The sequence below is a fragment of the Zoogloea sp. GDB6 genome (assembly GCF_056724105.1).
Genome location: NZ_CM161497.1, coordinates 5,354,720 through 5,465,302, shown reverse-complemented (window position 1 = coordinate 5,465,302; position 110,583 = coordinate 5,354,720). Strand labels below are relative to the sequence as shown.

Genomic DNA, 110,583 nt, shown 5'->3' with positions numbered 1-110,583 from the left:
CACCACGCTGGAAGGCGCGCTGCCGATCCTGGCCGGCCAAGACCTGGTCGGCGCCATCGGCATCTCCGGCGCGCCGGGCGGCGACAAGGATGCCGCCTGCGCCCAGGCCGGCATCGACCGCATCGCCAACGGGCTGACCGCCCGCTGACGCCTGCCAAGCCAGCCTGGAGGGGAAGCCGAGACCGGCCTCCCCTGCGGCGTTCAGATCACCGCGTCCTTCACTTCACCGCCGAGGGCCTCCAGCACGGCCGGAATCAGGCGCGACAGCTCGCCGCTCATCAGCGCGAAGTCGGCCTCGATCTGCATGTCGGTGGCGTCGGCCTGGCGCTCGGCCTCTTCCTTGATGATGTCGAGGAAGGCCAGCCGCTTGATCTCCATCTTCTCGGTGAGCATGAAGGAGATGCGGTCGTCGAAGGTCAGCGCCAGCCGCGTCGGCAGCTTGCCGGCGGCCAGATGGTCCTGCACGTCCTTGCCGTCCAGCGCGTGGCGCACATAGCGCACGGCGGCCTTCTCGTCGGTGACGGCGCGCAGCTCGCAGTCCAGGTCGATGCTGAAAGCACCGGATGCCTCGTTGGCGGCCAGCCAGCCGGTCATCACCGACACCGGCGACAGCTGGGTCTTGACCATCTTCACCGGCAGCTCATCCAGCGTGTCGCGCAGAGCCTCGAGGACTTCCTCGGCGCGGGCCTGGCTGGCGGCGTCGATGACCAGCCAGCCGCCCACCGGGTCGATCCAGCTGAACACCTTGCGGCGGCGCGTGAAGGCGCGCGGCAGCAGTTCCTGCAGCACCGCCTCCTTGATTTCCTTCATCTGCTTGCGGCCGGGCTTGTAGCCCTGCTGGGCCTCGATCATCTCGGCCTTGTCGGCCGCCACCTCATTGACCACCGACGAGGGCAGCAGCTTCTGCTCGACGGCCAGCGCAACCAGGAAATGGCCACCGACCGCCAGCACGAAGCGGTCGTCCTTGGTCGGCGAACTCCAGCCGCGGGTCGCCATGTCCTGGCTGCCGCAGGGCTGGAAGGGCCGCGCGGCGAGCTTCTCGGCGAGGGCTTCGGCAGTCAGGCCCCAGTTTTCGGGAAGACGGTAGATCTGGAGATTGCGGAACCACATGGGGGATACATCCGTGCTGATGGAGAAGAGGCGGCATTGTAGCGGGACGGTGTGCCCCCGTCGCGGCGCAGCGGCCACAACGCGGGCCCGATGCGTGCAGAATGCGGGCATTCCACGAACACGTCGCCTTTGCGCCGGCCACCCGATCCGTCCATGCCAGCTCCATCCCCACTCCAGCAGGCGGCGGCGCTGCCGCTCGCACTCTTGGCCGGCTTCATCGGCTACGGCCAGGCCCTCGAGCTGGCCCGCTGGCTGATGCCCATCACGCCGGGCAGCCCGCTGACGCCGGCGATCCTGATGAGCCAGGGCTTCCTGGCCGCCACCCTGCTGGCCGCGCTGGCCTGTTACCCGCTGGCCTGGCTGTACGGCAAGCGGGCCGTGGCGGTCGCCGGCCTGATGACGCTGCCGGTATTGGCCGTGCGCGTGCCGGGTAGCCTGGCGCCTGGGCAGAACGCGCTGACGATCTTCCTGTCCGCCTGGGAGATTCTGAGCTTCGTCGTGCTGCTGGTGGGCGGCACCTGGCTCGCCCGGCGTGCGCACAAGGGCCCGTCAGCCGCCTGACGCCACCGGCTCACCGGCCCGCCAGCCATTCTCGAAGACCACCGTCTCCAGCGGCATGCGCTCGGCCCACTGGTGGATCTCCAGCATCGGCCTGGGATAGAACTCGTCCACGTGACCGATGCACAGGATCGCGACAGGACGCGCGCCGACCGGCATGTCGAGCAGCGTGGCCAGGTCCACCGGGTCGAAGATCGACACCCAGCCGAGGCCGATGCCTTCGGCGCGGGCCGCCAGCCACATGTTCTGGATCGCACAGGCCACCGAGGCGAGGTCCATCTCGGGCAGCGTACGACGGCCGAAAACGTGCTTCTCACGGCCGTCGGCGAGCGCCACGACGATCACCTCGCCGGCTTCGAGCAAGCCCTCCACCTTGAGGCGCATGAAGTCCTCTTCCCGTTCGCCGAGGGCGCGGGCGGTGTTGCGGCGCTCCTTCTCGACCAGCACGTGCATGCGCTCGCGCAGGCCCCGGTCGGTAATGCGGATGAAGCGCCACGGCTGCATGTAGCCGACGCTGGGGGCATGGTGGGCCGCCCACAGCAGGCGCGCCAGGATCTCGGGATCGACCGGGTCAGGGCGGAAGTGGCGCATGTCGCGCCGCTCGGCGATGACGCGGTAGATCGCCGCGACGTCGGCCTCCGGGAAACGGTGGGAATCAGCCATGATGGAATCCTGTATGAGCCACGGCAGCGGCCCGTGACGATTTCAAAGCCCGGGAACCCAGCAATTCCCGGCTGGCGGCAGTTTAGTCGTCGAGCAAGCGGACGCGGACCTTCTTGCCCTTGATCTTGCCGTCGGCGAGGCGTTTCAGGGCCTGGCGGACGATATCGCGCCGTACAGCCACGTAGGTGGATTGCTCGGTCACGTTGATCTTGCCGATCTGCTCGGCGGCGAAGCCGGCTTCGCCGGTCAGCGCGCCGAGCACATCGCCGGGGCGGATCTTTTCCTTGCGCCCGCCGAGGATCTGCAGCGTGGCCATCGGCGGCAGCAGCGGCGCGGCGTTCTCGGCCTGCAGCTCGGCGATGGATTCCCAGACGGGTTCGAAACCCTGGCTGCGGGCGATGTTGCCGACGCGGTTCTTCTCCGTCGGGCCGACCAGGCTCAGCGCCCAACCGTCGCGCTCGGCACGGCCGGTGCGGCCGACGCGGTGTACATGCACCTCCGGGTCGGGCGTCACGTCCACGTTGATCACCGCTTCCAGCCCGGCGATGTCGAGGCCGCGAGCAGCCACATCGGTCCCCACCAGCACCGAGCAGCTGCGGTTGGCGAAGCGCACCAGCACCTGGTCGCGCTCGCGTTGATCGAGGTCACCGTGCAGGGCCAGCGCATGGATGCCCTCGGCGTGCAGCGTGTCCACCAGGTCGCGGCACTGCTGCTTGGTGTTGCAGAAGGCCAGCGTGCTCTCCGGACGGTAATGGCGCAGCAGCAGGCCGACGGCGGCCAGGCGTTGTTCCCGCGTCACCTCGTAGAAGCGCTGACGGATCTTGTCGGCCTCGTGCTGCTCGGCCAGCGCGATCTCCCGCGGCTGGCGCATGAACTGGCGGGCCAGGCGCACCACGCCCTCCGGGTAGGTGGCCGAGAACAGCAGGGTCTGGCGGTCCTTCGGGCAGGCCCGGGCGACGTAGGCGATGTCGTCGAAAAAGCCCATGTCGAGCATGCGGTCGGCCTCGTCGAGGACCAGTGCGCGCAACGCATCGAGCTTGAGGCTGCCGCGGGACAGGTGATCCATCAGGCGGCCCGGCGTGCCGACGACGATGTGCGCGCCGTGGGCCAGGCTGTCGGCCTGCGGCCGGATCGGCGTGCCTCCGCACAGGCTGAGGACCTTGATGTTCTCTTCGGCACGGGCCAGGCGGCGGACTTCCTGGGCGACCTGCTCGGCCAGTTCGCGGGTCGGGCACAACACCAGGGCCTGCACGGCGAAGCTGCGCGCGTCGAGGCGGTCCAGCAGCGGCAGCGCGAAGGCCGCCGTCTTGCCGCTGCCGGTCTTGGCCTGGGCGATCAGGTCGTCGCCGGCCAGGGCCACCGGCAGCGCAGCGGCCTGGATCGGCGTCATCGTGTGGTAGCCGAGGCGCGCCAGGTTGGCGATCACCGCGGCAGGCAGGGGCAGCTGGTCGAAGGGCGCCGGCACGGCGGCGACGGGGGGCGGGACGAAAGTCGCTTCGAGGGAAGCGGCAGAATCGGTGTCCGGCAGCGGGGGAAGAATCGAGCTCATGCCGGATTATCCCGGAAAGCCCCGCCTGCTGCTTGCCCAGCAGGCCAATGCTCCCACCCTCAGTTGCTGTTCAGGTGCAGGCGTGCCCGCTCCCGTGCCAGCCGCTCCTGCACGCGGCGCTGCTCCTCTTCCTCGGCATGGCGTTGCTGTTCTTCCTTCTGGCGCTGCTCGTATTCGGCCTTGCGGCGGGCCGACTCCTCGGCCTGCTGCAGTTCGGACGACACCCGGTCGGCGTAATAGCCGCGCTCCTGCAGGGCCCGCTCGCGCTGGCGCTCCTCTTCCTTACGGGCGTATTCCGCGCGCTGTTCCTCGGAGCGGCGCGCCGACTCCGCCCGCTGGCGGCGCTCGCTGGCTTCCTGCTCGGCAATCTCCTGCTCCGACAGGTCGCCATACATCTGGCGCCGCTCGGCCGCGATGACTTTCTGCTGCGCCTCCGCAGCACCGTCACCGCTGGTCACCCGACGGAACGCGAAGACCGAAAAGAAGATCTGGATCAGCATGCCGATGATCATCAGCGTGCCGATCACCCCCAGCATGATGCGCAGCGGCGAGCGCTTGGCGGCCTTGATCTCCACCTGCAGCGGCAGCGGTTCCTTGGCCAGCAGCGGCTCGACGGCGGCCTCGGCGACAGGCGGCTGGCTGCGTGCCAGGCCCGCATCGTAGGCAGCCCGCCGCCCCGGATCGGCGAGGATCCACACCGCCTCGCGGATCGCCTTCAGCTTGTTGTCCACATCGACTGGCTGCAGGCCGTGATTGCCGGACTGGTAATGGCGGGTCAGGCGCAGGTGGGCGGCCTGGATATCGGCTTCGCTGGCGGTGGGCGCCAGCCCAAGCAGGTCATAGAGCGTGGTCCTGGCTTTCATGGCATTCCGTCGGATAAAAGCCCGGCTAAGGGCCGAAAGACAGCGGAATTATACGGATCTCCGCCGACATATCGGCGTGACGCCGATCATCACCGGCACGGCAAAAAATCCTGCCCCGGCCGATAATCGGTTATTCGCCCACCAGTCAGCGCCCCGATGGAACTCGCCCAGCTCAGCCACACCCTCCGCCAGGACGCCGTCGGCGTGGTATTCGTCAATGTGCTGCTGCAGCAGATGGGCGTGCCGGTGCCTGCGCTGCCAACCTTGCTGCTGGCCGGCAGCCTCGCCGCCGGGCCCGATGGATTGGGCAAGCTGCTGGCGGTGGCGGTGCTGGCCTCGGTGCTGGCCGACTGGGCCTGGTACGGCGCCGGTAAAGTGTTCGGCTACCGGGTGCTGGCCGGGCTATGCCGACTGTCGATCAACCCGGCCTCCTGCGTCAGCCAGACCGAAGCGCGCTTCATCCGCTGGGGCCTGTCGTCGCTGGTGGTGGCCAAGTTCATCCCCGGCTTCTCGACGGTGGCGCCGCCAATCGCCGGCGCGCTGCGCATGAACCTCGGCGGCTTCCTGCTGGCCGCGGCAGCCGGCGCTGCATTGTGGGCCGGTGCGGCATTGGGGGCAGGCTGGGTGCTGAAGGAGGCAGTGCAGGCCGCCATCCTTGCGCTGGACGAACACATGGGCCGCGCGCTGGTGGTGCTCGGCCTGCTGGCCGGGGCCTGGCTCGGCTGGAAGCTGTGGCAGAAATACCGTTTCCGCCAGCAGTGCGCGATCGCCCACATCACACCGGCCGAACTGCTGGAAGCACTGGAGTCATCCGACCGGCCGCTGGTGCTGGACCTGCGCGGCGCGACGATGATCGCCGCCACCGGCCCGCTCCCCGGCACGCGGGTCGCGGAACACGACCGCCTGCACGAGGCGGTCGGCGACTGGCCGAAGAGCCGCCCCATCGTCACGCTGTGCGCCTGTCCGGAGGATGCCGGCGCAATCCAGGCAGCACGCCATCTGCTGGAAGCCGGCTACCTGTCGGTACGGCCGCTGCAGGGCGGCTACGAAGCCTGGCTGGCGGCTACCGGCCAAGCTGCGCCGGCGGATGCTCAGTAACCCGGCCAGGGCAGCGGCGGCGCAACCAGGCGCCGCTCGCCGGGCCCTGCCACCGGGCCGAAGCGAGCATCGCCGGCCTCCCACTCATGCTGGGCAGCGGCGATCTCGTCCTTGCTGAAACCGACGAAGTTCCACCACATCAGCACCGGTTCGCCGAAGGGTTCGCCGCCGAGCAGCAGGACGCGCCCGCCCGCCGACAGCTGCGCATCGAAACGCGCCTTCCCGTCACCGAGATAGGCCAGTTCGCCGATGCCGAAGCGCTCGCCATCGATGTCGATATGGCCTTCCAGCGGCAGCACCGCGTATTCGAAGCCAGGTTCCAGCGCCAGGCCGACATGGCCACCCACCGTACTGCTCACGTCCAGCCCGACCAGCGGCGAATACAGGCGTGCCGGCGCCACGTGGTCGCCATGGCGCCCGGCCAGCAGCGTGAACACGCAGCCGTCGGCGTCCCAGCGCGGCAGGTCGGGATAGTGCTCGAAGGCCGGCTCGCGCTCCCGTTCTTCAAACGGCAGTGCAATCCACAACTGCGCGGCGTGCAGACGCGTCTCGCCAGGCTGGGAATCCTCGGTATGCACGATGCCGCGCCCGGCGGTCATCAGATTGACCTGGCCGGGGCGGATCACCTGCTCGTGGCCGAGGCTGTCCCGGTGCAGCACCTCGCCCTCGATCATCCACGTGAAGGTCTGCAGGCCGATATGCGGGTGGGCACCGACGTGCATGCCATGGCCGACCTCGAAATCCCGCGGCCCGATGTGGTCGAGGAAACACCAGGCGCCCACCATGCGCCGCTCACGGGTCGGCACAGCGCGCCGGATCGTCAGCCCTTCGCCCAGGTCGGCCGTGCGGGCCTCGATACGCTGGATCGTCATGATTCCGTCCTCCCGCCCTCAGGCACTCAGTTCGGTATGGATGCGCACCTCGCCGGTGAGCAGCTTGTGCATCGGGCAGGCATTGGCGATCTTCAGCAGCTGGGCACGCTGCTCGTCGCTGAGTTCGCCGTCCAGATGGATTAGGCGCTCGATGTCGTTGCCGGCCTCCGGCTTGCCCGCCGGGTTGAGCCGCAGCTCCACGCGTACGCCGGTCAGCGGCCATTGGCGGCGTGTCGCCACCATCTTGAGGGTGATCGCCGTGCAGGTGCCGAGGCTGCCGAGAATCAGGCGCTCCGGCGATGGGCCGGCGTTACCGCCGCCCAGTTCGACGGGCTCGTCGGCGGACCACACGTGGCCCAGATCATCGGACAACTGCACAAGGTAAGGCGTGTCCTGCAGGACGGCTTCGACGCGGGGTGTTCCGGACATGGTTCCTCCGAGGAATGACGGCAAGCTGCCGGGTCCTGCTGCGACTCCGCCGCCAGGCGAACGTTCCTCAGCGCGGATGCTGGCCCTTGCGCACCGCGTCGATCATCTGGAAGGCGATGGTGGATGGATGAGGCAACATCGGCAATGCATCGAGGGGATACCAGCCGATGTCCTCGATCTCGCTTTCCTGGGCCACGACGTCGCCACCGGCGTAGTCGGCAAAGAAGCCGAGCATCAGCGAATTGGGGAAAGGCCAGGGCTGGCTGCCGAACCAGCGGATGTTGGCGATCTCGATGCCAGCCTCCTCGCGGATCTCCCGGCGCAGGCAGTCCTCGACGGTTTCGCCGGCCTCGACAAAGCCGGCCAGCGCGCTGTAGATGCCCGGCGGGAAATGCGGCGAACGAGCCAGCAGCAGCTCGTCGCCCTTCAGGATCAGGCCGATGCACACCGGCGAGATGCGCGGATAGGCCTTCGCACCGCAGGCCCGGCATTCCCGCGCCGGCTCGCTGGCGCTGGTGTGCAGCGGACCGCCGCATTCGCCGCAGAAACGATGCTGCATCAGCCACGACACCAGCTGGCGGGCGCGTGCCAGCGCCTCGTGCAAGCCATCGGGCCAGCGGCCCCACAGCTGGCGGTAATCGCGGGTGGTGAATTCCGGCGGCACGCCTAGATGGGCCGGCCACAGGCGCAGTTCGCAGGAAATGCCGTCGAGGCGGCCTATCGTAATCGCCTCCAGGCACGGGCCAAGGGCCGCCAGCCGCGTCGGGTCCGGCAATTGGAGATCGGGGTCCAGCAACAAGGACGTTCCGACGAACGGAAACACCCGCGACGCAATGGCACCTTCGGCCACCCCAAAGCTCGGCACAAAACCCGACATAAGCAAACTCACCCTAGGCACGGGCCGCCGGCAAGCGGCGGCGGAAGACAGGATCTACCCGATGGGGGTAGTGGCAACGGCCTCACAATACGTAATTTTCGGAGGCACGACCAGCCAGTCCTCGAAACGCCGCAGGGCCTGCTGCAGGACTTCCGAGCCGACATGCGCGTCCCAAGCAGCACGATCACGATACAACTCGTACAACACGAACTTATTGCCCCGCCCGGCCATCCGGTGCGCGGCGTAGAAGAGCGTGCCTTCTTCCGGCCCCGCCGCTGCCACGAGGTCGCGCAAAAGCGCCTCCAGATCACCATCGAAAGCCGGTTTGGCCGCCAGTTCCACGATCAGTCCATACATCTGAATGCTCCATGTCCGTAGTAAAGGAGCACTCAGCATGCCGATGCATCAGATCTGCGTATTGTAGAAATGCGTCCCGGCGCGTGCCCGCTGCAGGTATTCACCGGGCGCACAGCCGACCCGCGCACGAAAGTCCCGGTTGAAATGCGCCTGATCGTAATAGCCCCGTGCCACAGCAGCCCCGGCTGGACGCGCCGCCGCATCCAGCACCAGATCGCGGACAACGTGCTGAAAGCGGCACAGACCTTTCACCTCCCCCGGCGTCTGGCCCGTCACAGCCAGAAAGCGGCGCTCCAGCTGACGACGGCCTAAATACAGCCGAGCGGCGAGCGCATCAACCGACAGTGCACCCGCGTGGCGGTACAAGAGCGCCATCCCGGCTTCCACCATGGCATCGCACGCATCCCGACGCAGGTTCTCGATCAGGAAACGCTGGATCAAGGCTACCCGTTCGTCACGCCCCGTCGCGTAGGACAGGCGCCCAAGCAGAGCCCGCCCCTCGGCACCCCACAGATCGGCAACGGAATGGCTACCGTCGTGCAGTTCCCGGCCCGGCGCGCCGGTGAAACGATGGATCATGCCAATCCGGAAACGCACCGCGATGAAGCCCAGCCCGGACGACGATCTAAGCTGCAGCGACCGGCGACGCTGGCAGAACAGATGACCAGCCTCTGCCGGCCGGAAGCCATCTGCACTATCGTCCCAGGCAAAGGGCTCGCCGTAGTGGAAATACAGCTCTGCCCCGGTGCCCGGCAGCACAGTCGGTAGAGCCACCACTTCGCCGGCCTCCCCTTCCCAACCCCACAGGCGGTCGACGAATGGACGCAGGACAGGCAGCGGACTCAACTGGAAAGTCCGCACCGAATCGACCTCAGGCGCTACGCACGAAGCGCGTCAGGCTGACGTCCACCGTCAGGTCGAGGGATTCCAGCGCAGCCGCGCGGGCCCGTCCTTCGGCTGTAGCGCGGTACAGGTGCGGCGTCATCGTCAACAAATCGGCGATCTGCGCCGCGCTGTCGAGGTGGATGGCTGCGCGGACGGTGTCCACGCCATGCCGCCGGAAGCCGTCCGGCACCCGCTCGTCCGGCGGGCGTGGCGCCTTCAGCGTCGGATAGATGATCTCGCGCAGCTCGCGCAGGTGATCCGGCCCCGCATCCACCTGCAGCAGCTCGCCACCAGTCCGCAGCACGCGGGCGAACTCGCCGTACACCGGGAAACCGAACAGGCACAGCAGCCGGTCCACGGTGCCCGACAGCACCGGCAGGTTGGCATTGCTGCCGACCACCCAGGCGACCCGCTTGTCGCGCTTGGCGGCAGCCTGTACCGCCCACTTCGAGATATCGAGGCCCAGCACGGCCAGGTCCGCGCCGCCGGCATCGGCCGCCGCCGCCAGCTCGCGCAGGTAGTAGCCTTCACCACAGCCCGCGTCGAGGCAGGCTGCCGGCCCGCCGGCAGGCAACTCCGCCAGCACCGCCCGGCTCACCGCGTCGGCAATCGGACGATACACGCCGCTTTCGAGGTAACGCCGACGCGCCGTGACCATCTCCTTGCTGTCACCGGGATCGCGGGAACGCTTCTGCTGCACTGGCAACAGGTTGATATAACCCTGGCTGGCCAGGTCGAAACTGTGGCCGGCCGCACATCGCCAGGCGGTGCTGCCGGGGATCAAGGGCCCTCCGTCAAGGGGGCAAGCCAGGGCCTGGAATGGGGAGATCATGAATGGCTTTAGAGGGTCGGATACGCTGTCGACGCGGGCCTGCACGATACCCGAGATCTCAGTCCGCAAAAAACCGGTAGGTGTTGCGCCCCGCGGCCTTCGCGGCGTACATGGCCCTGTCCGCCTTCTTGAGTAGTTCCTGGGCGTCGTCGCTGCCGTTGATGGGGTACACGGCGATGCCGATGCTGGTGGAGACGTGCAGGGGCATACCGGAGATCCGGATCGGCTCGCCGATGGCCTGGATGATCTTGTCGGCCACTCGTGCGGCGTCTTCCGCATGGGTGACTTCGGTGAGCACCACGATGAACTCGTCGCCCCCCTGGCGGGCGATGGTGTCACCGCTGCGCACGCAAGCCTGCAACCGGTTGGCGACGTGCTTCAGCAGTTCGTCGCCGGCGTCGTGGCCGAGGGTATCGTTGATCTGCTTGAAGTGGTCGAGATCGAGGAACATCACCGCCAGCGAGCGTCCGAAGCGCCGCGCCTGGGCCAGGCCGTGATCGAGACGGTCGGACAGCATGCGCCGGTTGGGCAGGCCGGTGAGCACGTCGAAGAAAGCCAATTGCTGGATCCGCGCCTCGTCGTTCTTGTGGTCGGTGATGTCCCGGTTGGAAGCCCGGCGGCCAAGGAACTCACCGGATTCGGAAAACACCGGCAGACAGATGTGCTCGATCCAGCGCACTTGTCCATCGGGCAGCAGGATACGGAAGCAGAATTCGCAGGTCTCGTGCCTGTCGATGTGGTGCAGCAGGTGCTCATCGACAATCGCCCGATCGTCGGGATGGGCGATATTGCGCAGAAAGTCGGGGTCGGCCATGAAATCCGCCGCCGGACGACCGGTCACCCGTTCGCAGGACGGCGAACTGAACAGCGGCTGACGGTTCGGCGAAATCCAGGTTTCCCAGTCGTAGGCGAATTTCGAGATGGTCTGGTACTTGGTTTCCGATTCCGCCAGCAAGGTCCAGGCACGCGCCAGTTTCCAGCTGCCCAGCCCGGCCAGCACCAACATCAGTCCGGCGGCGCCGGCGACCCTCAGTCGGATGCGCTGTGCGATGGCATCCCGTTGCTCGCCGGGCCAGTGGGAGACGACTTTCCAGAAATAATCGCCGGCCGGCGGCATTCCCGCGCGGCGCGACTCGGCGGAACCCAGCGGGCGCATGGTCTCCCAGGTCCACACCCCGTCCTGAAGCTCTGTCTGCCCGCGCTCCGCCGCAACGATGGCTTTCCATGCCGCAGGCGCCCGGACACCCATGCTCGCCTCGGCACGCTTGAACATGAAGCCCCATTCGTCGGCCGCTCGAGGGCTTTTCAGCCAGTAGCCCTGCATGTCGACGAGCATGCCACGCCCGCCGGTGGCCTTTGCGAAAGCCTGCAGGATGCCATTCCCGTAGTAGTTGAGGACCAGCACGCCGCGCCTGCGGCCATCCCCATCGACCACCCGGGTAGCCACGCGGAGCATCGGCTTATAGGGGATCTCGATACGCTCATGCTCGATGTTGAGGTCGAGGGGCGAGATAAACACCTCGCCGATACCGAGACGCAGCGCCTCGCGAAAATAATAGCGTTGCGCCTTGTTCTGAAGCTCGGCTGCCGGCACCGTCACCGGCAGCCCTTGGCGCAGGTCCACACGCACCCGCTCCATGCCGCTTTCGTCGAGCCAGCGGATCTGATCATAAACCTGCTTGGCCCCCGAGAAGGCTGAGAAATCGGCCGCCAGCGAGGCCAGCCGGGCTGCGCTCGGTTCGTGCGCCACCTCACGCAGGCTGCGCAACCGGGACAGGAACAACAGGTCCCCGGCCACCGGTTCGATATTCCAGGTCGCCGCGCCGACGCCAAGCCTGACCTGGGCCAGCTCCAGTTCGCGCCGGTACGCCAGTTCGCGCTCCACCTCCAGATGGCCATAGACCATCGCGCCCCCGGCCAGCAGCGCCGCGAGGGGGAAGAAGAGACATATGAAGAGCTTCCGAAAACTGATCATGGCGTCGAAGCCCGTTGCGGGTGGCGGATGCGCCCACCCATACGCCGATCCTTTCAAAGGCTGGCGCTATCGGTTTTCCGGCGGCGGTGCGCCTGCTTGGCGGAATACATGCGGCGGTCGGCGACATCGAGCAGTTGTTCGATATCGTCGCTATCGTCCGGCAAGCAGGCGGCGCCGATGCTCACGCTCAGATCGTAAGCCTGGTCCTCGTACCGGAAGGGGCCAACAACATTGGCATACAAGCGCTGAACGACCGTATCGACGCCGGCCGACGGCTCGACCGGGGCCAGCAGCACAGCGAACTCGTCGCCCCCCAAGCGTGCCACCGTATCCGATTCACGGGACGCGGTCTTGAGCCGCTTGGCCACCTCGCGGAGCGCCGCATCGCCGACCCGATGACCGAAGGTGTCGTTGAGCTGCTTGAGGCCATCCATATCGATCATCAACACGCAGGCGGGCCGCCGCTCGCGCCCCTTACGGGCCGCCACTTTGCGCAGGCGGTCCATGAACAGGGAGCGATTGGCCAGATCGGTAAGGCCATCGTGGGTGGCCTTCTGGAAGAGCTTGTCGCTGTCGAGCTGGGTGGCGAAATGCATCGCTGCCGCCACCAGGTCGGACAGCAGGCCGAGCAGGGCTTCGTCCTGCACCCGGAAAGCCCGCGGCTGCTCGGACATGGCCTTCAGAACACCAACCACCTTGTTGTCGAACTTGAGCGGCATGACGATCATCGAGCGCAGGCCGATCCGGCGGCAGGCCACCTGGTCCACCCGTGCGTCTTGCTCGGTATCGTCGCTGCGCAGGATGGAGCCGCTTTCCACGCACATCCCAGACAGGCTGTTGGCCTGGCGCAGACGCAGGCCCAAGTGGGGGCCGGCGATGCCGGAAGCCGCCGCGTAGACCATGTCGCCCTCCTGGGCCAACTCGATCACCGCGCCGTCGGCATCGATCAGGTCCAGCGTGCGCTCGACCACCAGCGCCATTACTTCGCCCAGGTCCAGCCCAGCCTTGACGATCTCGGTCTGGATCTCGATGACTTTCAGCAACTGCTCCTGGGACGGCATGCCAGAGGGTCCTTGTGACTATTTCAAAATTATCAAATTCGTTACAAAACCATACTGAAGGCCTGGGCAATTGGCAACTCGGCAAATCACGCTGCAGCGCAATATCTCACGGCTTGTTGAAACACCAAGCAATGCGGCGGATGGATGCTCAGCAATCGGCGGCGAGGCGCCCGTCCACCAGCCTCACGGTGCGGTCGCAGCGGGCCGCCAGGCGCGGATCGTGGGTCACGATGAGGCAGGCGCAGTCGGTCTGGCGGTTGAACTCCCGCAGCAGCGCGAAGATGTCGTCGGCAGTGTGGGTGTCCAGGTTACCGGTCGGCTCGTCGGCAAGGATCAGGCGTGGCCGCAGCGCCAGCGCACGGGCGATGGCGACGCGCTGCTGCTGGCCGCCGGACAGCTCGGCCGGCTTCTTGTGGGCGTGGGCCTTCAGGCCGACTGCGTCGAGGAGTTGCAGGGCCGTCGCCTCGGCCTCGTCGTCGGGCGCACCGCGGGCGATGATGGCCGGCATCATCACGTTTTCCAGCGCGCTGAAGGCCGGCAACAGATAATGGAACTGGAACACGAAGCCGATGCTGCGCCCCCGCAGCGCGGTGATCTCGGCTTCCGACAGGGCTGCCGTGTCGCGGCCGCCGATGGACAGATGGCCACCAGTGGGCCGCTCGAGCAGGCCGATGATGTTCAGTAGCGTGCTCTTGCCGGAGCCGGACGGGCCGATCAGCGCGGCGAACTCACCTTGCGCCAGGCTCAGGTCGATGCCGTGCAGCACCTCGGTCTCCACCGGCGTACCGACGTTGTAGGCCTTGGTCAGGCCTGCGAGCTCGATGACTGCGTCGCTCATGAACGGATCGCCTGCACCGGGTCCATCTTCGCTGCGCGGCGCGCCGGGATCAGCGCCGACGCGAGGCCGACGCCGGTGGCCACCAGCGCCGCCAGCACGATGAAGCGCGGCTCCAGTTCAGCGGCAAACAGTGGGCTGCCGTCGGCGTTGCGGTAGATCGCCGAGAACATGTTGAGCAGCCCGAAGGCCAGCAGGCTGCCGAAGATCGAACCGACCGCCCCGACCAGCGCACCCTGGATAAGGAAAACCTGCAGGATCATCGCGCGGCTGGCGCCCATCGCGCGCAGGATGCCGATCTCCTTCTGCTTCTGGACCACGCTCACCACCAGCACGCTGGCGATGCCAAGGGCCACGATGAGGATCACGAAGCTGCGGATCAGGTTATTCGAGACCGTCTGGTTGCGCAGCGCGGCGAGAAGCTGGGCGTTGGTCTGCATCCAGCTGTCCACGGTGAGGCCGGTGGCACCCTGCAGGCGTTCGGCGATGGCCTGGGCGTCGAAGATGTCGGCTACCGTCAGGTCCAGGTTGGACACCCCACCGGGCAAGTCGAGGAGGCTCTGGGCCAGCGGTAGCGTCACGAAGACCCAGCGGCGGTTGAGGTCCTTGTTGCCGATGTCGAAGATGCCGCCCACCTGCAGCAGCTCGTCGCGCCCGTTGGGCAGCGCCACGCGCAGCTTGTCCTCCAGGCGGATGCCCAGATCCTTGGCCAGCTCGGAGCCGATCACCGCGCGGGTGCCGTCCACCGCGAAGCGGCCGGCAACCATGTATTCCTCCATGCGCACGATGCGCCGGTAGCGCTCGGCATCGATACCCATCAGCGCGACGGACTTGTTGGCCTGGCCACGCACGGCGAAGGCCGGCCCGGTCACCGTCGGTGACGCCGCGGTGACGCCGGGCATGGCGGCGGCCAGGCGGGCCACGTTCTCCCACTGATCCACCGAGCGCAGGCGCTGGGCACGGGGTTCGATGACCGCCGTCGAGGCCGGGTCGTCGAAGGCACGGCGGTTGGCCTCCTCCAGCGGGCGGATCACCACGTGGGGCTGGGTGCCGAGCACCCGGTCCACGATTTGCGCCTGCAGTTGGGTGATCAGCTGGGTCAGGAAGACGATCACCGCCACCCCGCCGGTGGTGCCGGCGAGGATCAGCAGGGTCTGCATGCGCCCCTCGCGCAGGAAGCGCAGCGCAACCAGTGGCGCGAAAGGCAGGCGCAGCTTCAACGCATCATGCCCTGCGGAACCTGCACGCCGCCGACCTTGGGCTTCTTCGGTTCGCGGATGCGCAGTTTGTCGCCTTCCAGCGCGCCGGAGGCCGGCAGCACCACCTGGTCGCCTTCGGCGAGGCCCTTGAGGATTTCCACCTGGCCGATGCCGGCCAGGCCGAGCTGCACATCGGCGCGCACCGCCACGCCGTCCCGGGCCAGCAGCACCCACGGCTTGCCACCGTCGAGGTCGCGCACCGCCTCGGACGGCAGCACCAGCGTGGCGTCACGGCGGCCGGTAATGGTCTCCACCGAGACGGTCATGTCGGGGCGCAGGAAATCCGGCGGCGCCGGCACGCGGAAGCGGATCTCGACGGTGCCGCGCTGGGGGTCCACCGCCGGTGCGAGGTAGTACAAGGTCGCATCGAAGGGCCGCGCCGGATAGGCATCGGCGACGCCACGGGCCTGCTGGCCGGGTTGCAACAGGCGCAGATTCTTCTCGTCCACCGTCGCGTAGACACGGGTTTCGCCGCTGTCGGCCAGTTCCAGCAGCACCTTGCCGGCCGCGGCCACGTCACCGGGCTCGGCCTTGCGACTGAGCACCACGCCGGCCGACGGCGCGGTGAGGGTCAGCAGCGCGGCCCGCGCGCGGGCGTTGGCGAGCTGGGCACGGGCCTGGGCGACACGCGCCTCGGCGGCGATCTTTTCGGTGCCGCCGGGCTGTTGGGCCGCCAGTTGGGCGCGGGCTGCGGCCACCGCGGATTCCGCATTGGCGGCGTTGCGCAGCGCATCGTCGGCCTTGGACTGGGCATAGAAACCGCGGCCGACCAGTTGGCTGGCGCGCTCCGCCTCGGCGCGGGCCACCGACCGATTGGCTTCGGCCTGGGCCAGTTGCTGGGCCGCCACCGGGCGGCCGAGGGCTTCGATCTGGGTCAGGCGTGCTTCGGCTTCGGCCAGCGCAGCCACCGCTTGGCCGATCAGCGCCTCGGCGTCGTCGGCGCGCAGGCGGGCCAGCACCTGGCCGGCCTTCACCTTGTCGCCCTCGCGCACGGCCACTTCGAGCACCGTGGCGGCCAGCGGGCTGCCAATGGAAATCCGCGCCGGCGTGACGATGCGCCCGGTGGCCACCACCGACTGGGTCAGCGGCGCCTTGCGCACCGCCGCCACGTCCACCTCGCGCCCCTTCGGCCACAGCAGCACAGCCGCGACCGCGCCGGCCGCGGCCAGCGCCAGGATCAACCCGCGGCGCGTCACGCGGGTTCGGCCAGGAGTTTGTCGAGAAGGGCGTGGAGCTTGGCGAAGTCCGGCTCGCCGAGGTATTTCTGGACGACCCGGCCCTGCTTGTCGAGCAGGAAGGTGGTCGGCGTCAGGCGCACGTCCTCGAAGCCCTTGGCGGCCTTGCCGCCGCTGTCGAGGGCCACGGTGAAGGGCAGGCCGTTCTTCTGCGCGTAGTTGCGCACATACTCGGGCGGGTCGTAGTCCATCGCGATGGCCACGGTCTCGAAGCCCTTCGGCGCGAACTTGTTGTAAGTCTCGATCAGCTTGGGCATTTCGGCCACGCAGGTGGTGCAGGTGGTAGCCCAGAAGTTGACCAGCACCACCTTGCCCTTCAGGGACGACAGCTGGCGGGTCTGGCCGTCGAGGGTCGTGAAGCTCACGTCGGGCGCCGCCGCCTGCTGACTGCAGCCATGCAGGAAGGCCAGGATCAGGACAGGCGCGACAAGACGCGTGATAGCCTTTAATAACATCGTGTTCAACCGGAAAAGAAGGAGGTATGCCGTGCGTGCGATTTTGAGAGCTTTGCTGTTGCTTGTCATCTGTAGCCAAGCCTGGGCCCTGGGTCTGTCCGACCTGACCGACAAGGATGCGTCGGGTGGCCTGAAGGACGCCCTCGTCCAGGGGGCCGGCAAAGCGGTTGGACAGCTGGGCGCGGACGGTGGTTTCCTCAACAATCCGAAAGTGAAGATCGGCCTGCCCGACAGCATCGCTCCGCTGGAAGGGGTGCTGCGCACGATGGGCCGCGGCAAGGACGTGGACGCCCTGATCGCCACGATGAACAAGGCCGCCGAGCAGGCCGTACCGAAGGCCAAGGTCCTGCTGGTGGACGCGGTGAAGAAGATGAGCGTCGAGGATGCCAAGAAGATCCTCACCGGCGGCGACGACTCGGCCACCCAATACTTCAAGGAGAAGACCTCCGCCCAGTTGGCGGAATCATTCCTGCCGACGGTGAAGGAGACCACCGACAAGCTGGCCCTGTCCGCCCAATACAACAAGCTGGCCAGCAAGGCCAGCCAGTTCGGGCTGGTCAAGGGCGACGAGCTGAAGATCGAGAACTACGTGACCCGCAAAGCCCTCGACGGCCTCTACCTGATGATCGCCGAGGAAGAGAAGGCGATCCGCAAGGACCCGGTAGGCGCCGCCACCGGCCTCGCGAAGAAGGTCTTCGGGGCGCTCGGCCAGTAAAGCCGGCGCCGGCCTCAGAAACGGAAGCCCACCGTCAGGCGGGTGGCGTTCACGTCGCTGAAGTTCTGCCACGGCTCGTAGGCCAGGCGCAGGAACCAGGCCGGGAAGTCGTAGCCGAGGCTGAGACCCCAGCCTTCCACCGGGCCGCTGTCGGCGATGCCGGTCTTGCGCAGCACGTCGACGGTGATCCGCTGGCCATTGCCCACCGGCCAGCGCGCCACCGCGTGGACGTGCTGCTGGTGGGTGCCCAGGCGGTCGTCGCGGATCGCCATCAGGTAGTAGGTGCGGCCGCTGTCGTCCCGGTAGCCGGCGGCCAGCGACAGCGCGTCGTTGGGATCGAAGTTGAGATTGAAGTAGGGCTTGGTGTTGGTGCGCCCGATGCCGGCCTGCACGAACCACGGCTCACCCAGCTCGACGCTGAAGCTGCCACCCCAGAATCCGCCGGATGCCCATTGCAGCGATGGCTGCAGGGCCAGCGTCGAGCCCTCGAAGGGTTGCCAGCTGGTGTCCATGCCCGCCCGCCCCTGGGTGCCGAAATCCCGGTCGCGGTAAGCCCCCAGCCACACCGAGGAGTCGCCGCGACGGTAGCGCAGGTTCACGTCCTGACCGCTGAAATTGCCGCCGTAGCGGTATTCGCCTAGGCTCAGCTTGAACGGTCGGTCAGCCGCTGCGGCCTGCACCGCGGCCGCGTCGCCGGGCAGGCGGGCTTCGTCCGAAGCGTGGACGGCCAGGCTCGCCGCACCGCCGATGGCAAGAACAATCAGCTTCTGAACACGCATCACGGACCGCCGTCGCGAAAAACACACAGCGCGATCATAGCCGACAGAGTTCACAGCCGGGATCAACTGGGCGGAACCGAAAGCCCGCTGCACACTCTGCGTTATTAAGGAGGCCGGCAGAGCGTCCCGCCCCGGCCCGTCGGAGGAGGAAGACAAAGTGAACAATGTTTCGCACATCCCGTCCTACCTGTCGGCCGAGCACCTCGGCCCGTGGGAGACCTTCCTGGTGCAGGTGGACCGGGTCGAACCGCACCTGAACCCCGAGCTGCGCGCGCTGACGCCCATCCTCACCCGCCCGATGCGGGCGCTGATCGTCAATGTGCCGATCCGCCTCGACAACGGCGAGATGGGTCATTTCGAGGGTTACCGGGTCCAGCACAACCTGGCCCGCGGGCCCGGCAAGGGCGGCATCCGCTTCCACCCGGACGTGACCCTCGCCGAGGTGATGGCCCTGTCGGCGTGGATGACCGTCAAGAACGCGGTGGTGAACGTGCCCTTCGGCGGCGCCAAGGGCGGCGTGCGGGTCGATCCGCGGCAGCTGTCCACCGCCGAGCTGGAGCGCCTGACCCGCCGCTACACCAGCGAGATCCACATCCTGCTCGGCCAGGACAAGGACGTGCCGGCCCCGGACATCAACACCAACGAGCAGACCATGGCGTGGATCATGGACACCTACTCGATGAACGAAGGCCGCACCGCGATGAGCGTGGTCACCGGCAAGCCGATCAGCCTGGGCGGCAGCCTGGGCCGCAAGGACGCCACCGGCCGCGGCGTGTTCGTCGCCACCGTCGAGGCGGCGCGGCACATCGGCCTGGACATCGCCGATGCGCGAGTCGCCGTGCAAGGCTTCGGCAACGTCGGCGAAGCGGCGGCACGCCTGTTCTCCAACGCCGGCGCGAAGATCGTTGCGCTGCAGGACAGCACCGGCGCCATCGTCAATCCCGCCGGCCTCGACGTGCGGGCGGTAAAGGCCTGGCGCCACGAACACGGCACGCTGCAGGGCGCACCGGGCGCTGAAGCGATCTCCACCGACGACTTCTGGCAGCTGGAAACCGACGTGCTGGTCGCCGCGGCGATGGAAAACCAGATCACTGCCGCCAACGCCGGCCACATCCGCACCCGCATCATCACCGAAGGCGCCAACGGCCCGACTACGCCGGAAGCCGACCTGATCCTGCAGGAGCGCGGCATCACGGTGATTCCCGACGTGCTCGCCAACGCCGGCGGCGTGACGGTGAGCTACTTCGAGTGGGTGCAGGACATCAGCGCCTTCTTCTGGACCGAGGACGAGATCAACGCCCGCCTCGACCGCATCATGCGCGAAGCCTTCGCGGCGGTGTGGGATTCGGCCCAGGCGAAGGGCATCCCGCTGCGCACGGCCGCCTTCGTGCTCGGCTGCGAACGGGTGCTGCTGGCCCACAAGGTGCGCGGGCTGTACCCATAAACCGGCTCAGTAGGGCGAGCCGTCCTTGTGCACGAAGACCCAGCGGCCGTCCTCGCGGAGGGCCTGGAGGTCGTCGTCCGGGTAGCTGACGGCGTCGCCCTCGCTGCGGTCGCCAACCTCCAGGTACACGACCTCCTCCTCGCTGAGGTTCACCAGGCAGTGCGCATCACCGGAGCCGGCCCGGAAGCCTGCGCACATGCCAGGCTCGAGGCGGGTTTCGCCCTGGTCGGTACGCAGGGTCGGCGTGCCGCTCAACACGTAGATGAACTCGTCCTGCCGGCTATGGGCGTGGCACAGCGCGGACACCGCACCGGGGGCCATGCACACCAGATTGACGCCGAAATTGCCGAGGCCGAACAGATCGCCGAGAGGCCGTTTCTCACGGCCGTTCATCCGCGACGCGAATGGCTCCGGATAGGCAGACGGGCGACGACGGGGTTCGGCGTCGGCGGCACGGATGGCAACCGGGGGCTTGGTTTCGCTCACGGGCAGGCTCTCCTGAACACACGGGTGATAAGAAAACAGAGATCGGCAACGAATCAAGCCGTGGCGGGAAGCAGCCGACGGGCCATATTCCAGGCCCGCTCCGCGGCCCCTGCGTCGCCGCTCACCAGCGCCACGCCGATTGCCCCATCGAGCAGCAGGTTGAAATCTGCCGCCAGCGCCGGGGCCGCATCAACGCCGACCAGCGGCTCCAGCAACCCAGCCAGGTAGCTCTCGACGGCCTGCTTGTGCTCACGGGCCAGCTGCTGCAACTCGGCCACTTCCCCGTGGAACTCCGCCGCCACGTTGAGGAACATGCAGCCGGCGAAGCCCGGTTCTGCAAACCACTGGCGGTGCCAGACGAACACCGCCGCCAGACGATCGATCGGCACCGACTGGCGGTCGACGAAGGCCGCCAGGCTGGCGCGGAAGCGCCGGTCACGCTCGCGCAGCACCTCGGCGATCAGCGCGTTCTTCGACGGGAAATGAGCGTACAGGGTTTTCTTGGCGACCCCGGCCTCGGCCAGCACCCGGTCAATCCCGACCGCATGATAGCCACCGGCCGCGAACAGGCTCAGGGCGGTGTCAACCAGATGGGCGCGCTTGTCGGCACGGGACACAGGCTGCGGTGGCATTGGACTGGACATGGCTTCACGTTACCTGCTGCCGCAGGGCTTGCAAAGCCGACGGCGAAGGCTGATAGTAGACAGATCTGTCTACTTTACAGGAGAACACCGATGCCTGCCTTCCTTCACCGTCTGCGCGGCGCCGGTAGCGCCCTGCCTCCCGTGCCGCCAGCCCGCTCCGTCGCCCTGGCCGGGCTGGGCGGCTTCCTCGCCATCGCGGCGGTCGCCGGCCTTGCCGAACAGGCTTCACTGGCCCTGCTGCTGGGGTCATTTGGCGCGTCCTGCGTGCTGGTCTTCGGCTTTCCCGAAGTGCCTTTCTCCCAGCCGCGTAACGTCGTCCTCGGCCATACGCTGAGCAGCTTCGTCGGCCTGGCCTGCCTGGCAGCCTTCGGCCCGCACTGGTGGGCCGCCGCGCTGGCGGTGGCACTGGCGATCATGGGCATGATGGCGCTACGCTGCGTGCATCCGCCGGCCGGCTCCAACCCGGTGATCGTCTTCCTCACCGCGCCAGGCTGGTCCTTCCTGCTCACCCCGACCCTCGCCGGCGCCCTGCTGCTGGTGGCCGTTGCGCTCGTGTACAACAACCTGCGCGGGGCAAAGCACTACCCCCAGTACTGGTGACACCAAGCACTTGTGACGGCTGTATCTGTGGGGGATGAACCTGTCGGGACGAGTTTATTCGCCCCGGCAGGAGATGGGTTCAGCAACGGCGGCCACATCAGGAAAGACGGATTCGCCTGGGCTGTTACACTTTCGCGCCATTTTCCGCTGGTGCCCATGCCGGGCAACAGCGTCGACGAGAAGGACAGCAGCGGCATGCAGACGCCCCCTCCCAGCCAGCACTCACCGGAAGAAGACGCCCGGGTCACCGCCGTCATCGATTGCAGCACGATGCGCCTCGGCGACCGCATGGCCTGCGCCTGGATGGCCCAGCAGCGCCATCGCACGACCGGCGAGCGCTTCGCGCTGATCGACCGCCACCCGGTGCTGTCCCGGGATTTCCCGCTACCGCGCTATTTCGGCGAGACCTTCGTAGACTGGAGCGAGGCCCGGATCGCCGCCGCCGCGCTGCCTCGATGGGACATGGGCAACCTGTGGCTGACGGTGACCAATGCCTTCGCCGCCAATCCGCGAGCCGGCCGCTTCGAGATGCTGCCGGCGGACATCGCGGCCCAGGCGCGGGAGCTTGCGGCGGCGACGCCCGGCGGCAAGCCGCGGATCCTGGTCCACGTGCTCGACGACGCGCCCTACAACATGGCCCGGCGCTGGCGCCGCAAGGACGCCGACGCGCTGTGCGACGAACTGCGCCGGCTCGGCGGTGAGGTGGTCCTCCTCAACCCCGCTTCGGCCCAGTTCATCGGCGGCTTCGAGCGCATGCTGGCCGAGATGCTGGCGGCCGACCTCTTCGTCGGCGGCGATACCGGGCCCAGCCATGTGTTCGCGCTGCTGTGCGCCGACAAGCCGCAGGTCGCCGTCTACCCGTCGATGCTGAAGGACCAGCGCAAGTTCGCCGCCGACCAGGCCCGCCTGGGGCTGGCGCTGCCGTGGGACAGCCTGCCCAAGCGCCCGGCCCTGCGGGTCATCACCATGAAGCGCCGGCTGGCATTGATCTGGCACGAGCGCCAGCTGCTGCTGCGGCGGGCCGGCCTGTTCGACGGCCGCGACGTCGCCCGCCAGGTGATGGCCGAACTGGCAGCGCACACGAAAGGCTGACGACAGCCGCCTGTCACAGCGGCGTGACATTCGTCGGCTAGGCTCGCCGGCTGGTCCTTCTGCCTACCCGCCGTGCTGCCCAACGACGCCTCCTATGGCTCCGACCGCTCGGGGCTGATCTCCGGTTTCCTGTTCCGTCCCGGCTTCGCCGGGGAAGCCCTCGACACGACGCGGGCCTCCCGCTGGCTGAGTGGGGCCGAACCCGCCCATGACGGGGCCTTTGCGTGGCTGCATTTCAATCTCGCCAACGCTGCCACCGAACGCTGGCTGCGCGAGCACCTGGGCGAGGTCGATGCCTTTTTCGACGCGCTCCATGAGGGATCCCGCTCGACACGCATCGAGTACGCCCACGACGCGCTGATCGCGGTGGTGAACGACGTGCTCTACGAGTTCGACTTCGAGCCGTCGCAGCTCGCCACCCTGTGGCTGTACCTGGACGAGCGCACGGTGATCAGCGCCCGCCTGCAGCCGCTGCGCACCATCGACCGCCTGCGCGAAGCAGTGCGCCAGGGCGAGACCTTCGACTCCACGGTGGCGATGCTGACCCACCTGCTGCGCGATCAGGCCGACGTGCTGGTGCAGATCGTGCGTACCGCCACCGACCAGGTGGACGACGTGGAAGACACCATGCTCGCCGAGCGCGGGCAACGCAGTCGCGCCCGGCTGGGCTCCCTGCGTCGCGTACTGGTGCGCCTGCGCCGCCTGCTGGCGCCGGAGCCGGGCGCCTTGTTCCGCCTGCTCAACCAACCACCACTCTGGATCGCCGATGACGATCTGCAGGACCTGCGCCATTCGACCGAAGAATTCTCGGCGGTGCTGGCCGACATGAGTGCGCTGCAGGAACGCATCAAGCTGTTGCAGGAAGAAGTCGCCGCGCAGGTCACAGAGGAAACCAACCGCAGCGTCTATGTGTTGACCATGGTCACCGTGCTGGCGCTGCCGATCAACATGATCGCCGGCCTGCTCGGCATGAACGTCGGCGGCATTCCGCTGGCCGACCATCCGGAAGGCTTCTGGATCGTCGTCGCGATCATCGCCAGCTTCACCGTCGGCGCCGCCTGGTGGGCCTTCCGGCGGACCGACGAATAGCCTAACGGTTCGAGCGGCGGATCGGCGGGTGCTTGGGGATGTTCTTGGCGAGCAGCTTCCAGGCCACGCCGAAGACGTCGTCGCCGCGCGACACGGCCTTGCGCGGCAGGCTCAGCAGATCGTCCTCCGGCGTCGCGGCAGCCCGTTCGCAGGTGGTGCCGCTGAGGTAGCCGGCAGCGGCGGCGGCCTCGACGCAGCGCAGGTCGTGGCTGCCATAGGGGTAGCAGAAGTGGGCCACGCGCCGGCCGAGGAGGTCTTCCAGGGCGGCCTTGCTGGAGTTCATTTCATCGGCAATCCGTTCCGTGCCCTGTTCGGCAAGGCGCAGGTGGCTGCGGGAATGGGAGCCGATGGTGAAGCCGAGATCCTGCACCTCTCGCAGCTGGGCGGCATTCATCAACGGCGCCGGCTCCGGCCCCTTGCCGGCATCCCAGCGCGAAGTCTGGCCGATCAGTCCGCTCACCGCATACACCGTCGCCGGGTAGCCATGCTCCTTGAGCACCGGCGCGGCGTGGGTCAGGAAGTCCACGTAGGCGTCGTCGAAGGTCAGCACCAGCGGCCGCGGCGGCAGGGGCTGCTCACCGCGCAGGCCGGCCACCGCGTCGTCGAGGCTGATCACCGAATGGCCGAGCAGCTTGAACAGCGTCATCTGCGCCCGGAAGCGCGGCAGGTGGCAGTACAGCGCGCCGTGGGCCTTGACCCGCCCGGGGAAGTCGCCGACCCGGTGGTACATCAGTATCTGCACCCGCGTCATCGTTTGCAGGCCTCACGATAGACGGCAATCGTGCGCTCGAACATCGCGTCCTCCGTAAAGCCGCCCTCGAAGATCTGCCGCGCGCGGGCGCCGAAGGCCGCGCGACGGTTCGGATCGCCGAGCAGGTCGTCGATGGCGGCAGCCAGCGCGACGGGATCGTCGGGCGGCACCAGATGGCCGCTGCCACCCTCCTCCACCACCTCGCCGATGCCGCCCACCTGACTGGCCACGATGGGCAGGCTGCAGGCGGAAGCCTCCAGCAGCGTCAGCGACAGGGCTTCCCGGCGCGACGGCGCCAGCAGCAGATCGGACGCTGCCAGCAGGGCCGGCACATCTTCGCGATGGCCAAGAAAACGGATCCGCCCCTCCAGGCCGAGTTCCCGCGCCTGGGCCTGCACCTGCGGGCCGAGGTCGCCATGGTGGTCGCCGGCCAGCAGCAACGTCCAGCGCCGTTCGCGGAGGCGCGCCAGCGCGGCCAGCGCAGTGTCGTGGCCCTTGGCGGAGACGATGCGCGCCGCCATCAGCAGGCAGGGTTCGTCGTCGGCCACGCCGAGCTCGCGCCGCGTCACCGCGCGCACATCGGCCGGCAGGCTGGCGGCGAGGTCGGCGATGCCGTGGTGGACCATGCGGATGCGCGCCGGATCGTAGCCGGTACGCGCCAGGAAATCCGCCACCGCCTGGGACACCGCGATGATGCGGTCGGCGCGGCCGAAGTGCTTGCCGGCATTGTCCGAATGGGCGGTGGCCACGTTGGGCAGGCGCGCCAGCCTGGCCGCCAGGCCGGCGTACCAGGCGCCGCGGGTCAGGTGGCCGTGGATCAGGTCGGCGCCGATGCGGCGGGCGTACAGCGCCAGACGCACGGTGGAGGGTAGATCGTAGATGCCGACCAGCGGCAGGTCGATGCCGTCGAAGCCGTCAGCGCGCAATTGCTGGCCGAGCCAGCCGGCCATCGGCCCGGCGTAAAAAGCTTCGTGGCCGCGCTCGCGCAGGCCGCGCATGAGTTGCAGCGCGTGGCGCTCGGCGCCGCCGCTCTTGAGGCTGCGCAGGACGGTGACGATCTTCACTGACCGAGCACCTTGCGATAAATGGCCAAGTTGCCCTCGACCATGCCGTCGATGGAAAACTCGGCCAGGATGCGTGCCCGTCCGGCTTCGCCGTAGTGGGTGCGCAAGACCGGATCGGTGACCAGGCGTTCGATGGCGGCGGCCAGCGCCGGCACGTCGCCCGGCGGACACAGGATGCCGGTCACCCCGTCCTGCACCGCTTCCGGCAGACCACCGGCGCGACTGGTGATGACCGGCACGCCGGCCGCCGCGGCCTGCAGCAGGGACACGCCGAGGCCTTCCATCTCGGCCGGATGAACGAGCAGGTCGAGGCCGCCGACCCAGTGGGCCAGGTCGTGGCGGAAGCCGGCGAAATGCACCGTGCCGCCGAGGCCGCGGGCCGCCACGTCGGCGCGCAGCTCGGCCTCCAGCGGCCCCTGGCCGAAGACCAGCACCTGCAGCTCGGGGTAGTGCTCGACCAGCTCCGGCAGTGCCGCGAACAGGTAACGGTGGCCCTTGCGCGGGATCATCTGGGCCACCACACCGATCACCAGCGCGTCCTGCGGCAGACGGAACTCCGCACGGAAGGCCTCCGGATCCACCGGTACCAGGAAGGGCGCCGGATCCACCGCGCTGCGCACGCAGCTGACTCTCTCCGGCGCGAGGCCTTCGGACAGCAGCACGTCACGGATACCTTCCGAGATGGTGATCACATGATCATAAAGACGGTACTTGCAAGCGACAGCCAGCCGGGACTCAGGGTTATCCACGCGGCGTGACAGCACGCAGGGCACGCCGGCCATCCGGGCCGCCAGGGCTCCCCAGGTATCGGCACCACGGCGGCTATGCAGATGGACAAGATCGGGCTTCTCGGCGCGAATGACCCGCGCCAAACGGAAGGTCAGGCCGGCATCGCCGTCGCCCCCCATCCGCATCTCCAGCAGACGTGTGCCGGCCGGATGACGATGGGCGATGTCGCTGCCGGCCGGGCAGGCCAGTAGCGTCTCGATGCCGCGGGCGGCGAGGCCCTCGGTAATGTACTGGACCTGGCGGGCCCCCCCGTAAAGGTGCTTGCCCGCTTCCACATGCAGAATCTTCATGGTCTTGTTTCTTGGGTCTGGACGGCCAGCATGGCTTGGGCCTGTTCGAGGACCATGGCCGGCGTGATGTCGCGCAGACAGGTGAATTTGCTGCCGCAGGTCGGCCGGCGCCGACAGGGCGAACATTCGAGGCCGAGCCAGATGACGCTGCCGGTGGGGCGGCCAGTGTTCAGGTAGGGACGCGTGGAACCGAAGATCGCCACCGTCGGACGGGCCAGCGCGGTGCCCATGTGGGTCAGGCCGGTATCCACGCCGATCAGTAGCGCCGCGTGGGCGATGGCGGCCACCGCCTCCGGCAGGCGCGTGCGGCCGACCAGGTTGACGATGCGCGGGTCGGCCGCCGCGATGCGTGCCGCCGCTGCGACGTCGGCCGGACCGCCGAGGATCACCGGGATCAGCCCGGTGGCGGCGATCAGCTGCGGCGCCAGCGCCTGCCAGGCGTCCTCGAACCAGTGCTTCTGCGGCCGTGTCGTGAACGGCGCGAACACCGCGTAGCGGCCAGGCGCCAGGCCGTGCTCGGCGAGCTTGCCGAGCACGCCGGCTTCGGCAGCCGGATCGACGGTAAGCGTCGGCAGAAAGGCGCCGGCGTCGAGGCCCAGCTGCTGGGCCAGGTACTGGTATTCGGAACCGATGCGCGCCTGTTCGCCGCCGCGCGGGATCACCTCGCTCATCAGCAGCTGGCTGCCTTCCTTGGAGCCGAGGCCGACGCGCCGCGGCGCCCCCGACAGCCAGGTGACGAAGCCGCTCTTCAGCAGGCCCTGCAGATCCAGCGCGGTATCGAAGCGGCGCGCGTGCAACTCGCGCCGCAGCTGGCGCACGCGCCGCCACAGCTCGAGGCGGCGGCCTTCCTTCCACAGCTTGACCCATTCGCCCTTCGACCAGGTGATGACCTCGTCGATGTTCGGATCGCTGAGCAGCAGTTCGTGAATGCCCGGCTCGACCAGCCAGGCGATGTGGGCGTCCGGGTGCGTGCGGCGGATCGCTGCCGGCAACGCGGAGGCAAACACCACGTCGCCAATGGCGGAACTGCGGATGATGAGGATGCGTTTCACGGGCGACCTTATTCCTTTCCCGCCACCAACGGAGCAAGGCTGTGGTTAAGACCCCGTGCGGAACAAATCAGATGCGACAAGTGCGTGACGATGCGATGGACAGGATGGGAAACGGCTGCGAAAAGGCACCCAACAGCCTGATATCGGGCCAAGTTGACGTCGCGCATTCTGCCGCAAAACACCCCACGCCGGTAAGCGGCGCCTGCGTTCCATGGAGGGCATTGTGCGCCGCAGTATAAAATACCCGGCTGATACATCGACATGGCCGCATCGCACCGGCTACCGAACCATGCTGGATCTCTCCTCGATCAGCCTGCTGTGCCTCGACACCCGCAATCCGGAACTGGCCGTCAAGGTGATGCAGCGCTGCATGACGGGCGCCCGTTTCCATGAGGCCGTGCTGCTGACGCATGCGGATTTCCGCTGCGACGATCCGCGCATCACCGTCCACGCCGTCCGGCCGCTGCGCAGCGTCGCAGATTACTCGGCTTTCATGCTCAAGGAGTTGTCGCCGCACTTCACCGGCAGCCATGTACTGGTGATGCAATGGGACGGCTTCATCCTCAACACCGGTGCGTGGGATCCCGCCTTCCTCGACTACGACTATATCGGCGCACCGTGGCCCGGCACCTGGCCGCATATCAAACATCAGGTGGGCAACGGCGGTTTCTCCCTGCGCTCGCGCAAGCTCGTCGATGCGCTGCACGACCCCGAGATCGTCCGGCTGCACCCGGAAGACGACTCCATCGGCAATCTCTACCATGACCTGCTGGTCAGCCGCTACGGCATCGCCTTCGCCCCGCTGGAGCTGGCCTCGCGCTTTGCGTTCGAGAAGATCCCGCCGAGCGGACCGACCTTCGGTTTCCACGGCCTCGGCCACATCGGACAGGCCTTGACGGACCAAGAGGCCCTCGCCTTCCTGCAGCTGGTCGGGGACGAGATCCTGCTGTCCAGCATGGGTCGGCAGGCGGCCAAGGGATTGATCCGCGCCGGCCATTACCGGTCGGCCAAGAAAATTCTCGCCGCGCGGGCCCGCTTGGGCAGCCCCAAGCAAAAGCTGGACGCCCTCAAGCTGTATTGCCGGATCGGCCTGCGGCGGGCATTCGGCGGCCGCTAGCCGCAGCCCTAGACGGGACGCCGTATCGCCTGCCCGCGCGTGCGGTTCTTCGCAAACATCATCCAGAACAAGCCCAGGGCGGTCCGCCCTTGGGACACGGCCTTGCGGGGCAGGCTCAACAGATCGTCAGCCTCGGTGGCCGGGCCGCGCTGGCAGGTCGTACCGGTCACGTAACCGGCTTCGGCGGCGGCTTCTACGGCACGCAGGTCATGGCTGCCGTAGGGATAGCAGAAATGCTTCACCGGCACGCCAAGCACATCCTCCAGCATGCGCTTGCTGGCCGTCACTTCCTCGATGACGCGCGGCGTGTCCACCTGGGCGAGGCGCGGGTGGCTGACCGTATGGGAGCCGACCGTGAAGCCCATGGCCTGGATCTCGCGCAGTTGGGCGGCACTCATCAGCGGTGCCGGAACCAGGCCTTCCGGCGTAACCCATTCAGACGTCTTGCCGAGCAGGCCGGCCACGGCATAAACCGTCGCCGGATAGCCGTGAGCCTGCAGCACCGGCGCGGCCTGTTCGAGGAAATCCACATAGGCGTCATCGAAGGTCAGCACCACCGGCCTGGGCGGCAGGGATTGCTCACCGCGCAGACCCGCTGCCGCATCGTCCAGACTGACCACCGAGTAGCCGCAGTGACGCAGCATGGCCATCTGCGCCTTGAAACGCGGGAGATGGCAGATCTGCGCGCGATGACTGGGCATGCGCTGCGGGAAATGCCCCACCCGGTGATACATCAGGATCTGAATACGGCTCATCGGCTTGTCCGGTGTCGCAGATGGGAGCGCATGATGCCAGAGGATCGCACCACCGGCGCGAAGCCTTGCTGCCGTACCGCGCTAGAACCAGCGTGCCACCAGCCAGGCCAGGCCACCGAGCAGCGCAGCGCCGATCACGACGTTACGGACTTTCTTGAGGGCACGCTGCAGCTTGACATGGCGCCGGCTGGCCTGGAAATGCTCGACCACCGGCGTTTCCGTGCCACGGTCGAAGATCTTCACATAGCTCTCCGGCAGCGGCCCGATGCGCAACTCCGGGTGGCGCTCGATGGCGGCGGTGAAGCTGTCCTGGTCCACACCGAGCAGCATGCCGTCCTGGGCGGCGATCCAGTCATCCACGAAGGCCCGCGTCGGCGGTGCATTGCGCAGGTAGAGCGTGCCGGTCAGATAGCGATGGGAAAAGCCGCCGTCGCCGGGCGCCACGAAGACACCCAGATCGGCATCGAAATCGAAGAACAGGCGCAGCGGGGAGCGCACTACCGAGTCGGCGTCCAGATAAACAACGTCCCGCCCGGCGAAGCGCTGAAGGCAGTCGCGCAGGAACTCCGGCTTGATGCGCGTATTGGCCTCCCAGTAGCCGCGGCTCGGGCAACGCTTGAGGAAATACGGGGTGCCGGTCCGCTCCAGGGATGCGCGCAGCTGGGCTGCTTCCGCCGCATAGGTATCGGTGTAGAAGGCACACACCAGGAAGGGCACGTCCGGCCGATCCTGCAGGATTTCATCGGTGGGGGTCGTCATCGTCGTCAGTGGGTTGCCTGGCGGAGCCGGCGGGCCAGCAGGAAGACGGCGAGCTTGCGGCGCTTCGCCTCGATCACCCGCCCCAGATGGCGGGCCAGGTTCCTGCGGTGAGAACAGTCGGAGCGCACCCCGATCATGCTGGTGAGAGCTTGATCTTCCTCCACCACACAAGGGGAGACCACCGGGATGCACAGACCATGTTTCCAGTACAAATCGAGTTCGTCGTCGATAGGCCGCTTCGGCACAACCAAGCGGGCGAGCAGACGGCGCGCGCCTTCCCGGCTGACGAGGTAGCCCTGGGTCCCACTCGGGTTCTTGTTGGGCAGAATCAACTGCCGGCCTTCCTTCAGGCTGGCCACCGGAATGCCGCGCACCGGGCCGAGGGAAGACAGGCGGACCAGATCGTAAGGCAGATCGAGACCGGCGATTTCTTCAAGCACCCGTGGTAGCTCGGGGCTCAGCACCACGTCGTCTTCCAGCAATACAGCATGGGGGAGTTCCCGTTTGACGACGATCTCCCAGCAGCGCTGGTGGGACAGGTAGCAGCCCAACTCGCCGGGCGTCAGGCGCGGCTCGCTGCCTGCCGGCAGGCAGCGCCGATCGATGCGGGCGCCCTCCACCGCCGGCAGGAATTCGGCTTCCAGCCCCAGCTCGGCCAGGCGCCGCTGCATCAGCGCACGGCGCTCGACCGCACGCTCCAGGTTGAGGACGAAGATCTTCATCGCCGCGCCGACGACTGCATATCCCGGCTGCGTGCGCCGAGCAGCAGCACCGCGAAGAGCACGAACAGCAGCGAGGTGTTGGAGCGCCACAGGTAGTCCTCGAACAGGCTGCTGGTGCAGATGAAGACCACCAGCGCAGTACGCAGCGGCGCCACGTCGTCGCACCGGCCACGCCACAGCAGCGGTGGGAAGTACACAGCGAAGAGGACGGCACCACCGAGCAGGCCGGTAGTAGTGAGCACGAAGAGGTACTGATTGTGAGGATTGTCGGTGGTCAGCCAGCCTGCAGAATAGCGTTCGTGGAGCTTGGCGTATTCCCGCGTGTAGTCGCCACTGCCGACACCAACCAAAGGATGCTCGGCGAACAGGCGCGCCGAGTTCATCAGGAAGGTCAGGCGCAGGGCGGCCGAGGTATTCACCGAGTCCTCGTAGTGAGTGATCTCATCCACGGCCATGTCCACCCGGCTACGGAAATAGTCGTTGCCGACATAGGCGCCGGCCAGCAGTGCTGACACCAGCGCGGCTGACAGCAGGCCGGCGAGCAGCGGCCGCCGCGCGAAGCGCTGGAAGATCAGCACTGCCAGCAACACCAGGAACACCAATTGCCCCGCGCGGCCACCGGAAAACAGCAGGTTGCCGGCGCTCAGCACCGTCAGCAGCGCATACCCCAGGCGCCGCACCAGCGGACCCGACAGACTGCCCCGTGCGGCGAGGTAAGCAGCCCAGGCCAGAATAGGCGCGTACAGGATGTGGTCGACGAAGGGCGCCGTGTCCGCAGGGTCCTTGGCGACCCGCAGACCGGCCGGCCAGGCCGGGAAGACGTGCATCTGCAGCCAGTTGTAGTAGGCCAGGCCCTCGGCCAGCAGGCAACCGGCCAGAAAAGCGGCGATGCAGCGCGCCAGCAGCTCCCGGCGGGCGATGGTCAGGTACAGCGGGGACAGCAGGAAGAAGGTGTAGCGCCCGACCATGCGCCGCCCCTCGGCCATATCCTCGGTCCACAGCAGGGCCAGCGGAAACAGCCAGAAGAAGGCCTGGAAGATCCAGAACAGGCTGTCGCAGCGCAGCAGCGCCCATTTCTCGCGGAAACGCCCTTCGAGCACGGACAGCAGCAGCATCACCGCGCTCAGCGTATAGACCGGCGCCACATGGCCGGGCAGGAAGAAGAAGCTGGCGGCAAACAGCGCCTCGTTGATGCGCGGGATGCGGGAACGCAGTGCGGCCAGCGGCGCTGCCGTCATCGCAGCTCGACCCCGCAGACCGCGAAGGCGGCCTGCATGTCGCGCCGTTCGGCGTCAGACTTGAACCGGACCCGGTCCCAACCGAAGGCGATCACGCGGGTTTCGGCGGGGCAGGTCTGGCGCGCAAACAGCAATGCTGTAGAACGCACACCGAGCACAGCATCGTAGACATTGCAGGCCAGATGCATTTCGAGGGGCTCATCAAGGGTCACCACAGCATAGTCCGGGTCGTTGAGCTCCAGCGATGGATCCTTCGGATGGCCTTTGTAGAAGATCTGCCGGATACCTTCTGCGGCCAGCCAGGCATGGATCTCGGCGCTCACCGCGTCCCGGTCGGCGGGCTTCATCAAGCCAGCCCCGACCAGGGGCTGACCGATCACCAGCGCGCGACGCGGCCCTTCTCCTGCCGACGTCCCATCGATGGACGGCGTGACGAGCGGCGGCAGCACGACGGTCTTGTCTGCCGGATATTCGTGGGGCAAGCCAGGAAGCACGTAGATACGGTCGCAGAATCCGGCATCGGAACCGATACGATCCCCCGCAAAGCACCAGTAATCCAGCTCGGGAGCCACCAGACGGCGCAGCTTGCGGACGTGCTGGAACAGGCGCCGGAGCCCGGCGAGCGGGTAGCGGCGGATGCTGATGATGCCGTCCGGCAGGATGCGCGCCTTCATCTCCGTGCAGCCACACAGCCTGGGCAGCGCGCGCAGGAAGTAATTGATCGCCTCGGTGTCGAACACCGCACTGTGGATGTGCAAGCTTTCGCAGCGGCCAACCAGCCCGGCCACCAGGCGGATGTTGGCGCGCAACCTGCGCAGGCGGCCAAAGGGGCCGGGTAGGGGTTCGCGACGCGGCCACGGCATGTAGCTCGCCGCATCCCAGTCGTCGATCCGCACCACGGGCGTCATGCCCGGCTTGTACCAGACCAGCACCTGACGCGCGCCGGCCTCATGGATCTCGGCGATGCGCCGCGCCGCCAGGTATTGCAGAGGCGATGCAACGAAGTAGAGGGCAACCCGGCTCGTCATCGTATCAGGCAGCGTCCGCCGTCACCTGCTCGCCGCTGGCCAGCAGGCGGGCATAGGCCTCACCGCGGGCTACCAGTTCGTCATGGGTGCCGGCTTCGACGATGCACCCGCACTCCATCACGACGATGCGGTCGGCGTCGCGGATGGTGGACAGGCGGTGGGCAATGACGATCACGGTGCGGTTGCGGCGCAGTTCGACCAGCGCGTCCTTCACCGCCCGTTCCGATTCGTTGTCCAGGGCCGACGTGGCTTCGTCAAGCAGCAGGATCGGCGCATCGCGCAGGAAGGCGCGGGCGATCGCGATACGCTGGCGCTGGCCGCCGGACAGTTGGCTGCCGTTGGCGCCGACACGGGTGGCGAGGCCATCCGGCAGCTTGTCGATGAACTCCATCGCATGGGCGGCGCGAGCCGCGGCGAGGATGGCGGCCTCTGGCACATCGGGGCGGCCGTAAGCGATGTTGGCGGCAATGCTGTCGTCGAACAGCACGACCTGCTGGCCGACCCAGCCGAGCTGGGCGCGCAGGTGGGCCAGCGGCAGGCGGTCGAGCGGCGCACCGTCGAGCAGGACACGGCCGGCAGTAGGCTCGTAGAAACGGGCGATCAGATTGATCAACGTGGTCTTGCCGCTGCCGGAAGCGCCGACCAGGGCCACCGTCTGGCCCGGATGCACATCCAGGCTGAAGTGCCGCAGGGCGGACTCAGTCTGGCCCGGATAGGCGAAGCTCACGTCGTCGAAGCGCAGTTCACCGACGGCCCGCGGCAGCGTACCGCTAGCGCTGTCCACTTCCGGCGGCGTGTCGAGCAGCTCGAAAATGCTCTGGGCGCCGGCCAGGCCGCGCTGGATCGTCGCGTTGATGTTGGTCAGGCGGCGGATCGGCTCGAAGAGCATCGACATCGCAGTGACAAAGGCCACGAATTCGCCCGGGCTCAGCTTGTCCTGGGCCGACAGGGAGGATGCGGTCCAGATCACCGTGGCCACCGCCGCTGCCGCCAGCACCTGTACCAGCGGCACATTGGCGGACGACACCCGCACGGTGCGCATGGTCTGCTTGCGCAGCTTTTCGGACACCTCGGCGAAGCGCCGGTCCTCGTGCTCGTGGGTGCCGAACAGCTTGATCTCGCGCACGCCGCCGAGGGTCTCCTCAACCATCCCGGTCATGCGCCCGGTGGTTTCCTGCATCTCCTGGTTGGAACCGCGCAGCTTGCGGCTGGCGATGCGGATCAGCCAGGCCACGATCGGCGCAATGGCGACGATCACCAACGTCAGCTCCCAGGCAGTGTAGATCAGGTAACCGGTCAGGCCGATGATGATCAGGGTATCGCGGACGACGATGATCCACGCGTTGGACAGCGCAGCGCCGACCTGCGGGATGTCGTAGAGGATGCGCGACAGCATGCGCCCGCCGGTCTCGGCCTGATGCACCGGGATCGGCAGGTGCATCTGATGGCGGAAGACCTGCTGGCGCAGGTCGGTGATGGCCTGGTTGGCGATCCACTGGCTGGACACGCTGGCCACATATTCGGCCACGCCCTTGGCGAGGAAGGCGAGCATCAGGAACAAGGGCACTTGCCACTGGGCAACCTGGTTCTTCTTGATCAGGCTCTCGTCCACCAGCGGCTTGAGCAGGCTCGGCAGCACGGGCTCCAGGGACGCAGCGGCGATCATCGCCAGGATGGACAGGGCAACCACCCGCGAATAGGGCCGGATCGAACCGAGCAGGCGGCGATAGAGCTGGAAGGAATCGTTCATTCGTCTAGTGGCCCGGAGTCCAGCGCAGGTCCGTTACCCTGAGCGGGCGTAAACTGCACATGGGCCGAAGCTTGCGCATTGAATCGCGCAGGGTCAAACACGTTTTTGTCATCAATTGTGCGGACGGCGCTCGCCGGCCACGCATGTCATCACAATCAGCGGCGCAGGGATATGCCGGACGTCACTGCAGCCACGGCATCCTTCACTTCGAGCTGGTTCAAGGGTACATGGTCGAGGCAGCGGATCGCCGGATCGTGCAGCAGCAGGGGCCGCTTGCCGAGCAGACAGATGGCCGGCTTGCCGGTGGCTGCCGCCATGTTGAGCACACCGGTATCGTTACCGATGCAGCCATCCGCCGCACACAAGATGCCGGCCGTCTGCATGATGGTGCCGCGGGTGAACGGCTGGATCCCCGCGCGCTGCGCCTCGGGAACGCCCGCCACGATGCGGCGGGCGTTTTCCTCCTCGCTCGGCCCGCCCAGCAGGACCACCCCGTAGCCCCGCGCGATGAGTTCCGCCGCCAGTGCGCCGTAACGCTCGTCCCCCCAGTGCTTGTGCTTCTCCGAAGTGCCGATGGCAAAGCAGACGGTCGGCCGTGGCAGGGCAGCGATGAAATCCTGCCCGAAAGCCAGTTCCGCCGCCGGCACCTTCATGCGCGGTACGACGGCAGACGGCACGATGCCGTGGGCGATCACCAGCGCGGTGGCCTCTTCATAGATGCCGACGCCGGGCCCCTGATACTTGGGAATGAAGGGCGGATGGTTGAGGAACAGACGCTGACGGAGATTGGTCCCGAAACCGATGCGCGTCGGAATCTTGGCCAGCCAGGCGAGAATCGCATGATGATAGCGTCGGGAGAACAGGAAGATCCGTTCGAACTGGTAAACCTCGAGTTCCCGCGCAAAGCGGCGCAGGCCGGCAAACCCCCGGTGACTCCCCTTGCGCCCCTCGGTGCGACGCGGCCTGCGATCATAAAGGATTACATCGTCGATACAGTCCTCGGCGGCGAGGATGTCCTTCGCCCGGGTGGACGGCGCCGCGATCACCGACACCTTACCGTTGCGGCTTGCCGCCGCAATGGCGCGGATATAGGGCAGATGCCAGACCAGGTCACCAATGCCAACGTGGCGGATCAGCACCGCGGTCTTCGGATCCGCCCCACGCACCTGTAATTCCATGTCTTTAGGAGATTTCCGCTGCAGCACCGGCTGCGCTGGCATCCATGGCCAGCCATAGCGATGCAGGTTGATGTTATGCCGTCACAGCCAATTACCCGGCCAAACGGCGACGCCGGCAGCAGTTTTACTCACCGGCCCTTTCGGAAGCCTGACCAGCATCCCATGGGACGGTGCAAAGCACCGTAGGGCAATCGTCTGGATTGGCCAGCAAGCTGTAATCAAATGTTCGGTATCTCCGCCCTCGCAGACGCGGCGGCGAGTCTATTCCCGGTGCAATACCTTGTCCACGATGAGGCTGGACCAGCCCTCCTCGTGGAAACTGGCCTCCAGCGCATCGCGGTCGTATTCGGTATCCACCCATTCCAGGAAGCCGATCGGGCTGCGCGCATTGCGTGCCACATAGCTGGCCAGGAAGAAATCCAGGATACCGGTCTTGGCTCCCTTGAAATGGCCGTAGCGCCAGTGGAGCTCGGCCAGCGCGTCCTCGACCCGATGCCCCAGGTGCAGGATGCGGTACAGCGCCGAGCCGAGCCCGGCCCGGTCGGCACCCGACTTGCAGTGCATCAGCGCCGGAAATTCCATGCTCTTGAACAACTCGTCAATCGCATGTATCTCTTCCACTTCCGGCGCAGTGCGGGAATACAGCTTGACGTCGTGGAGCGCCAGGCCGAGCTGGTCGCAGGCCTCCTTCTCCAGCGCATAGGAACCGTAGCCGTGGGGGCCCCGCAGGTTCACGACACTGCGGATACCGTATTTCTGTTGGTACTTGGCGAGCTGGGCCGGGCTGGGCTGGCTGCAGCGATACATACCGCCGCCGAGGTGGTAGAAGTTGTTGTAGACGGCACGGATCATCCCGTGGTCCACCAGATGCATGTCGAACCAGGCGCGCACGCGCCCCGAGCGCGTGGAAATGTCCATCACCATGGCGGGGCCTCAGTCCGGCAGGGCCAGAGAGCGCACATCGGCCGCGGCGGCGCGGGTTTCGTCGGTCAGCGTAGCGAGGGCCGTCGGGCGACCGAAAAGCATGTCGGGGCGCAGCGCAACCAGCAGATCGTTGCGGGTTGCGTCATCGGCACGCACGACCCAGTCCACCGGACGCAGGGCGGCCAGAACCGCCGCTGCACCGGCCGCGGCGGTGGCCGGCTCGATGACCAGCAGACGGTCCACGCCCTTGCCGGCGATTTCCAGCTGGGCCAGCATGTCCGCCCCTGGTACCCCGACAGGCCCCAGCACCACGGCGATCCGCTCGCCGGCAGCCTGGGCACGCTGACAGGTGCCCAGCACATTGTCGGCCGCCAGCAGGCCACGGGCCAACGGTGCATGGGCGTTCATCGCCTCGTACAGCTCGTCGATGCTAGCGGTGGCCGTGCCCAGTTTGCCGACCACCACACCAGCGGCCAGATTGGCCAGCACCGTCGCATCGCGCAGGGCGAGGCCGGCGGCGATGCCACAGCCCAGCACCGCCGACACCGTATCGCCAGCACCGGTCACATCGAACACTTCCTGCGCCCGCGTGGGCTGGTGATGGGCCGGCTGCCCCTTCTGCAGCAGCGTCACCCCCTGCTCGCCACGGGTCACCAGCAGCGCTTCGAGGCCCAGTTCGTCGCGCAGGGCTTCGCCGCGGGCGATCAGGGTGGCCTCGTCCGGACAGGGGCCGACCACCGCCTCGAATTCCGCCAGGTTGGGCTTGACGATGGTGGCGCCGCGGTAACGCGAGAAGTCGGTGCCCTTCGGGTCCACCACCACCGGAACGCCCCGCGCCCGGGCCGCGGCGATCAGTGCCGCCACGTCGGACAGGGTGCCCTTGGCGTAGTCGGACAGCACCAGCACATCGGCCTGCTCGAGCTGTGCGGCCAAGGCGACACCGACCAGTGCGGCCTGACGGTCGTCGAAGCGCTCCTCGAAATCCAGACGGATCAGTTGCTGATGACGGGAGATCACACGCAGCTTGGTGATCGTCGGTGCGTCGCTCAGGCGTTCGAAAGCACAGTGCACACCGCGCTCGACCAGCCCGGACTCCAGCAGCCGACCGGCCTCGTCGTCGCCGATCAGGCCGACGACACGTGCCTGCGCCCCCAGTGACGCCGCGTTGAGGGCCACGTTGCCGGCCCCGCCGGCCCGCGCCTCGTCATTGCGCACCTGCACCACCGGCACCGGCGCTTCCGGCGAAATACGGGCGGTTGCACCATGCCAATAGCGGTCGAGCATCACGTCGCCGCAGACGAGCACGCGACAGGCAGAAAAATCCGGCAGGGAGAAATGCATACACGGGCAGGTGTCCGCAGGCGGACACCGGAAAGACGTAAAGGCGGAATTATCGCATCAAGGACCGGATGCCGGTCGGCCGCCGGCCATTTTGGCCGCAGGACTACACCACGACATCCCGGCGGTTGTCGGCGACGAGCCGCAATCGCATACTCCACCCATATGCTTCCCACACGGAGGACGAGGCCATGCTGCACGCCACACCGAGCCGCAACCACGCCGCACCACCACCGGAAGAAGAACTCGAGCCCTTCGGTGGACTGGTGCGTTACGAGCGACACGTACCGATCCACCAGGTGTCCTATTACCTGTGCGGCGAGATCCAGGAACCCCAGTTCTATACCGAGCTGTTCTACACCCTGCGCACCGCCGCCGAGACCGACCTGATCTACCTGCATATCAACTCGCCGGGCGGAGACTTCAACACCGGCCTGCAGATCATCAACAACATGCTGGCCTCGGAAGCCCACGTGATCACCGTGCTGGAGGCGCGGGCCTACTCGATGGCGGCCTTCATCTTCCTGTCCGGCGACGAGCTGATCGTCCACGACAACTGCCAGCTGATGTTCCACACCTACTCGAGCAGTTTCGCCGGCAAGGGCAGCGAGCAGATGGCCGAGGTACATGCCCTCGGCAACTGGTTCGAGAAGGTCACCACGCGGCTGTGCACGCCTTTCCTGAGCGCCGCCGACATCGGCCACATCCTGCAGGGCAGCGATCTGTGGATGGATTCCGACGAGATCCGCCGCCGCCTCGGACGCATCAAGCGCCCGCCGGCCGGGCCGCGCAAGAGCCCACGCAAGAAGGTCGAGACCTGATCGGCGGTACGCCTCGTCCAGTCACACGAAGCGCAAAAGTGATCGGCGAACGCCGGCGGTTGCGAGCCGTCAGGGCAGCGCCGTGGCGATGTCCCTGGCCAGCGCATCGATCAGCCGGCCGTGAGCCGCGGCGAGCGCCGCGTAGGTCGGCGCCGCCACCTGCTCGCTGCCGACGAAGCGCCGGCTGGCCAGGTCCTTGCCACCCTTGCGCAGCGTCCACACCGCCTCCAGCGTGACCCGCTCGAAGCCTTCGGCATCGAAACGCTGCACGTCGATCGGCAGGCTCAGGTCCGGCTCGACCAGCGTCGCCTGCGGCCACGCGACGACCCGCCCGTAGCCACGCAGCCGGGCAATATCGGAGGCGATGCGGCGGGCCATCTCGGTTTTCAGCGGGGCAGCCCAGCGGTGCCCGTCGGCCACCTCGACGCGCACGCCGTCCACCAGGCGCACCATGTGCAGGCGGTCGATGGCCGCCGGCACGCCAACCGGGCCGACCACCAGGCTCGGCCCCGCCACGGCAGGGGCGCTGTCCGCCACGGCCTGCGGGCCGAGGCTGAAGAACTGGATCGGCGGCGTGGTGCCGCAGGCCGCCAGCAGAAGGGCCAGGCTGGCCAGCACGGGTTTCATGGCTTGTCCTCGGGTTTGCCGCGCAACAGCGCTTCGGGGTGACGGTCGAGGCTGTCGGCCAGATGGCGCAGGGCCTGGGCAGCGCGCGACAGCTCCTGCAGGCTGGCGCGCAGGTCCTGCTGCAGCGGCGCGTCGCTGCTCAACAACCTGCGGGTGTCGGCGATGGCGCCACGGGCCTCGATGATGGTGTCGCGCACGTCGCCATTGGCCAGGCCGTCGAGGCGCTTGACCAGCGCTTCGACCTCGTCGAGGGTGCGGCCGAGGCTGGCGATCGCCTTCTGGGTGTCCTTGCCGATGGCGTCCAACGGCAGCTTGTCGATACGCTCCACCACACGCAGCAAGGTGGTCTGCAACTCTTCAAGACTGCCCCGCTGGGTCGGTAACTGGGGGGGATTCTGCGTCCAGTCGGCACGACCAGACCCGGCGGCGGAGAAGAAATCCAGCGCCACGTAGAGCTGGCCGGTCACCAGGTTGCCGTTGCGCAGCTGGGCGCGCATGCCGCTGGCGATCAGGCGGTCGATGAAGGCGCGGAAATCCTTGTCCCGGAAGTCCTTGCCGGCGTATGGCGTTTTGCCTTGCTCGTTGCGCGCCTGCAGGCGGTTGGGGAAGATCGCCACTTCGACGAGCAGTTCGAGATCGGCGCCGCGGGCGTGGAAAGCCGGATGGATCGCCGTCACCTCGCCGACCTGGATGCCGCGGAAATCCACCGCCGCGCCGACCGACAGGCCACGCACCGATTCGTGGAAACGCAGCAGATAGGTGTGGGCGTTGACGTTGGGCTGCTTGAGCGCCTCGTCCCGGTTGCGGAACAGGCGGAACACGTGGCCCTTCGGCGCCGGCTCGTCGGCGTCGCCCTCCGGCGTCTGGAAGGCCAGCCCGCCGGTGAGGATCGACGTAGCCGATTCGGTATTGACCTGTACGCCTTCGGCACTGAGCTTCACATCCACACCGCTGGCGTTCCAGAAGCGGGAGTTGGTGGTGACGAAACGGTCGTAGGGCGCCTGCACGAAGACCTGAATGTCCAGGTGCTTGCCCTGCTCGTCGAGCTTGTAGCCTGTAACCTGGCCAGCCTGGATGCGCCGGTAGAACACCGGCGTGCCGACGCCGATCGAGCCCAGGTTGTCCGCCTCCAGGCTGAAACTGCGGCCGGGCACGTCGAAACTGACCACCGGTGCCTCCCGCAATGCGACGAACTCGCGCCGCGGCTCGACCGACTTGCCCACGTCCATGCCCACGTGGGCACCCGCCAGCAGCGTGTCGAGGCCCGAGATGGAGCCGCCGGAGACCCGCGCGCTGACCACCCAGAAGCGCGTGTCGTCCACCAGCAGGCGGGACGCCTGGCGGGCCAGCTGGGCGGTGGCGATCACGTGGCTGCCGTCCTCGGCGAGGGCCACCGCGGTGATCTGGCCGACATCCACGTCACGGTACTTGATGCGCGTCTTGCCCGGCTCCAGGCCGGCACCGGTATCGAACTGGATGGTGATCACCGGCCCCTGCTCGTAGTAGCCGCGCACCGCCAGGAACAGGCCGATCAGCGCCGCCACCAGCGGGATGATCCACACCAGCGGAACGCGGAAACGGCGCGGACGCTCCACGACGGCGGTCGGCAGGGAGGGCGGCAGCGGGTCAGTCATGGTCGGCAGTTTCGGAATCGGTGAGGGGGTCCCAGATCAGGCGCGGATCGAATGTCAGCGCGGCAAACATCGTCAGCACGATCACCGCGCCGAAGGCCACCGCGGCCGGGCCGGCATCGACGGTGGCCAAACCCCGGAACTGTACCAGCGCCACCAGCAGCGTGATGACGTAGATGTCCAGCATCGACCAGCGCCCGACGAATTCGACCACCCGGTACAGGCGGGCACGCTGCATCACGCGGTGGCGGGAACGCATTTGCACGGACGCGGTGAGGTACACCAGCGCCAGGATCTTCAGCAGCGGCACCACCACGCTGGCGAAGAACACCACCAGCGCCAGCGGCCACTGCCCGTCCCGCCACAGGAAGATCACCCCGCTCATGATGGTGTCCACCTGGTGGTTGACCGGCGACGAGGTGACCATGATCGGCAGCAGGTTGGCCGGCAGATAGAGCAGCGCCGCGGCGACGAGCAGCGCCCAGGTCGTGTTGATGCTGGCCGGCTTGCGCTGGTGCAGCGGCGCCGCGCAGCGCGGGCAGCGCGACCGCTGGTTCGCGTCCAACGGCGCCTGCGCCAGCTGGCCGCACACATGGCAGCTCAGCAAACCGGCCTGGCGGGCGGTGAGCGCGAGCTTCATGCGCCCTCCGGATGGCTCATCCGCCACAACACGCGGCGGTCGAAAGCCCGCCCGGCCAGCGTGAGGATCAGGATCAGCGCCGCGGTGGCCCAGAAGGCCGTGCCGAGGATCACCGAGCCCGAGTGGGCCAGCTTGACCAGCGACACCAACATGCCGAGCAGGAAGACTTCCATCATGCCCCACGGCCGCACCGACAGCACCAGGCGGAAGAAGGCGACCAGGCGCGGCGAGCGGCGGCCGAGGCGCAGCGGCACCAGGACCAGCAGGATCATCAGCATTTCGAGCAGCGGGAACAGCTGCGCGGTGACGAAGACCAGCGCCGACACCGGCTGCATGCCGATGTGCCACAGGTTGCGTACCGCGGCGAACAGCGTCACCTCGGCGTAGCGCCCCTGCAGCTCAAGGCCGATCAACGGAAAGGCATTGGCCAGCACATACAGGATAGCCGCCGTCAGCGTGTAGGCCAGCGTACGGTCCAGGCTGTCCGGTGGGTTGCGCGCCAGCTCGGCGCCACAGCGCACGCAGCGGGCCGTCTCGCCAGGGGCGATGGGCACGTCGTGCTGCAGCAGGTCGCACTCATGGCAGGCGACCAGCGGCGCGGGCGGGTTCGGTGAATCGGCGGGCATGGGCGGGCCACGAACAATAACGGTCCATTGTGCGGTGCACGGCCAGCCCCTGCAAGATCGCCCCCGTCGCTGGCGGAAGCGCGTCAGCGTCCGGGCGCGGCGGCGGCAGCCCCGGTCGGTGGCTCTACCGTGGGCGTGGAACCAATCGGGGCCATCGGAGTGACGGGAGGCGGCACGACATCGCCCATCGGCCGCGGCGGCACCACCGCCAGCACGATGGGCGCGTTGTTGTCCCGCTGCCGCAGGATCACCCGATCGGCGAGCACCCGCTCGATGCGCAGATCATCGTGGTAGGCCTGACCTTCCGAAACCATTTCCGGCGGTTGGCCGTTGTCGGAAAGCATGGCAATCCCTGCCGATGTGCCATGACCGACCATCACGCTCTGCACCGTCAGCCCCATGGCGGTGGGGACCGGCGACGGTAAGTCCGCATCCAGGGGGATGCCTGATTCAGCCACATGGATCCAGCCCATGTCCTCGGCAATCCACAGGGCGGCCACTACTACAACCCCAATGCGCAGCAATATGCGCCGCACGCCGGCGCCGTCCAGTCCGCCCATCCAGTCCCCCTTTGCTCCGTGCCTCCCCACCCCTGGTCCCATGTGGATGAAGAGGTAATCCAAAAATAGTCTAACGCCGGCCCGACTCGGGGCCGGGTTGCGATGGCCCGGCGACGAAACCCAGCACGTCTTCCACGAAACGCTCCCGTTCCCACAGATGGGGCGCGTGATCGACACCCTCGTAGATGTGCAGCAGCGCGTCCGGGATGCGCTGTTGCACGAAATGCGCAGTACCCGTGGAGTAGAAGTTGCTCGCTCCGCCGTAGACCAGCAGCGCCGGCACCGGGATGGCCTGCAGCACGTCCCGGTAGTCGGCGGCGGTCAGGCTGCGCCAGCACTCGATCAGCGGCCCGGGTTCGAGGGCCTGCAGGCGCTGGCGGGCGGTCTGGATGCCACTGCCGTTTTCGGCGTACTTGGCGCGGGCCCGCTCGTTGTGGCCATCGGCTGCAAGGCGCAGTACCGCCTCGGCGAAGTCCCGCTGCAACTCACCGATGAAGGCAGCGTTGCGGCTGGCGTCGAAATCCCCATAGATGCCGCTCTTCCAGTCGTCGTCGGTGATGAGGCGCGGCGACTGGTCGATGAAGACCAGCCGCGACAGGCGGCCGGCACCGAAATCGCGCAGGTATTGCCACAGGGTCAGCGCGCCCATCGAGTGGCCGACCGCCACCACCTGATCGAGGCGGTAGTGGTCGAGCAGGTTCTGCAGATCGCGGGCCATGCGCGCGACGGTCGGCACGGTGTCGGTCCGCAGTCCATGCCCGCCATGGCCGCGGGCGTCCCAGCGATACACGCGGAAGCGGGCCTCGAAGGCTTGGAGGAAGGGATTCCAGTCCCGGTGGGTGGACGTCCAGCCATGCAGCAGCACCAGCGGCGGACCGTCGCCGGAGATCTTCAGGTGCAGCTTTTCGCCGTCGTCGGCAAGGAAGTGGTCCATGGGCCTGACTGAAATGGGGATGGCTGAGTTTAGCGGACAAATATGATGGATGATCAACCGTCCACCGGCTGCAGCGGGGTTTCCAGACGACGCCGGTAGAAGCCCACGTCAAGCCAGCGCCCGAACTTGAAACCAACCTCCTTCAGCGTGCCCTCATGCACGAAGCCAAGCTGCTCGTGCAGCGCGATGCTACCGGCGTTGGCCATGTCGATGACACCCACCAGCAGGTGATAGTCCTGCGCCGTGGCCGCCTCCACCAGACGCTTCAGCAAGGCCCGCCCGAGCCCCTGGCCGCGGTGGTCGTGGTGCACATAGACGGAATGCTCGACGGTGTACTTGTAGGCCGGAAAGGCACGGAACGGGCCGTAGCTGGCAAAGCCCTGCAGCGTGCCGGCCTCGTCCACCGCACCGATCACCGGATAGTTGCCGGCCGCCTTGGCGGCGAACCATGCGGTCATGCTGTCGCGGGTGCGCGGCTGGTAGTCGTAAAGGGCGGTGGAAGTGGCGATGGCCTCGTTGAAGATGGCCAGGATCGCATCGCCGTGCTCGGCGAGGGTGCAGGCAATGAAGTTCATCAGTGGAACACGGGCTATGGACACAACCCCGATTGTGCCCCAGCCAGCCGTCCGCTCAGCGGTTGAACCAGCGCAGCAGCGTGCCCCAGTCGTGGAGGTCCAGGCGAGTCACTTCGCCGCAGGCGAAATCGAGGCCAAGCCAGTGTTCCGCCGGCAGCTTGAGCAGATGGCCGGCCAGCGCGCGCAGTGGGCCACCGTGGGCAACTACAACCGCGGCGGCCGGCGGCGCGGCCTGCAGCTCGGCGAGGAAATCGTGAACGCGGGCCGCCATCTGGCGCGGCGACTCGCCGCCCGGTGGCGCGAAGTCCAGCGGCACGTCGGCCCACGCATCGAGGGCGGCACGGCCGATGTCGTCATAGCTGCGCCCTTCCCATTCGCCGAAGTGGATTTCCTTGAGGCGCGGTTCCAGCCGCGGCGTACCGAGCGCTTCGGCCAGCAGGCGGGCGCGGGTCAGCGGACTGGCGTACAGCGCAAAGTCGGCCGGCAACAGCGGGCGCAGGCGCGCCGCCACGTCGGCGGCAGACTCGGCCAGCCCCAGGTCGGTCTGGCCGTAACAGATCCCCGGCGCCACGGCGGGCCGGGGATGGCGGATCAGGTAAAGCTCCACGCGGCGAGCATCCCCAGGTAGATGGCGATTTCGGCCAGTTGCTGGGTAGCCCCCAGGCAGTCGCCGGTATAACCGCCGAGCCGGCGGGCAAACTTGCGCGCCGCGGCGATCGCCACCACAGCGGTGACGAGCAGCGCCGCCAAGGCCTCCAGCGGCGTTAGCAGCAACAAGGGCACGACCCCGGCCAGCGTCGCGATGCCCAGCTCGGTGGCGCTCGGGCGGCGCGCCACCGGTGCCGACTTGGCGCTGTCGTCGCTGCGTGCGTAGTCGAGCACCGCCATCACGCTCACCGCGGCGAGGCGCGACAGCGGATGGGCCACCAGCAGCGCGGCGACCACCGGGTAGTCGTCATCGGCGCCCAGGTCGGCGAGGGCCAGGTATTTGGCGAGCAGCAGCAGCACCAGCCCGATGGCACCGTAGCTGCCGATCCGCGAGTCCTTCATGATCGCCAGCGCCTGCTCCTTGGTCCACCCGCCGCCGAGGCCGTCGCAGGTGTCGGCCCAGCCGTCCTCGTGGAAAGCGCCGGTGGCGCGGATGGTCGCCGCCATCGCCAGCACCACCGCCAGGTCCACCGGCAGCAGCTGTGCCGCCAACCAGTAGGTCGCCGCGCCGATCAGGCCGACCAGCCAGCCAACCAGCGGCAGGTAGCGCGCCGCCCGCCCCAGCTTGTCCGGCGCGAAGTCCACCCAGCCCGGCACCGGCAGGCGGCTGAAGAACGCGATGGCGATGAAGATCAGCTCGAGCTGGGCGCGGATCATGGCAGTGCGGCGGACTGGCGGCTTGCGTGTCTCACGCGTCCTTGCCGCTGACGCCGGCGGATTCGAAGCTGGCCATTTCGTTGAGGAAATTGACCGCCGCCTGCACCAGCGGGAAGGCCAGCGCGGCGCCAGTGCCCTCGCCAAGGCGCAAGTCGAGCTGGACCAGCGGGGCGGCACCCAGGTGGGCCAGCTGCACGGCGTGGCCGGGCTCTTCGGAACGGTGCGCGAACACGCAGTAATCGATGATTTCCGGGGCGATCTCATAGGCCACCAGCAGCGCGCTGGTGACGATGAAGCCGTCGATCAGCAGCAGCATGCCGGCTTCGGCGGCGCCGAGCATCGCACCCGCCATCATCGCGATCTCCAGGCCGCCGTACTCGGTCAGCGCTTCCAGCGGATCGCCGCGGCGTCCGCCACGGGCCACGGCCTTGGCCAGCAGCGCACGCTTGCGGGTCATGCCCGCGTCGTCGAGGCCAGTACCACGGCCGATCACCACGTCCAGCTCGGCGCCGGTCAGGCAGTGGGTCAGCAGCGACGCGGCGGCGGTGTTGCCGATGCCCATCTCGCCGAAACCGACCACGTTGCAGCCGTCGGCGGCCAGGCCGCGGACCAGCTCGCGGCCACGGGCCAGCGCAGCGTCACGCTGGGCGACGGTCAGCGCCGGTTCTTCCAGGTAGTTGGCGGTGCCCGGTGCCACCTTGGCGTCGATCAGGCCGGGGCGGCTGCCAAAGTCGTGGGCCACGCCGGCATCCACCACTGTCAGGCCCATGCCCATCTGGCGCGCAAAGACGTTGATCGCTGCGCCGCCGGCAAGGAAGTTCTCGACCATCTGCCAGGTCACGTCCTGCGGGTAGGCGGACACGCCCGCCTTGGCCGCGCCGTGGTCGCCGGCAAACACCAGCATGTGCGGCCGGCGCAGTTCGGGGCTGAGGGTCTGCTGGATCAGGCCGATCTGGCGGGCCAGCGGCTCGAGGCGGCCAAGGGCGCCGAGGGGCTTGGTCTTGGTGTCGATGCGCTGCTGCAGCGCGGGGGCGAGGGACTGGTCGGGACGGACGATGGCGTAGGTCATGGGACGCATCTGCGGACGGTGTCGAGGCCGCGGATGCTAGGACGCCGAAATCATTTGTTCAAGCGCCAGCGCCCCTGGACGGCCGCCCCGCGATATCCGCCGGACGGCCGCAAAGCCTTAATTGGCGCGGCTTTTCCCGCCCAGCGAACGAACCTGCAGGACGACCCGGCGGCTGTTGCGCACCTCGCGCTCCCACGCGCGCTTTAGCACGAAACGCAGTTCGTAGTCGCCAGCCACTTCGCCGATCACCGAAAAGACCTGGCTGCCGTCGCGCCGCTGCGCGACCGTCGCCTGGCTTTCCTCGAGGCATACGCGGACCGCGCCGTTGGCGCCATCCACGTACCAGGTGGCGCCGCTGCCCGGGTAGGACGGCAGCGCAATACGGCAGATCTGCCCGACGTTGCTGGCAAGGCGTTGGGTGCTCATGGTGTGGATCCCTTTTGTTTTTTTAAGGGATCGATGGTGCCGTGCAGCAAGCAGCGGCCGCTATGTGGCGGGACATCGCCGAACTGTGACCTATTACCACCCGCCCTTCAGGCCCCCTTGAGGACCAGCGGCAGGCCCGCGGCGACGAAAGTCACCCGCCCGCACAGGGCCGCCACAGCCTGGTTGAGACGCCCGGCCTCGTCGCGGAACAGGCGGCCCAGCGGACTCTCCGGCACCAGGCCGAGACCCACCTCATTGGCGACGAAGATCACTTTCCCCGGCAATTGCGGAATCAGTTCGAGCAACGCCGCACGCTCGCGGGCGAAGGCCGGCAGCAGCTCGGCACCGGCGGCCGGCGGCAGGTTCTCGGCCCCGTCGAGCAGGTTGGCCAGCCACAGGGTCAGGCAATCGACGACCACGCAGCGCTCCGGCGTCGCCGTCGCCTGCAGTGCCGCCGCCAGCGCGCGGGGCGCTTCGACGACATTCCAGCCTGCCGGCCGGTCGGCCTGGTGACGGGCGATGCGCACGCACATTTCCTCGTCCAGCGCCTCGGCGGTAACGATCACATACACAGCCAGGCCGCTCGCCGCGGCGGCCTGTTCGGCGTGGCGGCTCTTGCCGGAACGGGCGCCGCCCAGGATCAATTCGGATGACATAAGAGGGCTCCAGCAGATTGACGCTCACGTCAACCCAATTCGGGAAGTGACTGATTTTGGTGCTATTATCGCAGCCGTTGTCGCCACAGGGCCGAGTCGGCCCGGCGATACGCGTGCTCCAGGTGCTCCAGCGGCCGTCCAGGCCAGGAGTTAAACGGGAAACAGGTGCGCGTGCTTCCACACGGAAGCCGCAAGGCCTGTGCTGCCCCCGCAACGGTAAGGAAGCGCAAGGCGCATCACATAGCCACTGGGCCTTACGGGCCTGGGAAGGCGATGCGTCCTGTCCGGTCGGCATTGTGCCGCACCGGCTCGGCTTGCGAGCCCGGATACCGGCCTCGATCACACAACAGCGGAAGTGCCACGGGGTGGTGGCAACGCGCGCGGCCGTGATCCTGTCCGGCCTTCTGCGGTACCTCCCCTGCGCTTCCACACGCAATCCACCCGAGTCGGCGGGGACGCCACCGGGTCCGGGAGAACCTGACAGATGATCATCCGCCTTTCCACCGCCGCCCTCGCGGTCGCTTCCGTGTTTCCCAGCCTGGCGCAGGCCGCAACCGAGCAGCCCACCGTCGTCGTCACCGCCACCCGCCAGGCCCAGCGCGCCGACGAGTCGCTGGCTGACGTGACCGTCATCGGGCGCGAGCAGATCGAACGCGCCGGCTCGACCTTCTCCCTGCCCGAACTGCTGGCCCGCCAGCCCGGCATCCAGATGGCGTCCAGCGGCGGCCCCGGCAAAGCCACCGACATCTTCATCCGCGGCGCCAGCCCGCGCCAGACCCTGCTGGTCGTCGACGGCATGCGCCTCGGCTCGACGACCCTCGGCTCGCCGAGCTGGCAGGACATCCCGCTATCGCAGATCGAGCGCATCGAAATCGTCCGCGGCCCGGCTTCCGCGCTGTACGGCGCCGACGCCATCGGCGGCGTGATCCAGATCTTCACGCGCAAGGGCGAAGGCGCGCCGAAGGCCGACGCCTTCGTCGGCGTCGGCAGCTACGGCACCCGCGAAACCTCGGCCGGCGTGTCCGGCGGCACCGACAAGCTGTCGTACTCGGTGCGCGGCGGCTATGCCGAGAACGACGGTTTCAGCGCCATCTACAGCAAGACCAAGCAGCCTTACTACTACAACCCGGACAAGGATCCGTACCGCAACAGCAACTTCTCGGCCAAGCTGGGCTATAGCGTGGCGGACGGCCATGAAGTGGGCGCTTCGATCCTCTACGCCACCAGTCGCAACCATTACGACTCGGGCCTCGGCTTCGACAACTACAGCAACAACATCCAGAACGCCTGGAACCTGTTCAGCCGCAATCGCCTCACGGACATCTGGACCAGCACCGTGCGCTTCGGCCAGTCGGTGGACGACTCGAAGGACTTTGCGTCCTACGCCCCCAGCGGCGCGTCGATCAAGACCACCCAGCAGCAGTTCATGTGGCAGAACGACATCCGCCTGCCGGTCGGCACCCTGCTCGCCGCCTACGAGAACCTGCACCAGAAGGCCGTCAACCAGGACACCTTCGACGTCAGCCGCTCGATCAACTCGGCACTGCTCGGGTGGACCGCCGGCTTTGGCCCGCACAAGGTCCAGCTCAATGCCCGCCACGACGACAACAGCCAGTTCGGCGGCAAGACCACCGGCTACGCCGGCTACGGCTACCAGATCCTGCCGACCCTGCGCGTGCAGGGCAGCATCGGCAACGCCTTCCGCGCGCCGACCTTCAATGAGCTGTATTACCCCGGCTACGGCAACGCCAACCTGAGGCCGGAAAGCGCCTACAACAAGGAAGTCGGCCTGCTGTGGGAGCAGCACGGGCACAGCGTCAGCGCCACCTACTTCCGCAACCGCATCAGCAACCTGATAGTCAACGACCAGAACTTCATCCCGCAGAACGTCGGCAGTGCCCGCCTGGAAGGCATCAGCCTGGGCTACGGCGGCCAGCTCGCCGGCTTCGACATCGTCGCCAACATCGACTTCCTCGATCCGAAGGACCTGGACACCGGCACGCGCCTGCAGCGCCGCGCCAACAAGACCGGCAATCTGGCGATCAGCCGCAGCTTCGCGGCCCTCACCGTGGGCGCCGAATGGCAGGGTTCCAGCGGCCGCTACGACCGTACCAACGAGGTCAACCCGATGGGCGGCTACGGGCTGGTGAACGCCTTCGCCAAGTACGCGCTGACCAAGGAGCTGGGCCTCGAAGCACGGGCCAACAACATCCTCGACAAGCAGTACGAAACCGCCTGGGGCTTCAAGACGGCCGGCGCCAACGTCTTCTTCGGCGTACGCTACGCACCGAAATAAGCCCCATGCACGGAGGGACCATGGCCGACGGGCACACCGCCGCCCGACATCAACCGGTGAGCATGCGCCACATGCGCCTGCGCGCCCGGCTGGTCATCGCCGGCCTGATGACGGCGGCGCTGGTGGCCTTCGCCTGGTCCCTGTCGGCCGGCGCCATGCCAGTGTCCTGGCACGATCTGCTGGCAGCACTGGGCAGCGGTGAAAGCAGCATGGAGGCGGACATCGTCCGCCAGCTACGCCTGCCCCGCGCCATCGCCGCCTTCGCCTGCGGCGGCCTGCTGGCCCTGGCCGGTGCGCTGATGCAGGTGCTGCTGCGCAACCCGTTGGCCGACCCCTACGTGCTGGGCATTTCCGGTGGGGCAGCGGTTGGCGCGCTGGGCACGATCCTGGCCGGAGCGACGGCCGGGTGGATCGACACCGGCGCCTTCATCGGTGCCCTCGGCGCCACGCTGCTGGTCTTCGGCCTCGCCCATGGCGACGGTTCATGGACGCAGACCCGCCTCCTGCTCACCGGCGTCATCGTCGCCGCCGGCTGCGGCGCCGCGGTGGCACTCATGTTGAGCCTGGCCCCCGAAGGCCGCGTCAAGGGCATGCTGTTCTGGTTGATGGGCGACGCCAGCAGCGCGACCCGCCCATGGCCGGCACTGGCCCTGCTGGGCATCGGTCTGTTGGCCGCCCTGCCCTTCGCCCGCGAACTCAACTTGCTGGCCCGCGGCGAGATCACCGCCCGCGCCCTCGGCATCCAGGTCGGCCGCCTGCGCATGCTGGTTTACGGCCTCGGCGCACTGCTCACCGCGGTGGCGGTGACCACCGTCGGTTCGGTGGGCTTCGTCGGCCTGATCGTGCCGCATCTGGTCCGCCTGGCCATCGGCAATGACCAGCGCCTGCTGCTGCCCGCCGCCACGCTGGCCGGCGGCGTGCTGCTGTGCGCCGCGGACACCGCCGCACGCACCGTGGTCGCGCCGATCCAGCTACCGGTCGGCGTGCTCACCGCGCTGATCGGCGTGCCGGTCTTCCTGTTCCTGCTGGCCAGGCATCCACGATGAAGATGGACGTGCGCCCGCCAGTCCTCGCCGCCGAGCGCCTCACCGTGAAGGTAGGCCACCGCGACGTGGTGCGCGCACTGGATTTCACGCTGCAGCCCGGCGACACCCTGGTGATCCTCGGCCGCAACGGCGCCGGCAAGACCACCCTGCTGCACACCCTGGCCGGCCTGCGCGCTGCCGCCGCCGGCACCGTGCTGCTGTCCGGCCAGCCTTACGCCGCCTGGCCTCGTGGCCACGAGGCCTGCCTGCGCGGCCTGCTGGCCCAGAGCCAGCCGGATTTCTTCAGCGCGACAGTGCTCGAAACCGCCCTCGTCGGCCGCCACCCTTACCTCGGCCGGTGGGACTGGGAAGGGCCGGAAGACGAGGCGATCGCCCTCACCGCGCTAGCCAGCATGGGCCTCGACAGCTTTGCCGAACGCCAGGTGCCCACGCTGTCCGGCGGCGAGCGCCAGCGCCTCGCCATCGCCACCCTGCTGGTCCAGCGGCCGCGCCTGTACCTGCTCGACGAACCGCTGGCCCACCTGGACCTGCACCATGAAGTCGCGGTGCTGGACCACTTCCGCACCCTGGCTTCCGCCGGCGCCGGTGTGGCGATGGTCCTCCACGACATCAACCTGACCGCCCGCTATGCCAGCCACGTGCTGCTGCTCGACGGCGCAGGTGGCCATATCTTCGGCCCGGTCGCCGAGGTGCTCACCGCCGAGCGCCTGTCGGCGGCCTTCGGCCATCCGCTGCGGGCCGTCGCCGACGGTACGGCAACGCTGTTCGTCCCAGCCTGACAGCCACTGGACACCGTCCAGACCTGCACACTGCCTGTTGTACCTGTGGGGCAAACTCATTTTCCCCACAAGAAATCCACAGGAAACTCACAAGAAAACCACAAGAACCCAAACCCCAACGAGCCCACAAACACCACCATGACCGACCACAACACCTCCTCCGACACCGAACGCGACGCCCGCCACAAGACCCGCATGGAACGCAAGAAGGCCGTCGTCGACGCGGCCATTGCCGCCGCCACCGACCAGCGCGGCGTTCTCCTGGTGAACACCGGTAACGGCAAGGGCAAGTCCAGCGCCGCCTTCGGCGTGCTGGCGCGGGCCCTCGGCCACGGCCTCAAAGCCGGCGTGGTGCAGTTCGTGAAGGGCCGCTCCGACACCGGCGAGGAAGCCTTCTTCCGCCGCCAGCCGGAAGTGAGTTGGCACGTGATGGGCGACGGCTTCACTTGGGACACCCAGGACCGCAGCGCCGACATCGCCAGCGCCAAGGCCGGCTGGGAACAGGCACGAGCCTTCCTGCGCGATCCGGAGATCGGCCTGGTGGTACTCGACGAGCTCAACATCGTCCTCAAGTACGCCTACCTGGATGTGAACGAGGTGATCGCCGATCTGCAGGCCCGCCCCGCCATGCAGCACGTCATCGTCACCGGCCGCGGCGCGCCGGAAGCACTGATCGCGGCAGCCGACACGGTCACCGACATGGGCGTCGTCAAGCACGCCTTCAAGGCCGGCATCGCCGCCCAGGCCGGCCTGGAGTTCTGAGCCCCGGCTGCGGTAAACCCCGGTTCTGCCGGCCGGGCCGGGCACGGTAAGCTTGATTCCTTATTTCAGCTTCCCGCCCCGACCGCCATGCATCGCATCGTTTACCTGGAATCCGGCGCGCTGATCGCCGACATCCGCCGCCCCGCCTTCGCCCACGAGTGGACCGAATACGAGGCCACCGCCCAGCATGAGGTGGCGGAGCACCTGGCCGGCGCGACCATCGCGATCGTCAACAAGCGCCTGCTCACCGCCGACATCATCGCCGGCCTGCCGGACCTGCAGATGGTGGCCATCGCCGCCACCGGCTACAACAACGTGGACCTGGAAGCCTGCCGGGCCCGCGGCATCGCCGTCGCCAACGTGCGCGGCTACGCCCGCGAGACGGTACCCGAGCACGTGCTGGCGCTGATGCTGGCCCTGTCCCGCCAGCTGGCGCCCTACCACCAGTCGGTGGCCGCCGGGCGCTGGCAGAAGAGCGAGCAGTTCTGCTACTTCGACTATCCGATCCGCGACCTGTCGGGGCAGATCCTCGGCCTCCTCGGCAGCGGCACCCTCGGCCAGGGCGTCGCGCGCCTCGCCGAGGCCTTCGGCATGCGGGTGATCCGCGGCGAACACAAGGGCGCGGCGACGTTGCGCGACGGCTACGTGGCCTTCGAGCAGCTGATCCGCGAAGCCGACGTGATCAGCCTGCACTGCCCCCTCAACGATTCCACGCGCCACCTGATCGGCGCCGCCGAACTCGCCGCGATGAAGCCCACCGCGCTGCTGATCAACACCGCCCGCGGCGGCCTGGTGGACGAAGCCGCGCTGGCGAACGCGCTGCGCGCCCGGCAGATCGGTGGCGCCGGCTTCGACGTGCTGACCGAGGAACCGCCCACCGACAACCCGCTGCTGGCCGCCGACCTGCTCGCCGCCGGCAACTTCATCCTGACGCCCCACGTGGCGTGGTCCAGCCGCGAAGCCATGCAAACGCTGGCCGACCAGCTGACCGGCAACATCGAGGCCTTCGCCGCCGGCGAAGCAGTGAACCGACTGGTGTAAGAACCCACGAGCGGGACGCACCCATGCCCCTGTTGCCCCGCGCCGCCCCGTTCGATGCCCACAGCCAGCGTTTCGGCGAAGGGTACAAGTGGATCGTGTTGTCCATCATCGGCATCGGCACCGTGTCCGGCGTGCTGTGCACGTCCAGCTTCAACGTGGCGGTGCCGGCGCTGACGCGCCATTTCGGGCTCGGCCAGGACCAGGTCCAATGGGCGATGACCGGCTTCATGACGGCGATGACCGTCGCCATGCTGCCCACCTCGTGGCTGATCGACCGCATCGGCTTTCGCCGCGTCTTCATGCTGGCCCTGGCGATCCTCGCGCTGGCCAGCGTGGCCGGCTTCTTTGCGCCCAGCTTCACGCTGGTGGTGGCTGCACGCATCCTGCAGGGCGCCGCCGCCGGCGTGCTGCAGCCGATGGGGGTGCTGGCGCTGATGCGCCTGTTCCCGGCCGAATCCCGTGGGCAGGCGTCGGGCATCCTCACCGTCGGCATCGCCCTCACGCCGGCCGTCGCGCCGGCCCTCGGCGGCATGCTGCTCGACCGTTTCGGCTGGGAGGCGATCTTCCTGCTCGGCGTGCCCTTCGGCGTGGTGGCCTGGGTGGCCGCCATCTACCTGCTACCGGAGCCGCGCCAGCTCGTCGCGCGCCCCTTCGACTGGCCCGGCCTGGGCTGGCTGACCCTCGCCACACTGGCACTGATCGAGGGCGTGTCGAGCCTCCACCATAGCGGCCCATGGTCGCCGTGGACCCTCGGCCAGGCGGGGCTGGCCCTCGCCGCGACGATCCTCTTCGTGCGCCACGCCCGGCAGCATCCGGAACCCCTCGTCGAACTCGGGCTGTTCGCCGACCGCAGCTTCACGATGGGCAGCCTGGTGTCCTTCTCCTACGGCTTCGGCCTCTACGCATCCACCTATCTGGTGCCGGTGTTCCTGCAGAAGGCCCTATCCTACGGCGCCGGCGGTGCCGGCATGGCCCTGGTACCAGCCGGCATCGCGCTGATCCTCACGCTACCGGTGGCGGGGCGGCTGGCCGACCGCATCTCGCCCAAGTGGCTCACCGTTGCCGGGCTGCTGGCCTTCGGCCTGTCCCTGGTGATCTTCGCGGTGGAGGCCGGACACATCTCCTATACCGAGATCATCGTCGCCACGGTGATCGGGCGCATCGGCCTGGGGCTGATCCTGCCGGCCCTCAACCTCGCCACGCTGCATCACCTGGAACCCCACCAGCTCGGCCAGTTGACAGTCGTCATCAGCTACGCCCGGCAGTTGGGTGGCGTGCTGGGGGTGGCCATCGTGGCGGTCTTCGTCGAATGGCGCGAGGTGGTCTATGGCACCGCGGCGCCGGGCATCTTCAGCGCCTACGCGCAGGGCTACATGCTGCTGACGGCGGTCTTCGCCCTCGCCGTGGTGGCGGCGAGCCTGATGCGCGCCGCGCGGCGCTGAATCCGGCCCGGCCGCAGCCCGGGCCGACGGCGCTCAGGCCTTCTTCGGCCGGCCGCGCTTCTTCGGTTCGGCGTCGCCCTTTGCCTCGGGCAGCGGCGCCAGCAGCGCGCGGATGTCGTCCTCGCCGAACTTGACGCTGCCCTCGTGGTCCTCGGCGAGGATACCGGCGGCCAGTTCGGCCTTCTTCTCCTGCAGGCCGAGGATCTTCTCCTCGATGGAGCCGGCCACCACCAGCTTGTAGACAAACACCGCCTTCGTCTGGCCGAGGCGGTGGGCGCGGTCGGTGGCCTGGTTTTCCACCGCGGGGTTCCACCACGGGTCGTAGTGGATCACCGTGTCGGCGGCGGTCAGGTTGAGGCCGACGCCGCCGGCTTTCAGGCTGATCAGGAAGACCGGCACGTCGCCATCCTGGAACTGGCGGACCGGGGTTTCCCGGTCCACGGTGTCGCCGGTCAGCGCCACGTGACGGATGCGCCGCTCGTCCAGCTCGGCGGCGATCAGCGCCAGCATGCCGGTGAACTGGGAGAACAGCAGCACCTTGCGGCCCTCGTCCACCAGCTCCGGCAGCATGTCCATCAGCAGGTCCAGCTTGGCCCGCTCCTTTACCTTGGCAGCGGCATCGGTCTTCAGCAGGCGTGGGTCGCAGCACACCTGGCGCAGCTTGAGCAGCGCGTCGAGGATGACGATCTGGCTGCGCGCGAAGCCGCGGGCGGCGATCTCGTCGCGCACGCGCTGGTCCATCGTCGCCCGTACGGTTTCGTAGAGGTCGCGCTGGCGGCCATCGAGCTCGACGCTGCGTACCACGATGGTCTTCGGCGGCAGCTCCTTGGCCACCTCTTCCTTGCGGCGACGCAGGATGAAGGGCGCGATGCGCTTGGCCAGCAGGTCGCGGCGCACCGTGTCGCCGTATTTCTCGACCGGTGTGCGCCAGCGGGCGGTGAAGTCCTTCACGTCGCCGAGGAAGCCCGGCAGCAGGAAGTCGAACTGGCTCCACAGCTCGCCGAGATGGTTTTCCAGCGGCGTGCCGGTGAGGCACAGGCGATGCTCGGCGCGCAGCGTGCGCACCACCTGGGCGGCCTGGCTGGCGGCGTTCTTCACCGTCTGGGCCTCATCGAGGATCAGCGAGTGGTATTCATGGGCGGCGAGCTGTTCCCGGTCGCGCCACAGCAGCGGGTAGGTGGTCAGGCACACATCCGCGTCGGGAATCTTCGCAAAGGCCTCGGCGCGGCCGCTACCGCGCAAGCTCAGCACCTTGAGGTCCGGCGCGTAACGCTCCGCCTCCCGCTGCCAGTTGAAGACCAGCGAGGTCGGCAGCACCACCAGCGCCGGCTTGGCGAGGCGCCGGCCGCGCTTTTCGACAAGCAGGTGGGCCAGGGTCTGAGCGGTCTTGCCGAGGCCCATGTCGTCGGCCAGGATGCCGCCGAGGCCGTGGCGGCGCAGGTGCTGCAGCCAGGACAGGCCCTCCAGTTGGTAGGGGCGCAGCTCGAGGGCGAAGCCCTTCGGCGCGGCCACCGGCTTGATGGCACCGGCGCCGCGAATGCGCTCGATCCAGCGCTCCAGGCCTTCCAGCCCCTGGGCCCGCCAGCCGTCGCCGAGCACGTCCGCCAGGCGCGGCGCATCGAAGCGCGACACGCGGATGCTGCCGGACGGGTTGTCGAAGAGGTCCACCAGCGTGCGGGCAATCGGCTTGACCCGCTCGGCAGCCAACGCCACCCGGTCGCCGTCCTCGAGCTGGACGATCACCTGGCTGTCGTCGGGGATGCGTTCGATCAGCTTGGGGTCGAGCCAGCGCGCATCCTGCTTGAAGACCGCGTGCAGCATCGGCGCCAGGTCCACGCGGCGGCCTTCCACCTCGACGCCGAGGGACACGTCGAACCAGCCATCGTCGCTTTCCTCGATCTCCACGTGCCAGTCGCTGGCGACCAGCAGGCGGTGGCGGAAATCCCGCGGGCACTCGATGTGCCAGCCGGCCTCGCGCAGCGCCGGCGCCACGAGGGAGAAGAAATGGCTCCAGTGGGCTTCGCTTTCCAGCCCGTACAGGCCTTCGGTCGGGATGCCCTGGCTGATCAGCCAGCCGCGCTTGAGGGGTAGGAACCCGGCCGCCAGGAAGGCCTGCCAGGCGGCCTGCTCGGCCTCCGGATCGCGCTTCACGCGCACCGCGCGGCCGTCCTGCAGGGTCGCCACGTCGTGGGTCGAACCGGGCTCCAGGCGGGCTTCACCATAGGCAAAGGCGGGGCTCGCCACGTCGTATTCGCTGCCGCTGAAATCGGCCTCATAGCCGCGGTGACGGCGCCAGCTCCAGCAATAGATGCTGGCCAGGCTCAGCACCGGCCGGCACGCGGCGTCCACCAGCGGCAGCTCGACACTCTTGTTGCCCTGCGGCGACGGCAGTGACGGCGCGAGTTCGGCCAGCGCGCTGGCCACCACGGGCAATTCCACCGCCGACAGAGCCGGCAGGCTCAGCAACTCGGCGATCACCGGCGCGTTCTCCACCTGGATGCGGCCCGCCTCGCCGCGGCTGCTGTCGATGTAGGCCAGCGGCTCGGTACGCAGCACCAGCGTGGCGGCCGGGTCGGCGGCCACACGGGCCTTGACGCCGTTTTCACCAGGCACCCATTCCAGCGTGGCCGGCCGCAGCGCGCCGCCGCGCAGCGGCTGGGCATGGCCGCGGCCATCCATTTCCAGGTAAGCCCGGCCGGTGGCCACCGCCGCTTCCAGCACGGCCAGGCCCGGCGCACCTTCGAGCAGCGGCCAGCCGTAGCCGCCACCGAGCCGGTTGGACTCGCGCAGCAGTCGGAAGATGTGCAGATCCTCGTCGCGCACGAAGGCCGGCGGGCGCAGCAGGGCCTGTTCGTAGTTGGTCCATTCGCTGGCCGAACCGGTCAGCTCGCCATCGGCCCCGGTGCGGGCCTTGACCAGGCTGAACTCCAGGCTGTCGTTGCCCAGCTGGCGGATGATGCGGCACAGGTAGAAGATGCTGTCCCGCGGCGTGGAAGCCTTGCGCACCTTCGCAGCCTTGTCCACCCGCTCGCGTAGCGTACGCACCCAGGCCAGCACTTCGGCACGCGGCTTGTCCACCAGTTTGCCGGGCCGGCGCGCGGCGAGGATCAGCGCCGCGGCGTGCTTGCAGCGGCTACCCACCGGGCAGGTGCAGCGGGTGTTCAGTTCGATGGAGCTTTCACCGAAGAACTCGCGCCGTTCGATGCGCACGCTGACCCGGTAGGGCACCGGCTCGGTGCCTTGCACCAGGGCCTGCAGCTGGTTGCCGGCCGCCTCGATGTTGCGCACGCGGCCGATATAGCCGCGGGCACGGGTCAGCGCATTGGCGGTAAATAATTCACTGAGGAGAGTGTCGTCGAGCTGGGCGAGAAGACGGGCGAGATCCATGCCGGCAGTTTCTGGCGGGCGAAAGGCGGAATTCTAGGCGCACTCGCCGCCTCCGCGAAGCCTCAGCCGCGGGCATCGCGGCCGGTGTCGAGGGAAAAGCCCGCCGCATCGAGCAGCGCCGGCAACGCTTCGGCGGCACGCAGGCACAGGCGGAAATCCACCCTTTCGCTGAGCGGGGTATGGCCCGGGTTGATCTCGATGGTCGGAATACCGCTCTCGATCGCCCACATCACGGGTCCGGCGATATACGGAAAAGCGCTGCCGGTACCGACCGAGACGACCAGCTCCGGCCCTGCGGCGAGCACGCTCTCGAAGCGGTGCACGGCCTGGTCGGGCAAGGCTTCGCCAAACAGCACCACGTCGGGGCGCAGGATACCGCCGCAATACGGACACTCGGGAGGAATCGTCAGACCCGCATAGTTGTCCACATGGCGGCCACGCCCGCAGTCGATGCAGCGCAGGCGGCGCAGCGTGCCGTGCATCTCGATGACGTCGCGGGAGCCAGCCTCCAGGTGGAAGCCGTCTACGTTCTGGGTCAGCACCGTCACGCCATCGCGCAGTGCTTCCAGGCGGGCGATGGCGTAATGGCCGGCATTGGGATGGGCGCCACGGCAGCTGGCCTCGATCTGCGACAGGAAGCGCCAGGTGATGTCTGGCCGCCGGGCGAACATCTCGCCGGACAGGGCCTGTTCGATCGGCAGACCGATGTCGGTGTGGGCGTCTTCGTAGAGGCCACCGACGCCACGATAGGTCGGCAGGCCGGAATCGGCCGACAAGCCGGCACCGGTGATGAACAGAATGCGCTCTGCGGTAGCAAAAAGGCGACCTGCGGCCTCGATTTGGGCAGCGTAGTCGGCTAGGGTATGGTCTGTCATGCTGAATCCCTGACACTTGGCGACGGGAACAGCCCGCCGGCCGCCATGTTGCGGCGCGTGCCGCCGAAAGGCAAATGCCATTTAGCATAAGGCCCCGAACGATCGGCGAATCGGGGGCCATCGAGGAGGATCGGAACGACCATGTGCCAGCTACTGGGAATGAACTGCAACACGCCCACCGACATCTGCTTCTCGTTCGCCGGTTTCCAGGCCCGCGGCGGGCTGACCGATGTGCACGGCGACGGCTGGGGCATCGCCTTCTTCGAGGGCCGCGGTGTGCGCGTCTTCCTCGATCCCAAGGCCAGCAGCACGTCGCCGGTGGCCGAACTGGTGCGCCATTATCCGATCCACTCCCTCAACGTCATCGCCCACATCCGCAAGGCCACCCAAGGCGTGGTGACGCTGGAGAACACCCATCCGTTCCAGCGTGAGCTGTGGGGGCGCTACTGGGTGTTCGCCCACAACGGCAATCTCAACGGCTTCGATCCCGAACTGCGCGGCTATTTCCAGCCGGTCGGGCAGACCGATTCGGAACGCGCTTTCTGCTACCTGATGGAAGCCCTGCGCCGCCAGTTTCCGGATGGTGAGCCGTCGCGAGAAGAACTGTTCGCGGTGGTGCGCCGCATTGCCGCAGAAGTCGGCAGCCATGGGGAATTCAATTTCCTGCTGTCCAACGGCACTTGCCTGTTCGCCCACTGCGCCTCGCGCCTCACCTACATCGTGCGCAAGGCTCCATTCGACCAGGCCCACCTGAAGGACCAGGACATCACGGTAGATTTCCGCGAACTGACCTCGCCCGGCGACCGGGTTGCGGTGGTTGCCACCACGCCGCTCACCGACAATGAAAAATGGATGCCGATCGAGCCGGGCAGCCTGCTGCTGTTCGTCGATGGCGCACCGGTGGACGCGGGCCCTGCAAACACATGTGCCTTCATTCGGCAGGAGCCTGCAGCGCACTGAAGATTAGTGTCAGAATGAGCGGACATTGCATTTGCATGCGGAAGACGGACCGCACCCAACCGCAGAGCGGCAATCCGACCGGATCACCATCGTTCATCACAACCTGACCGCAGTTCATCATCGCCATGCCGACAAGTTCACCGAAAGACTGCCCCTTGTGCTTCCCGGTTCCGGAAAACGTGCTCTGGCAGGACGCCAGCTGCCGGGTCATCCGGGTGAACGACCGGGACTACCCCGGCTACTGCCGACTGATCTGGAATGAACATGTCGCCGAGATGAGCGATCTGTCGCCTGCCGATCAGCGCCATTGCTTCAACATCCTGATGGCGGTCGAGGTGGCGCTGCGCGAGTGCTTCCAGCCGGCCAAGATCAATCTGGCAAGTTTCGGCAACGTGGTGCCCCACCTTCATTGGCACCTGATCCCGCGGGAACTCGACGACCGGCATTTCCCAGAACCGATCTGGGGCCAGGCGCAGCACAGCAGCTGCTGTACGGTACGCAGTGTGGATGATGCACGGCTGGCCCTGGCCATCCGCAACGCGATTGCCGAACAAGTTTCCGGCTGAAGCGGGGAACCCAGCCATGGCCGATAGCCAGCAGACGACCTATACCGACCTGCGCAGCGTCGAACAATATCGCAAGCTGCTCAGAAATCTCCACACGCTCAACGCCAGCGAGAGCCATGCCACCCTGGTGCGCATGCTCGAAGGCCTGCTGGCTAGTCCACTGGGACCGGAGGAACAACTCGAAGTCCTTGAGGCCTCGCGCCAGACAATCACTTTCGTGCAGCACGAAATGTCGTCCCGCTATGCCGCCCACCCGCTACCTCCTGACAGCGCCGAAGATGCCACGCTACGCCAGGTGGTCCGCCTGTGGAGCGCACTGAGCACCGCCTACGCCCGTCTGGCCGAAGGCCATGCCAGCAGTTCGGAAGAATTCCGGGCCCAATTGCCCCTGCTCGCCCAGCGCCGCATCCAGTATCTGGGGCAGATCATCATCGAACATTTCCGGGCCCACCGATCCGAACCACCAGGAGCGTGGAAGGCGGTCCATGACGCCTATCTCGAAGCAGACCGAGCGGGTGCAACGCACAGTCGGGTCATCGACCCCCTCAACAGCACTTGGAAAGCCCAGAGCCCGGACGAAGCCTATATCACGCTGTTGCTGATCGACCTGACCAATCCTTACGGACGAAATCAGCGCGAACTCAACTGGATCTGCCGCTGGGCCCAGCGCTTTGCACCATATTGCGTCCTCCAGACCACCTGGGAACAGGACGATGTCCGCGCCTACGGCCTGGATCCCAACGAGGATCACGGGCTGCGCCCGGTCGCCCTGATCGGCTCCCGGCCAGGCATGCGCCGTTTCGACGGCCATCGCCTCGCCGCGCAGATCAAGGCCATGCTGGCGGAATTCAAGCAGGGCACCAGCCCGGCATCCCTCGGCCTCGGCGACGATTGCTCCCAGCCGGCATGCGCCCGGTTGCTGGTTTCCCTCTACCGTCCGTGGGGCATGTCAGCCGCCGGGCGGCGCTTTCCCCGTCGCAACAAAAGAGGGGAAAACAAGATCTGCACCGATTGGGACGGCATCGGACTGCTCGTATCGGGACAGCACTTCGAGCCCCCCAATCACCGTCAGCTGATGGGTAGCCGCTACGACATCAATGTGATCACCTTCGGCGCACGGGCGGAAGAGAGCGTGACCCCGCCGCTGCTCGATGCCGAGACCGAAGCCATACGGCGCGGTTCGAACATCGATGCCTGGGAAACGGTCGATCACTCGGTATCGGGCTTCCGGCTGCAACGCAAACATCCCGTGCAGCGAATCGAGCATCACCAACTGGTCGGCATCAAGCCCAGCGACGGCACCCATTACCTGCTGGGCCAGGTCAGCTGGCTGATGTACGAGCCGGATAGCACGCTGTTGACCGGCATTCACCTGCTGGCGGGCCTGCCGAGCAGCTGCGCGGTGCGCGGCACCGGCATCAACGTGGGTCCCAGCGACCCCTATGCACAGGCCTTCCTGTTGCCGGAGATCGCCGCCATGCGGGCACCGGCAACGATCGTGCTACCGGGCAGCTGGTTCCAGGCTGAACGGGTACTGGAGGTGCACACCGGCTCGGCCAGGCTGATCCGCCTGACGAATCTGGTTGCCCGAGGCACCAATTTCGATCAGGCAACCTACGAATACGTGCAAAACTGAACTGTCCGGGCGTCACGCCACCATGCGCCGGACCGGGAAGCAGGCGGTGAAGCGACTGCCGCGGCCCGGCTCGCTGTCGATCAGCAGATCACCCTGATGACGGCTCAACACGTGCTTGACGATGGCCAAACCCAGCCCGGTACCGCCGGTTTCCCGTGAACGCCCCCGGTCCACCCGGTAGAAGCGCTCCGTGAGGCGGGGAATGTGCTCAGGCGCGATCCCGATGCCATCGTCTTCCACCATGTATTCGACGACCGCACCGCGCTGTCTCCAAGTTAGACGGATGTGGCCGCCAGCCGGCGTGTAGCGCACCGCATTGATGGCCAGATTCATCAGGGCGCTGTATAGCTCCTTACTATTGCCCAACAGACGGGCATGGGTCGAACAATCCAGGCTTATCGTGTGGCGGCCACCGGACACCACTTGCGCCTCCTGCTGGATTTCCTTGAGCAGGGTCGCCACGTCCACCGGCTCTTCGTGAAGGATGGGCGCACCGGTTTCCAGTGCCGACAGCGTCAGCAGATCCTGGATCAGGCGCTGCATGCGGCCGGCCTGCTCAGCCGCCAGACCGAGGTAATGACGGATATCGTCCTTTTCCAGGTCATCGAGGCCATCGACAACGGTCTCCAGGAAACCACTCACGACGGTCAGCGGTGTGCGCATTTCATGGGACACATTGGCCACAAAATCACGACGCATCGCCTCCAGACGCTCCCCCTGGGTGATGTCCTCCGACATCAGCAAGCGCATGTCGTCGCTGAAGGGCACCACGTGAACCATCAGGGTCCGTCCGATGGGCCGGCCAGCGGTGACGACCAGCGGCTCTTCGTAATGCCCTTCCTGCAAGTAACGCACGAAATCCGGCTGGCGGACGATATTGGTCACCGGCGCCCCTTGGTCACGTGCCCGATCCAGGCCGAAATGCTGCTCGCCCAGGCGATTCACCCATTCGATGGTGTTGCTCGTCGACAGAAACAACAGGCCGTTGGGCATCGCCTGGCTGGCCTCGCGGAAGCGTTCCAGCGCCGCGGACAGGCGCTCTTTCTGGCGGCTGGCAGTACGCGCCCACCGGTTCACATCGGCAAACACGTAATCCCACAGGCCGAAGGCGCGCGGCAACGGGACCGCCTCGTCCACCGGTGTGCGTAGCCAGCGGACCAGTTTGAAGAGATTGTTGATGTGGTACAGCCCGACCAGCAGCAGCGCTACCGAGAAGGTGGCGAGTGCCGGAACCAGGCCGAAGAAAACGCCGACCGCGATCGCGAGCAGCGCAATGACCGTCAGAACCGTGAAAACCGCGACCCGAACATAGCTGATCGGCCGAATTTCCGTGACTTCTTCCAGAGGCGCTCCCACGGATCAGCGCACCGCCGCCGGCGTCTCCTGCTGGGTCGAGAAGCGGTAGCCGCTGCCGCGCACCGTCTGCACCAAGCCATCGTGGCCGGTGGGTTCAAGCGCGCAACGCAGGCGGCGGATGTGCACATCGACAGTGCGCTCCTCGACGAAGACGTGGTCGCCCCACACCTGGTCGAGCAACTGGGCACGGGAATGGACGCGTTCCGGGTGGGTCATCAGGAAATGCAGCAGACGAAATTCAGTCGGGCCAAGGGTAATCGGGTTGCTGCCCGCTGCCAAGCGATGGGTGGCGGGATCGAGGCGCAGGCCGCCCAGTTCGACCGGATCCTCGGTGGTTTCCGGAGCCCGGCGGCGCAGCACCGCCTTGATGCGGGCCACCAGTTCGCGCGGCGAAAAGGGCTTGGTGATGTAGTCGTCGGCACCGGATTCGAGGCCAAGTACCTTGTCCTGCTCCTCGCCGCGGGCCGTCAGCATGATCAGTGGAATACCGCGGGTACGCTCCTCGCCGCGCAGCCGGCGGGCGAACTCGACGCCCGACATGCCGGGCAGCATCCAGTCGAGCAGGATCAGGTCGGGCAGTGCATCGCGCACGATGCGCTGGGCGGTTTCCGCATCCGACGCCCGCACCACATGGTGCCCGGCGCGCATCAGATTGGCGGCGATCAGTTCCTGGATGGCGGGCTCGTCTTCGACGAGCAGGATGGTGGCAGGCATGGATACCTCGGTGGAATCTCTGGACGCAGGCAGTGTATTTCAGCAACTTGAACTTTTCATGACATGTCACACCCGACGACAACCGTGCAATGACAGGCTTCAAGGGGAGCCGGCCTCACCTTCGAGTATCATTCGCACATTGCCCATAGAACCGACGGAGCCCCGCATGGCAGGCCTGCACAAGGACGACCCCATCCCCACCGAGATCAAGCTGCATCAGGTCTCCCGCCGGATGGAAATTGCCTTCGATGACGGCAAGCGTTTCGAATTCACCTACGAGTTCCTGCGCGTCTTTTCCCCTTCTGCCGAAGTGCGCGGCCATGGCGTCGGCCAGGAAGTCCTGCAACTGGGCAAGCGCGATGTGGACATCACTCGCATCGAACCCGTCGGCAATTACGCGATCCGCCCGGTCTTCTCCGACGGCCACGACAGCGGACTGTATTCCTGGGACTACCTCTACGACCTTGGCGAAAGGCGCGACGAACTGTGGGAATCCTACCTGCTCCGCCTCACCACCGAGGGCGGCAGCCGGGATCCCGCCGATCTGCCACCACCGGCCCCGAAAACCGGTGGCTGTGGCCATCACCACTGAATCCCGATCGCCGGCAGGCTGCCGGTGATCCCATGCATCGCTCCCATTTCCAGATCATGAACGACAAGACCACCCACTTCGGCTTCCAGAAAGTGGCCGAATCCGAAAAGGCCAGCAAGGTTCGCGGCGTTTTCTCCTCCGTCGCCAGTAGTTACGACGTGATGAACGACCTGATGTCCTTCGGCCTGCATCGCCTGTGGAAGACCTTCACCGTGCAGATCGCCGGTGTCCGCAAGGGCGACCGGGTGCTCGACGTGGCCGGCGGCACCGCCGACCTGTCCCTGGCCTTCGCCAAGAAGGTCGGGCCAACCGGCCAAGTTTGGCTCACCGACATCAACCACGCAATGCTGTCCCGCGGTCGCGACCGCGTCGTGGATAAGGGTTTCCTGCTGCCGGTCGCCCAGTGCGATGCGGAAAAACTGCCCTTCCCCGACGACTACTTCGACGTAGTGACGGTGGCCTTCGGCCTGCGCAACATGACCCACAAGGATCAGGCCATCGCCGAGATGCGCCGTGTGCTGAAGCCCGGCGGCCGTCTGCTCGTGCTGGAGTTCTCCAAGGTCTGGAAACCCCTTGCGCCTGCCTATGACTTCTATTCCTTCAAGCTCCTGCCGCTGATGGGCGAAAAGGTAGCCAAGGACGCCGACAGCTACCGCTATCTCGCCGAGAGCATCCGCATGCATCCGGACCAGGAGTCCCTCAAGACCCTGATGGAAGAAGCCGGTCTGGCCCACGTGGAGTATTTCAACATGACCGCTGGCGTCGTCGCGCTGCACCGGGGCTACAAGCTCTGAACCGATAATAATGTCTTCGGCGCAGGATCCCTGCCGCCGGAGCACCTGCCTTGCATGACGCGGGGGCCACGGGTCCCTGCAATCCCTGACGGAGTGGAGATGCTCGCCTCATCAGCCGTTGCCGGCCTCAACCACCTTCTTGCCGATGCGCCCTGGGCGCGGGAACGCCTCGCACCCTTTGCGGGCCGGGTCGCTGTGCTTCGCCTGAATCCGCTGGAACTATCCCTCGGAGTGGACGGTGACGGCTACTTCAACGAAGCCACCGCCATTGAGCCGGATGTCACGCTGGAGCTGCCGCTGGGCACGCTGCCGAAAGCCATCACCAGTGGCACGGACGCACTGATGGCAGACATCCGCATCAGCGGCAATGCCGACTTCGCCGACACCCTCGGTTTCGTCTTCCGGCAACTCCGCTGGGACGGCGAGGAGGCCCTGGCCAAACTGGTTGGCGACATCGCCGCCCACCGCGCGGTGACGACGGCGCAGAACATCATCGGTTGGCAACGCCAGGCGAGCCGCAACTTTGTCGACAACCTGGTCGAATACTACAGCGAGGAGCGCCCGCTGCTGGTCAAGCGCCACATGCTTGAAGAACTGGCCAGCGCCAGTGCCGAACTACGCGATGATCTGGCACGACTCGAAAAACGTCTGGGCAGACTCGAAACCACTCGTCCTCAAAGGGCACGCTGACACGGCACGCACCGGCCAGCGAACTTGGTGCGACAGATAGCAGCACGAACGTACAAGTCCGCCACCGCCGGTGGTAATACAGGAAGCAGAAAAGAGAAAGGGCAGCCCTTGCGGACTGCCCTTTCTCTTTGCAACCGATCGTCTCGATCAGTGACCGCGCTTCTTCAGCTTGCTGATTGCCGCGATCTGGGCCAGAGCCGACGCCAGTTCGGACTGGGCCTTGGCATACTCCAGGGCGGAACCCTGGTTCTGCAAGGCTTCTTCCGCCAGACGCTTGGCTTCCAGCGCCTTCGCTTCGTCCAGATCCTTGCCACGGATGGCGGTATCCGCCAGAACCGTCACGAGGTTGGGCTGGACTTCCAGCAGGCCACCGGCCACGAAAACCAGTTCCTCTTCAGGCTGGTTCTGGACCTTGACGCGCACGGCGCCCGGCTTGATCCGGGTCATCAGCGGCATGTGGCCGGGCAGAATGCCGAGCTCGCCGGCTTCGCCGGGCAAAGCCACGAATTCGGCCAGACCGGAGAAGATCTGCTCTTCCGCGCTGACGATATCGACGTGAATGGTCATTGCCATAGCTATTTCCTCCTCAAACCGGCGACCTCGCTAGAGAGCCGCCGGGCGATGGTCGCATTGATCAGAGGGTCTTCGCTTTTTCGAAGACTTCTTCGATCGGGCCGACCATGTAGAAGGCCTGCTCGGGCAGGTGGTCCACTTCACCGCTGAGAATCGTCTTGAAGCCCTTGATCGTTTCCTTCAGGGGAACGTACTTGCCGGGGGAACCGGTAAACACTTCCGCCACGAAGAACGGCTGGGACAGGAAACGCTGGATCTTACGAGCGCGGGACACCAGAAGCTTGTCTTCCGGAGCCAGTTCGTCCATACCCAGAATCGCGATGATGTCGCGCAGTTCCTTGTAACGCTGAAGGGTCTGCTGAACGCCGCGAGCGGTGTTGTAGTGCTCTTCGCCAACCACCAGCGGATCGAGCTGACGGGAGGTGGAGTCCAGCGGATCGACTGCCGGGTAGATACCCAGCGAGGCGATGTCACGGGACAGCACGACGGTCGAGTCGAGGTGGAGGAAGGTGGTCGCCGGGGACGGGTCGGTCAAGTCATCCGCAGGCACATAGACGGCCTGGATGGAGGTGATCGAGCCCACCTTGGTGGAGGTGATACGCTCCTGCAGACGGCCCATTTCTTCGGCCAGCGTCGGCTGGTAACCCACCGCGGAAGGCATACGACCCAGCAGCGCGGACACTTCGGTACCGGCCAGGGTGTAGCGGTAGATGTTATCCACGAAGAACAGGATGTCACGACCTTCGTCACGGAAACGCTCGGCCATGGTCAGGCCGGTCAGCGCCACACGCAGACGGTTGCCGGGGGGTTCGTTCATCTGACCGAACACCATCGCAACCTTGTCGAGAACGTTGGAGTCCTTCATTTCGTGGTAGAAATCGTTCCCTTCACGGGTACGCTCGCCCACGCCGGCGAACACCGACAGACCGCTGTGCTGCTTGGCGATGTTGTTGATGAGCTCCATCATGTTCACGGTCTTGCCCACACCGGCACCACCGAACAGACCCACCTTACCGCCCTTGGCGAACGGACAGATCAGATCGATAACCTTGATGCCGGTTTCGAGCAGATCGACGGAGGGAGAGAGCTCGTCGAACTTCGGAGCCTTCTGGTGAATGGTCCGGCGCTCGTCGCATTCGATCGGACCAGCTTCGTCGATCGGGCGACCCAGCACGTCCATGATACGGCCCAGGGTGCCGTGGCCCACCGGCACAGCGATACCCTTGCCGGTGTTCGAAACTTGCATGCCACGACGCAGGCCATCCGAAGACCCCAGCGCAATGGTACGCACAACGCCATCACCGAGCTGTTGCTGAACTTCGAGAACCAGTTCAGAACCTGCCAACTCGAGGGCGTCGTAAATCTTGGGCATCGCGTCGCGCGGGAACTGCACATCCACCACGGCGCCGATGCATTGAACGATCGTTCCTTGACTCATCGTCGTTTCCCCAAACTTGTTAAACCGTTACACCGCGGCTGCGCCGCCGACAATTTCGGACAGTTCCTTCGTGATCGCGGCCTGACGGGTCTTGTTGTAGACCAGTTGCAGTTCGCCGATCACGCTTCCTGCGTTGTCGGAAGCTGCCTTCATCGCCACCATCCGGGCACTCTGTTCGGACGCCATGTTCTCGGCGACAGCCTGGTACACCAGCGCTTCGACATAGCGCACCAGGAGTTCGTCGATCACCACCTGCGCATCCGGCTCGTAGAGGTAATCCCAGTTCCCTTCCGGGGTACCGAGACGCTCGCCGGTCAGCGGGAGAAGCTGCTCAAGCTGGGGTTCCTGCTTCATCGTGTTGATGAAGCGGGAGTAAACAATGTGCACTTCATCCAGCTCGCCATTCTGGAAGGCATCGATCATGACCTTGACGGGTCCGATCAGCTTTTCCAGATGGGGGGTATCCCCGAGCTGGGTGACGTGCGAGACCACCTTGGCACCAAGGCGCTGCATGAAACCCAGCCCCTTGTTGCCGATGGCGGTCACGCGGATGTCGTTGACACCCTTGCTTTCCCAATTTTTGAGCGCATTCAACCCGACACGCAGAGTGTTGGTGTTGAGGCCGCCGCACAGACCCTTGTCGGTCGTGACGACGATCAGCCCCACACGCTTGGCATTGTCCTTCTTGACGAGGAACGGATGCTTGTAGTCGGTGATGTTGGCTGCAGACAGATTCGCGGCGAGACGGCGGATCTTCTCGGCGTAGGGACGGGCTGCACGCATGCGGTCCTGAGCTTTACGCATCTTGGACGCCGCGACCATCTCCATGGCCTTGGTGATCTTTTTAGTGTTCTGGACACTCTTGATCTTGTTACGGATCTCTTTGCCGCTAGCCATATTGCTCTCCGTATGCCCGCGTTAAGCCCAGCTCTTCTTGAACTCTTCGATGACGGCGGCGAGTTGCTTGTTGCCTTCGGCGTCGAGGTCCTTGGTCGCTTCGATCTTGGCAACCAGATCGGCGGCCTTGGTCTTCACGTACTGGTGCATCGCGGCTTCGCAAGCGAGGGCACGCTTGACTTCGACATCGTCGAAAGCGCCCTTCTCGACTGCGAACAGAGTGATCGCCATTTCGGAAACCGACAGCGGCGCGTACTGCTGCTGCTTCATCAGTTCCGTAACGAGACGACCGCGCTCAAGCTGCTTGCGGGTGGCTTCGTCCAGATCGGAAGCGAACTGCGCGAACGCAGCCAGCTCACGGTACTGGGCCAGTGCCAGACGCACACCGCCGCCGAGCTTCTTGATGATCTTGGTCTGGGCAGCGCCACCCACGCGGGACACCGAAATACCCGCGTTGATGGCGGGACGGATACCAGCGTTGAAAAGGTCGGTTTCCAGGAAGATCTGGCCGTCGGTAATCGAAATCACGTTGGTCGGAACGAACGCGGAAACGTCACCGGCCTGGGTTTCGATCACGGGGAGAGCGGTCAGCGAACCGGTCTTGCCCTTGACTTCACCCTTCGTGTATTGCTCAACGTACTCTTCGGACACGCGGGCAGCGCGTTCGAGCAGACGGGAGTGCAGGTAGAACACGTCGCCAGGGTAAGCTTCACGGCCGGGAGGACGACGCAGCAGCAGGGAAACCTGACGGTAGGCCCAAGCTTGCTTGGTCAGATCGTCATAGACGATCAGGGCATCTTGACCGCGGTCGCGGAAGTATTCGCCCATGGTGCAGCCGGAGTACGGAGCGATGTACTGCATCGCAGCGGACTCGGAAGCGGTGGCGGCAACGACGATGGTGTATTCCAGGGCGCCGTTTTCTTCCAGCTTGCGGACCACGTTGGCGATGGTCGAAGCCTTCTGACCGACCGCAACGTAGATACAAATCATGTTTTCGCCCTTTTGGTTGATGATCGCATCAACCGCAACGGCAGTCTTACCGGTCTGACGGTCGCCGATGATCAGCTCGCGCTGGCCACGACCGACAGGAACCATGGAATCGACGGACTTCAGACCGGTTTGCACCGGCTGGGACACCGACTTACGCCAGATGACGCCCGGAGCGACCTTTTCGATCGGCTCGGTGACCTTGGCGTTGATCGGGCCCTTGCCATCGATCGGCTGGCCCAGGGAGTTGACCACACGGCCAACCAGCTCGGGACCAACGGGAACTTCCAGAATGCGACCAGTACACTTGACAGTGTCGCCTTCGGAAATGCCTTCGTACTCACCCAGCACCACAGCGCCGACGGAGTCGCGCTCGAGGTTCATGGCGAGGCCGAAAACGTTGCCGGGGAATTCCAGCATTTCGCCCTGCATGGCATCGGAGAGGCCGTGGATACGGCAGATACCGTCGGTCACTGAAACCACGGTACCCTCGGTGCGGGCATTCGCGGACAGCTGCAGGTTCTGAATCCGACTCTTGATCAGGTCACTGATTTCAGAGGGGTTGAGTTGCATTGCTTATGCTCCTAGTTCTTTAGCGCGGCGGCCATGTTCGCGAGCTTGCCGCGGACCGAGGCGTCGATGACTTCATCCCCAACGGCGATCTTCACCCCACCAATCAATTCGGGGTCGACGCTGACAGTCACATTGAGCTTGGCCTTGAAGCGGGCTTCAAGGTCGGCAACCAGTGCGTTCAGCGTGGCATCGTCCATCGGGAAGGCGGAGGTGATGTTCGCCTCCTTGACACCTTCGTGTTCGTTCTTGAGTTCAACGAACAGGTCACGGATCTCGGGAAGCACTTGCAGACGCTCGTTCTCGACCAAGACACGGACATAGTTCTGCTGATCAGCAGACAGTCCGGCACCGGCGATATCGAGGAAAAGCCCTGCCAGTTGTTCCGGCAGGAGCTTGGGATCGGCGATGCAATCCCGCATTTGCGTATCGCTGGCTACGGTAGCCAGACGATCAAGTGCTTCCGACCAAGGCCCCAGCGCGTTGCCCGCGGAAGCGAGCTGAAAGGCCGCTTCAGCATAGGGGCGTGCGATGGTGACGTTCTCGGCCATGGCTTATTGAAGTTCCTGTTTCAGGTTGGCCAGCAGATCGGCATGGGCCTGAGCGTTGATTTCCTTGCGGAGAATCTTCTCGGCGCCAGCGACGGCGAGTTGGGCGACCTGATCACGCAGGGCTTCCTTGGCGCGTTGAGCAGCGACACCGGCTTCGGCTTCGGCGGCTTCACGGGCCTGGGCAATGATACGGGCGGCTTCGGCGCGAGCTTCATCGAGGAAGGTGGCAGCCTGCTTTTCAGCAGAGGCACGCACGTCCGTGGCGGACTCGCGAGCCTTGCGCAGCTCTTCAACGACTTTCTTCTCGGCATGAGCGAGTTCGCTCTTCGCCTTGTCCGCAGCCGCCAGCCCGTCGGCGATCTTCTTCGCGCGCTCATCGAGTGCCTTCACAATGGGGGGCCACACGAACTTCATCGTGACCCACGCCAGAATGAAGAACACAACGAGCTGGGCTACCAGGGTTGCGTTCAAATTCACGGTAATCTTCCTTTAGTCAGGTTGAACCGCGAAACTTAGATCTTGAACGGGTTGGCGAACGCAAACATCATGGCGATACCGACGCCGATCAGGAACGCAGCGTCGATCAGACCGGCCAGCAGGAACATCTTGGTCTGCAGGGCGTTCATCAGTTCGGGCTGACGGGCGGATGCTTCGAGGTACTTGCTACCCATGATGCCGATACCGATACAGGCACCGATAGCACCCAGACCAATGATCAGACCAGCGGCCAGAGCAACAAAACCAAGAACGTGTTCCATGACGACTCCTTTAGTTGAGATGATTTAAATTGAAACTAAAACTGCAAATTGAAACTTGAAACCGGGACTGCTTAGTGGCTTTCGTGGGCCTGGCCGATATACACCAGGGTCAGCATCATGAAGATGAAAGCCTGCAGCGCGACGATCAGGATGTGGAAGACGGCCCAGATGGAACCGGCAACAATGTGACCGAGGAAACCGAAGACGGTGGCGGTGCCGCCCATCAGCGCGATCAGCATGAACACCAGCTCGCCAGCGTACATGTTGCCGAACAGCCGCATGCCGTGAGAAACGGTCTTGGCCAGGAATTCGATCATCTGCATCAGGAAATTGACCGGATACAGCAGGGGATGGGAGCCGAAGGGGGCAGTGAAGAGCTCATGCACCCAGCCGCCGAAGCCTTTGATCTTGATGTTGTAGTACAGACAGATCAGCAGCACGCCAACGGACATGCCGAGGGTACCGTTCAGGTCGGCGGTCGGCACGACACGCAGGAAGGCGTGCTCGTCACCGGAAATCAGCGCCCAGATCTTGGGCAGCAGATCGACCGGCAGGAAGTCCATGGAGTTCATCAGGAAGATCCAGAAGAACACGGTCAATGCGACAGGCGCTACGAACTTGCGGGATTCGGCGCTATGCACGATGCCCTTGGCCTGGTCGGCAACCATTTCGACGAGGATTTCGATGGCAGCCTGGAATCGGCCCGGCACGCCGGAAGTGGCGGCACCAGCGGCCTTGATCAGAATCAGCAGCGTGACGATGCCGAGACCGATGGAGAAAAACAGCGTATCGACGTTCCACACGCTCCAGTCGATGATCGCGCTCTGGGCGTGACCAGTCGAATTGAAGTGGGTCAAGTGGTGGACAATGTATTCACCCGCGGTAGGGGCGTGTGCTTCGTGGCCAGTGCTCATGGTCAGGTCTTCACCAAAAATGCAAATAAATTCGCCTTCAGCGCCACGACCAACCCGAGAAACAACGCCAACCAATGGACGTCTGGATACACGAGTCGAACGGTCGCCAACAATCCTACGGTTGACGCGATCTTCAAGAACTCGCCAACAAAAAACGCAAGCGGGTACGACGCTGCTGGACGCTTGGAAACCGCGTGCAGACGCAGGGCGAAAAACAAATTGGGAAGAACACAGGCTGCGCCTCCCAACGCCGCCGACAACGCACCGCGCACCCCTGAAAATGCTCCAGCGATCAATGCCGCCAGAATCGTCGCGCCTATCTGCAGGAATACCGCTTTAAACATTGGCTCTCTGCGTGGCACGTCGGGTGTTGCGCCGTCCGCCGTACGAAAAACATGTGGATGATAGGGGTTAACCGCAGCCAAGTCAATCGCCGCGGCACCGCAGCATGCACTCGGAGTGTCCGTGGAATATGTTTTTTCATGGATTCCCCCATTGACAAATTCCATAAACATATCGATTATTGTCGACATGAAAAATAATTACTCCCTCGCCATTCCTGAGGAATGGCGTGAGATATCCGCCGTATTCAGCGCACTTGGCGACGAACACCGTCAGCGCATCTTGCTGACCTTCGAGCCCGGCGAGCGCCTCAACGTCGGCCAGATTGCCGAAGTGTCCACTCTGGCGCGCTCGACGGTGTCCCACCACTTGAAGGTATTGCGGGAATCGCGGGTACTTATCGCTGAGCGGGAAGGCAAGGAAATCTACTTCCATGTGAACAAAGCCTATCTGCAGGACACCCTCGGCACCGTGCTGGACTACCTCTCCACCAACCTCTGAGCCGTTCCCACCACCATGCGATCGTTCATCAAGGCCATCCTTCGCAGTCTTGCCACATTGCTGTTCCGCGTCCGTCTCATCGGCACCCCGGCAGAGCGACATGAACGTCTGCTTATCATCGCCAACCATGAGTCCTTCCTCGACGGCCTGCTGTTGGGACTGTTCCTGCCCTTCGATCCGGTCTTCGTAGTCCACACCAGCATTGCGCAGAATCCGTTCTTCCGTATTGCGCTGTCACTGGTGGACTACCTCGCGGTCGATCCGACCAGCCCGATGGCAATGAAGAAGGTCATCCGGCTCATAGAGAGCGGGCGGCCGGTGGTGATCTTCCCGGAAGGGCGCATCACGACGACCGGCAGCCTGATGAAAACCTACGATGGCCCGGCCTTCGTAGCGGCCAAGACCGGGGCAACGATCCTGCCGGTCCGCATCGATGGCGCTTCCCGCACCTATTTCTCGCGCCTCGCATCCCATGTGCCGCGGCGGCTGTTTCCGCGGATCATGCTGAACATCCAGCCAACGACCCGCTTGCCGATGCCCGACGGCGCCACCGCCCGCGTGCGGCGGCGCAAGGCTGGCGAAGCCATGCGTCAGCTGATGCAGGAATTGATCTTCGCAACCCGCCCCGACCAGACGCTTTTCGAGACGCTCCTCGATGCGGCCGACATCCAGGGAAACAAGCACCGTCTGCTCGAAGACCTGAAGCAGATCGAATACAGCTACGGCGATCTGATCAAGATGGCCCTCGCCCTCGGCCGCCTGGTAGCGCGGGAAAGCCGGCAGAGCGAGGCAGTCGGCCTGCTGTTGCCCAACCTCACCGCCACCCTCGGCCTGGTCTTCGGCCTGACCGCCCACCGCCGTGTCGCTGCGATGCTCAATTACACGGCCGGCACGGAGGGCATGCAAACGGCCTGCACGGCAGCGCAGATCCGAACCATCGTAACCTCCCGTGCCTTCATTGAGCAGGCCAAGCTGGCCGACAAGCTCGCCGCACTCCGCGACGTTCGGGTGATCTACCTCGAAGACCTGCGCGAGAAGATCGGCCTTGGCGACAAGCTGTGGCTGGTGCTGTGGGCGCTGCGTTTCCCGCGCACGGCCCTGCCGGCCGGATCGCCGGAAGACCCCGCGGTGGTGCTCTTCACGTCCGGTTCGGAGGGCAAGCCGAAGGGCGTCGTTCTCTCCCACCGGGCACTGCTGGCCAACGTCGCGCAGATCCGCGCGGTCGTCGATCTGTCGATCGACGACAAGATCCTCAATGCACTGCCACTGTTCCACTCCTTTGGCCTCACCGCCGGCGCGCTGCTGCCGGTGTTGAGCGGTGCCAAGGTCTTCCTCTATCCGTCGCCGCTGCACTACCGGGTGATTCCGGAACTGGCCTACGACCGCAACTGCACCGTGCTGCTCGGCACCAGCACCTTCCTCGGCAATTACGCCAAGTTCGCCCACCCCTACGATTTCTATCGCCTGCGCTACGTCATCGCCGGTGCCGAAAAACTGGCAACCCCGGTGCGCGACCTGTGGTTCGAAAAGTTCGGCATCCGCATCTTCGAAGGCTACGGCGCCACCGAAACGGCCCCGGTGCTGGCGGTTAACACGCCGATGGCCTTCCGTAGCGGCACAGTCGGCCAATTCCTGCCCGGCGTTCAGCACAAGCTGGTGGCAGTACCGGGCATTCCGAGCGGCGGCATGTTGCACGTGAAATGCCCAAACCTGATGTCCGGCTATCTGCGCGTCGAAGCCCCCGGCGTACTGCAGGCGCCGGCATCGGCGGCCGGCGACGGCTGGTACGAGACGGGTGACGTGGTGGATATCGACACGGACGGCTTCGTGAAGATCGTCGGGCGTATCAAGCGCTTTGCCAAGGTTGCCGGCGAAATGGTGTCCCTGGAAGTCGTCGAGAAGCTGGCCAATACCAGTTCCCCCACGGCCCAGCATGCGGCCTCGACCCGCCCTGACGCAGCCCGGGGCGAAACCATCCTGCTGTACACGACAGACAGGAACCTGACCCGTGAACACCTGCAGACCGCCGCGCGGGATGGCGGCTGGCCGGAGATCGCCGTGCCGCGCCAGATCATCGTCGTCGAGACCCTACCGCTGCTGGGTACCGGAAAGATCGATTACGTCACGCTGAAACAATGGGCCGAACAGGCCTGATCGAAACACCTGAAGGAGTCCGCTGATGAAACCTGTCCGTTGGATTGCAATCATGCTGTCGTCCGCCGCACTTGCCGGCTGTGCATCCTGGTTCAACAACCAGCACCGCACTGCGGAACGCGGATCGGTCGTCGAATACCTGTATCCCCAGGGCGACAAGCCGGCCCTCAAGCCGAGCCTGCCCGAACTGCATCTCCCGCTACGGGTCGGCATCGCCTTTGTACCGGGCGACAATTACTCCAACCTCGGCGAAAGCGACCGCAACCAGCTCATCGACCGGGTCAAGGCAGCCTTCGCCAACCGCCCCTACATCGCCAAGATCGAGACCATTCCATCCAACTACCTGCGTTCCCGCGGCGGTTTTGGCAATCTGGAACAGGCCGCCCGGATGTTCAACGTGGACGTGGTCGTGCTGCTGTCCTATGACCAGGTCCAATTCACTGACACCAACCGCCTTTCGCTGCTGTACTGGACCATCGTCGGCTCCTACCTGATCAACGGCAACCAGTACGATGTCAATACCCTGGTGGATGCATCGGTTTTCGATGTCTCCAGCCGCAGCCTGCTGTTCCGGGCCCCCGGCACCAGCCAGGTCAAAGGCACGGCACCGCAGGTGATCCTGTCCGAAGGGGCACGCCAGGCACGGGCCGAGGGCTTCCGGCTGGCAGTCAGACGATCTGCTGCCCCATCTCGATGCCCAGCTCGAGAGCTTCCGCACCCGCATCCGGATGGAAAAAGCCGCACGGATCGTTGTCGGAGCGGGCTCAACAGAAGCTGCCGAGACATCCAGGCCATGACCAACCAACCGTCTCCATCATTACCCACCAGTACCCGCCATCGCGGGGCCGGATGCGTCGAATCCCCCCTATTCCCCGATCGGACCCACGCATGAGCTCACAGCCGGATCGTCCTTCGTCCCAAAGCGTCAGGCAACCTCACTCCCAGTTCGGCCTACTGAAGGAAAAGCGCTTTCTGCCTTTCTTCCTGACCCAGTTCCTCGGCGCCTTCAACGACAACCTGTTCAAGAATGCGCTCGTCGTGCTGCTGACTTTCCAGGCTGCCAACTGGACGAGCATCGCGCCGGCGCTGCTGGCCAACCTGGCGGCCGGCATCTTCATCCTGCCGTTCTTCCTGTTCTCGGCCAGTGCCGGCCAGCTGGCCGACAAATACGACAAGGCCTACCTGACCCGGCTGGTCAAAGTGCTGGAAATCGCCATCATGCTGGTCGCACTGACGGGTTTCCTGCTGCACAGCCTGCCGGTGCTGTTCGGCGCACTGTTCCTACTCGGCTGCCACTCGACCCTGTTCGGACCAGTCAAGTACGCCCTGCTACCCCAGCATCTTCGTGAGGACGAACTGGTCGGCGGCAATGCATTGATCGAAGCCGGGACCTTTGTGGCAATACTCGTCGGCACCCTGATCGGCGGGCTACTCGCATCCGCCGAACACGGCGAATTGTGGATCGCCGGTGGCGGACTGGTGGTTGCCATCGCCGGCTACCTGACCAGTCGTGGCGTTCCTCCCGCACCGGCGCCGGATCCGGAACTGCGCGTCAATCCCAACCCGCTCACCGAGACCTGGCGCAACATCGGCTTCGCCCGGCAGAACCGCACTGTTTTCCTGGCGATCATGGGGATTTCCTGGTTCTGGCTGTACGGCGCGCTGTTTCTCGCCCAGTTTCCTGCCTACGCCAAATCGATTCTCGGCGGTGGCGAAGGCACCGTCACACTGCTTCTCGCCACCTTCACGGTCGGCATCGGCCTGGGTTCACTTCTGTGCGAAAAGCTCTCCGGCGGCCACGTGGAAATCGGCCTCGTTCCTTTTGGGTCCATCGGCTTGACGCTCTTCGGCCTCGACCTGGCCTGGGCGTCCCCTGCAGTCATGCCCAGCGGCGCTCCGCTGCCAATCAGCGATGTACTGAGCCAGCCAGGAACACTCCACGTACTGCTGGCCCTGACGATGCTTGGCGTCTTCGGCGGCTTCTTCATCGTGCCCCTCTACGCGATGATGCAGACCCGCTCCGCACCCGCGCAGCGGGCGCGGGTCATCGCCGCCAACAACATTGTCAACGCCCTGTTCATGGTGGCTGGCGCACTGGGCGCCGGCAGCCTGCTCAGCGCAGGCCTGTCCATCCCGACCCTGTTCGGCGTGGCCGCGCTGATGAATGCCGCGGTGGCGATCTACATTTACAAGCTGGTACCCGAATTTCTGCTGCGCTTTGTCGTCTGGCTGCTGGTACACACTGTGTATCGCCTGCGCACCGACGGTATCGAACGGATTCCCGAGGAAGGCCCTGCGCTGATCATCTGCAATCACGTCAGCTACGTGGACGCATTGATCATCGCGGCCGCCTGCCGCCGCCCGATCCGTTTCGTAATGGATCACCGCATCTTCCGCTGGCCGCTGCTGTCCTTCGTGTTCAGACATGGCCGCGCCATCCCCATTGCACCGGTGAAGGAAGACCCTGCCATGCTGGAAGCAGCCTACACCGAAGTATCCCGAGCGCTGACCAACGGCGAGCTGGTATGCCTGTTCCCTGAAGGCAAGATCACCGGCGATGGTGAGCTCTCCCCTTTCCGCCCTGGTGTCACCCGTATCCTCGAAACCAATCCGGTTCCCGTCGTTCCACTGGCACTGCGCGGTCTGTGGGGTAGCATGTTTTCCCGTAAAGACGGAACGGCACTGCCACGCCCGCTGCGGCGAGGTCTGTTCAGTCGCATCGAGCTGATCGCGGGTGCGCCGCTTCCGGCGATTGCTGCGAATGTCTCCAGTCTGCAAACCGTCGTGGCGGAACTCCGCGGCGACTGGAAATGAGAGGATGAGTGTCCGGTGAAGATTGTCATCACACTGATCAAGATCGTGGTCCTGATCATTCTGCTGCTCTCCGTCTTCGCCGGCGGTGTATGTGTCGTCCTCGGCACCAGTGAGCCGGCGATGGCCGGCATCGGCCTGGTGTCCATCCTGCTCTTCGGCTGGCCGGCCTGGCTGATAGGGAAATCCCTCCTCGGCACGGATGACCCGGGAGGCAGCGACAATATGCCCCCAACTGATCCCTCCCCATGATCAGCGACCCAGCGACTGCTCACGCGGTCCACGCGGTCTTCGAAGCCCTGGGCCTGGCCGCTGGCAGCCAGCTGTTCTTCCGCGGCCGGCAGAAAGCAGCTTCGAATAGCGCGCTGCATGGGCACCGCTTCCTAGTGTTATGCAGCTGCCTCCTCGGCGCCGCGATCGGCAACAAGCTGGTTTTCTGGGCGGAAATGCCCCATTTACTGCGTGAAGCTAACGGCTGGCGCCTGCTCCTTGCCGGACAGTCGATGGTCGGCGGCTTACTGGGTGGCCTGCTTGGTACCGAAATCGCCAAGAAACTGGTTGGAATCCGGACCTCCACCGGCGATGCCTATGTGATGCCGATCCTGCTCGGGCTGGCAATCGGCCGGATCGGCTGCTTCCTCACCGGCCTCAACGACGGCACCTACGGCATACCGACCTCCCTGCCGTGGGCGATCAACTTTGGCGACGGCATTCCACGCCACCCGACCCAGCTCTACGAAATCGCCTTTGCCGGCATGCTCGCGCTGCTTTTGCACAAGGCTACCCCGCTTTTAGCAGCCTCCAGCGGACTGCGCTTCAAGCTGATGCTATCCGCCTATCTGGCGTGGCGGCTGGGAATCGACGCGCTCAAGCCTATCCCCTTCCCATGGCCGGGTGGACTATCCGGCATCCAGTGGATCTGTGCGGTGGCGCTTGCCATCTATCTTCCCCTCACTCTCCGCCAGTGGCGTCGCCTCCATGTCGCGCAAGAACCGTCCCTACCTGTTCCATGACACCACCACGTCGGTGTGTTCCCAGTGCCTGCGCCGCGTCGAAGCCAAGATCCTGATCAAGGATGAACGGGTCTTCCTTGAGAAATGGTGCCCGGCCCACGGCACGGAACGCGTGCTGATCGCCGACGACGCAGACTATTACCGGCTTGGACGCGAGGTTTACGTGAAGGCGCCGGAAATGCCCGAGAATTTCTCGACGCGCATGGAATTCGGCTGCCCCTACGATTGCGGCCTGTGCCCCGATCACATGCAGCACTCCTGCCTGACGGTTCTGGAAGTAACCGATCACTGCAACCTGCGCTGCCCGGTGTGCTACGCCGGTTCAGGCCCCGAGCGCCTGAGCCACCGCCCGCTGGCCGTCATTGAAGCTATGCTGGACGCCGTGGTCCGCAACGAAGGCGAACCGGACGTGGTGCAACTGTCGGGCGGCGAACCGACACTACACCCTGATTTCTTCGCCATCCTCGACGCCGCCAAAGCCCGGCCGATCCGCCACCTGATGGTGAACACCAACGGCATCCGCCTGGCCCAGGAGCCGGAATTTGCCGCCCGCCTGGCCGGATACAGGCCGGGAATCGAGATCTACCTGCAGTTCGACTCCCTACGCGCCGACGCGCTGCAGGACTTGCGCGGCGCTGACCTGCGGCGCATCCGTGAGCAGGCTCTGGACGCCCTCGACCGCCACAACTTATCCACAACCCTGGTAATGACGCTGAAAAAGGGCGTCAACGACGATGAGATCGGCGATGTGATCCGCTACGCGCTGACCCGCCCCAGTGTGCGCGGGGTCACGCTGCAGCCGATCCAAGATGCCGGCCGCAACGAAGGCTTCAGCGCCGGCACACACCGTCTGACCCTCAGCGAGATCCGCCGCCGCATCGCCGAACAATCCAGCCTGTTCAGCCTGGACGACATCGTGCCGGTTCCCTGCAACCCGGACACCCTGGCCATGGGCTACGCCCTCAAGCTGGGTGGAGAAATCCATCCGCTGACCCGCTTCCTCGGTCCGGAAGCCCTGCTGGCCGGCCCTGCCAACACCATCGTGTTCGAGCGCGATCCAGCCATCAAGGCGCAACTGTTCCGCCTCTTTTCCACCAATCACTCGCCGGAATCGGGCGCCCGCTGCCTATCCGACCTGCTGTGCTGCCTGCCGAAGATCGATGCGCCCCAACTGGGCTACGAGAACGTCTTCCGCGTGCTGATCGTGCAGTTCATGGATGCCGCCAACCTGGACCTGCGAGCGCTGAAGAAGTCCTGCGTACACATGGTGCAGCCGGACGGACGCATGATCCCGTTCGAAGCCTACAACCTGTTCTACCGGGACGATCAAACCCGGCTTCTGGAGCAGATCCGTACCGAAATCGCCGCTGATACCCACCAACGGCGCCTGCACGCAGGGCCGGACGCCACTCAGCTCGACTGAAGCGGAACGACAACGCCCCTGCGGCGGCACCAGAAACACCTGCAGCAGGGGTTCTCGACGGAATCAGCCCAGGTTCTTGAGCGCGAATTCCCAGTTGATCAGCTTGTCCAGCACCGCATTCACGTAGTCGGCGCGGCGGTTCTGGTAATCCAGATAGTACGCGTGCTCCCACACGTCGATGGTCAGCAATGGCTTCCATCCGGCTGTCAGCGGCACATCGGCGTTGCCGGTCTTGACCACCTTCAGTTTGTCGCCGTCGGCCACCAGCCAGGCCCAACCACTGCCGAACTGGCCGGTTGCCGCTGTGGCGAGCTCCTTCTTCAGCGCGTCCACGCTGCCAAACGAGGCTTCGATCCGCTGTTTCAGCACTGCGGGCGGTTCACCGCCGCCGTTCGGACGCAGGCTGTGCCAGTAGAAAGTATGGTTCCAGGTTTGCGCGGCGTTGTTGAAGATGGCCGTCTTGTCGGCCTTCCCAGCCACTGCAGCGATGATCTTTTCGAGGGGCAGATCGGCCAGATCGGAACCGGCGATCAGCTTGTTGAGGTTATCCACATAGGCTTTGTGGTGCTTGCCGTAGTGGAAGCCGATCGTATTGGCGCTGATGACCGGATTGAGGGCATTTTCCGCGTAGGGCAGCGCAGGCAGCACGATGGGGCTGGCGGCCTGGACCGGGCGGGCCAGACTGCCCAGGGAAGCCGCGGCCAGCAAACCAAGGGATGTACCCAGGAACTGGCGGCGACCGGCGACCTGCTCGGACGGGAAAAGCAGTGGGGAAGACATGCGGACTCTCCTGTCGGGATTTATCTGTCCGACCCCCGAGGCTGAAGGCCGGTACGCGCATTATTCGCATTCCGGCAGGCTTTTGTCATCCTCGCTACGACGCTTCGTCCCTATGCCGCCGGGTAGATACAGCGCGGATTGAGCGTCAAGGTGGTATCCCCGGCCGAGAACCACAGCTGCCCGTCCTGGACCGTGCAGCTCAATTCCATGCTGCGCGACGCCAGCGCGGCAAGCGCCTTCGATTCTTCCTGGGCCAGCGCCAGCACCTTCAGATTCGCCAGCTTGGACAGCGTTGCCGCGTCCTTCTGCCACCAGATATCCACCGTACGACCACCGTAGGCCAGCACCGTGACCTGGTCGGCCCGTCCAGCCGCGCGACGCAACAGGCGTTCGTCCGGCAGACCGACCTCGATCCAGTCGAGAATGCGCCCCGTATCGTCCTTTCGCCACAGGGCTGGCTCGTCGTCGGTGGAAATCCCGCGCCCGAATTCGAGCCGTTCGTCCGCATGCAGTGCAAAAGCCAGCACACGCACCATCATCCGCTCATCGGTCTCGGACGGATGACGGGCGAGGGTCAGCACATGTTCGCCGAAATGGCCCCGATCCAGGTCGGAGACATTCAATGTGGCGCGAAAAATGGTGGATTTGAGGGCCATGGCGCTTGTTCGGAAAAAAACGAAAGGCCACCTGACGGTGGCCTTTCACCGGACCGGACCAGCCGCGACTTACTTGACGCGGTTGCGGTATTCGTCGGTACGGGTGTCGATTTCGATCTTGTCGCCGATTTCCACGAAAGCGGGCACAGACAGCTCGAAACCGCTGGGAGCGATACGGGCGGGCTTCAGAACCTTGCCGGAGGTATCGCCCTTGACGGCGGGCTCGGTGTATTCCACTTCGCGCACGACGCTGGTCGGCAGTTCCACGGAGATGGCCTTGCCGTTGAAGAACACGACTTCACAGGGCATGCCGTCGATCAGGTACTTCAGCGCATCGGTCATGTTTTCGGCTTCGACTTCGTACTGTTCGTACTCGGCGTCCATGAAAACGTACATCGGGTCGGCAAAGTAGGAGTAGGTAACTTCCTTGCGATCGAGAACGACGACTTCGAACTTGTCGTCCGCCTTGTAAACCGACTCGGACGGCGCACCGGTGAGCAGGTTCTTGAGCTTCATCTTGACAACGGCAGCGTTACGGCCGGACTTGTTGTACTCGGCCTTCTGCACCACGAGGGCGTCGCTGCCCACCATGATCACGTTGCCGGAGCGGAGTTCCATTGCGGTTTTCATGCTATTTCCTGCTTGCAAATTGCGCGGCACGTGCCACGGATAAACGGTAACTTATTATTCTAACTTAAGTTTACAGAATTGCACCAGCCGCGCGGCGAGATCCCCACCCTCCTGCAGATGCGCTGACCATGCCTTAGCGTGGGTCTTGAGAGCGGGTAACGCCGCCCGAAACGCGGGCCAGGCCGCCGCCACGCCTTCCCCCCGGTTCCAGGCCAGCCAGAAATCGGACAAAGCACCGGCAAGCTCCGGATCGAGTCCTTCCTGGTAGCGGGCCAGGAAAGCCCGCAACTTTTCCAGGTGCGCATCCTCTTTCTGCACGTAGATCTGCCATACGAAAGGGATCTCGGCCCACTGGGCGCGCACGAAGGAATCCTCGCCACGCACGAAATTGAGATCGCACGCCCACAGCAATTCGTCATATTTCCGCTGCTCGACGAAGGGTAGGATCCGCACGACGAGCTGGCCGCACAGCAACTGATCGCCCGCACGCAGGCCACTCACCCCGAATTCCGCCGCCAGTTCGGGCAGGATCCGCCCTTCCGGTACCAGACAGGTGATGGGCGAATCCCCTGCCGACCAGGCCTTTATGATCTCTCTCAAGCCCTTGTTTTCATATGAAAACAAGGAGACCCGAAGTTCATTTTGGCGACGTTCCGGCAGATCAAGCGCAGCCAGGAAAACAGCCGGCACAAAAGCCGTCCGGCGCGCCGAATAATCAGCCTCGCGGATGAAGCCCCCCGAATTTCCCCCCAGGCCGGGAAAGAAGAAGAACTGCGTGAGGGGAAGTTGCGGATGCGGTGACGGCAGGCCATGGCAGTCGCCGACCCAATCCTCGGCGCTGAGGTACTCGAGGTTTATCCATACCGGTTTCGGAGTGCGACGGGCCATCGCCTGCAGGAAGGCGTCGGGAAGATTGCCTGCAAAAGCCGAAATCACCACCGCACCAGGTTCGATGTCCGGCAGCGGAGCACTCCAGTGACGAATTTCCACACCATCGACCTGTTGGCTGGCGGCGAGCACATCAAGTTGGGGAATCAGTCGGCGGGCCACCTTCAGGTCATCCACCCACAGGCGCACGGCAATCGGGTACTCGGCTACCAGTTGCCGGGACAAGCGCCAGCACACGCCGATATCGCCGAAATTATCTACAACCGGACAAAACACATCCCAGATGCCCTCGGTGGGTGCAGCGGGAGTGGAAGAGGGCGAACGTTTCGACAAAACTGGGGACAAATCGGGGGTGGACGGGCGGACAGATTGTGCACAAAGCGTCTTTCTGCGGCGAGGCAAAATTTCCTCAACAATCCTCCCACACACTATGCAGTCGCTTTCCGACATCCTTATCAACGCGTCAAACTGTTGATAAAAAAATGTTTTTTTGTGTTATCCACAAAAATGCTCGCAGCGTAAACGTAAACAGTACTTATATATAAAGAAAAACAGTCAACAATCTCTACCAACCTGAGCCCGTGCCAAACAAGCCACGGCGACCGCAAAGGAATCTCGATGCTTTCGATCACCGACTTGCTGGACTTCATCGAAGTAGACTGGGAAACCGTACAAGTCGTACGTGACGCAACCGGACTCTCCGATGATCAGTCTCATGGACTTGCCAAGGAATTGTTGAAGACGCCTCAGGGACTTTATCTGGTGCACCAGATGTTCCGGGACCAGTTGTCCATCGCCGAAAAACAATTCGACTTCCTGCGCAAACGCCACTTGAACAAGGCCTACAGCTACTTTTCCCGCAAATATCCGCTTACGGAAACCCTCTGAAAGCGGCTTCCTGTGTACAAACTGACTGTAAACAGGCGCAGAAAATGTGGACAAGCCACGGATCCACGGGAAACGGAATTTTCCTCCCCAATCTGTCCCCGTGCTGTTCCTGCCGTTTTCCAGAACCTTTTACAGGATTCAACATTTTGAATCATAAAGGTTTTATTCTGTTATCCACAGAAAACGGCGGTGTACCGTAAACAGAGTCTTATATATATAAAGAAAAACTAAGAACAAAACACCACGCTGAACTGGAGGAGCCACATCCAGCCAAACCGGGTTTGGCTGGACAGGAATCACCATGTCCGAGTGGACGGTTCTCGCTGATAATCCGCGTCAACGCATCCAGAAACCGTTTTCGTGTCCGATCATCGCAGCCGACGTTTTCTCGGCCATCCCTATCTCCTGCTGACGCTTACCGTCCTGTTCTGGTCAGGCAACATGGTGGTTGGGCGGGGAATGAGAGAACTGGTCCCTCCATTTTCCTTGGCTGTCGGACGCTGGATTCTGGCTTTCCTGCTGACCCTGCCCTTCGCCTGGCCGCATCGGCGGACGTTGAAGGGGTTGAATCTTCGGCAATGGATGATGCTGCTGCTGCTGGGCATACTGGGGGTCGGTGCCTACAACACGCTGGCCTACATTGCCCTTGCCCACACAACGGCCACCAATGCGGCACTGCTGAATTCCTTCATCCCGATCGCGATCATCGCGATCTCCTGGTTTCTCGGCCATCGGGCGAAAGGGCTCGAGCTTTTTGGTGTCGGAGTCTCCTTCTGTGGCGTGCTGACCATCGTCAGCCACGGCGATCCGGCAATCCTGGCCGGATTGAGCCTCAATGTCGGGGATGTCTGGATGTTGGCAGCGGTGTTGTCCTGGGCTTTGTACACCCTGGGGCTACGCTGGCGGCCCCAGGGTGTGCATCCGATGGCCCTGCTGGCGGCGCTGACGGCGATCGGCCTGGTGCTCCTGCTGCCTTTTGCGTGGCATGAACTGGCCACGGGAGCGGTTCTGCACCTGGTGCCGGCGGCATTTGCCGGCATTGCCTACACGGGAATCTTTCCGGCTTTTCTCGGTTATGTGTTCTACAACCGTGCCGTCGCTGAGGTTGGGGCGGCCAAAGGCGGACTTTTCATCCATCTGATGCCGGTTTTCAGCACGATCCTAGCGGCCATTTTTCTCAGTGAAGTCCCACAGCTGTACCATCTGCTCGGAATCGTGATGATCCTGGCCGGCATCTGGCTGACGACCGGTTTCAATCGACGCTAAACTGCGCGGCGAACTTAGGAGCTTTTCCTTGCACTTCGAACATCTCATCGAGATCAACAATCCCCTCAATCCACTCATCGAGTTGCTGAGCGTCGAGCAGGTGTGGACCGGCCTGATGTACCGGATCGAGGAGCCGGGGATTTTCCTGCCGGGGCTGGATCGTTGCGAGATCCTGTCGCGCAGCGAGGGCCAGGTGGAACGGATCCTCCACTTCGGGCAGGCCAGTATCCGCGACACGGTCACCTATCGTGCGCAGGAGTGGATGTGCTTCGAATCGAGGGCGACCGCCGAGCATGCTGGCGGAACGCTCACCATCCGACTTGAAGTCCCTGATTCAACGAGAATTTTTCTCCGTTTCACGTACGAAACGACATTGTCGGAGAATGCAGCTGAGGGTGAAGTGGTACAGGTGTCCGAATTCGTCAAATCCGCGTACCGGGAGTCCGACGTGGATACGGTGCGCATCATCCGCACGATTGCTGCCAACGGGCGGCCTCAGTAGCAGGCCTGCCCGCGGTATTTCAGACTGTCTTCAGGAGAAACCATGAAGGTCGCAAGTCCCGAAATCCGTTCTTTCCAAGCACCGGTCCGCACGTTGATGGGGCCCGGACCGTCGGATGTGCCGCCGCGGGTGCTCGCCGCGCTGGCCCGGCCTACCATCGGCCACCTCGATCCGGCCTTCGTCGGCATGATGGACGAGCTGAAGAGCCTACTGCGGTACGTCTTTCAGACCGAAAATGAGCTGACTTTTCCCTTGTCGGCACCGGGTTCGGTCGGGATGGAGAGCTGTTTCGTCAATTTGGTTGCGCCTGGCGATAAGGTCATCGTGTGCATCAACGGCGTTTTTGGCCAGCGTATGGCTGAAAACGTGCGTCGGATCGGCGGCGTACCGGTGATCGTCGAGGATCCATGGGGCGAAGCGGTGGATCCGGACAAGGTCGAGGAGGCTTTCCGTGCCAACCCCGATGCGGCACTGCTGGCCTTCGTCCATGCGGAGACCTCGACTGGCGCGCTGTCCGATGCAGCCACGCTGGCGGCGATTGCCCGCCGTTTCGGGGCACTGACGATCATGGACTGCGTGACGTCCCTCGCCGGCGTGCCGGTGCTGCTCGACGAATGGGGCATCGATGCGGCCTATTCGGGCAGCCAAAAGTGTCTGTCGAGCGCTCCAGGCCTTTCTCCGGTCAGTTTTTCCGCCGCGGCGGTAGAGCGGATTCGCAACCGCAAGACCTCCTGCCAGAGCTGGTTCCAGGATTTGAGCCTCGTGCTGGGCTACTGGAGCGGCGCGAAACGGACGTATCACCACACCGCACCAGTCAATCCACTCTATGGCCTGCACGAATCTCTGGTACTGGTGGCCGAAGAAGGGCTGGAAAACGTCTGGCAACGCCATCTGGACAACCATTTGCGCCTGCGTGCAGGGCTGGCGGCGCTCGGCTTGCGCTTTGTTGTCCGCGAAGAAGCGCGTTTGCCGCAGCTCAACACGGTCTGGGTTCCGGAAGGCGTGGATGAAGCAGCTGCGCGCAATCGCCTGCTCACCGAATTCGGGCTGGAAATCGGGGCCGGGCTGGGGGTTCTGGCCGGCAAGGTGTGGCGTATCGGCCTGATGGGGCATTCCAGCCGCCCTGCCAATATCGCACTGTGCCTGGAGGCACTTGAGGCGGTGCTCCGGCGGTGACGCGGTTTCAGCTGCCCAGGCCTGGGTAGCTGAAACCTATAAAATGCGTCGAATTGACGACAAAGTGCACGAAAATTGCCGCTTCTATGCGTCTTGTGTGCGCATACGCACAGGCGTAGGAGAGGCCGGCGACAACGGCGAGCATTGCGTATTGCACTCCACCAGGCAGATGGGCGGCGCCGAACAATAGGGCCGACAGGATCACCGGGACGAGTTTTCCCTGCTGGCTGAAGTACTGGTGCAGTTTTTCCTGGATCAGCCCACGAAAGAAGCACTCTTCGGCGACGCAGGTGAACAACAGGTTGATCGCCAGGAAACTGTCCGCGAAGGCTGGCCATTTGGGATCCGGGCGGACGAATTCCGTCAGCCATGCGAGTCCTAGCGTCGAAATTGCGCCGAAGGCCGAAAATGTCAGCATTAAGACGCCAATTCGACGGAGTTCAAGTCCTGATTTGATGCGTTTGCCGAAAAATGCCAAGAGTATGAGCCCGGCGGCCGCCTTGTCGAAACCGGCACGGAGGGTGAAGGCGCGTGCACCGGGGCTCAGTACGGCCTTGTCGACGATGGTCATCGGGTGAAATCCCGGCCAGACGTGCAGCGCCAGGATTAATGCAAGGACACCGGCCGCCCAAGGGCCGGCCTTCGGCAGGTAGCGGACGGAGGCGTGGCTGGCCAACAGCAGGAGTGCCAGGCTCGGCAGTGCGACCGGGGTCACGGTTCCGCCAACCAGGGCGAAACCCAGTGCAAGAGTGAAAAAAACGGCCCAAGGGGCGATGGGCGTGCGGGCAGGCCACCATACGGCCAGTATGGCGGCGCCCAGAAGAATGAAGCTGATTTCCGGCAAATTCTTTTTATTTCAGCGGCTTACTAGCGGGTTGCGGCATCGATCTGCTTACGCCGTTCCTCGGCTTGCTGGTTGGCGGCTTCCAGTTGTTGTTCGATCTGCGCTTTCGCCGCCCGGGCCTGTTCGGCTTCGCGGGCCTTGAGTTGGGCGGCAGTGATGGCGGCCGTACTCGTGTCGGAGACGCCGCAGGCGGCCAGCAGAAGTGCCATCGATACGATGGCGAGGCGGGAGATGAATGCAGAAGGCATGGCGGGCTCCAGGGGATCCGGAAAATGGAGGTGGTGATCAACACTACCGCCATTTGTCGTGTTCGTCATGCCTTCTGGCGTCAAAAGCTCACTTTTTGGCGCTATCTCCACCGCTGATACTCAATTCGCCCTTCAGTTTGGCGATGCTCTTGTCGCCGAAGCCCTTTACGTTTTTCAGATCGTCGAGGCTCTTGAAGGGGCCGTTCTTGGTTCGGTAGTCGATGATCGCCTGGGCTTTGGAAGGGCCGATACCCTTCACGCCGTCGAGCTCACCCTGGCTGGCAGTGTTGATATTGACGGCAGCCAGTGCAAGGTGGATTCCGGCGAGGGACAGGCCGAGGAAGGACAGAATGTGCTTCATGTAGGTCTCCTTGTTAATGACATTGTTATTGTGCAGACTAATACCAATGTCATCAATAGGGGCGGCAACATTTGGAGACTGTTTGCCACCAACCAAACGAGCACCTCATGCGTTAAGGAGAGACATCAACCGATTCCTGGAGCACTGCCATGAAAAAGGGTCTTGTCTGCAGCATTCTTCTCGCCGCTCTGCTGGGGGGCTGCGTTGTTGTTCCGGCTGGTCCGGGCTACGGCCGCTACCATCACTATGATGGGCCGGGGCCCTACCGCGGCTACGGTCCGGGTTATGAGCGGGGTTACGATCGCGGCTACCGGGGCTGGTAAACGCTGCCGGGCCGGGGCGTAAAAGCGTGCAAATTTCTGGCTGTGGCGGGGATATGCCTTTATGCTTGGGTCGCATCCGATTTCCGGTGGTCAGGTGCTGCTTTCAGCGGTCGTCCTGCCCATGCCACGTAGCCCATGTCCCAATATTCAGCTGCTGCGGCCGCCGTCTCCGAACACAGACTGACCCTTGCCGAAGTGCTCGACATGCTGGTCGGCGATCAACTCGTCGATTCGGCCGATGCCGATGCGCTACGCATTGCCCAGGCGAAGAAGGCCGCTGAGATGCATCCCCTGGTGGTCGTGGCTGGCCAGAAATGGGTCGCAAGAGCGGCTCCTCATCAGGTCTTGAGCCTGGAAGTGCTGAGCGAATGGCTGGCCAGTCGGGTCGGACTCGATTACATGCGCATCGATCCGCTGAAGATCGATTTCGCGGCCGTAACCGCGGTGATGTCCTCGGCCTACGCAACCCGTTTCGGTGTGCTGCCGCTGGAGGTGGGGCTGCATGAAGTGGTGGTGGCGACGACCCAGCCTTTCCTGCGGGAATGGGAGAAGGAAGTCGCCGGCATCCTGAAGAAGGAGATCCGCCGCGTCATCGCCAACCCGGCTGACGTGGCGCGCTATCTCGTCGAGTTCTACAACCTGGCCCGCTCGGTCAAGAAGGCCGCCCAGAGCAGTGGGCATGGTGGCGGATCGTCCTTCGAGCAGCTGGTGGAGCTGGGGCAGGTCAATCGTCAATACGATGCCAACGACCGCCACATCGTCAATATCGTGGACTGGCTGTGGCAGTACGCCTTCGAGCAACGGGCCAGCGACATCCACATCGAGCCCCGGCGCGACATGGGCTTGGTGCGTTTCCGCATCGACGGGGTGCTGCACCAGGTGTACCAGATGCCGATGAGCGTGCTGGCCGCCGTGACCAGCCGCATCAAGATCCTCGGCCGCATGGACGTGGTGGAGAAGCGCCGGCCCCAGGACGGCCGCGTGAAAACCCGGGTGACCAGCGGCAAGGAAGTCGAGCTGCGCCTGTCCACGTTGCCCACCGCCTTCGGCGAAAAGCTGGTGATGCGGATCTTCGATCCCGACGTGCTGGTGCGCAACATGGCCGAACTGGGTTTTTCGGACGCCGACCAGTCCCGCTGGCAATCCATTTCGAGCCAGCCCCACGGCATCATCCTGGTCACCGGCCCGACCGGTTCGGGCAAGACCACGACGCTCTATTCGACCCTCAAGCAGCTCGCCACGCCGGAGGTGAACGTTTGCACGATCGAGGATCCGATCGAGATGGTGGAGCCCAGCTTCAACCAGATGCAGGTCCACCAGGCCATCGACCTGGGGTTCGCCGAGGGTGTGCGGGCGCTGATGCGGCAGGATCCGGACATCATCATGGTCGGTGAGATCCGTGACCTGGAAACCGCCGAAATGGCGATCCAGGCCGCCCTCACCGGGCACCTGGTGCTGTCCACGCTGCACACCAACGATGCGCCGTCGGCGGTGACCCGTCTGCTCGATCTGGGCGCGCCGGCCTATCTGCTCAATGCGACCCTACTCGGCATCATGGCCCAGCGCCTGGTCCGCGTGCTGTGCCCCCATTGCAAGGAATCCCAGCCGATGACGCCGGAGGAGGAGGCGATCTGGGATCACCTCGTGACACCGTGGAAGGCGTCGCGGCCGGCCCGTATCCATCGGGCGGTGGGTTGCATCGAATGCCGCATGACCGGCTACATGGGGCGCATCGGCCTCTACGAGATCCTGCGGATGTCGCCGGAGATCCGCAAGGCGGTCACCGGCGACATTGACCTGGCGCGCATCCGCGACCTGGCGATACGCGAGGGCATGAAGCCGTTGCGCCTGTCCGGTGCTCTCAAGGTGGCGGCCGGTATCACAACGCTGGAGGAGGTCGTGAAGGTCGCGCCGCCGGCGGAGTCCGATCAGGGACGCTGACCGGGCGTCGATTTGCGCGTACTCTGCGCGCACGTCCGCCTAACTCAGGAATTTTCCCATGGCCGCTTCTCCCGACAACGTCAGCATGGCCCTGTTCTGCGACTTCGAGAACGTCGCCCTTGGCGTGCGCGATGCGAAGTACGAGAAATTCGACATCAAGCTGGTCCTCGAGCGCCTGCTGCTGAAGGGCAGCATCGTCGTCAAGAAGGCTTATTGCGACTGGGAGCGCTACAAGGGCTTCAAGGCTGGCATGCACGAGGCCAATTTCGAACTCATCGAGATTCCGCACGTGCGCCAGTCGGGCAAGAATTCCGCCGACATCCGCCTGGTGGTGGATGCCCTCGACCTTTGCTACACCAAGAGCCACGTCAATACTTTCGTCATCATCAGCGGCGATTCCGACTTCTCGCCGCTGGTCTCCAAGCTGCGCGAGAACGCCAAGCAGGTGATCGGCGTCGGCGTGAAGCAGTCCACGTCGGACCTGCTGATCGCCAACTGCGACGAGTTCATCTTCTACGACGACCTGGTGCGGGAAACCCGCCAGGCAGTGGCCAAGCGTGAACCGAAGGAAGCCCAGCCGCCGGTGCGCCGCAGTCCCGAGGAGGAAAAGCGCCGCCGGGAGGAGATCGAGGCGCGGCGCAGCCGCGCTGTGGACATGGCCGTTGAGACCTTCGACGCGCTGCTCGCCGAGCGTGGCGACACCGGCAAGATCTGGGCCTCGGTGCTGAAGGATGCGATCAAGCGTCGCAAGCCGGATTTCAGCGAAACCCGCTTCGGTTTCAAGGCCTTCGGTAACCTGCTGGACGAGGCCCAGTCCCGTGGCTTGCTGGAGATCGGGCGCGACGAGAAATCCGGTACCTACGTCTATCGCCGGGCCGGGGCGCCAATGTCCGTGGCGAATGAAACCGTGGTGGTGGTGACTGCCGAAGTTCCGGCCATGCTGGCGGGGGCCGAAGGGCCGGCGGAAGGCAAGCGCAAGAGCCCGCGGGCGCGGCGCAGCAAGCCGGCCGTCGAACCGGTGGCAAGCGTCGTGGCGCCGGAAAACCTGCCGCCCGTCGTCGTTGCTGAAGAAGGAAAGAAGGCGTCGGCCAAGCTCAACAAAGGGCGCCGGCCTGCCAAGGGAGAAGCCGGCGCTGTAGTCGTCGATCTTGAGCCGTCCGCCGCCGCGCCGGAGGCAGTCGTGGTGCCGGCTCCGCTCGTCGAGGCGGTTTCCCAGCCCGAGCCCGTCCGCCCTGCACGGGCGAAGCGCAAGACGGCCCGGCCGGCGAAGGCCGCTGTCGTCGAAGCGGACTCCGCAATTGTCCCGCCGCCTGCCGACGAGACCCGCAAACCGGCGCCGCGCGCCCGGCGCCCGCGCAAGAAGGCGGAATCCGCCGAATGAGATCCTGAGATCCGCGCAGTTGCCAGCGGGCGCGAACTTCGCTCCCGCTGGCCGGTCTGCCTTTCTTCCGTTTCCCGCCGTCTCTCGCGACGGTTCCACGCATGTCCGTATCGTCCGCTTCAACGCCGCGCTGGTTGCCCGCGCTGGCGCTCATCATCCTGTCGTCCACCTGGGGCTATACCTGGGTCCTGCTCAAGCAGGGGCTGGTTTTCGCGTCGCCCTTCGCGCTGGCGGCGCAACGCACCGTCGGCGGTGCGCTGGCCCTGATGCTGGCGGTGCGTTTGAGCGGGCGCTCGCTGCGCCTGGTGGCGCCGCTGGCGACCAGCGCCATCGGTTTGGTGCAGGTCAGCGGCTTCGTGGTGTTCCAGACCTGGGCGCTAGTGGAGGGCGGCCCGGGCAAGACCGCGGTGCTGATCTTCACGATGCCGATCTGGACCCTGCTGATGGCCTGGCCGATCCTCGGTGAGCGGGTGCGCGGCAAGCAGTGGCTGGCGGCTGCGTGCACGTTGGCCGGCCTGCTGCTGATCATCGAGCCGTGGAACATGCACGCCAGCCTGTTCAGCAAGCTGCTGGGCCTCAGCGCGGCACTGTGCTGGGCCATCGGCACCATCCTCGTCAAGCGCCTGCGCAGCCGCCAGCCGGTGGATCTGCTGGTGCTGACCACCTGGCAGATGATCGTCGGCGCGTTGCCGCTGGTGCTGTTGGCCGCGGTGGTGCCGGGGCCGGCGACGGACTGGTCGCTGCACTACGTGGCGATCCTGGCCTTCCTGTCGGTGGCCAGCGTGGCCCTGTGCTGGTGGCTGTGGATCTGGATCCTCGACCGGGTGCCGGCCTGGGAGGCCAGCCTGTCGGTGCTGGGGACGCCGGTGGTAGCGATCCTGTCGTCGCGCTTGACCCTCGGAGAGGAATTCCGCGCTACCGAAATCGCCGGCATCCTGCTGATCGGCGGCGGATTGACGTTGCTGTCCCTGTTCGGCTGGCTGGCCAGCCGTCGGGCCGCAGTCAGAAGCTGAGGGTCCGCCAGGCCGGGTCCAGGCTGCGGCCGATGAAGGCGGCGGCGCCCGCCTGGCCCGTGACGGCGGGGATCAGCGTGCTGGCGTCGACGCCGTGGCTGGCGAGGGCGGTCGGGCAGGCATAGATCTTCACGCCGAAAGTGAGCGCTTCGCGGCGGAAATCGGCGACTGACTTGCCGCTGCCGGCGGCGGCTTCAAGCTTTTCGGCGACGCCGACCTGCAGCAACTCCACCGAACGGGCGGTGAAATACATCTCCACCTCCACGTCCATTGCCGCGGCGGCGGCGGCGAAATAGAAGGGCGTCGCGCACAGCTCCGGCCGCCCCGGATCGGCTGCCCACACCAGGATCGCCAGTTTTTCCGCCGGGCGGGCGGTCTCAGAAGTCACGGTTGTCCTCGTGGAACAGCGGGGCGGAAAAATCCGCCAGATCGCGGAAGGCGTAGCGGTCCATGATCTTCTCGATCTCCGGCCGGGCGTCATCCCACGCCAGCAGCAGGCCGGGTGGCAGTGGGGCGAGGGCTTGCAGCTCCACCAGCCAGGCCTCAAAGGGCTGCCGGTTCATCGCGCGGGCGGACGGGTCGAGGGCCGGGTTGGCGTCCAGCAGGCGGGCGTCGAAGGGCGTCTTGACCGGAAACACCGTCTTGCCGGCTTCCAGCAGGCCGAAACCGCGCCCCGCATTCAGTTCGGCGCCCAGTGGCTTGGGTGTGAACAACAGGATCTCGCCGGACAGCGCGATGCCGAACTGCGTCACGCCGACCCGGAAACGCCCGGGGCCGGTGGGCTGGAACCACAGGTGGCTGTCCGCGTGGTACAGCAGCTCGTCGGGAAAATTGCAGCCGCGCAGCTGGGGCATGGTGGTGGCTTGACGTGAAGAATGGTGGCGGAAGGGAATGGGAGTCGAACCCACCAGGAACCGGTTGACGGCCCCTCCTGGTTTTGAAGACCAGTCGCCCCACCGGGGGACGCGTCCCTTCCATATTTGAATTTTACCGTATTTTAAATCTAATTTATCGGAAGATCGCCGCGTATTCGGTGATGTTCTTCATGGCCGCTGCCGATCTTGCGGGTGAAGCCGACGCGGTCGAAGTACTCGAGGATCTGGATCGCCCGCTTGCGTCCGACGCCACTGCGGTCGCGGAAGTCGGCGGCGCGGATGGCGCTCTGCGCGTCGGTCAGTTCGCTGGCGATGCGGCCCAGGTTGCGGATCGCTGCCGGGGCGTAGAACAGGTCGCGCACCACCTGGCAGGCTTCGCCACGGGCGGCAAGGCGTTTGAGCAATTCGCGGGTGTGGTTTTCCGGTTCGCCGAGCCGCGCGGCGATGTCGCGCACCCAGGGTGGGTCGAAGGGTTTGTCGAGCAGCCACGGCAGCAGTCTGTCGGCCCGCTGGCGGTCGTGGGCGTCCAGTTCGACCCGGTGGTCGGGCAGGTGCCAGGCGCTGCCGTTGCGCGCCAGGCGGCCGGCGGCGAGCCAGCTTTCCAGCCAGTCGGAGAAGGCGGCGGCGGGCACTTGGGGGGCGAGCATGCGCCGCAGGCGGTCCCGTTCGACACCCAACTCGTCGCTGTTGTGTGCGTGGTAGTTGGCCAGGCGGGACGTGGTACGCGCCGCCAGGATGTTCAGCGATGCGCTGCCGATCAGCCAATCGGCCTTGTCGGTGTAATGGGCGCTGCCAGCCGGCAGCAGGGCCAGCAACTGCTTGGGGCGGCGGTTTTCGGCGGCGCCGAGCTGGTGCAGGTCGATGCCCAGCGGGGCATGGTCGAGTACCGCGCACAGGCGCTGGGTCGGATCGGCGATGGCCTGCGCTGCCAGTGCCGCCAGCCGCGCGGGCGCGCGACGCTGGCGCGGCGGGCCGAAGGGATCGAGGATGCGTCCGCCGCCGAGGGTGTGCTGGCCGTGGCCGTCGCGCAGCACCAGCAGGTCGCCGCGACAGGCGTGCAGCGGCGTGTCGGCGACGACCTGGGCGAGGCAGTGTTCGCCGGGCGGCAGGCCAGATTTTTCGAGGGCGGCGTCGAGCAGCGCGACCCGCCCCAGCACGTGGCGCGTACCGTGGTGGATCTGCACGACGGCACCGTGGGCCAGTGCGCGTGGGGCGTCGGTGGACAGCTGGAGATCCAGGTCGAGGCGCTGGGCGGGCAGGGTGTCGGCGCGGCCGACCAGCCAGTCGCCGCGCTTGATCTCGTCCACTGCCAGCCCGGCCAGGTTCAGCGCGCAGCGCTGTCCGGCGTGGCCGCTGTCGGCCTTGCGGTTCTGCACATGCAGGCTGCGCACGCGGGCGCTCTTGCCGGACAGGGCGAGGTGCACGGTATCGCCGATCTGCACCTGGCCGGCGTGCACGGTGCCGGCGACGATGGTGCCGGCACCGGCCAGCGTGAACACCCGGTCCACGGCCAGGCGGAATTCCCCGTCTGCGGCGCGTTGCGGCAGGCGCTGCGCGGCGTCCAACAGGTGCTCGCGCAGTTCGGCGATGCCGTCGCCGTTGATCGCCGATACCGGGAAGATCGGCGCGTTGGTGAGGGCCGTCGGGGCGAGCAGGGCGCGGATCTCGGCGCTGACCTCGGCGAGGCGTTCCGGGCTGGCCCGGTCGGCCTTGGTGAGCGCCACTGCGCCGTGTGTCAAACCGAGCAGCTGGAGGATCTGCAGGTGCTCGCGGGTCTGCGGCATCGAGCCGTCGTCAGCGGCGACCACCAGCAGGGCGAAATCCACGCCGCTGGCGCCGGCCAGCATGGTCGGCACGAATTTCTCATGGCCGGGTACATCCACAAAGCCGATCACCTGTTCCGGTCCGTCGGCGTCTGTCGCGACGGGCAGGTAGGCATAGCCCAGCTCGATGGTGATGCCGCGGCGCTTTTCCTCCGGCAGGCGGTCGGTGTCCACGCCGGTAAGGGCGCGGACCAGCGTCGTCTTGCCGTGGTCGATGTGGCCGGCGGTGCCGATCAGCATGGTTTGAGCCCCTGGTTGAACTGGGCGAGGAAGGTGGCTTCGTCCCGTTCCGGCAGGCAGCGCAGATCCAGGTGCAGAGCGTTGTCGGCGATGCGCCCGATGACTGGCAGAGGCAGCCCGCGTAGCGCGGCTTCAAGGCGGTTGAGCACGCCACTCTTGCGGCCCTGCGGGCGGAACACCAGGCCGGCCGACGGCAGGCGGTCCACCGGCAGGCTGCCGGAGCCGATCTGCGACAGCATGGGTTCGATGCTCACCGTCAGTGGCCAGCCGGCCAGGGCCTGGGCGATGGTGGGTTTCAGGCGCTCGGCCTGGGCCAGCATGGCGTCGCGCGGGCGGGTCAGCAGGCGCAGGGTGGTCAGCTTTTCGGCCAGCGTGTCCGGGTCGCGGTACAGGCGCAGCACGGCTTCCAGGCCGGCGAGGGTGATCTTGCCGACGCGCAGCGCGCGCTTGAGGGGGTTCTTCTTGATCTTGCCGATCAGGTCCTGGCGGCCGACCAGGATGCCGGCCTGGGGGCCGCCGAGCAGCTTGTCGCCGGAGAACGTCACCAGGTCGGCGTCGTTGGCAATGGCTTCGCGGGGCGTCGGTTCGTGGGGCAGGTTCCAGCGTTCCAGGTCGGTCAGCGTGCCGCTGCCCAGGTCTTCGACGAAGGGCAGGCCATGGGTGTGGGCGATGCGCGCCATGTCGGCCTGGGTCACGCTGGCGGTGAAGCCTTCGACCGCGTAGTTGCTGGTGTGGATCTTCATCAGCAGGCCGGTGCGCGGGCTGATGGCTTCCTCGAAATCCCGTGGGTGGGTGCGGTTGGTGCAGCCCACTTCGACCAGTCTGGCGCCGGCCCGCTTCATGATGTCCGGTACGCGGAAGGCGCCGCCGATCTCCACCAGTTCGCCACGGGAAACGATGACTTCCTTGCGCTGGGCGAGGGTGTTGAGGAGCAGGAAGACCGCGGCGGCGTTGTTGTTCACCACGGTGGCGGCTTCGGCGCCGGTGAGCTCCTGTAGCAGCTCATTGACGACGTCGTCGCGGTCGCCGCGACCGCCGCTGGTCACGTCGTATTCGAGGGCACAGGGGGAGCGCGCGGCGTCCACCATTGCGGCGATGGCTTCGTCGGGCAGCACGGCCCGCCCCAGGTTGGTGTGCAGGACGGTGCCGGTCAGGTTGAACACCTGTTTCAGTTGTGGACAAGCGCGCGCCGCCAGGCGCGCGCTCGCGTTTTCCAGCAGGCCGACGCTATCCGGGGCGGCCTCGCCGGCGCCGATGCGGCGCCGGGCGTCGGCCAGCGTGTCACGCAGGGCCTGGGTGGTTTCGGTGCGCCCGTGCGCGGCGACGAGGCCGGGGGCGGCGGTGAGCAGCCGGTCTAGACTGGGCAGGGCGCGGTAGGCGGTGCTGTCGTCGGACGTGGTGCCATGGACCATGGACGCCATCGTGGGGAGTCTCCTAGGGGGTGAACAGGAACAGGTTGCGGCCGGCCCGATGGAAACCGGTCTCGTCCACCAGCATGTCGAGGGCGAGGGTGGCCAGGTCGTCGGCGAAGGCGTCGGCGAACGGATCCTTCTCCATCGACACGATCTTCAGGCTGGAATGACACTCGGGGCAAGTCTCCGCCTTCACGGCGGGGTGCGGATCGCCCTGCGCGTTTTCGAGGCCCTGGTAGGCGATGCCGCGGGTGTTGTGGCAGGGCACGCACTTGATGCGCGTCACGTGCCATTCGCAGGCGCACAGGCTGCAGGCGGCGTAGCGCACGCCGTGGCCGGCGTCGCCGATGCGCACGATGGAGGCCACCGGGTGGGAGCCGCAGGCGGGGCACAGGCTGTCCTCGAAACCGGCCGGGATGTCGCCGGCCTGCAGGGCCTGCGCGCGGGCGGTCCACTGCACCTGCAGCGCGGCGCCGATCAGCGGCGCCAGCGCCAGTTCGAGCGGGTTGGAGAGGGTTTCTTCGCAGCGCAGGATGGCGCGGGCGAGGGCGTCGAGGCGCTCGGCGGGGAAGTCCGCCAGTTCGGCGATGGCATTCTGCAGGCCGGCAGGCGCGTGGGCGGCGACATCGGCGGCGAGGGCCAGCAGCACGTCTTGCCAGTCGGCGGGCAATTCGGCGCCGTGGGCGTCGAGGGGCGGCATGCCGTGCTGGCGGCAGCGTTCCAGGTGGGCGGAATCGGGGCGGGGGGCCGCGCCGAGCTTGTCGAGCCGGCTCTGCTGGGCGTCGGCGAGGTGGGCGGCGAAGCGCAGGAAGTCGGCCATCGCGTGGCCATCGGCCAGGGTGCGCAGGCGGGCGGCACGCTCGGCGAAAAGGCGCGGGGCGGGCAGGCGGTTGGTGCTGTCTTCGCTGCCGGCCTGGGTGGCGATTTCCTCGGGGGAAAGCAGTTTCTGCATGGCGGTACCAAAAAAGTACGGGGCAGGGACCAGGCCCCGTCGAACAGGGAAATTTGGCTGCAGGGGCCGCGGGGACCGCCCCTGCAGGTGGGGGCTACTTGCCGGTCACCTGGCGGTACCAGGCGCGGTGGTGCTGCTTGGCCCAGGCGCGGGTCACGGTGCCGTACAGCATGGCCCGGATGGTGCCGCGTACCCAGATCGCCGCATACACGTGCACGATGATCGCGATGATCATCAGCGCCGCGAAGGCGGCGTGCAGCAATGCGCCGGTGCGGATCACGCCGATCGGGAAGTAGGCCGAGAAGTACGCCCGCCAGATGACGATGCCCGAGGTGAAGAGCACCAGCATGGCGGCCCCGAGGAACCAGAACAGCAGCTTCTGGCCCCCGTTGTACTTGCCCATTTCCGGCATGTTGTGGTCGTCGCCGTCCACCATCTCCTTGGCCCGTTTGACCCATTCCCAGTCGGTCTGGGTCATCTGGTTGAGATGCTTGAAGCGGAAGAACATCACCACAAAGAACAGCATCATCACGACGCCCACGAAGGGGTGCAGGATGCGCGTCCACACCCCGCCGCCGAACAACATGGTCAGCGGGAACAGCGCCGGGTGGAAGAGGGCCAGGCCGGACAGTGCGAGCAGGATGAAGCAGATGCCCACGACCCAGTGGTTGGCCCTTTCGGACGCGTTGTAGCGTTGCAGGTCGGACGGATCGCGGATCATTTTTCAGCCTCCAGTTCCTTCTCGACTTCAGCCTCGACTTCCTTCGACACTTCGTTCGGACCCTTCATCACGTAGTGGAACAGGCCGCCCAGCGCCGCGGCGGCAATGCCGGCCATGGCCAGGGGCTTGGTGAAGCCTTTCCATAGGGAAACGGTGGGTGCGATCGTCGGGTCGTTCGGCAGGCCGCTGTACAGGCTCGGCTTGTCGGCGTGGTTGAGCACGTACATGACGTGCGTGCCGCCCACGCCGGCCGGGTCGTACAGGCCGGCGTTCTTGAAGCCCCGTTCCTGCAGCTCGGCGACGCGCTCCTCGGCCAGCTCCTTCATGTCTTCCTTGGAGCCGAAGCTGATGCTGCCGGTCGGACAGACCTTAACGCAGGCCGGCTCGAGCCCGACCGCGACGCGGTCGGAGCACAGCGTGCATTTGTAGGCCTTGCTGTCCTTCTTGGAGATGCGCGGCACGTTGAACGGGCAGCCGGTCACGCAGTAGCCGCAGCCGATGCAGTTTTCCTGGTGGAAATCCACGATCCCGTTGGCGTACTTGATGATGGCGCCCGGCGCCGGGCAGGCCTTCAGGCAGCCCGGGTCCTCGCAGTGCATGCAGCCGTCCTTGCGGATCAGCCACTCGAGGCCGCGTTCTTCCGATTCGACCTCGGCGTAGCGCATGACCGTCCAGGATTGGTCGGTCATGTCCGTCGGGTTGGCGTAGGTGCCGCCGCAGCTGCCGACTTCGTCGCGCAGGTCGTTCCACTGCATGCACGCCACCTGGCAGGCCTTGCAGCCGATGCACTTGGAGACGTCGATGAGCTTGGCGACCTCGATGGTCTTGCGCGCGTGGGGGGGCTCGGTGGTCGTGGCCGAGCGCTTGGCGATATCCAGTGATTGCAGTGCCATGGTGCGTTCCTCAGGCTTTCTCGACGTTGACCAGGAAGGACTTGAACTCCGGCGTCTGGGTGTTTCCGTCTCCCACGAAAGGCGTCAGGGTGTTGGTGACGAAGCCGTTCTTGGCCACCCCCTTGAAACCCCAGTGGAGCGGAATCCCGACGTGGTGGACAGTCTTTCCGTCGACCTTGAGGGGCTGGATGCGCTTGGTCACCACCGCCACCGCCTTGATGTAGCCGCGGTTGGAGCTGACCTTGACCCTGTCGCCGGCCTTGATGCCCTTCTCCGCGGCCAGTGCCTCGCCGATCTCGACGAACTGCTCGGGCTGGATGATGGCGTTGGACTCGACGTGCTTGGTCCAGTAGTGGAAGTGCTCGGTGAGCCGGTAGGTAGTGGCTGCGTACGGGAACTCCTTGGCCTTGCCGAAGGCTTCCATGTCGCCCTTGAACACCCGTGCGGCCGGGTTGGACGTGGCCTTGGGGTTGTTCGGATGCATCGGATTGAGGCCGATCGGCGTCTCGAAGGGCTCGTAGTGCTCGGGGAACGGACCTTCGTTCATCATGCCGCGGGCGAAGAAGCGGGCCACGCCTTCGGGGTTCATGATGAAGGGGCTCATGCCGTCCTCGGGGGCGGAGTCCACCTTGAAGTCGGGCACGTCGGAACCCACCCACTTGCCCTGGGTGCCATCCCACCAGACCTGCTTGCGCTTCGGGTCCCAGGGCTTGCCGGACGGATCGGCGGCGGCGCGGTTGTAGAGGATGCGCCGGTTGGCCGGCCAGGCGAAGGCCCAGCCGAGGGTCTGGCCGTTCTGGTACGGATCGGCGTTGTCGCGCCGGGCCATCATGTTGCCCTTCTCGGTCCACGCGCCGGTGAAGATCCAGCAGCCCGACGCGGTGGAACCGTCGTCCTTCAGCTGGGCGAAGGAGTCGAGCAGCTCGCCGGCCTTCCTGATGACCTTGGTCGGGTCCTTCGGGTCGAGCTGGTCGGCGAAGGTCTTGCCGTTGTACTCCTTGGCCAGTTCCTCGGACGAGGGCTCGTGGGGCACCTTGTAGGGCCAGGTGAGGTTGAGGATCGGGTCCGGGAAGGCGCCGCCGTCCTTCTTGTACATCTCCCGCAGGCGCAGGAAGATGCCGGCCATGATCTCCGGGTCGCCCTTGGCTTCGCCGGGGGGCTCGGCGCCCTTCCAGTGCCATTGCAGCCAGCGGCCGGAGTTGATGATCGCCCCGTCTTCCTCGGCGAAGCAGGTGGACGGCAGGCGGAACACCGTGGTCTGGATCTTGGCCGGGTCCACGTCGTTGAATTCGCCGTAGTTCTGCCAGAACTCCGAGGTTTCGGTGGCCAGCGGGTCGATGATCACCAGGAACTTCAGCTTGGACAGCGCCGCCCCGACCTTCGCCTTGTTGGGGAAGGAGTTGAGCGGGTTGAAGCCCTGCGCCACGTAGCCGTTCATCTTGCCCTGGTGCATCAGCTCGAAGACCTGCAGCACGTCGTAGGTCTTGTCCAGCTTGGGCAGGTAGTCGAAGGCCCAGTTGTTGTCCTTGGTGGCGGCGGCGCCGTACCAGGCCTTCATCAGGCTGACGTGGAACTTGCCGTAGTTCTGCCAGTAGGACATCTGCCCCGGGCGCATCGGCTTGGGCGCGCGCTTGGCGATGTACTGGTCGTAGTCGGTTTCCTTCTCGCCGGGCAGCGTCATGTAGCCGGGCAGCAGGTTGGACAGCAGGCCCAGGTCGGTGAGACCCTGGATGTTGGAGTGGCCGCGCAGGGCGTTAACGCCGCCGCCGGCCCGGCCGATGTTGCCGAGCAGCAGCTGCATCATCGCCGCGGTACGGATGATCTGCGAGCCAACGCTGTGCTGGGTCCAGCCGAGGGCGTAGAGGATGGTCATCACCCGGTCCGGCGTGTGGGTGGACGCGAGCAGCTCGGCCACCTGCAGGAACTTGGCCTTCGGCGTGCCGCAGATCTGCTCGACCACGTCGGGCGTGTAGCGGCTGAAGTGGGCCTTCATCAGGTTCCACACGCAGTGCGGGTCCTGCAGGCTCGGATCGGTCCTGACGTAGCCGTCCGCGCCCATCTGGTATTCCCAGCTGGCCTTGTCGTACTTGCGCTTGTCGGCGTCGTAGCCGGAGAAGAAGCCTTCCGCGAAGGCGAATTCCTCCTTCACGAGGAAGCTCATGTCGGTGTAGGACTTGATGTAGTCCATGTGCACCTTGTCGTTGGTGATCAGGTAGTTGATCACCCCGCCGAGGAAGGCGATGTCGGTGCCGGTGCGGATCGGCGCGTACAGGTCGGCCAGCGCGGCGGACCGCGTGAAGCGCGGGTCCACGACGACCAGGCGGGCCTTGTTCCTGGCCTTTGCTTCGGTCACCCATTTGAAGCCGCAGGGGTGGGCTTCGGCGGCGTTTCCGCCCATGATCAGAATCACGTCCGCATTCTTGATGTCGGTCCAGTGATTGGTCATGGCGCCGCGGCCATACGTCGGGGCAAGACTTGCCACCGTCGGGCCGTGTCAGACACGCGCTTGGTTATCGAATGCGAGCATTCCCAGGCTGCGCACCACCTTGTGGGTGATGTAGCCGGATTCGTTGCTGGAGGCGGAGGCGGCGAGGAAGCCGGTGGTAAGCCAGCGGTTCACCGTCACGCCGTCGGCGTTCTTGGCGATGAAGTTGGCGTCGCGGTCTTCCTTGATCAGCTTGGCGATGCGCCCGTAGGCCTCGTCCCAGCTGATGCGTTTCCATTCCTTGCTGCCCGGTTCGCGCACTTCCGGGTACTTCAGGCGGTTCTTGCTGTGCACGAAGTCGAGCAGGCCGGCGCCCTTCGGGCACAGGGTGCCGCGGTTGACCGGATGATCCGGGTCGCCCTCGATGTGGATGATCTCGGCGTGGACGTTCTTGGCCCCGTCGCCCAGGCTGTACATGATGATGCCGCACCCGACCGAGCAGTACGGACAGGTGTTGCGCGTTTCGGTGGTGCGCGAAAGCTTGAAAGTGCGGACTTCGGCGAGGGCCGCGGTGGGCGAGAAGCCCATCGCGACCAGACTCGAGCCGGTCAAGCCCCCGGCGGCCACCTTGAAGAACTGGCGCCGTGAGAGTTGCATGGTGACTCTTCCTCCTCCGGTTGTTGTGGAAACACGGTGTCCGTACGCACTGCAATCCCTGCACCAGGCTTGGGGCCGATAGGAATCAAGGACTTGAAAGTCCACTCCGCGCTATCCCGGGACATTCTGTCCACCCGCTGGACAAAATGTCCATCTGCGCCGCAGCACGTCCGATGACGTCCGGGAATCCGCACCAGTCCTGGCTCTCCGCGTGCTGTCCGGCCCCTTCACTGATCTCCTCTCCGTCGTTATAGTCCGCCTCGCGGTCTGTGCACCGCTTAGGGTTTTTCCGCGGGATCGCGTGCTGCCATCCTGCCAATCAAGCCGGGGCCGTCCTCCCCCGTCCCGGCGGCTGGTGCCCGAACGGGTGCCTCTTTGAGGAGCCGTCCATGCCTTCCGTGCCGTTGTCCCGGCGCGCGCTGCTGCGCGCCTGTGCCGTTTCCGCCCTGTCCGCCGTCGCCGGCCTACCGGCCGTGTCCCATGCCGAAGAAGTGCTGCGCGTGTCGGCGATTCCCGACGAGGCGCCCACCGAGCTGCAGCGCAAGTTCGCGCCCCTCGGCGCCTACCTGGAGCAGGAAACCGGGATGAAGGTCAGCTTCGTGCCGGTCACCGACTACGCCGCCGTCGTCGAAGGCTTGGCCACCCGCAAGCTCGACCTGGCCTGGCTGGGCGGCTTCACCTTCGTGCAGGCCAAGATCCGCACCAATGGCACGGCCGTGCCGCTGGTGCAACGGGTCGAGGATTCGAAGTTCACGTCGAAATTCATCACCGCCAACGACAACATCAAGAGCTTCGCCGACCTGAAGGGCAAGACCTTCGCCTTCGGCGCGCCATCGTCCACCTCCGGCCACCTGATGCCGCGCTACTTCCTGAGCCAGGAAGGCCTCAACCCGGACAAGGACTTCAAGAACGTGGCCTTCTCGGGCGCCCATGACGCCACCGTGGCCTTCGTGCAGGCCGGCAAGGTTGACGCCGGCGTGCTGAACGCCTCGGTGTGGGACAAGCTGGTCGAGCAGAAGAAGGTGGATACCGCCAAGGTGCATGTCTTCGCCACCACGCCGACCTATTTCGACTACAACTGGACGGTGCGCGGCGACCTGGACCCGAAGATCCAGGCCAAGATCGCCCAGGCCTTCCTGAAGCTCGACCCGGCCAACCCGGCCCACAAGGAAATCATGGCCCTGCAGCGCGCCAGCAAGTTCATCCCCACCAAGGCGGAGAACTACAAGGGCATCGAAGCGGCCGCCCACGCGGCCGGCCTGCTGAAGTAAGGCTGCAAGCCGGCCGGGCCAAGGCGGGCCGTGGGGCGGGTGAAGCCGCTCCTGTTGCCCGCCCCAGCCTGCCGGTGGCCATGAGGATCACCATGGGTTTTTCCCTCGAAGGCGTTGGGCTGACCCACGCCAACGGTTTCCGTGCACTGCGTGGCATCGACCTGCGCATCGCGCCGGGTGAACGGGTGGCGCTGATCGGCGCGTCCGGCGCCGGCAAAACGACGCTGCTCAGGGTACTGGCGGCGTCCCTGCGCCCCGGCGAGGGGCGGGTGAAATTGCTCGATGGCGAGCCGTGGGCCTGTGCGCCGGCCGCGCTGCGCCGCCTGCGCGCGCGCATCGGTCTGGTGCACCAGTCGCCGCCGATCCCGCCGCGCCAGCGGGTGGTGACTGCCGTGCTGGCCGGCCGCCTCGGCCAGTGGCCGCTGTGGAAATCCCTCGCCTCGCTGGTGCTGCCGGTCGATCCGGACGGCGCCCGCGCCGCGCTGGCCCGGCTGGATCTCGCCGAGCGCTTGTATGAGCGCTGTGACCGCCTGTCCGGCGGGCAACTGCAGCGGGTCGCGCTGGCCCGCGTGCTGTACCAGCAGCCGGAGCTGCTGCTGGCCGACGAGCCGGTGTCGGCGATGGACCCGGCCCTGTCGGAACTCACCATCTCCCTGCTCAACGAAGAGGCGACCCGCCGCAGCGTGACGTTGGTGGCCAGCCTGCACGCGGTGGACCTGGCGCTGCGCCATTTCCCGCGGGTGGTCGGCGTGAAGGACGGGGCGATCCTGTTCGATCTGCCGGCAGCGCAGGTCAGCGATGCCCTGCTGCGCGAGCTGTACGCCGCCGAGGGCGGGCTGCCGCTGGCCGGTGGCCTGCGCGCCCCGGAGCCGGCCGAAACCACCAGCGAGCTGCCGCCGCTGCGCTGCGCATGAGCACCGCGGTACGCGACCCGGCGGCGCTGCCGCGGCTGGGCTGGACCCTCGTGGTGCTGGTGCTGCTGTGGCCGCTGCTGCGCCTCACCGATTTTCACCCGGCGGCCCTGTTCGAGGCCGGCAACCTGACGGCGATGGGCAATTTCCTGGCCGGCTTCCTGCCGCCCGAGACTGCGCCGGACTTTTTGTCCCTGCTCGGCAAAGCCACCGTCGAGACGCTGGCGATGGCCACCGCCGGCATCGCGCTGTCGATCCTGCTGGCGGTGCCCCTGGGCCTGGTGCTGACCCGCAGCCTGTCCATCGCCCGCCTCGGGCCGGGCCGGCGCGGCTGGATCGGCCAGTCGCTGCGCAGCGCGGCGCGGGCGCTGCTGGCGGTGCTGCGCGGCGTGCCGGAGCTGGTGTGGGCGCTGCTGTTCGTGCGTGTCTTCGGCCTCGGTGCGGCGGCCGGCGTGCTGGCGCTGGGCATCACCTACGGCGGCATGCTCGGCAAGGTGTATGGCGAGATCCTCGAATCCACCGATGTCCGCCCGGCCCGCGCGCTGCTGGAGGCCGGCAGCGGCCGCCTGGCGGCCCTGTGTTATGGCCTGCTGCCGAATGCGGCGAGCGAGCTGGTGTCCTACACCGTCTATCGCTGGGAATGCGCGGTGCGTGCGTCGGTGGTGATGGGTTTCGTCGGCGCCGGCGGGCTCGGCCAGCTGATGGACCAGTCGATGAAGATGCTCAACGGCGGCGAGGCGGCCAGCATCCTGGCGACCTTCCTGGTGCTGGTGGTGGTGGCCGATGGTCTTTCGGAACTGCTGCGGCGGAGGCTGGCATGAGGGCCGGCGTGTCCTTCGGCGGCCTGCTGGTGGTGGTGCTGGTCGTCGCGGCAGTGGCCGGCAGCTTCGCCTATCTCGACATGCCGCTGGGCGCGCTGTTCACCGGCACGGCGGCGGGGGAGATCGCCGATTTCGTCGGGCGTTTCTTCCCGCCCGAACTGGGGCCGGATTTTCTCGCCAAGGTGGGTTGGGCGGCGCTGGAGACGCTGGCGATCTCGCTGGTCAGCACCGTGCTGGCAGCCGTTGCCGGCGCCGTGCTGGCGCTGCCGGCGGCCGGGCGCCACGGCGTGGCCGGGCGGGCGGCGGCGCGTTTCGTCCTCAACCTGCTGCGCTCGGTGCCGGAGCTGGTGTGGGCCACGCTGATGGTGCTGGCCGCCGGCCTTGGGCCTTTTGCCGGCACGCTGGCGCTGGCGCTGCATACCACCGGCGTGCTCGGCCGCCTGTTCGCCGAGGCGCTGGAGAACACCCCGCCGGCACCGGCGGAGGCGCTCGCCGGTAGCGGCGCGCCGTCGCTGGCGGCCTTCCTGTACGGCACCTTTCCGCTGGTTGCCGCCCAGTGGCTGGCCTACGCGCTGTACCGCTGGGAGATGAACATCCGCATGGCGGCGATCCTCGGTTTCGTCGGCGCCGGCGGGCTCGGCGCGCTGCTGTACTTCAGCCTGTCCCTGTTCCACGAGGCGGAGGCCAGCACGGTGATCCTTGCGATGCTGGCAATGGCGGTGGTCGTGGACGGCGTCAGCGCCTGGCTGCGGCGTGAAGTTGAATATGTTAGGACCAACTAGCGAGAACGGCGCATCCGGAAGTAGAGCCACGCAGCCTCCATCGCCAAAACTACTGCGACACCGCAGGCCGCAGGCACAAATGTACCCCCAACAAGTGCGTAGTACGCCGAGACATAGGCTACTCCGGCAACTACGACGTGAAGCGCACAAGCCAGGAGGGGGTTATCGAACGGGTTCGGCGGACGATCCGGGGCGAACTTCACTTTGAGCACTTGTATTCCATTCGGCATGGAACGTTTTGATACTCGTAATAAGCAATAATGGCGTCAACAATCTTTGCTCTGTCATTTGCGTCGATGAGTCTGGAGGCGAATCCAGGCCTTTCATCCCAATTTTTAATAGAGGACATCCTAATAATTCGACCTCTCTTAAAAAAACCAGGCTCAAAATCAACCCACACCAACGCAGACCTTCCTCCCTCTTCAGAGTAGCGTAACGTCTCTTTGTCTACCCACTCTATCGAGATGATATCTTTATAAAAGAATTTAGCTTTTTGCATCATCGCAACCTTATCGGACGATAGAAATACCTAGTCGGTCCTGAAAGATCCAATTTGCCGTCTCCAGGCACCTGTCCGAGGGGCGGAAATCCTCGTCGCGGAGCATTCGCCCAAGCATCCCTGCCAGTGGCCAGAGCGCAAAAGGGGCTTTCAGTCCATGTGAGCCATCGCCCGCTGCACCTTGTCGAAAAACTCCTTTCGCGTCTCGACGTGGTACTGCTCCTTGCCGTCGCGCATGAAGAAGAATTCGCCGTTCACGCTGTAATAGGTGTTGCTTTTGATCGGCTGGGAAGGTTCCTTCTCTTTCCAGCCATGGGGAACCTTCCCATATTCGACCCTCTTTATGATGTAGTCGGCCTGAATATCTGAGGCGCCGTGTAACAGCCACACCATTCCCACGGAATTCCCTTTTCTGTCAACTTCATCAACGTAGATCGAGTGCACCTCATCCCCTTTCTCATCGCACTTAGCACCCGATGAGAAACAGAAGATTGGCCCAACCTCGCCGACGCCAACAGTGCTTAACCCCCGTTGTTTGATGCAAGCCGACAGCAGCAGAACTGGAATGAGAAAAGCAGTCAGCAGAAGTAGTCGTAATGATTTTCTCATTTGTTGCACCCGCAGTTGTTCTTCACAAAGTCCGCAATCTGGGCGTAATTGGCAGGATTGTCCCAGACAACTTGTGCCGTAGATAGTCTTGGAACATCTGCCCCTGCTGCTCTGGATTTGCCTTCTTGAACATATCAAGCATGGCTGCTGGGTCGGCGACTTCCTTATAACTGTATGGTTGCGTGGTCTGCCCGAGGCTGTTGACCACGTACTCGGTCACCCGCTCTTCCGGCAGGCCGGCGGCTTCGGTCTTTTTGAATAGGCGGTTATTGGTATCGGCTAATTTTGAGAAATTCAGAATCAGAAAACCTGAATAACCGAGTCCAACCGGATAGAGTCATCTAGATCGATAAATACATTGACAATTTGGTGTGCCGTGCGCAGCACAATATGACGGTTCGCAAGGAAAAAAGCATCAAACCCAAGATGATTAATCAGAATACTCGACATTACTTCTGAAATCACAGAATCATCAACTGT

The 110,583-nt window shown here is 65.7% G+C and carries 116 protein-coding genes, 1 tRNA gene and 1 riboswitch (2 of these 118 only partly in view); of the genes, 42 read left to right on the top strand and 75 right to left on the bottom strand.

From position 1 onward, the window contains the following. On the top strand, positions 1-148 hold the final stretch of the coding sequence (locus AC1PQG_RS24975; RefSeq protein ID WP_481120422.1) for a GlcG/HbpS family heme-binding protein. 353 nt of this gene lie to the left of the window's left edge; the window shows 148 of its 501 coding nt (coding positions 354-501); the start codon falls outside the window, past its left edge; the stop codon is at positions 146-148. Positions 149-201: 53 nt separating this feature from the next. Here AC1PQG_RS24975 and AC1PQG_RS24970 read toward each other — a convergent pair whose 3' ends face one another. Beyond that, the gene (locus AC1PQG_RS24970; RefSeq protein ID WP_481120421.1) at positions 202-1,110 is read right to left on the bottom strand and encodes a recombination-associated protein RdgC; all 909 of its coding nucleotides are present in this window, start codon (positions 1,108-1,110) and stop codon (positions 202-204) included. A 153-nt stretch (positions 1,111-1,263) separates the two neighbouring features. Here AC1PQG_RS24970 and AC1PQG_RS24965 point away from each other — a divergent pair, with 153 nt between their 5' ends. Continuing rightward, positions 1,264-1,671 (top strand): hypothetical protein, encoded by a 408-nt coding sequence (locus AC1PQG_RS24965; protein WP_481120420.1) that lies wholly within the window; start codon positions 1,264-1,266, stop codon positions 1,669-1,671. Here AC1PQG_RS24965 and bluB read toward each other — a convergent pair. From bluB to AC1PQG_RS24950, 3 genes are all read right to left on the bottom strand, one after another. Next, positions 1,660-2,331, bottom strand: coding sequence for a 5,6-dimethylbenzimidazole synthase (bluB, locus tag AC1PQG_RS24960; RefSeq protein WP_481120419.1), 672 nt, complete (start codon positions 2,329-2,331; stop codon positions 1,660-1,662). The two genes, AC1PQG_RS24965 and bluB, sit on opposite strands and share 12 nt — an antisense overlap. Positions 2,332-2,413: 82 nt before the next feature. Then, positions 2,414-3,880, bottom strand: coding sequence for an ATP-dependent RNA helicase DbpA (gene dbpA / locus AC1PQG_RS24955; RefSeq protein WP_481120418.1), 1,467 nt, complete (start codon positions 3,878-3,880; stop codon positions 2,414-2,416). Between the two features lie 59 nt (positions 3,881-3,939). Further along, a complete protein-coding gene (locus tag AC1PQG_RS24950) occupies positions 3,940-4,743 on the bottom strand; it encodes a J domain-containing protein (RefSeq protein WP_481120417.1) in 804 nt (267 codons plus the stop codon). 156 nt (positions 4,744-4,899) lie between these two features. On the opposite strand from AC1PQG_RS24950, the gene AC1PQG_RS24945 reads away from it, so the two are divergent. After that, positions 4,900-5,841, top strand: coding sequence for a VTT domain-containing protein (locus tag AC1PQG_RS24945; RefSeq protein ID WP_481120416.1), 942 nt, complete (start codon positions 4,900-4,902; stop codon positions 5,839-5,841). Here the strand turns inward: AC1PQG_RS24945 and AC1PQG_RS24940 are convergent. The 12 genes from AC1PQG_RS24940 to AC1PQG_RS24885 all read right to left on the bottom strand — a co-directional run bounded on the left by AC1PQG_RS24940 (position 5,835) and on the right by AC1PQG_RS24885 (position 16,913). Continuing rightward, the gene (locus AC1PQG_RS24940) at positions 5,835-6,713 is read right to left on the bottom strand and encodes a pirin family protein (RefSeq protein ID WP_481120415.1); all 879 of its coding nucleotides are present in this window, start codon (positions 6,711-6,713) and stop codon (positions 5,835-5,837) included. The genes AC1PQG_RS24945 and AC1PQG_RS24940 overlap by 7 nt on opposite strands. Before the next feature lie 18 nt (positions 6,714-6,731). Beyond that, positions 6,732-7,142: an OsmC family protein gene (locus tag AC1PQG_RS24935; RefSeq protein WP_481120414.1), complete on the bottom strand. Its 411-nt coding sequence runs from the start codon at positions 7,140-7,142 to the stop codon at positions 6,732-6,734. Between the two features lie 67 nt (positions 7,143-7,209). Further along, the gene (gene nudC, locus AC1PQG_RS24930) at positions 7,210-8,019 is read right to left on the bottom strand and encodes an NAD(+) diphosphatase (protein ID WP_481120413.1); all 810 of its coding nucleotides are present in this window, start codon (positions 8,017-8,019) and stop codon (positions 7,210-7,212) included. Positions 8,020-8,073: 54 nt separating this feature from the next. Continuing rightward, positions 8,074-8,376, bottom strand: coding sequence for a putative quinol monooxygenase (locus tag AC1PQG_RS24925; protein WP_481120412.1), 303 nt, complete (start codon positions 8,374-8,376; stop codon positions 8,074-8,076). Between the two features lie 48 nt (positions 8,377-8,424). Next, a complete protein-coding gene (locus AC1PQG_RS24920; RefSeq protein WP_481120411.1) occupies positions 8,425-9,222 on the bottom strand; it encodes a helix-turn-helix domain-containing protein in 798 nt (265 codons plus the stop codon). A gap of 25 nt (positions 9,223-9,247) precedes the next feature. Further along, positions 9,248-10,093, bottom strand: coding sequence for a putative RNA methyltransferase (locus AC1PQG_RS24915; RefSeq protein WP_481120410.1), 846 nt, complete (start codon positions 10,091-10,093; stop codon positions 9,248-9,250). 58 nt (positions 10,094-10,151) lie between these two features. Next, a complete protein-coding gene (locus AC1PQG_RS24910) occupies positions 10,152-12,068 on the bottom strand; it encodes a diguanylate cyclase domain-containing protein (RefSeq protein WP_481120409.1) in 1,917 nt (638 codons plus the stop codon). A 53-nt stretch (positions 12,069-12,121) separates the two neighbouring features. Beyond that, the gene (locus AC1PQG_RS24905; protein ID WP_481120408.1) at positions 12,122-13,129 is read right to left on the bottom strand and encodes a sensor domain-containing diguanylate cyclase; all 1,008 of its coding nucleotides are present in this window, start codon (positions 13,127-13,129) and stop codon (positions 12,122-12,124) included. A 148-nt stretch (positions 13,130-13,277) separates the two neighbouring features. After that, positions 13,278-13,967 carry an ABC transporter ATP-binding protein gene (locus AC1PQG_RS24900; protein ID WP_481120407.1) on the bottom strand — a complete coding sequence of 230 codons (690 nt, stop codon included), beginning with the start codon at positions 13,965-13,967 and terminating at the stop codon, positions 13,278-13,280. After that, positions 13,964-15,184: an ABC transporter permease gene (locus AC1PQG_RS24895; protein WP_481120406.1), complete on the bottom strand. Its 1,221-nt coding sequence runs from the start codon at positions 15,182-15,184 to the stop codon at positions 13,964-13,966. The genes AC1PQG_RS24900 and AC1PQG_RS24895 overlap by 4 nt, the downstream gene beginning before the upstream one ends. Further along, positions 15,181-16,419: an efflux RND transporter periplasmic adaptor subunit gene (locus tag AC1PQG_RS24890; RefSeq protein ID WP_481120405.1), complete on the bottom strand. Its 1,239-nt coding sequence runs from the start codon at positions 16,417-16,419 to the stop codon at positions 15,181-15,183. Before AC1PQG_RS24890 ends, AC1PQG_RS24895 begins: the two co-directional genes overlap by 4 nt. Beyond that, positions 16,416-16,913: a peroxiredoxin family protein gene (locus tag AC1PQG_RS24885; protein WP_481120404.1), complete on the bottom strand. Its 498-nt coding sequence runs from the start codon at positions 16,911-16,913 to the stop codon at positions 16,416-16,418. Before AC1PQG_RS24885 ends, AC1PQG_RS24890 begins: the two co-directional genes overlap by 4 nt. Before the next feature lie 58 nt (positions 16,914-16,971). On the opposite strand from AC1PQG_RS24885, the gene AC1PQG_RS24880 reads away from it, so the two are divergent. Beyond that, positions 16,972-17,628: a DUF4197 domain-containing protein gene (locus AC1PQG_RS24880; RefSeq protein WP_481120403.1), complete on the top strand. Its 657-nt coding sequence runs from the start codon at positions 16,972-16,974 to the stop codon at positions 17,626-17,628. Between the two features lie 14 nt (positions 17,629-17,642). Here AC1PQG_RS24880 and AC1PQG_RS24875 read toward each other — a convergent pair whose 3' ends face one another. Further along, entirely contained in the window at positions 17,643-18,407 is a 765-nt protein-coding gene (locus tag AC1PQG_RS24875) for a hypothetical protein (protein WP_481120402.1), read from the bottom strand. Between the two features lie 157 nt (positions 18,408-18,564). On the opposite strand from AC1PQG_RS24875, the gene AC1PQG_RS24870 reads away from it, so the two are divergent. Continuing rightward, positions 18,565-19,851 carry a Glu/Leu/Phe/Val family dehydrogenase gene (locus tag AC1PQG_RS24870; RefSeq protein WP_481120401.1) on the top strand — a complete coding sequence of 429 codons (1,287 nt, stop codon included), beginning with the start codon at positions 18,565-18,567 and terminating at the stop codon, positions 19,849-19,851. Positions 19,852-19,857: 6 nt separating this feature from the next. On the opposite strand, the gene AC1PQG_RS24865 is transcribed toward AC1PQG_RS24870, so the two are convergent. Continuing rightward, positions 19,858-20,337: a cupin domain-containing protein gene (locus tag AC1PQG_RS24865; RefSeq protein ID WP_481120400.1), complete on the bottom strand. Its 480-nt coding sequence runs from the start codon at positions 20,335-20,337 to the stop codon at positions 19,858-19,860. A 53-nt stretch (positions 20,338-20,390) separates the two neighbouring features. Further along, positions 20,391-20,981, bottom strand: a complete 591-nt coding sequence (locus AC1PQG_RS24860; RefSeq protein WP_481120399.1) for a TetR/AcrR family transcriptional regulator — start codon at positions 20,979-20,981, stop codon at positions 20,391-20,393. A 90-nt stretch (positions 20,982-21,071) separates the two neighbouring features. Between AC1PQG_RS24860 and AC1PQG_RS24855 the strand changes: the two genes are divergently transcribed. The 3 genes from AC1PQG_RS24855 (at position 21,072) to AC1PQG_RS24845 (ending at position 23,762) form a co-directional block, all read left to right on the top strand. Beyond that, positions 21,072-21,581 carry an HPP family protein gene (locus AC1PQG_RS24855; RefSeq protein ID WP_481120398.1) on the top strand — a complete coding sequence of 170 codons (510 nt, stop codon included), beginning with the start codon at positions 21,072-21,074 and terminating at the stop codon, positions 21,579-21,581. 156 nt (positions 21,582-21,737) lie between these two features. Beyond that, positions 21,738-22,673 carry a glycosyltransferase family 9 protein gene (locus tag AC1PQG_RS24850; protein ID WP_481120397.1) on the top strand — a complete coding sequence of 312 codons (936 nt, stop codon included), beginning with the start codon at positions 21,738-21,740 and terminating at the stop codon, positions 22,671-22,673. A 72-nt stretch (positions 22,674-22,745) separates the two neighbouring features. After that, on the top strand, positions 22,746-23,762 hold the full coding sequence (locus AC1PQG_RS24845) for a transporter (protein WP_481120396.1): 1,017 nt from the start codon (positions 22,746-22,748) through the stop codon (positions 23,760-23,762). 1 nt (position 23,763) lies between these two features. Here AC1PQG_RS24845 and AC1PQG_RS24840 read toward each other — a convergent pair whose 3' ends face one another. From AC1PQG_RS24840 to waaF, 4 genes are read right to left on the bottom strand one after another with little or no spacing between them, the layout of a single operon-like run. Then, positions 23,764-24,504 (bottom strand): polysaccharide deacetylase family protein, encoded by a 741-nt coding sequence (locus AC1PQG_RS24840; protein WP_481120395.1) that lies wholly within the window; start codon positions 24,502-24,504, stop codon positions 23,764-23,766. A 5-nt stretch (positions 24,505-24,509) separates the two neighbouring features. Beyond that, entirely contained in the window at positions 24,510-25,577 is a 1,068-nt protein-coding gene (locus AC1PQG_RS24835) for a glycosyltransferase (RefSeq protein ID WP_481120394.1), read from the bottom strand. After that, positions 25,574-26,656 carry a glycosyltransferase gene (locus tag AC1PQG_RS24830; protein ID WP_481120393.1) on the bottom strand — a complete coding sequence of 361 codons (1,083 nt, stop codon included), beginning with the start codon at positions 26,654-26,656 and terminating at the stop codon, positions 25,574-25,576. The genes AC1PQG_RS24835 and AC1PQG_RS24830 overlap by 4 nt, the downstream gene beginning before the upstream one ends. Next, positions 26,653-27,708 carry a lipopolysaccharide heptosyltransferase II gene (gene waaF / locus AC1PQG_RS24825; RefSeq protein WP_481120392.1) on the bottom strand — a complete coding sequence of 352 codons (1,056 nt, stop codon included), beginning with the start codon at positions 27,706-27,708 and terminating at the stop codon, positions 26,653-26,655. Before waaF ends, AC1PQG_RS24830 begins: the two co-directional genes overlap by 4 nt. Positions 27,709-27,997: 289 nt before the next feature. Here waaF and AC1PQG_RS24820 point away from each other — a divergent pair, with 289 nt between their 5' ends. After that, a complete protein-coding gene (locus tag AC1PQG_RS24820) occupies positions 27,998-28,825 on the top strand; it encodes a DUF5672 family protein (protein WP_481120391.1) in 828 nt (275 codons plus the stop codon). An 8-nt stretch (positions 28,826-28,833) separates the two neighbouring features. Here the strand turns inward: AC1PQG_RS24820 and AC1PQG_RS24815 are convergent, their stop codons facing one another. The 9 genes from AC1PQG_RS24815 to rfaE1 form a co-directional block, all read right to left on the bottom strand. After that, positions 28,834-29,580 (bottom strand): polysaccharide deacetylase family protein, encoded by a 747-nt coding sequence (locus AC1PQG_RS24815; protein ID WP_481120390.1) that lies wholly within the window; start codon positions 29,578-29,580, stop codon positions 28,834-28,836. A gap of 81 nt (positions 29,581-29,661) precedes the next feature. Further along, positions 29,662-30,339, bottom strand: coding sequence for a glycosyltransferase family protein (locus tag AC1PQG_RS24810; protein ID WP_481120389.1), 678 nt, complete (start codon positions 30,337-30,339; stop codon positions 29,662-29,664). 5 nt (positions 30,340-30,344) lie between these two features. Then, positions 30,345-31,061 (bottom strand): glycosyltransferase family 25 protein, encoded by a 717-nt coding sequence (locus AC1PQG_RS24805; protein WP_481120388.1) that lies wholly within the window; start codon positions 31,059-31,061, stop codon positions 30,345-30,347. Then, complete coding sequence (locus tag AC1PQG_RS24800; RefSeq protein WP_481120387.1) at positions 31,058-32,299, bottom strand: O-antigen ligase family protein; 1,242 nt, start codon at positions 32,297-32,299, stop codon at positions 31,058-31,060. Before AC1PQG_RS24800 ends, AC1PQG_RS24805 begins: the two co-directional genes overlap by 4 nt. After that, positions 32,296-33,327: a polysialyltransferase family glycosyltransferase gene (locus tag AC1PQG_RS24795; protein WP_481120386.1), complete on the bottom strand. Its 1,032-nt coding sequence runs from the start codon at positions 33,325-33,327 to the stop codon at positions 32,296-32,298. Before AC1PQG_RS24795 ends, AC1PQG_RS24800 begins: the two co-directional genes overlap by 4 nt. Positions 33,328-33,331: 4 nt before the next feature. Further along, positions 33,332-35,077: a lipid A export permease/ATP-binding protein MsbA gene (msbA, locus tag AC1PQG_RS24790; RefSeq protein ID WP_481120385.1), complete on the bottom strand. Its 1,746-nt coding sequence runs from the start codon at positions 35,075-35,077 to the stop codon at positions 33,332-33,334. A 155-nt stretch (positions 35,078-35,232) separates the two neighbouring features. Beyond that, a complete protein-coding gene (locus AC1PQG_RS24785; RefSeq protein WP_481120384.1) occupies positions 35,233-36,255 on the bottom strand; it encodes a glycosyltransferase family 9 protein in 1,023 nt (340 codons plus the stop codon). Between the two features lie 261 nt (positions 36,256-36,516). Beyond that, positions 36,517-37,179 carry a tyrosine-protein phosphatase gene (locus tag AC1PQG_RS24780; RefSeq protein WP_481120383.1) on the bottom strand — a complete coding sequence of 221 codons (663 nt, stop codon included), beginning with the start codon at positions 37,177-37,179 and terminating at the stop codon, positions 36,517-36,519. A gap of 9 nt (positions 37,180-37,188) precedes the next feature. Beyond that, positions 37,189-38,520, bottom strand: a complete 1,332-nt coding sequence (gene rfaE1 / locus AC1PQG_RS24775; protein ID WP_481120382.1) for a D-glycero-beta-D-manno-heptose-7-phosphate kinase — start codon at positions 38,518-38,520, stop codon at positions 37,189-37,191. 188 nt (positions 38,521-38,708) lie between these two features. Here rfaE1 and AC1PQG_RS24770 point away from each other — a divergent pair, with 188 nt between their 5' ends. Further along, complete coding sequence (locus AC1PQG_RS24770) at positions 38,709-39,338, top strand: Clp protease ClpP (protein ID WP_481120381.1); 630 nt, start codon at positions 38,709-38,711, stop codon at positions 39,336-39,338. Positions 39,339-39,407: 69 nt separating this feature from the next. Here the strand turns inward: AC1PQG_RS24770 and AC1PQG_RS24765 are convergent, their stop codons facing one another. The 12 genes from AC1PQG_RS24765 to cobU all read right to left on the bottom strand — a co-directional run bounded on the left by AC1PQG_RS24765 (position 39,408) and on the right by cobU (position 48,447). Then, complete coding sequence (locus AC1PQG_RS24765) at positions 39,408-39,965, bottom strand: PqiC family protein (RefSeq protein WP_481120380.1); 558 nt, start codon at positions 39,963-39,965, stop codon at positions 39,408-39,410. Then, positions 39,962-41,599, bottom strand: coding sequence for a PqiB family protein (locus AC1PQG_RS24760; protein WP_481120379.1), 1,638 nt, complete (start codon positions 41,597-41,599; stop codon positions 39,962-39,964). Before AC1PQG_RS24760 ends, AC1PQG_RS24765 begins: the two co-directional genes overlap by 4 nt. Then, positions 41,592-42,236 carry a paraquat-inducible protein A gene (locus AC1PQG_RS24755; RefSeq protein WP_481120378.1) on the bottom strand — a complete coding sequence of 215 codons (645 nt, stop codon included), beginning with the start codon at positions 42,234-42,236 and terminating at the stop codon, positions 41,592-41,594. Before AC1PQG_RS24755 ends, AC1PQG_RS24760 begins: the two co-directional genes overlap by 8 nt. Beyond that, positions 42,233-42,862, bottom strand: a complete 630-nt coding sequence (locus tag AC1PQG_RS24750) for a paraquat-inducible protein A (RefSeq protein WP_481120377.1) — start codon at positions 42,860-42,862, stop codon at positions 42,233-42,235. The genes AC1PQG_RS24755 and AC1PQG_RS24750 overlap by 4 nt, the downstream gene beginning before the upstream one ends. Positions 42,863-42,945: 83 nt before the next feature. Beyond that, positions 42,946-43,422, bottom strand: a complete 477-nt coding sequence (locus tag AC1PQG_RS24745; protein ID WP_481120376.1) for a hypothetical protein — start codon at positions 43,420-43,422, stop codon at positions 42,946-42,948. A 70-nt stretch (positions 43,423-43,492) separates the two neighbouring features. Next, entirely contained in the window at positions 43,493-44,356 is an 864-nt protein-coding gene (locus AC1PQG_RS24740; RefSeq protein WP_481120375.1) for an alpha/beta fold hydrolase, read from the bottom strand. Positions 44,357-44,409: 53 nt separating this feature from the next. Further along, positions 44,410-44,931, bottom strand: coding sequence for an N-acetyltransferase family protein (locus tag AC1PQG_RS24735; RefSeq protein WP_481120374.1), 522 nt, complete (start codon positions 44,929-44,931; stop codon positions 44,410-44,412). Positions 44,932-44,986: 55 nt separating this feature from the next. Further along, a complete protein-coding gene (cobC, locus tag AC1PQG_RS24730; protein ID WP_481120373.1) occupies positions 44,987-45,538 on the bottom strand; it encodes an alpha-ribazole phosphatase family protein in 552 nt (183 codons plus the stop codon). Then, a complete protein-coding gene (locus AC1PQG_RS24725) occupies positions 45,523-46,293 on the bottom strand; it encodes an adenosylcobinamide-GDP ribazoletransferase (RefSeq protein ID WP_481123060.1) in 771 nt (256 codons plus the stop codon). Before AC1PQG_RS24725 ends, cobC begins: the two co-directional genes overlap by 16 nt. A 34-nt stretch (positions 46,294-46,327) precedes the next feature. Next, positions 46,328-47,365 (bottom strand): nicotinate-nucleotide--dimethylbenzimidazole phosphoribosyltransferase, encoded by a 1,038-nt coding sequence (gene cobT / locus AC1PQG_RS24720; RefSeq protein WP_481120372.1) that lies wholly within the window; start codon positions 47,363-47,365, stop codon positions 46,328-46,330. A gap of 117 nt (positions 47,366-47,482) precedes the next feature. Then, a complete protein-coding gene (locus AC1PQG_RS24715; RefSeq protein WP_481120371.1) occupies positions 47,483-47,791 on the bottom strand; it encodes a protease inhibitor I42 family protein in 309 nt (102 codons plus the stop codon). Positions 47,792-47,898: 107 nt separating this feature from the next. Then, on the bottom strand, positions 47,899-48,447 hold the full coding sequence (gene cobU / locus AC1PQG_RS24710) for a bifunctional adenosylcobinamide kinase/adenosylcobinamide-phosphate guanylyltransferase (protein WP_481120370.1): 549 nt from the start codon (positions 48,445-48,447) through the stop codon (positions 47,899-47,901). 103 nt (positions 48,448-48,550) lie between these two features. After that, a riboswitch (cobalamin riboswitch) is annotated at positions 48,551-48,799 on the top strand. Between the two features lie 132 nt (positions 48,800-48,931). On the opposite strand from cobU, the gene AC1PQG_RS24705 reads away from it, so the two are divergent. The 6 genes from AC1PQG_RS24705 to AC1PQG_RS24680 all read left to right on the top strand — a co-directional run bounded on the left by AC1PQG_RS24705 (position 48,932) and on the right by AC1PQG_RS24680 (position 55,813). Beyond that, entirely contained in the window at positions 48,932-50,743 is a 1,812-nt protein-coding gene (locus tag AC1PQG_RS24705; RefSeq protein ID WP_481120369.1) for a TonB-dependent receptor domain-containing protein, read from the top strand. Between the two features lie 62 nt (positions 50,744-50,805). Then, entirely contained in the window at positions 50,806-51,789 is a 984-nt protein-coding gene (locus AC1PQG_RS24700) for a FecCD family ABC transporter permease (protein WP_481123059.1), read from the top strand. Then, positions 51,786-52,568 (top strand): ABC transporter ATP-binding protein, encoded by a 783-nt coding sequence (locus tag AC1PQG_RS24695; protein ID WP_481120368.1) that lies wholly within the window; start codon positions 51,786-51,788, stop codon positions 52,566-52,568. Before AC1PQG_RS24700 ends, AC1PQG_RS24695 begins: the two co-directional genes overlap by 4 nt. 138 nt (positions 52,569-52,706) lie before the next feature. After that, positions 52,707-53,330 (top strand): cob(I)yrinic acid a,c-diamide adenosyltransferase, encoded by a 624-nt coding sequence (cobO, locus tag AC1PQG_RS24690; protein ID WP_374486194.1) that lies wholly within the window; start codon positions 52,707-52,709, stop codon positions 53,328-53,330. 87 nt (positions 53,331-53,417) lie between these two features. Then, positions 53,418-54,371, top strand: coding sequence for a D-2-hydroxyacid dehydrogenase (locus tag AC1PQG_RS24685; protein WP_481120367.1), 954 nt, complete (start codon positions 53,418-53,420; stop codon positions 54,369-54,371). Between the two features lie 23 nt (positions 54,372-54,394). After that, the gene (locus AC1PQG_RS24680; protein WP_481120366.1) at positions 54,395-55,813 is read left to right on the top strand and encodes a DHA2 family efflux MFS transporter permease subunit; all 1,419 of its coding nucleotides are present in this window, start codon (positions 54,395-54,397) and stop codon (positions 55,811-55,813) included. Positions 55,814-55,846: 33 nt separating this feature from the next. Here AC1PQG_RS24680 and AC1PQG_RS24675 read toward each other — a convergent pair whose 3' ends face one another. After that, positions 55,847-59,200: an SNF2-related protein gene (locus tag AC1PQG_RS24675; RefSeq protein WP_481120365.1), complete on the bottom strand. Its 3,354-nt coding sequence runs from the start codon at positions 59,198-59,200 to the stop codon at positions 55,847-55,849. Between the two features lie 62 nt (positions 59,201-59,262). After that, on the bottom strand, positions 59,263-60,075 hold the full coding sequence (locus AC1PQG_RS24670; RefSeq protein ID WP_481120364.1) for an SIR2 family NAD-dependent protein deacylase: 813 nt from the start codon (positions 60,073-60,075) through the stop codon (positions 59,263-59,265). Between the two features lie 141 nt (positions 60,076-60,216). Here AC1PQG_RS24670 and AC1PQG_RS24665 point away from each other — a divergent pair, with 141 nt between their 5' ends. From AC1PQG_RS24665 to AC1PQG_RS24655, 3 genes are all read left to right on the top strand, one after another. Continuing rightward, positions 60,217-61,035: a class II glutamine amidotransferase gene (locus AC1PQG_RS24665; RefSeq protein ID WP_481120363.1), complete on the top strand. Its 819-nt coding sequence runs from the start codon at positions 60,217-60,219 to the stop codon at positions 61,033-61,035. A 179-nt stretch (positions 61,036-61,214) separates the two neighbouring features. Continuing rightward, a complete protein-coding gene (locus AC1PQG_RS24660; RefSeq protein ID WP_481120362.1) occupies positions 61,215-61,601 on the top strand; it encodes an HIT family protein in 387 nt (128 codons plus the stop codon). A gap of 16 nt (positions 61,602-61,617) precedes the next feature. After that, complete coding sequence (locus tag AC1PQG_RS24655; RefSeq protein ID WP_481120361.1) at positions 61,618-63,237, top strand: hypothetical protein; 1,620 nt, start codon at positions 61,618-61,620, stop codon at positions 63,235-63,237. A gap of 12 nt (positions 63,238-63,249) precedes the next feature. Here AC1PQG_RS24655 and phoR read toward each other — a convergent pair whose 3' ends face one another. Together phoR and phoB are read right to left on the bottom strand one after the other, a co-directional pair. Then, the gene (phoR, locus tag AC1PQG_RS24650) at positions 63,250-64,593 is read right to left on the bottom strand and encodes a phosphate regulon sensor histidine kinase PhoR (RefSeq protein WP_481120360.1); all 1,344 of its coding nucleotides are present in this window, start codon (positions 64,591-64,593) and stop codon (positions 63,250-63,252) included. A 3-nt stretch (positions 64,594-64,596) separates the two neighbouring features. After that, a complete protein-coding gene (gene phoB / locus AC1PQG_RS24645; protein ID WP_481116578.1) occupies positions 64,597-65,307 on the bottom strand; it encodes a phosphate regulon transcriptional regulator PhoB in 711 nt (236 codons plus the stop codon). A gap of 166 nt (positions 65,308-65,473) precedes the next feature. Here phoB and AC1PQG_RS24640 point away from each other — a divergent pair, with 166 nt between their 5' ends. From AC1PQG_RS24640 to AC1PQG_RS24630, 3 genes are all read left to right on the top strand, one after another. Next, positions 65,474-65,899, top strand: coding sequence for a gamma-butyrobetaine hydroxylase family protein (locus tag AC1PQG_RS24640; protein ID WP_481120359.1), 426 nt, complete (start codon positions 65,474-65,476; stop codon positions 65,897-65,899). A 56-nt stretch (positions 65,900-65,955) separates the two neighbouring features. Then, positions 65,956-66,693 (top strand): bifunctional demethylmenaquinone methyltransferase/2-methoxy-6-polyprenyl-1,4-benzoquinol methylase UbiE, encoded by a 738-nt coding sequence (gene ubiE, locus AC1PQG_RS24635; RefSeq protein WP_481123058.1) that lies wholly within the window; start codon positions 65,956-65,958, stop codon positions 66,691-66,693. 99 nt (positions 66,694-66,792) lie between these two features. Next, positions 66,793-67,383 carry a ubiquinone biosynthesis accessory factor UbiJ gene (locus AC1PQG_RS24630; protein WP_481120358.1) on the top strand — a complete coding sequence of 197 codons (591 nt, stop codon included), beginning with the start codon at positions 66,793-66,795 and terminating at the stop codon, positions 67,381-67,383. 147 nt (positions 67,384-67,530) lie between these two features. Here AC1PQG_RS24630 and AC1PQG_RS24625 read toward each other — a convergent pair whose 3' ends face one another. From AC1PQG_RS24625 to AC1PQG_RS24585, 9 genes are all read right to left on the bottom strand, one after another. After that, positions 67,531-67,956, bottom strand: a complete 426-nt coding sequence (locus AC1PQG_RS24625) for a F0F1 ATP synthase subunit epsilon (protein WP_374486207.1) — start codon at positions 67,954-67,956, stop codon at positions 67,531-67,533. Positions 67,957-68,017: 61 nt separating this feature from the next. Then, positions 68,018-69,394, bottom strand: a complete 1,377-nt coding sequence (gene atpD / locus AC1PQG_RS24620) for a F0F1 ATP synthase subunit beta (protein ID WP_079434625.1) — start codon at positions 69,392-69,394, stop codon at positions 68,018-68,020. A 27-nt stretch (positions 69,395-69,421) separates the two neighbouring features. Next, positions 69,422-70,291, bottom strand: coding sequence for a F0F1 ATP synthase subunit gamma (gene atpG, locus AC1PQG_RS24615; RefSeq protein WP_481120357.1), 870 nt, complete (start codon positions 70,289-70,291; stop codon positions 69,422-69,424). Positions 70,292-70,312: 21 nt separating this feature from the next. Continuing rightward, positions 70,313-71,851, bottom strand: a complete 1,539-nt coding sequence (gene atpA, locus AC1PQG_RS24610) for a F0F1 ATP synthase subunit alpha (protein WP_481120356.1) — start codon at positions 71,849-71,851, stop codon at positions 70,313-70,315. Positions 71,852-71,862: 11 nt separating this feature from the next. Beyond that, positions 71,863-72,399 (bottom strand): F0F1 ATP synthase subunit delta, encoded by a 537-nt coding sequence (locus AC1PQG_RS24605; RefSeq protein WP_481120355.1) that lies wholly within the window; start codon positions 72,397-72,399, stop codon positions 71,863-71,865. Positions 72,400-72,402: 3 nt separating this feature from the next. Further along, a complete protein-coding gene (locus AC1PQG_RS24600; RefSeq protein WP_481116570.1) occupies positions 72,403-72,876 on the bottom strand; it encodes a F0F1 ATP synthase subunit B in 474 nt (157 codons plus the stop codon). 35 nt (positions 72,877-72,911) lie between these two features. Next, positions 72,912-73,157: a F0F1 ATP synthase subunit C gene (gene atpE, locus AC1PQG_RS24595; RefSeq protein WP_079434620.1), complete on the bottom strand. Its 246-nt coding sequence runs from the start codon at positions 73,155-73,157 to the stop codon at positions 72,912-72,914. Between the two features lie 71 nt (positions 73,158-73,228). Next, positions 73,229-74,071, bottom strand: a complete 843-nt coding sequence (gene atpB, locus AC1PQG_RS24590) for a F0F1 ATP synthase subunit A (protein ID WP_481116569.1) — start codon at positions 74,069-74,071, stop codon at positions 73,229-73,231. Between the two features lie 2 nt (positions 74,072-74,073). Further along, positions 74,074-74,604 (bottom strand): ATP synthase subunit I, encoded by a 531-nt coding sequence (locus AC1PQG_RS24585; protein ID WP_481120354.1) that lies wholly within the window; start codon positions 74,602-74,604, stop codon positions 74,074-74,076. Here AC1PQG_RS24585 and AC1PQG_RS24580 point away from each other — a divergent pair. The 7 genes from AC1PQG_RS24580 to AC1PQG_RS24550 are packed head-to-tail and all read left to right on the top strand — an operon-like array spanning position 74,603 to position 82,315. After that, positions 74,603-74,914: an ArsR/SmtB family transcription factor gene (locus AC1PQG_RS24580; protein ID WP_481120353.1), complete on the top strand. Its 312-nt coding sequence runs from the start codon at positions 74,603-74,605 to the stop codon at positions 74,912-74,914. The genes AC1PQG_RS24585 and AC1PQG_RS24580 overlap by 2 nt on opposite strands. A 15-nt stretch (positions 74,915-74,929) precedes the next feature. Continuing rightward, on the top strand, positions 74,930-77,068 hold the full coding sequence (gene aas / locus AC1PQG_RS24575) for a bifunctional acyl-ACP--phospholipid O-acyltransferase/long-chain-fatty-acid--ACP ligase (protein WP_481120352.1): 2,139 nt from the start codon (positions 74,930-74,932) through the stop codon (positions 77,066-77,068). Between the two features lie 25 nt (positions 77,069-77,093). Continuing rightward, on the top strand, positions 77,094-77,960 hold the full coding sequence (rhlP, locus tag AC1PQG_RS24570) for a rhombotarget lipoprotein (protein ID WP_481120351.1): 867 nt from the start codon (positions 77,094-77,096) through the stop codon (positions 77,958-77,960). Further along, on the top strand, positions 77,957-79,882 hold the full coding sequence (locus tag AC1PQG_RS24565) for an MFS transporter (RefSeq protein ID WP_481120350.1): 1,926 nt from the start codon (positions 77,957-77,959) through the stop codon (positions 79,880-79,882). Before rhlP ends, AC1PQG_RS24565 begins: the two co-directional genes overlap by 4 nt. A gap of 15 nt (positions 79,883-79,897) precedes the next feature. Then, complete coding sequence (locus AC1PQG_RS24560) at positions 79,898-80,131, top strand: hypothetical protein (protein WP_481120349.1); 234 nt, start codon at positions 79,898-79,900, stop codon at positions 80,129-80,131. Then, the gene (locus AC1PQG_RS24555) at positions 80,128-80,892 is read left to right on the top strand and encodes a prolipoprotein diacylglyceryl transferase (protein WP_481120348.1); all 765 of its coding nucleotides are present in this window, start codon (positions 80,128-80,130) and stop codon (positions 80,890-80,892) included. Before AC1PQG_RS24560 ends, AC1PQG_RS24555 begins: the two co-directional genes overlap by 4 nt. Next, complete coding sequence (locus tag AC1PQG_RS24550; protein WP_481120347.1) at positions 80,858-82,315, top strand: radical SAM protein; 1,458 nt, start codon at positions 80,858-80,860, stop codon at positions 82,313-82,315. Before AC1PQG_RS24555 ends, AC1PQG_RS24550 begins: the two co-directional genes overlap by 35 nt. Positions 82,316-82,378: 63 nt before the next feature. Here AC1PQG_RS24550 and AC1PQG_RS24545 read toward each other — a convergent pair whose 3' ends face one another. The 4 genes from AC1PQG_RS24545 to earP form a co-directional block, all read right to left on the bottom strand. After that, positions 82,379-83,095, bottom strand: coding sequence for a superoxide dismutase (locus AC1PQG_RS24545; protein WP_481120346.1), 717 nt, complete (start codon positions 83,093-83,095; stop codon positions 82,379-82,381). A gap of 110 nt (positions 83,096-83,205) precedes the next feature. After that, positions 83,206-83,751, bottom strand: a complete 546-nt coding sequence (locus tag AC1PQG_RS24540) for a YaeQ family protein (protein ID WP_481120345.1) — start codon at positions 83,749-83,751, stop codon at positions 83,206-83,208. Between the two features lie 69 nt (positions 83,752-83,820). Further along, a complete protein-coding gene (gene efp, locus AC1PQG_RS24535) occupies positions 83,821-84,381 on the bottom strand; it encodes an elongation factor P (RefSeq protein WP_374480639.1) in 561 nt (186 codons plus the stop codon). A gap of 54 nt (positions 84,382-84,435) precedes the next feature. Beyond that, positions 84,436-85,602, bottom strand: coding sequence for an elongation factor P maturation arginine rhamnosyltransferase EarP (earP, locus tag AC1PQG_RS24530; RefSeq protein ID WP_481120344.1), 1,167 nt, complete (start codon positions 85,600-85,602; stop codon positions 84,436-84,438). Positions 85,603-85,887: 285 nt separating this feature from the next. Between earP and AC1PQG_RS24525 the strand changes: the two genes are divergently transcribed. From AC1PQG_RS24525 to AC1PQG_RS24510, 4 genes are all read left to right on the top strand, one after another. After that, a complete protein-coding gene (locus AC1PQG_RS24525; protein WP_481120343.1) occupies positions 85,888-86,157 on the top strand; it encodes a hypothetical protein in 270 nt (89 codons plus the stop codon). Positions 86,158-86,517: 360 nt separating this feature from the next. Further along, complete coding sequence (locus AC1PQG_RS24520) at positions 86,518-87,423, top strand: DMT family transporter (RefSeq protein WP_481120342.1); 906 nt, start codon at positions 86,518-86,520, stop codon at positions 87,421-87,423. Between the two features lie 28 nt (positions 87,424-87,451). Then, positions 87,452-87,925 carry an SRPBCC family protein gene (locus AC1PQG_RS24515; protein WP_481120341.1) on the top strand — a complete coding sequence of 158 codons (474 nt, stop codon included), beginning with the start codon at positions 87,452-87,454 and terminating at the stop codon, positions 87,923-87,925. A gap of 129 nt (positions 87,926-88,054) precedes the next feature. Further along, the gene (locus AC1PQG_RS24510; protein ID WP_481120340.1) at positions 88,055-89,101 is read left to right on the top strand and encodes a pyridoxal-phosphate-dependent aminotransferase family protein; all 1,047 of its coding nucleotides are present in this window, start codon (positions 88,055-88,057) and stop codon (positions 89,099-89,101) included. Between the two features lie 7 nt (positions 89,102-89,108). Here the strand turns inward: AC1PQG_RS24510 and AC1PQG_RS24505 are convergent, their stop codons facing one another. The 3 genes from AC1PQG_RS24505 to AC1PQG_RS24495 form a co-directional block, all read right to left on the bottom strand. After that, the gene (locus tag AC1PQG_RS24505) at positions 89,109-89,945 is read right to left on the bottom strand and encodes a CPBP family intramembrane glutamic endopeptidase (RefSeq protein ID WP_481120339.1); all 837 of its coding nucleotides are present in this window, start codon (positions 89,943-89,945) and stop codon (positions 89,109-89,111) included. A gap of 23 nt (positions 89,946-89,968) precedes the next feature. Continuing rightward, on the bottom strand, positions 89,969-90,193 hold the full coding sequence (locus AC1PQG_RS24500) for a hypothetical protein (protein ID WP_481120338.1): 225 nt from the start codon (positions 90,191-90,193) through the stop codon (positions 89,969-89,971). Positions 90,194-90,281: 88 nt separating this feature from the next. Next, positions 90,282-90,554 carry a ComEA family DNA-binding protein gene (locus tag AC1PQG_RS24495; RefSeq protein WP_481120337.1) on the bottom strand — a complete coding sequence of 91 codons (273 nt, stop codon included), beginning with the start codon at positions 90,552-90,554 and terminating at the stop codon, positions 90,282-90,284. Positions 90,555-90,703: 149 nt separating this feature from the next. Between AC1PQG_RS24495 and AC1PQG_RS24490 the strand changes: the two genes are divergently transcribed. The 4 genes from AC1PQG_RS24490 (at position 90,704) to AC1PQG_RS24475 (ending at position 95,212) form a co-directional block, all read left to right on the top strand. Further along, positions 90,704-90,877: a hypothetical protein gene (locus tag AC1PQG_RS24490; protein ID WP_481120336.1), complete on the top strand. Its 174-nt coding sequence runs from the start codon at positions 90,704-90,706 to the stop codon at positions 90,875-90,877. Between the two features lie 135 nt (positions 90,878-91,012). Beyond that, positions 91,013-92,818: a type IV pilus assembly ATPase TfpB gene (tfpB, locus tag AC1PQG_RS24485; RefSeq protein ID WP_481120335.1), complete on the top strand. Its 1,806-nt coding sequence runs from the start codon at positions 91,013-91,015 to the stop codon at positions 92,816-92,818. A 58-nt stretch (positions 92,819-92,876) separates the two neighbouring features. Continuing rightward, entirely contained in the window at positions 92,877-94,199 is a 1,323-nt protein-coding gene (locus AC1PQG_RS24480) for an NYN domain-containing protein (RefSeq protein WP_481120334.1), read from the top strand. Between the two features lie 101 nt (positions 94,200-94,300). Continuing rightward, entirely contained in the window at positions 94,301-95,212 is a 912-nt protein-coding gene (locus AC1PQG_RS24475; RefSeq protein ID WP_481120333.1) for a DMT family transporter, read from the top strand. On the opposite strand, the gene AC1PQG_RS24470 is transcribed toward AC1PQG_RS24475, so the two are convergent. The 9 genes from AC1PQG_RS24470 to fdnG form a co-directional block, all read right to left on the bottom strand. Beyond that, a complete protein-coding gene (locus AC1PQG_RS24470) occupies positions 95,202-95,600 on the bottom strand; it encodes a DsrE family protein (RefSeq protein ID WP_481120332.1) in 399 nt (132 codons plus the stop codon). The two genes, AC1PQG_RS24475 and AC1PQG_RS24470, sit on opposite strands and share 11 nt — an antisense overlap. Next, entirely contained in the window at positions 95,590-96,066 is a 477-nt protein-coding gene (locus AC1PQG_RS24465; protein WP_481120331.1) for a glycine cleavage system protein H, read from the bottom strand. Before AC1PQG_RS24465 ends, AC1PQG_RS24470 begins: the two co-directional genes overlap by 11 nt. Before the next feature lie 25 nt (positions 96,067-96,091). Further along, positions 96,092-96,188 (bottom strand) — tRNA-Sec (locus AC1PQG_RS24460). 27 nt (positions 96,189-96,215) lie between these two features. Then, complete coding sequence (selB, locus tag AC1PQG_RS24455; RefSeq protein WP_481120330.1) at positions 96,216-98,150, bottom strand: selenocysteine-specific translation elongation factor; 1,935 nt, start codon at positions 98,148-98,150, stop codon at positions 96,216-96,218. Continuing rightward, entirely contained in the window at positions 98,144-99,571 is a 1,428-nt protein-coding gene (selA, locus tag AC1PQG_RS24450; protein WP_481120329.1) for an L-seryl-tRNA(Sec) selenium transferase, read from the bottom strand. Before selA ends, selB begins: the two co-directional genes overlap by 7 nt. 13 nt (positions 99,572-99,584) lie before the next feature. Then, positions 99,585-100,514 carry a formate dehydrogenase accessory protein FdhE gene (fdhE, locus tag AC1PQG_RS24445; RefSeq protein ID WP_481120328.1) on the bottom strand — a complete coding sequence of 310 codons (930 nt, stop codon included), beginning with the start codon at positions 100,512-100,514 and terminating at the stop codon, positions 99,585-99,587. Between the two features lie 94 nt (positions 100,515-100,608). Then, complete coding sequence (locus tag AC1PQG_RS24440; RefSeq protein WP_481120327.1) at positions 100,609-101,235, bottom strand: formate dehydrogenase subunit gamma; 627 nt, start codon at positions 101,233-101,235, stop codon at positions 100,609-100,611. Further along, entirely contained in the window at positions 101,232-102,128 is an 897-nt protein-coding gene (fdxH, locus tag AC1PQG_RS24435; RefSeq protein ID WP_481120326.1) for a formate dehydrogenase subunit beta, read from the bottom strand. Before fdxH ends, AC1PQG_RS24440 begins: the two co-directional genes overlap by 4 nt. A 10-nt stretch (positions 102,129-102,138) precedes the next feature. Then, positions 102,139-105,210 carry a formate dehydrogenase-N subunit alpha gene (fdnG, locus tag AC1PQG_RS24430; RefSeq protein ID WP_481120325.1) on the bottom strand — a complete coding sequence of 1,024 codons (3,072 nt, stop codon included), beginning with the start codon at positions 105,208-105,210 and terminating at the stop codon, positions 102,139-102,141. A gap of 389 nt (positions 105,211-105,599) precedes the next feature. Here fdnG and AC1PQG_RS24425 point away from each other — a divergent pair, with 389 nt between their 5' ends. The 4 genes from AC1PQG_RS24425 to phnE all read left to right on the top strand — a co-directional run bounded on the left by AC1PQG_RS24425 (position 105,600) and on the right by phnE (position 108,995). Continuing rightward, positions 105,600-106,481 carry a putative selenate ABC transporter substrate-binding protein gene (locus tag AC1PQG_RS24425; RefSeq protein WP_481120324.1) on the top strand — a complete coding sequence of 294 codons (882 nt, stop codon included), beginning with the start codon at positions 105,600-105,602 and terminating at the stop codon, positions 106,479-106,481. Positions 106,482-106,573: 92 nt separating this feature from the next. Beyond that, on the top strand, positions 106,574-107,395 hold the full coding sequence (locus AC1PQG_RS24420) for a phosphonate ABC transporter ATP-binding protein (protein ID WP_481120323.1): 822 nt from the start codon (positions 106,574-106,576) through the stop codon (positions 107,393-107,395). Continuing rightward, positions 107,392-108,213: a PhnE/PtxC family ABC transporter permease gene (locus AC1PQG_RS24415; RefSeq protein WP_481120322.1), complete on the top strand. Its 822-nt coding sequence runs from the start codon at positions 107,392-107,394 to the stop codon at positions 108,211-108,213. The genes AC1PQG_RS24420 and AC1PQG_RS24415 overlap by 4 nt, the downstream gene beginning before the upstream one ends. Beyond that, positions 108,210-108,995, top strand: coding sequence for a phosphonate ABC transporter, permease protein PhnE (gene phnE, locus AC1PQG_RS24410; protein ID WP_481120321.1), 786 nt, complete (start codon positions 108,210-108,212; stop codon positions 108,993-108,995). The genes AC1PQG_RS24415 and phnE overlap by 4 nt, the downstream gene beginning before the upstream one ends. Before the next feature lie 649 nt (positions 108,996-109,644). On the opposite strand, the gene AC1PQG_RS24405 is transcribed toward phnE, so the two are convergent. Further along, positions 109,645-110,103 carry a hypothetical protein gene (locus AC1PQG_RS24405; RefSeq protein ID WP_481120320.1) on the bottom strand — a complete coding sequence of 153 codons (459 nt, stop codon included), beginning with the start codon at positions 110,101-110,103 and terminating at the stop codon, positions 109,645-109,647. A gap of 88 nt (positions 110,104-110,191) precedes the next feature. Here AC1PQG_RS24405 and AC1PQG_RS24400 point away from each other — a divergent pair, with 88 nt between their 5' ends. Beyond that, entirely contained in the window at positions 110,192-110,365 is a 174-nt protein-coding gene (locus AC1PQG_RS24400; RefSeq protein ID WP_481120319.1) for a hypothetical protein, read from the top strand. A gap of 38 nt (positions 110,366-110,403) precedes the next feature. Here AC1PQG_RS24400 and AC1PQG_RS24395 read toward each other — a convergent pair whose 3' ends face one another. Beyond that, positions 110,404-110,583, bottom strand: partial view of a hypothetical protein gene (locus tag AC1PQG_RS24395; RefSeq protein WP_481120318.1) — the final stretch only. The gene runs 261 nt beyond the window's last position; only the last 180 of its 441 coding nucleotides appear in the window; its start codon lies beyond the right edge, outside the window — the gene reads right to left on this strand; the stop codon is at positions 110,404-110,406.

What these genes read in the sequence shown, in the direction of transcription:
- AC1PQG_RS24970 (WP_481120421.1), bottom strand. Translation starts at nt 1,110, where the DNA reads ATGTGGTTCCGCAATCTCCAGATCTACCGTCTTCCCGAAAACTGGGGC.
- AC1PQG_RS24965 (WP_481120420.1), top strand. Translation starts at nt 1,264, where the DNA reads ATGCCAGCTCCATCCCCACTCCAGCAGGCGGCGGCGCTGCCGCTCGCA.
- bluB (WP_481120419.1), bottom strand. Translation starts at nt 2,331, where the DNA reads ATGGCTGATTCCCACCGTTTCCCGGAGGCCGACGTCGCGGCGATCTAC.
- dbpA (WP_481120418.1), bottom strand. Translation starts at nt 3,880, where the DNA reads ATGAGCTCGATTCTTCCCCCGCTGCCGGACACCGATTCTGCCGCTTCC.
- AC1PQG_RS24950 (WP_481120417.1), bottom strand. Translation starts at nt 4,743, where the DNA reads ATGAAAGCCAGGACCACGCTCTATGACCTGCTTGGGCTGGCGCCCACC.
- AC1PQG_RS24945 (WP_481120416.1), top strand. Translation starts at nt 4,900, where the DNA reads ATGGAACTCGCCCAGCTCAGCCACACCCTCCGCCAGGACGCCGTCGGC.
- AC1PQG_RS24940 (WP_481120415.1), bottom strand. Translation starts at nt 6,713, where the DNA reads ATGACGATCCAGCGTATCGAGGCCCGCACGGCCGACCTGGGCGAAGGG.
- AC1PQG_RS24935 (WP_481120414.1), bottom strand. Translation starts at nt 7,142, where the DNA reads ATGTCCGGAACACCCCGCGTCGAAGCCGTCCTGCAGGACACGCCTTAC.
- nudC (WP_481120413.1), bottom strand. Translation starts at nt 8,019, where the DNA reads ATGTCGGGTTTTGTGCCGAGCTTTGGGGTGGCCGAAGGTGCCATTGCG.
- AC1PQG_RS24925 (WP_481120412.1), bottom strand. Translation starts at nt 8,376, where the DNA reads ATGTATGGACTGATCGTGGAACTGGCGGCCAAACCGGCTTTCGATGGT.
- AC1PQG_RS24915 (WP_481120410.1), bottom strand. Translation starts at nt 10,093, where the DNA reads ATGATCTCCCCATTCCAGGCCCTGGCTTGCCCCCTTGACGGAGGGCCC.
- AC1PQG_RS24910 (WP_481120409.1), bottom strand. Translation starts at nt 12,068, where the DNA reads ATGATCAGTTTTCGGAAGCTCTTCATATGTCTCTTCTTCCCCCTCGCG.
- AC1PQG_RS24905 (WP_481120408.1), bottom strand. Translation starts at nt 13,129, where the DNA reads ATGCCGTCCCAGGAGCAGTTGCTGAAAGTCATCGAGATCCAGACCGAG.
- AC1PQG_RS24900 (WP_481120407.1), bottom strand. Translation starts at nt 13,967, where the DNA reads ATGAGCGACGCAGTCATCGAGCTCGCAGGCCTGACCAAGGCCTACAAC.
- AC1PQG_RS24885 (WP_481120404.1), bottom strand. Translation starts at nt 16,913, where the DNA reads ATGTTATTAAAGGCTATCACGCGTCTTGTCGCGCCTGTCCTGATCCTG.
- AC1PQG_RS24875 (WP_481120402.1), bottom strand. Translation starts at nt 18,407, where the DNA reads ATGCGTGTTCAGAAGCTGATTGTTCTTGCCATCGGCGGTGCGGCGAGC.
- AC1PQG_RS24860 (WP_481120399.1), bottom strand. Translation starts at nt 20,981, where the DNA reads ATGTCCAGTCCAATGCCACCGCAGCCTGTGTCCCGTGCCGACAAGCGC.
- AC1PQG_RS24855 (WP_481120398.1), top strand. Translation starts at nt 21,072, where the DNA reads ATGCCTGCCTTCCTTCACCGTCTGCGCGGCGCCGGTAGCGCCCTGCCT.
- AC1PQG_RS24850 (WP_481120397.1), top strand. Translation starts at nt 21,738, where the DNA reads ATGCCGGGCAACAGCGTCGACGAGAAGGACAGCAGCGGCATGCAGACG.
- AC1PQG_RS24830 (WP_481120393.1), bottom strand. Translation starts at nt 26,656, where the DNA reads ATGAAGATTCTGCATGTGGAAGCGGGCAAGCACCTTTACGGGGGGGCC.
- AC1PQG_RS24820 (WP_481120391.1), top strand. Translation starts at nt 27,998, where the DNA reads ATGCTGGATCTCTCCTCGATCAGCCTGCTGTGCCTCGACACCCGCAAT.
- AC1PQG_RS24815 (WP_481120390.1), bottom strand. Translation starts at nt 29,580, where the DNA reads ATGAGCCGTATTCAGATCCTGATGTATCACCGGGTGGGGCATTTCCCG.
- AC1PQG_RS24810 (WP_481120389.1), bottom strand. Translation starts at nt 30,339, where the DNA reads ATGACGACCCCCACCGATGAAATCCTGCAGGATCGGCCGGACGTGCCC.
- AC1PQG_RS24805 (WP_481120388.1), bottom strand. Translation starts at nt 31,061, where the DNA reads ATGAAGATCTTCGTCCTCAACCTGGAGCGTGCGGTCGAGCGCCGTGCG.
- AC1PQG_RS24800 (WP_481120387.1), bottom strand. Translation starts at nt 32,299, where the DNA reads ATGACGGCAGCGCCGCTGGCCGCACTGCGTTCCCGCATCCCGCGCATC.
- AC1PQG_RS24795 (WP_481120386.1), bottom strand. Translation starts at nt 33,327, where the DNA reads ATGACGAGCCGGGTTGCCCTCTACTTCGTTGCATCGCCTCTGCAATAC.
- msbA (WP_481120385.1), bottom strand. Translation starts at nt 35,077, where the DNA reads ATGAACGATTCCTTCCAGCTCTATCGCCGCCTGCTCGGTTCGATCCGG.
- AC1PQG_RS24785 (WP_481120384.1), bottom strand. Translation starts at nt 36,255, where the DNA reads ATGGAATTACAGGTGCGTGGGGCGGATCCGAAGACCGCGGTGCTGATC.
- AC1PQG_RS24780 (WP_481120383.1), bottom strand. Translation starts at nt 37,179, where the DNA reads ATGGTGATGGACATTTCCACGCGCTCGGGGCGCGTGCGCGCCTGGTTC.
- rfaE1 (WP_481120382.1), bottom strand. Translation starts at nt 38,520, where the DNA reads ATGCATTTCTCCCTGCCGGATTTTTCTGCCTGTCGCGTGCTCGTCTGC.
- AC1PQG_RS24770 (WP_481120381.1), top strand. Translation starts at nt 38,709, where the DNA reads ATGCTGCACGCCACACCGAGCCGCAACCACGCCGCACCACCACCGGAA.
- AC1PQG_RS24765 (WP_481120380.1), bottom strand. Translation starts at nt 39,965, where the DNA reads ATGAAACCCGTGCTGGCCAGCCTGGCCCTTCTGCTGGCGGCCTGCGGC.
- AC1PQG_RS24760 (WP_481120379.1), bottom strand. Translation starts at nt 41,599, where the DNA reads ATGACTGACCCGCTGCCGCCCTCCCTGCCGACCGCCGTCGTGGAGCGT.
- AC1PQG_RS24755 (WP_481120378.1), bottom strand. Translation starts at nt 42,236, where the DNA reads ATGAAGCTCGCGCTCACCGCCCGCCAGGCCGGTTTGCTGAGCTGCCAT.
- AC1PQG_RS24750 (WP_481120377.1), bottom strand. Translation starts at nt 42,862, where the DNA reads ATGCCCGCCGATTCACCGAACCCGCCCGCGCCGCTGGTCGCCTGCCAT.
- AC1PQG_RS24745 (WP_481120376.1), bottom strand. Translation starts at nt 43,422, where the DNA reads ATGGGCGGACTGGACGGCGCCGGCGTGCGGCGCATATTGCTGCGCATT.
- AC1PQG_RS24740 (WP_481120375.1), bottom strand. Translation starts at nt 44,356, where the DNA reads ATGGACCACTTCCTTGCCGACGACGGCGAAAAGCTGCACCTGAAGATC.
- AC1PQG_RS24735 (WP_481120374.1), bottom strand. Translation starts at nt 44,931, where the DNA reads ATGAACTTCATTGCCTGCACCCTCGCCGAGCACGGCGATGCGATCCTG.
- cobT (WP_481120372.1), bottom strand. Translation starts at nt 47,365, where the DNA reads ATGACCTACGCCATCGTCCGTCCCGACCAGTCCCTCGCCCCCGCGCTG.
- AC1PQG_RS24715 (WP_481120371.1), bottom strand. Translation starts at nt 47,791, where the DNA reads ATGAGCACCCAACGCCTTGCCAGCAACGTCGGGCAGATCTGCCGTATT.
- cobU (WP_481120370.1), bottom strand. Translation starts at nt 48,447, where the DNA reads ATGTCATCCGAATTGATCCTGGGCGGCGCCCGTTCCGGCAAGAGCCGC.
- AC1PQG_RS24705 (WP_481120369.1), top strand. Translation starts at nt 48,932, where the DNA reads ATGATCATCCGCCTTTCCACCGCCGCCCTCGCGGTCGCTTCCGTGTTT.
- AC1PQG_RS24700 (WP_481123059.1), top strand. Translation starts at nt 50,806, where the DNA reads ATGCGCCACATGCGCCTGCGCGCCCGGCTGGTCATCGCCGGCCTGATG.
- AC1PQG_RS24695 (WP_481120368.1), top strand. Translation starts at nt 51,786, where the DNA reads ATGAAGATGGACGTGCGCCCGCCAGTCCTCGCCGCCGAGCGCCTCACC.
- cobO (WP_374486194.1), top strand. Translation starts at nt 52,707, where the DNA reads ATGACCGACCACAACACCTCCTCCGACACCGAACGCGACGCCCGCCAC.
- AC1PQG_RS24685 (WP_481120367.1), top strand. Translation starts at nt 53,418, where the DNA reads ATGCATCGCATCGTTTACCTGGAATCCGGCGCGCTGATCGCCGACATC.
- AC1PQG_RS24680 (WP_481120366.1), top strand. Translation starts at nt 54,395, where the DNA reads ATGCCCCTGTTGCCCCGCGCCGCCCCGTTCGATGCCCACAGCCAGCGT.
- AC1PQG_RS24675 (WP_481120365.1), bottom strand. Translation starts at nt 59,200, where the DNA reads ATGGATCTCGCCCGTCTTCTCGCCCAGCTCGACGACACTCTCCTCAGT.
- AC1PQG_RS24670 (WP_481120364.1), bottom strand. Translation starts at nt 60,075, where the DNA reads ATGACAGACCATACCCTAGCCGACTACGCTGCCCAAATCGAGGCCGCA.
- AC1PQG_RS24665 (WP_481120363.1), top strand. Translation starts at nt 60,217, where the DNA reads ATGTGCCAGCTACTGGGAATGAACTGCAACACGCCCACCGACATCTGC.
- AC1PQG_RS24655 (WP_481120361.1), top strand. Translation starts at nt 61,618, where the DNA reads ATGGCCGATAGCCAGCAGACGACCTATACCGACCTGCGCAGCGTCGAA.
- phoB (WP_481116578.1), bottom strand. Translation starts at nt 65,307, where the DNA reads ATGCCTGCCACCATCCTGCTCGTCGAAGACGAGCCCGCCATCCAGGAA.
- AC1PQG_RS24640 (WP_481120359.1), top strand. Translation starts at nt 65,474, where the DNA reads ATGGCAGGCCTGCACAAGGACGACCCCATCCCCACCGAGATCAAGCTG.
- ubiE (WP_481123058.1), top strand. Translation starts at nt 65,956, where the DNA reads ATGAACGACAAGACCACCCACTTCGGCTTCCAGAAAGTGGCCGAATCC.
- AC1PQG_RS24630 (WP_481120358.1), top strand. Translation starts at nt 66,793, where the DNA reads ATGCTCGCCTCATCAGCCGTTGCCGGCCTCAACCACCTTCTTGCCGAT.
- AC1PQG_RS24625 (WP_374486207.1), bottom strand. Translation starts at nt 67,956, where the DNA reads ATGGCAATGACCATTCACGTCGATATCGTCAGCGCGGAAGAGCAGATC.
- atpD (WP_079434625.1), bottom strand. Translation starts at nt 69,394, where the DNA reads ATGAGTCAAGGAACGATCGTTCAATGCATCGGCGCCGTGGTGGATGTG.
- atpG (WP_481120357.1), bottom strand. Translation starts at nt 70,291, where the DNA reads ATGGCTAGCGGCAAAGAGATCCGTAACAAGATCAAGAGTGTCCAGAAC.
- atpA (WP_481120356.1), bottom strand. Translation starts at nt 71,851, where the DNA reads ATGCAACTCAACCCCTCTGAAATCAGTGACCTGATCAAGAGTCGGATT.
- AC1PQG_RS24605 (WP_481120355.1), bottom strand. Translation starts at nt 72,399, where the DNA reads ATGGCCGAGAACGTCACCATCGCACGCCCCTATGCTGAAGCGGCCTTT.
- atpE (WP_079434620.1), bottom strand. Translation starts at nt 73,157, where the DNA reads ATGGAACACGTTCTTGGTTTTGTTGCTCTGGCCGCTGGTCTGATCATT.
- atpB (WP_481116569.1), bottom strand. Translation starts at nt 74,071, where the DNA reads ATGAGCACTGGCCACGAAGCACACGCCCCTACCGCGGGTGAATACATT.
- AC1PQG_RS24580 (WP_481120353.1), top strand. Translation starts at nt 74,603, where the DNA reads ATGAAAAATAATTACTCCCTCGCCATTCCTGAGGAATGGCGTGAGATA.
- AC1PQG_RS24585 (WP_481120354.1), bottom strand. Translation starts at nt 74,604, where the DNA reads ATGTCGACAATAATCGATATGTTTATGGAATTTGTCAATGGGGGAATC.
- aas (WP_481120352.1), top strand. Translation starts at nt 74,930, where the DNA reads ATGCGATCGTTCATCAAGGCCATCCTTCGCAGTCTTGCCACATTGCTG.
- rhlP (WP_481120351.1), top strand. Translation starts at nt 77,094, where the DNA reads ATGAAACCTGTCCGTTGGATTGCAATCATGCTGTCGTCCGCCGCACTT.
- AC1PQG_RS24565 (WP_481120350.1), top strand. Translation starts at nt 77,957, where the DNA reads ATGAGCTCACAGCCGGATCGTCCTTCGTCCCAAAGCGTCAGGCAACCT.
- AC1PQG_RS24555 (WP_481120348.1), top strand. Translation starts at nt 80,128, where the DNA reads ATGATCAGCGACCCAGCGACTGCTCACGCGGTCCACGCGGTCTTCGAA.
- AC1PQG_RS24550 (WP_481120347.1), top strand. Translation starts at nt 80,858, where the DNA reads ATGTCGCGCAAGAACCGTCCCTACCTGTTCCATGACACCACCACGTCG.
- AC1PQG_RS24545 (WP_481120346.1), bottom strand. Translation starts at nt 83,095, where the DNA reads ATGTCTTCCCCACTGCTTTTCCCGTCCGAGCAGGTCGCCGGTCGCCGC.
- AC1PQG_RS24540 (WP_481120345.1), bottom strand. Translation starts at nt 83,751, where the DNA reads ATGGCCCTCAAATCCACCATTTTTCGCGCCACATTGAATGTCTCCGAC.
- efp (WP_374480639.1), bottom strand. Translation starts at nt 84,381, where the DNA reads ATGAAAACCGCAATGGAACTCCGCTCCGGCAACGTGATCATGGTGGGC.
- AC1PQG_RS24525 (WP_481120343.1), top strand. Translation starts at nt 85,888, where the DNA reads ATGCTTTCGATCACCGACTTGCTGGACTTCATCGAAGTAGACTGGGAA.
- AC1PQG_RS24500 (WP_481120338.1), bottom strand. Translation starts at nt 90,193, where the DNA reads ATGCCTTCTGCATTCATCTCCCGCCTCGCCATCGTATCGATGGCACTT.
- AC1PQG_RS24495 (WP_481120337.1), bottom strand. Translation starts at nt 90,554, where the DNA reads ATGAAGCACATTCTGTCCTTCCTCGGCCTGTCCCTCGCCGGAATCCAC.
- AC1PQG_RS24490 (WP_481120336.1), top strand. Translation starts at nt 90,704, where the DNA reads ATGAAAAAGGGTCTTGTCTGCAGCATTCTTCTCGCCGCTCTGCTGGGG.
- tfpB (WP_481120335.1), top strand. Translation starts at nt 91,013, where the DNA reads ATGTCCCAATATTCAGCTGCTGCGGCCGCCGTCTCCGAACACAGACTG.
- AC1PQG_RS24480 (WP_481120334.1), top strand. Translation starts at nt 92,877, where the DNA reads ATGGCCGCTTCTCCCGACAACGTCAGCATGGCCCTGTTCTGCGACTTC.
- AC1PQG_RS24475 (WP_481120333.1), top strand. Translation starts at nt 94,301, where the DNA reads ATGTCCGTATCGTCCGCTTCAACGCCGCGCTGGTTGCCCGCGCTGGCG.
- AC1PQG_RS24465 (WP_481120331.1), bottom strand. Translation starts at nt 96,066, where the DNA reads ATGCCCCAGCTGCGCGGCTGCAATTTTCCCGACGAGCTGCTGTACCAC.
- selB (WP_481120330.1), bottom strand. Translation starts at nt 98,150, where the DNA reads ATGCTGATCGGCACCGCCGGCCACATCGACCACGGCAAGACGACGCTG.
- selA (WP_481120329.1), bottom strand. Translation starts at nt 99,571, where the DNA reads ATGGCGTCCATGGTCCATGGCACCACGTCCGACGACAGCACCGCCTAC.
- fdhE (WP_481120328.1), bottom strand. Translation starts at nt 100,514, where the DNA reads ATGCAGAAACTGCTTTCCCCCGAGGAAATCGCCACCCAGGCCGGCAGC.
- AC1PQG_RS24440 (WP_481120327.1), bottom strand. Translation starts at nt 101,235, where the DNA reads ATGATCCGCGATCCGTCCGACCTGCAACGCTACAACGCGTCCGAAAGG.
- fdxH (WP_481120326.1), bottom strand. Translation starts at nt 102,128, where the DNA reads ATGGCACTGCAATCACTGGATATCGCCAAGCGCTCGGCCACGACCACC.
- AC1PQG_RS24425 (WP_481120324.1), top strand. Translation starts at nt 105,600, where the DNA reads ATGCCTTCCGTGCCGTTGTCCCGGCGCGCGCTGCTGCGCGCCTGTGCC.
- AC1PQG_RS24420 (WP_481120323.1), top strand. Translation starts at nt 106,574, where the DNA reads ATGGGTTTTTCCCTCGAAGGCGTTGGGCTGACCCACGCCAACGGTTTC.
- AC1PQG_RS24415 (WP_481120322.1), top strand. Translation starts at nt 107,392, where the DNA reads ATGAGCACCGCGGTACGCGACCCGGCGGCGCTGCCGCGGCTGGGCTGG.
- phnE (WP_481120321.1), top strand. Translation starts at nt 108,210, where the DNA reads ATGAGGGCCGGCGTGTCCTTCGGCGGCCTGCTGGTGGTGGTGCTGGTC.
- AC1PQG_RS24405 (WP_481120320.1), bottom strand. Translation starts at nt 110,103, where the DNA reads ATGAGAAAATCATTACGACTACTTCTGCTGACTGCTTTTCTCATTCCA.